The following is a 115,343-nucleotide window of genomic DNA, read 5'->3' on the forward strand; positions in this document are numbered from 1 at the left end:
ACGTTCCTCGACGCCGAGGGCAAGCTGATCGACGACGAGACGTACATTCCGGCCTATGTCCGTCGTTATCCCTACATGCTCGCGCGGCTGCGGCCCGAGAGCGAGGAGCTGTCACTCTGCTTCGACCCCACGTCGGAGACGATCGGCGCGTTCGAGGAAGGGGACAAGCTGTTCGAGAACGGCGAGCCGACTGAGCTGACGCGCAACATCTTGAGCTTTGCCGAGCAGTTCGAGCAGGCTGGGCAGCGCACCAGCCAGTTCATGACCGAGCTCAAGGAGCAGGGCCTGCTCATGGACGGCGAGATCTCGATCCAGCCGGAGGGCGCGCAGCCCTTCGTCTACCGCGGTTTCCAGATGATCGACGAGGCCAAGCTCAACGAGCTGCGCGGCGACCAGCTTCGCAAGATGCAGCAGAACGGCATGCTGCCGCTGATCTATGCCCACCTCTTCTCGCTCAGCCTGATGCGCGACCTCTTCGGCAAGCAGATGCGCCAGGGCAAGATGCCGCAGCAGCCGGTGCCGCTGACGACCAACTGATCGCCGCGGGGTCGGTGACCCCATGGCAACCTGTGTCGCCCCGAACCGGCAACGGTTCGGGGCGATCGCATTTCCACGGTACGTTTTTTCTTGATCGTGCCTCTTGCGCCACAGGTCCGGGCGCCTATATTCGAATAGTACGGTCTGGTGTCCCCCCTTTCGCCGGGCTGTACGACACGCCTTCGGGCGTGTCTCCTCCCTGAACCTTGGCCAGCCGGTGCTTTCAGCATCGGCTGGTTTTTTAATGGGCGGTTACTCCGCGGCGGCGGCGGTCGGGAGGATCAGGTCGGCCAGCGCGTCGATCATGGACCGCAGCATCGCCGCGATCGCCCGCGCGCCCGCGCCGGGCTCCAGCGTCAGCGGATCGAGATAGAGCAGGCGGTCGATCTCCACCTGGATCGCGTGGATGCCGCCGGCGGGATCGCCCTGTCGCTCGAGAATGTGGCCACCGGCATAGGGCGCGTTGCGCGCGGTGGTGAGGCAGTGGCGCCGCACCGCCGCTTCCGCCGCCGCCACGATCGAGTCGCCTGCTGCGCGGCCGAAGCGGTCGCCGAGGACGATCTGCGGCTCGCCCGCGCCGAGCGTCGGCATCGAATGGAGATCGATCAGGATCGCGGTGCCGAACCGGTCGCGCGCCGCCGCCAGCGCTGTGGCCAGCGCGGCATGATACGGCCGGTGATCCTCGACGATGCGCCGGTCGATCGCCTCGCCCGTGAACCGCACACGCCACAGGTCACCCGCCGGGGTGACGCGGCGCGGCACGAGACCGAGGCCGCTGCGCAATTTGATCGAGGGTTGCGGCGTGGCGAGCGGGGAGGCGCCGTCGTCGATCAGCGGATCGCGCTCCCGCTCGCTGCGGTTGAGGTCGATCCACGCGCGCGGTCGGCGCGCGACGATCATCGTCTCGCCGCGCCGCGCCGAAAGGCCGATCGCATCGACATGCCGGTCCTCCAGCGGGAGGAGCGCGGTGAGCGGCACGCGCAGCGCCTCGACCAGTTCGCGCGGATAGTCGCGGCCGGCATGCGGCACGCTGACGACGACGGGACTGTCGGGGACGGCGGGGCCGTACAGGTCGAAGCTGCGGCTGGGGGCGGTGGTCACGGCGCGCACGCTAGAAGGCGTTCGGCGACGGGGCAATCGGCCCGTCGCAGGATCGGCGCCGCGGCTGGAAAATCTTAAGCCCTTTCGTCATACACGGACGCCTCGATCAAAGGGGTGACGATGTACCGAATCCTGCTCGCCGAGGATGACACGGTGATGCGTGAATATCTGACGCGCGCGCTCGAACGCGCGGGGTATCTCGTCAGTGCCGTCGACCGTGGGACCGCCGCGCTGCCGCTCATCGAGAGCGAGCCGTTCGATCTGCTCCTCACCGATATCGTCATGCCCGAGATGGACGGCATCGAGCTGGCGCAGCGCGCGGGCGATATCGCGCCGGAGATGCGGGTGATGTTCATCACCGGTTTCGCCGCGGTGACGCTGAAGGCGGGCAAGGCAATGCCGCAGGCGCGCGTTCTGTCCAAGCCGTTCCACCTTCGCGAACTGGTACTCGAGATCGACCGCCTGTTCGAGATGGAAAGCATCCCCTCGCGCCATTGACCTGGCGAATAGTTTGGTCCGACTTCGCCGCGAAAGTATCTGGTGCGATTGACTTTGTCGTCGTCCTGCCATTGTTTCGGGTGCGTGCCGGTCGGGGGACCGGCGATTCGATCGGGGGGTTCCGAAATGAAGTTGATGATCGTGGCGCTTGCGGGCGCGTGCGCCCTTTCGCCTGTCGCCCTGGCCCAGACCGCCGCGCCTAAGGCGACGCCGGCCGTCGCCGCCGGCCCGATGACGGTGGGTAAGGCCGACAACGTCCTGCGCACGGGCACGCCGGTGCCGCTGCGCGTGCGCGAGATGCTGACGACCAAGGGCAAGAACCTGAAGCCCGGCCAGCGCTTTAACCTCGAAGTGGCCGAGGCGGTGCTCGTCAACAATCACGTCGTCATTCCGGTGGGCAGCCCCGCGGTCGGCGAAGTGACCGAGATCCGCAACAAGGGGATGTGGGGCAAGTCGGGCTATATCAAGGCGCGGATGGTGTCGGTGACCGCCAATGGCCGCGTCATTCCGCTGACCGGCGAGATCGACGACAAGGGCGTGGCTGCCGGCGGCGGCGCCGCGGCGGTGTCGGCGGTCGTGTTCCTGCCCGCGGGCTTCTTCATGACGGGCACCAGCGCGGTGATCCCGATCGGCGCGCCCGCCACGGGCTTCATCAACGAGGATGTGCCGTTCGACCCGGTGGCCGAGCCGAAGCCGATGACGCTCGCCCCCGTCGTTCCGGCGACCCCCGCGGTGGCGGCGCCCGTCGCCAAGTAACGAGGCGCCGGGGCGGCGAGGGCGTCGCCCCGGCTCTCAAGCGGTAAAACCAGTTACCATGTTGGCCTCGCGCCCGCGCGGGGCTACATCGCCGCTCGATAATCAGATGAGTGGGATGTCCATGGTAAAGCTTGTCCGTACCAGTGTGTTGCTTGCCTCGGTTTCGCTGGTCGCCGCGTGCGCGTCCTCGGGCCGCCCCGATGCCGCCGTATCCGAGCAGGCAAGCGCCGCACCCGCCGCTGCCGCGAAGCCGCAGATCGGCAGCTTCGGCTTCGACGTCGCCGGCATGGACCGCGCCGTCGCGCCGGGCGACGATTTCTACAACTTCGCCAATGGCGGCTGGGCGGCACGCACGCCGATCCCCGCGGACAAGTCGAACTACGGCATGTTCAGCGTGCTCGCCGACCTGTCGACCGAGCGGACGCGCACGCTGCTCGACGAAGCGAAGGCGCAGGACGGGTCGAAGATCGGCACCGCGTATGCGACCTATCTCGACCAGAGCGCGATCGACGCCAAGGGCCTCGCGCCGATCCAGCCGTGGCTGGGCAAGATCAAGGCGTTGAATGACAAGTCCGGCTATGCCGCGCTGTTGGCTGAGGCCGACCGCATGGGCGTCGGCGGCCCGATCCGCAGCGGCGTGGGCCAGGACGACAAGGCGCCCGAGACCTATATCGTCCGCGTGGCGCAGGGCGGGCTCGGCATGCCGGACCGCGACTATTACCTGTCGACCGACGCCAAGCTGACCGAGACGCGGAGCGCCTATCTCGGTCATCTGACGAAGATGCTGACGCTGGCGGGCGAGGCGAACGCGGCGGCGCGAGCGAAGGCGATCCTCGATTTCGAGACCGGGATCGCCCGCGCGCACTGGACGCGGGTTGAGAGCCGCAACCGCGACAAGGTCTATAACAAGATGACCGTCGCCGACCTGTCGCGGATGGCGCCGGGCTTCGACTTCGCCGGCTATCTGCGCGGCGTCGGCACGCCGGTGAACGAGCTGATCGTCACGCAGCCGACCGCGCTGGCGGGCGAGGCCAAGCTGATCGCCGCGACGCCCGTCGCGGTGCTGCGCGACCAGCTGATCGTCCGCAGCCTCGAGGAATATGCCGACGTGCTGCCGGCCGCGATCGACCAGGCGGTGTTCGCGTTCCGCGGCACTGTCCTGTCGGGTACGCCCGAGCAGGAGGAACGCTGGAAGCGCGCGGTCGAGTTCACCAGCGATTCGCTGGAGGACGAGGTCAGCAAGGTCTATGTCGCGCGCTACTTCCCGCCCGAGACGAAGGCGGCCGCAGATACGCTGGTCAAGAACGTCATCGCCGCGATGGACCGCCGCATCGACCAGCTCGACTGGATGGCGCCCGCGACCAAGGCCAAGGCGCATGCCAAGCTCGCCGCCTTTACGCCCAAGATCGGCTATCCTGACCGCTGGCGCGACTATTCCAACCTCACGATCACGCCGGGCGATGCGTTCGGGAACAAGGTGCGTGCCGCCGAATGGGCGCACCAGTGGGACATCGGCCATCTCGGCAAGCCGCTCCAGCGGTGGGAGTGGGGGATGACCCCGATGACGGTCAATGCCTATGCCAATTTCGGCATGGTCGAGATCGTCTTCCCCGCCGCGATCCTTCAGCCGCCCTTCTTCGATCCGAATGCCGATCCGGCGGTTAATTACGGCGGCATCGGCGCGGTGATCGGCCATGAGCTGAGCCATCATTTCGACGACCAGGGCGCTAAGTACAATGCCGAGGGGCGGCTGACCGACTGGTGGACGCCCGCCGACGTGGCGGCGTTCAAGCAGCGCACCGACGCGCTCGTCGCGCAGTACGATGCGTACGAGCCGCTGCCGGGCATGAAGCTGAAGGGTGCGCTGACGCTGGGCGAGAATGTCGCCGACCTTGCGGGCCTTACGACGGCACACGATGCGTACATGGCATCCATGGGCGGCAAGCCCGCGCCGGTGATCGACGGCTTTACCGCGGACCAGCGCTTCTACCTCGGCTGGGCGCAGGTGTGGCGGCGCAATTATCGCGAGGCGGATTTGCGCAACCGGCTGCTCACCGACCCGCACTCGCCCTCGGCGCAGCGCGCGTGGATCGTCCGCAACCTCGACCCCTGGTATCCGGCATTCCAGCCGCAGCCGGGATCGAAGCTGTTCCTGACGCCCGAACAACGCGTCCGCATCTGGTAACGTCGATGACCGGGCGGCGGGTCGAACCGCCGCCCGGTCAGAGCATTTCGAGCGGCACCGGGCCGCGCGGGGCGGGGAAGGCGGCGTCGAGCGCCGCGCGTTCTTCGGTGGTCAGTTCGAGGTCCGCGGCCGCGCGGTTTTCGCGCACATGCGCCGCCGATCCCGCCTTCGGGATCGCGATCACGCCCTTTCCCAGCAGCCAGGCCAGCGCGACCTGTGCGGGCGTGGTGCCGCGATCCTCGGCGATCCGGCGCAGGCCGGCGTGATCGAGCAGCCGGCCCTGCTCGACGGGACTGTACGCCATCACCGGCATCCGCCGCGCGGCCAGCCACGGGATCAGGTCGTGTTCCGGCCCGCGCCGGGTGAGGTTGTAGAGGATCTGGTCGGTCTGGCACGCAGCCCCGCCCACCTCGACCAGTTCGGCCATGTCGTCGGCATCGAGATTGCTGACGCCCCAGCGCAGGATCTTGCCGCTGTCGACCAGCCGCTCCATCGCCTCCACCGTCTCCGCTAGCGGCACGCGCCCGCGCCAGTGGAGGAGGTAGAGGTCGAGCCGATCGGTGCCCAGCCGCTTCAGGCTCGCCTCGCACGCCCGTGGCAGCGCATCAGCGGAGGCGTGGTGCGGATAGGCCTTGCTGACGAGGAAGACCTGCTCGCGCAGGCCCGCGATCGCCTCGCCCACCAGTGCTTCGGATGCGCCGTCGGCATACATCTCGGCCGTGTCGATCAAGTGTCAGGCCGAGGTCGATGCCCTCGCGCAGCGCGGCGATTTCGGCGGCGCGGGCGCCGGGATCCTCGGCCATCATCCAGGTGCCCTGGCCGAGTGCGGGGACGGCGGTACCGTCGGGGAAGGAGATCGTCTGCATGCCCGACCAACGCCTTGGTCGCGCGATGGGGCCAAACGCGTTTCGCCGCGTTAGCGTGGCGGAGGTGCCGATGACGCAAGATGACGAACGCTGGATGCGCCGCGCGATCGAGGTCGCGCGATCGAAGGGATCGGACCCGGCAAGCTCGCCGCTCGGCTCGGTCATCGTCCTCGATGGGCGAGAAATCGCCGCCGAGCGCAACCAGACGCAGGAGCTGCCCGATGCGACCGCCCATGCCGAGATGATGGCGATCCGCCGCGGGTGCGAGGGGGTGGGCGAGCTCGAACTGCGCGGGGCGACACTCTATTCGACGCTGCAACCGTGCGGGATGTGCACCATGGCCTCGATCTGGTCGAAGGTCGGCCGGGTCGTCTACGGCGCAGGGCGCGACGACGTGCACGAAATGTATTTCGAGGCACGGCACATCGACACGCTCGACTTCATCGCCGAGGCGTATCGCGACGACATCGTGATCGAGGGCGGCTGCCTGCGCGAGGAATGCGCGAAGCTCTATTACCCGCCCGACGCCGACCTGTCGGCCGACGAACAGGCGAATCTCTGATGCTCGACCTCAATATCGCCACGGCCGAGGAAATCGACGCCGTGCCCGCGCTCAAGGGCCACGGGTTCGAGATCGTCCGCTATCGCGAGGAACGCGGCCGGTTCGATAGCCTGCGCCAGCTCGAGGAAGTCCCCGGCATGGCCGGCAAGACCGACGGGCTGAAGGGAGAGGTCGGGGTCGGATGAGCGTCGAACTGGACCGGCTTCAGGCGGAAATGGAGGCCGCCGCCGCCGCGCTGGATTTCGAGGCGGCGCGGCGGCTGCGTGACCAAATCGCGCTGATCCGCGGCGGCGCGGCGCCAGACGCCGCGGCAGCCGCCGACACTGCCGGGATCGCGCGCCAGCAACCCGGCCGCATGGGCCTCGGCAGCAGCCGACAGGCGGTGACCCCACCGCCCGGCTGGACCCCGCCGCCCAAGCCCGACCTGATGACCGGGCGGCGCAGGAAGCCCTAAGCTCCCGGGAACAGCGCCTCGACCTGCTTCGCCAGCACGACCATCGGCATCGACCCCTGGCGCAGCACGTCGTGGAAGCGGCGGATATCGAACCGCGCGCCCGCCCGCGCCTTGGCTGCCTCGCGCAGCCGTACCCATTCGGTATGGCCGACCTTGTAGCTGCACGCCTGGCCCGGCCAGACGGCGTAGCGGTCGATCTCCCGCTGCGCCCGCCCGCGCGCGAAGCCGGTGGTCTGGACCATGTAATCGGTCGCCTTTGCCCGGCTCCACCGCTTGGCGTGCATGCCAGTGTCAACGACGAGGCGGACGGCGCGGAACTTCAGCGACTGGAGATAGCCGATCCGCCCGACGGGATCGTTCGCATAGACGCCAAGCTCGTCGGCAAGCTGCTCGGCATAGAGCCCCCAGCCTTCGCCGTAGGCCGCAAAGCCCATGCCCGCGCGGCGCAGGATCGGCGTGTCAGTGGAGGCAAGCGCGATCGACCCCTCCCACTGATGGCCGGGCAGCGCCTCGTGATAGGTGAGGGTGGGCAGCGTGAACTTCGGCCACTCGGCCGTGTCCTTGAGGTTGATGTAGAAGCGGCCCGGCCGCGACCCGTCGAGCGCCGGACTGGTGGCATAGCCGTTGGGCGCGCCGTCCTGGATTTCGGGGGGCACGCGGACGATCTCGACCGGCGACTTGGGCAGTGTCGCGAATACCTGAGGCATCAGGGCGCGGATGTCGGCGACCTGCCGCTCCAGCGCGCGGAGCAGGTCGGCGCGGCCCGCATCGGTGTTCGGATAGAGCTGATCCTGCCGCTTCGACAAGGCGGTCAGCCGGTCGCCGACGCTGCCGCTGGTCAGCCCCTGCGCGCGCAGCAGCGGATCGAGCTGCGCGTCGAGCGCGGCGACCTGCTCCAGTCCTAGCCGGTGCACCTCGTCTGGAGTGAGCGTCGTCGTCGTCTGGAACTCGAGCGCGCCGGCGTAGAAAGCGTCGCCATTGGGGATCGCCCAGATGCCGGGCTCGGACCGTGCCTTGCCCCGGACCGCGGTCAGCGCGGCGATCTGGCGGTCGATCGCGGGATAGACTTCGCGCTCGACGATCGCCGCGGCGCGGGCGGCCCAGTCGCCGGGGATCTTCGCCGCGGCGGTCCGCTCTGCAAGCCCGGTGGTGAGGCCGTTGGCGCGCGCGGCCGTCGAGCGCAGCGCCTTCAACTGCGCCAGCGCGGCATCGAGCGCGAAGTCGGGCGCGAGCACGCCGGCCGCAGCATCCGCACGCAGCGTCGCGGTGTTGGCGTCGAGCGCCGCATCGAACGCCGAGAGCCGCGCGAGATATGCTTCCGCGTCTCGCACAGTCGTCACCGGATGGACCGAGGCGAGGAAATCGGGGACTGAGGCATAGGCGCCGGTTAGCTGGCTGACGACATAGGGCGAGAAGGGCGCATAGCCCGTCCCCGGTTCGCCGAAGCGATAGCGGTTGCCGCCCGCCAGCGCCTGTTCATAGGCATAGGCGACCACCGCCTTGTTCGTCGCCCATGCCGGCGACAAGGCTGCATCCGGGATCGCGTTCAGCCGCGCCAGCCGGTCCTTGCGGCTCGCCACCCAGCGCAGGCGACCGGCGGACGAATAGTCGTTGAGGCGCGACCGGGCGCCGGCATGGATGCCGGTGTCGAGGCCGAGCTGCGTCGCCGTTTCCGGCATCAGCTCCAGCTCTTCGTCCCAGAAGGCATCCATTAACCGCCGCATCGCCGCATCGCCCTTGCCGGGCGACGCCGCGCGCCGGACCTGCGCGATCAGCCCGCCATGCGCGGCGAGCGCGGCGATACTGCCGCCGAGAAAGAGCCTGCGGTCCATTCGGTCGATCCTCTCCAGTTCCATGTGGCACGCGGCATAGCGTGCGGCGTCAGTTCCCGCGATAGGTCGAATAGCCGAACGGGCTGACGACGACGGGCACATGGTAATGCGCCTTCGCATCGGTGACGCTGAACGTCAGCGTGATTTCCGGGAAGAAGGGCCTGGCCGATGCGTCGGAATAGCGGGTCATGTCGAAATCGAGGCGATAGACGCCCGGCTCGAACGCGGCCTTCTCGTCGAAATGGCGAATGCGGCCGTCGGCATCGGTCGTCGATGCGGCGACCCGCTGCCAGCGGCCATCGGCGGCGCGGCGAGAGAGGACGACCGGCACGCCCTTGCCCCCGACCCCGCGCGCGAGGTCGAGAACGTGCGTCGAAATGTCCGCCGCCGCGACGGGGGAGGCGACGAACGCGGCTGTGAGCGCGAGGGCGAGCTTCTTCATGGCAGGTTCTCCGGCTTCGATGAGGCCGGTCTGGCGCGTCGCCGGGCCGAACGCAACGCCCGGCCCCGCGCGTCAGTCGGCGATCAGCGCTGCGGGGTCGCCCAGCAGGTGCCAGATGCCGCCGCCGACCTCGACCGCGGCCGCGACGCCGGCGACCTGCTCCAGCCTCGACCCGGATACCGACGTACCGTCTAGCTGGAGGCGGAGGCGACCGGCGGCCAAGCTCGCGGCCTTCAGGTGCGCGGGACCGCCGATCGCTTCGACGATGGCCGGTACGGGGCGCACGGTCCGCGCGGACGCGGCCAAAGCGGGCGCTTGCGGCGCGCTATCACGATCGGTCAGCGCGGCGATTTGGGCACAAATGACGTCGGCGACCGGGCCGACGATCACCTGCACCGTGCCGGCCGAGGGGCGCAGGATCCCCATCGCGCCCAGCGCCTTGAGCGCGGCGTCGTCCACCCGGCCCGGATCGACCACCGTCAGGCGCAGGCGCGTCGTACAGGCGCCGAGCGTCAGGATGTTGCTGCCGCCGCCGAGCGCGGCGAGGAAGCGTTCGGCGCGTGGCGCGGCGGGGCCGGCAGCGGAGGCGGTCGACGCGGCAACCGCTTCGCGCCCCGGCGTCGCGAGGTTGAAACGCCGGATCGCGAACTCGAACACCAAGAAATAGATCGCGAAGAACGCCGCCCCCACCGGCAGCAGCATCAGCGGCCGGGTCGAGGCGGCGAAGTTCAGGACATAGTCGAACAGCCCGGCGGAAAAGCCGAAGCCCAGATGGACACCGAGCAGGTCCATCACCACCATCGCCGCGCCCGTCAGCACCGCATGCACGGCATAGAGCGCGGGGGCGAGGAACATGAAGCTGAACTCGATCGGCTCGGTCACGCCGGTCAGGAACGAGGTTGCGGCAAGGCTGGCGAGCAGCCCGCCGACTTCCTTGCGCCGCTCGGGCCGGGCGTTGCGATAGATGGCGAGGCACGCGGCGGGCAGGCCGAACATCATGATCGGGAAAAAGCCGCTCATGAATTTGCCGGCGCTCGGATCGCCCGCGAAGAAGCGGCGCAGGTCGCCCGTCGTCCCCTGATAGTCGCCGAGCACGAACCAGGCGATGTTGTTCAGGATGTGGTGCAGTCCCGTCACGAGGAGCAGCCGGTTGAGCACCCCGAAGACGAACAGCCCCGCCGATCCCGACGCGGTGAGCGCGGTGCCGAGATGGTCGAGCGCGGTGCTGAGCGCGCCATAGCCGAGGCCGATCACGCCCGCGAGCAGCAGGCCCGCGATCCCCGCGACGATCGGCACGAACCGCCGCCCGCCGAAGAAGGAGAGATAAGGGGGAAGGGCGATGCCCGAAAAGCGGTTATAGAGCTGCCCCGCCGCGACGCCCGCGATCATCCCGATCGGGACGTCGAGCCGCGCGATCGCCTTGGCACGAAATGCATCGGCGACGGTCGCGGCAACGTCGATTGCCATCCCTGCGGTCGTCGCCGCCGGTACGTCGAGCAGTGCGCGCGCGCCGTGGACCGCAACGAGGTAGCAGGTGACCCCCGACAGCGCCGCCGCGCCGTTGCCGTCCCTAGCCAGCCCCGTCGCGACGCCGATCGCGAACAGCAGGCCAAGGTTCGAGAACAGCGCATTGCCCGCCGCCGCCAGCAGCGGCACGTCGATGAGGTCGGGCTGGCCGAGCCGAAGCAGCAGCCCGGCGACGGGCAGCACCGCGATCGGCAGCATGAGCGCGCGGCCGATCGATTGCAGCACGGCGAGCAGCGTCTTCATGCCGGCAACTCCTGTTGAAAGCGAAGCGCGAGCGCGCGGACCTCTGCGGCGGTGGCGGCGGCGAGCGCAGCCTCGGCAAGTGCGCGGCAGTCGGCGCGTGAGAGGCGACGGACCAGGGCCTTCACTTCCGGCACGCGATTCGGGGTCGCCGACAGTTCCTCGACCCCGAGCCCGACCAGCAGCGGCACCGCGAGCGGGTCGGAGGCGAGGCCACCGCACAGGCCGACCATGCGGGCGTGACGCTCGGCCCCCCGCGCGGTCGCGGCGATCAGCGCGAGGACGGCGGGATGCAGGCCGTCGATCCCACTCGCCACCGCCGGATTGCCGCGATCCATCGCCAGCGCATATTGGGTGAGGTCGTTGGTGCCGATCGAGAAGAAATCTGCACGTCGGGCAAGCTGCGCGGCGATCATCGCCGCGGCCGGCGTCTCGACCATGATGCCGAGGGGGATCGGCCGCGTCCGCCCGATCTTCGCCGCTTCGCCCGCGACGACGGCGCGAACCGCCTCCAGTTCCTCGACGCTGGCGATCATCGGGACCATGATGCGCAGGTCGTGATGCTTGGCCGCGCGCAGGATCGCGGCGACCTGTGTTTCGAGCAGGGCGCGGTGGGTCAGACCGACGCGGATGCCGCGCAGGCCGAGTGCCGGATTCTCCTCGGCGGCGAAGTCGAGATACGGCGCGGGCTTGTCGCCGCCGACATCGAGCAGGCGGACGATCACCGGCCGACCCGCCATCGCCGCGCCGATCCGGTCGTAGAGCGCAGCCTGTTCTTCGACATCCGGCGGACTGGCGCGATCGAGGAACAGGAACTCGGTGCGCAGCAGGCCGCATCCCTCGGCCCCGGCAGCGACCGCCGCCTCGGCGTCGGCCAGCGAGCCAAGATTGGCGAAGACCTCGATCCGGTGGCCATCGCGGGTAATCGCGGCGTCGGCGGCGGCCGCGACCGCCACGGTGGCGGCGCGGGCGGCGGCTTCGACCGAGGCGCGTGCCTCGGCAAGGCGCTCAGGCGAGGGCGCGCGTTCGATCGCGCCGGTCGTGCCGTTCAGGATCAGCGCGTCGCCGTCCGCGACCTCGCCGATCGCCTCACCGATCGCGACGACGGCGGGTAGGCCGCGGCCCGCGGCGAGGATGGCGATGTGCGCGGTCGGGCCGCTGCCGCCCACCGCTAGGCCGACGACTTCCGAGCCAAGCGCCGCGACCTGTGACGGCAGGAGGTCGTCGGCGACGAGAATCGTGCCGGGCTCGAACCGCAGCACTGCGTCGTCCTCACCCACCAGGATGCCGAGCACCCGGCGTTCGAGGTCGAGATAATCGTCCGCGCGTTCGGCCAGGCGCCGGTCGCCGGTCAGGACGAGGCGATCGGCCATCGCCCGGCAGCCGCTTCGCCAGCCATGACCGGCCGAGCGGCCGGCGGCGATCTCCGCGTCGACGGCGGCAGTGAGGGCGGGGTCGCCCAACATTTCCAGATGCGCGGTCGCGACCGGATTGGTGCCCCCCTCCACCGAGAGCCGGTCACGCAGCGCAGTGAGCGCCGACGCAAGCTGTGCCCGTTCAGTCTCGACCCCCGCGCCGTCCTGCTCGACCGCACGGTCGGATACGCGCAGCCAGCGGGCATGGCCGACCGCGAGACCAGGTGAAGCGGGGACGCCGCCGATCGCGCCCGCGGGCAGCGGCACGTGCGGGGCCGGCACGGCGGCGACCTCGTTCGTCTCGCCCATGCCGCCGTGGATCAGCTCGCACAGTGCGGTGACGAGGCGCTCGGCATCGGGGCCGGTCGCGGCGATCTCGATCTCGTCGTCCAGATGCGCGGCAAGGCCCATCAGCTCGACGACGCTGCGCGCATTGGCGCTCAGCTCGCCCTTGGCGATGGTGCAGACCGCGTCGTAGCGGCGCGCATGCTCGCCGATCCTCGCGGCGGGGCGGGCATGGATGCCGTGCGGCAGCGACAGAGTAATGCGGCGGGCGAAGCGGGTGCCGGTTGAGACCGGAGCGGCATCCTCGATCGCCAGCGGGCGCAGGTCGAGAAACGCCTCGCCGCGCTCGATCCGGCGGCCGGCGATGCGGCTGGCCACCGCGAAGCGATCGCCGTTGACGATGACGATCGGGGTGACGAGCGACGGCGCGGCAAGGGCGATCGCATCCATGTCGAAGCGGATCAGCGGCTCACCCGCCATCACGCGTTGGCCGGGCGTCACCAGCACCTCGAACGGCGCGCCACCCAGGCTGACGGTGTCGATGCCGATGTGCATCAGCAGTTCGACGCCGGCGGGGCCTCGCATCGTCACCGCGTGGCGGCCGGCATGGATGCTCAGCACCTCTCCGTCGCAGGGGGCGTGGAGCGTGCCCTCGATCGGATCGATCGCGCCGCCGTCGCCCATCATCCGCCCGGCGAACACGCCGTCGGGCACGGCATCGAGCGACAGCGCAAGGCCCGCACAGGGGGCGGCGAGCGTGATGAGGTCGGCCATCGTCTCCCTTTCATTGTCCGCGGGCGGGGCGGCGGTCAGTGGATGCGCTCGCCGCCGATCCAGACGCCGCGCACCCGGTGGTCGGCCCCTAGCCAGACGAGGTCGGCGCGCCGCCCGGCGGCGATGCTGCCGTGCGTCGCCTCGATTCCCAGGAACGCCGCCGGATTGCCCGACGCCATCGCGCTCGCCCGTTCGACGGGCACGCCGATCGTCAGCGTGTTGGCAAGGGCAGTCGCCATGTCGAGGTCGCAGCCAGCCAGCGTCCCGTTCGCATCGACGCACACGCCATCGTCGACCCGGATCGGCTCACCGTTCAGGGTGAAGGGGCGCCCGCCGTTGCCGACGCTCGGCATCGCGTCGGTGACGAGCATCATCCGGTCGGCGGGCCGCGCGGCGAGCGCGACGCGCAGTACCGCGGGATGCACATGGCGATGGTCGACGATCAGCCCGCAATAGACGCCGGGGTCCTCGAGCGCGGCGCCGACCATGCCGGGCTCGCGGTGGATCAGCGGGGACATCGCGTTGAACAAATGAGTGATCCCGCGCGCGCCCGCTTCGATCGCGGCGCGTGCCTGATCGTAGGTGGCATTGGTGTGGCCGAGCGAGACGATGACCCCCGCCTCGGTCAGCGCGGCGATCGCGTCGGGATGGTTCCGCTCGGGCGCGAGCGTCACCATCACCTTGCCCGCCCGCGGCCGGGTCAACAGGTCGATCGCGGCGTCGTCGAGGGGGCGGAAATGCCGGGCGTCGTGGATCCCCTTGCGCTCGGCATTGAGGAACGGCCCCTCGATATGCACGCCGATACAGGCCGGCACGCCGCGTGCGATCGCATCGTCCACCGCATCCAGCGCGGCGGCGACCTGATCGAGCGTGTCGCTGATGAGCGTGGGGAGGAAGGCGGTGGTGCCGAACCGGGCATGCGTCTCGCCGATCCGGGCGATCGTTTCGGGCGTTGGCGCATCGTTGAACAGCGCGCCGCCGCCGCCGTTCACCTGCGTATCGATGAAGCCGGGGAGGAGCAGCCCGCCCTCGAGATCGATTGCGGTGCCCTCTGCCGGGTCGAGGCGCTCGATCGCTTCGTCGGCGACCGTCAGCGCGAGCGAGTCGCGGGTGCCGGCGGGCGTGACGATGCCGCCATTTTCGAAAGCGAGGCGGGTCATCGCGTCTCGGTCACCTTGCGCAGATGCGGGGGGCTGTCGGGATCGAGGCCGCGGGTCCGCGCCAGCGCCTCCGCCGCGCGATAGAAGCTCTGGATCATCAGGATCGGCTCGATCACCGGATGCGCGGCGATGGCGGGCAGGGTGCCGCCCGAGCCGCTGGCGTCGGCGAGCAGCGGGCACGCGCCGCGGCCGGCGAAATCGCCCATCGCCGAGCGAACATCGTCGCCGTCATGCCCCGACCCGGCAAAGGCGATGACGGGAAACCTGTCGCCGACGATCGCCATCGGCCCGTGCCGCACCTCGGCACTCGAAAACGCCTCGGCATGAAGCGCGCAGGTTTCCTTAAGCTTGAGCGCCGCTTCCTGTGCGATGCCGAGGCCATAGCCGCGACCGAGGACGAAGAGGTTGGTGGCGTCCGCCAGCGTGCTCGTCAGCGGGGTCCAGTCGAGGTCGAACGCCGCGGCAAGCTGAGCGGGCAACTGATCCAGCGCCTCGCCAAGCGATGCGTCCTTGCCCAGCACCGCGGCAATCTCGGCGATCACGGCGAGCGAGAGGATGAACGATTTAGTAGCGGCGACCGATCGCTCCGGCCCCGCGCCGATCGGAAACAGCCAGTCGGCGCGCGTTGCCATCGGCGAGGCTTCGTCGTTGACGATCACCGCCACCTTCGCACCCGCTGCGCGATAGCGGTCGATCGTCGCGAGCAGGTCGGGACTGCGCCCCGATTGCGAGATCGCGATCATCAGCACGCCCTCGGCCCGGAGCGGCGCGGCATAGACCGACGCGACCGAAGGGGCGGCCGACGACACGGGGATGCCGACCAGCGTCTCCAGCACGTACTTGGCAAAGGTCGCGGCATGGTCCGACGATCCGCGGGCGCAAGTCACGATCGCGGCGGGCTTTACCTCTGCCACATGGCGCGCCAGCGCCGCGGCGGTGGGGGCGTTGCGGGCCAGCGTGTCGGCGACCCGCGCCGACGCCTCGCCCGCCTCGGCCAGCATCAGCGTGCCTATGGAATTGGTCACTGTCGCCATCAGATCGCGCTCAGTTCGGCGACGACGTCATAGGCGTCGCCGCGGTAGTAGGATTGGGTGAACTCGATCGTCTCGCCATCGGCCGAATAGCCGAGCCGCTCGATGAACAGCCCGGCATGGCCCGTCTCCACCCCCAGCCGCTTGGCCTGTTCGGCGGGGAAGGGGATCGCCCGCAGTCGCTGGAGCGCGCGGACCGGGCGGCACCCCGTCGCCTCGAGCGCAGCGTACAGCGAATGCTCCACCGCCTCGGCGCTGGGCAGGCAGTGGCCGGCGATCGTCGCATATTCCATCGCCATCGGCACGTTGTCGGCATAGCGGACGCGCTGAAAGCGATAGACGCGGGTACCCGGCGACAGGCCGAGCGACAGCGACTCCTCGGGCGTGACGCTGCCTTCGGAACGCAGGATCAGTTCGCTGCTCGGCACGCGGCCGCGTGCCTGCATGTCCTCAGAGAAGGAGGAGAGCTTGGAGAAGCTCTTTTCGACGCGCGCGGCGACGAAGGTGCCCGCGCCGCGGCGGCGGACGATCAGCCCCTCGTCAACCAGTCCCTCGATCGCCTTGCGCACGGTGATCCGCGAGATGCCGAACTCGGTGGCTAGGTCGCGTTCGGGCGGTATCGCATCGTCCTGCGCCAGCAGCTTGTCGGCGATGGCGGCGCGGATGATCTGCTGGAGTTGGACATAGAGCGGCGCGCGATTGTCTGGATCGAACTGCCCCACGCGTTCGGAAAAGGTCATCGATTGCCCCCGGGCGGCGCCTGTCGCACCCTGTTCGACTCGAACTAGGTTATAAACTGGTATTGTTCAAGCCAAGATCGGTCGATCTGTCATAAATCAGGCAGTTCGGCGAAATAAAATTACGGATGGTGGGCAGCGGGCGGTCGATTTAACCGATTAAGTCCCTGTAATCGGCAAAACGATCGTGAAAATGACCCGGATGACATTTTTCCGTAGATTCGACGTTATAAATTGGTCATATCTTATGCGCCGGGTAGCGATACCAATATAGACCATCGTCGCATCCGAGTCGGGCCGGGACGTCGCGGCCGGTTTTGAGGTTGGGGAGCTCTCTTATGCTGATTCGAGCGATTTTGCTGGCCGGTACCGCGATTGTCGCGACGTCTGCGGTCCATGCACAGGATGCCGCCGCGCCGGCCGATGCCGCATCGAGGGCAGCGCCGGGCGATCAGGCCGACGCGCAGGACGGCGAAATCGTCGTCACCGGCATCCGCGGCGGCCTTCGCAACGCGATCGCGATCAAGAAGGAAGCGAACGCCGTCGTCGACGTCATCTCGTCGGAGGATATCGGCAAATTCCCCGATCGCAACGTCGCCGAATCGCTGTCGCGCGTGCCCGGCGTCAGCATCGACCGCCGCTTCGGCGAGGGTGAGAAGGTGGCGATCCTCGGCACCGATCCGGCGCTCAACCGTCTGCTGCTCGACGGTCACGGCCTCGCCTCGGCCGACTGGGGCGGCAACGACAACGATCCGTCGAGCCGCACCTTCAACTATTCGCTGCTCGCGCCCGAACTCGTCGACCGGCTCGAGGTCTACAAGTCGCCCGAGGCGCGGATCGAGGACGGCAGCCTTGGCGGCACGGTGATCGTGCGCACCCGCCGCCCGCTCGACCTGCCCGCCAATTCGGTGTTCGCCTCGGCCGGCTATTCGTACAACGACCGCTCGGAAAAGGGGAACGTCCGCGCCTCCGGCCTCTACAGCTGGAAGAACAAGGCCGATAATTTCGGCATCCTGCTCGCCGCGACCTATGACAAGCAGAACATCGTCCGCGCCGGCGTCGAGTTCTTCGGCTACGATAACAATCAGGCGAACGCGGACGGCACGCGCAACAGCCCGTTCGTCAATCGCGACCCCGGGACGGGCGCGCTGTCGCTGAAGAACCCGAACGCGACGATCACCGGCGGCACGATCACCGACCTCTACAACGCCGCATCGCCGTTCGGCATCAACTATGCCTATTTCCAGCAGTCGCGCGAGCGGGCGAGCGTGTCGGGCGCGGTTCAGTTCAAGCCCACCGACGACCTCACCTTCACGATCAACGGCCTCTACATCGACGGCAATTATGACAACTACAGCCAGGCGATGTACACGATCCCCGGCGCGTGGTCGGGCAGCGTGCTCCAGTCGGCGACGGTTGCGAACGGCGTCGTCACCGACGCCACCTTCGGCGCCTCGCCCAATCAGGCGGCGCAGCTCGACACGCTGGTGCGCAAGACGAAGCTGAAGACCAAGAACCTCAACTTCTTCGGCGACTGGGACAATGGCGACGGTGCCAAGGTGTCGTTCCAGGCGGGATGGAGCGAGGCGAAGGGCGGGCGCAATCCCGAATATCTCTTCAACGTCCAGACCAAGCTGCCTTTCAGCTACTCGATCACGCCCGAATCGGCGACGGTCAACTTCAACGGCGACATCACCAACCCGGCGAACTTCTTCACCAACCCGAACAACAATCCCGCGCAGATCGAGGGGCGCCCGGTCGTCGTCAACGGTCAAGCGCTGAACGCGGCGCAGATCGGCGGCCTCGACTACAGCGTCACCACCGACCGCGACATCTTCGCCGCCTATGACGCGACGATCCCGATCGCGTTCGGACCGTTCACCGAGCTGCTGCTCGGCAGCCGCTTCGTCGAGCATACCAACCGTGTCGATGCGCGCGGCATCAACACCTATCTCCAGACCTCGCGTACGCTCAACCAGCTCGGCGTCGACGTGGGCGTGACGCCCGACGGTATCTTCGCGGGAAGCGGCGCCAACGGCAATGCGGGCAGCTTCATCAACCTGTCCGAACAGGCGGTGATCGACATCCTCGCGAATGCGATCAACTCGCCGCTGGTCGACAAGGTCGGCGCTTCGAGCAAGGTCAAGGAGACGATCGCGGCCAGCTACGTCCAGCTCAACTTCGACCAGGGCGGCCTGCGCGGCAATATCGGCGGGCGGCTGGTCTATACGCAGGACAAGTCGAACTATGCGCTGACGCAGCCGACCGTCGCCAATCCGAACCCCCAGCCGGTGCCGACGACCTCGACCAGCGACTATCTGAAGTTCCTGCCGAGCTTCAACATCGCCTATGAATTCAGCCCGCAGTTCATCCTGCGCGGCGCGGTCGCCAAGGTGATCTCGCGCCCGCGCTATCAGGACCTCGCCGCCGCGATCACGCAGAACGACGTCACGTTCGACGCGGGCGGCGGCAATCCCGACCTGCGCCCCTATGAATCGATCAACTACGAACTCTCGGCCGAATATTATCCGCGTCCCGGCGCGCTGCTGTCGGTCGAGCTCTATCGCCGCGACATCAGCAACTACATCATCAACACCCGTCAGGAGGGCGTGACGCTCTTCAACTCGCTGACCGGGCAGCTCGAGAGCCGCTACAGCGTCTCGCGCCCGATCAACGGCGGCAGTGCCAAGGTCAGCGGCGTGCTGGTCAACGGACAGGCCGAAATCTGGGGCGGGTTCGGCATCCAGGCGAACTATGCCTATCAGGACAGCAGCACCTCGACGATCCCGGGCATCAACGGCACGCTCAACCTGCCGTACCTGTCGAAGCACACGGTCAACGTGGTCCCGTATTTCGAGCGCGGGCCGGTGCAGGCGCGGCTGAGCTACAACTACCGCACCGACTATTTCCGCACGATCGGGCGGCTCGGCTCGATCGAGAAGGTCGCGCCCTATACCCAGCTCGATGCCTCGGCGAGCCTGGCCATCACAAAGGCGATCTCGCTGACATTCAACGCGCAGAACCTGCTCGACGAGACGTACATCCAGTATAGCGGCACGCGCGATCGCCCCTCGGCCTTCTACAAAAACGGCCGCACCTTCATCGGCGGGGTGTCGGTTCGCTTTTAATCCTCCCCCCTGGCCCGAAGCGCGCTACCCCTTGCGCTTCGGGCCGTCTTTTTTTCGGGATTGCGCGGCGGGAGAGTGAAGATGCGGCATTGGGTGCAGACAATGGCGCTGCTGGCCGTCGGTACGCCGGCCATGGCGCAGCAACTGCCGCTGGTGCCGATGCCGGCCAGCGTCACGCCGGGAACCGGCATGCTGACGATCGGTGCAGGCGCGGGCATCGTCGCCGATGCGCGCGACAAGGGCGCGGCGACCGCGGCGCGGCTGCTGGCCGAGCGGGTGAAGGTCGATCGCGGCCTCACGCTGACGACGGCGGCGACCGGGCCAATCCGCCTGAACCGCGACAAGTCGATCAAAGGCGACGAAGCCTATCGCCTCGTCGTGACGGGCGAGGGGGCGACGATCACGGCCAGCGGCGACCGCGGCCTGATCTGGGGCGCGATGACGCTCGCGCAATTGCTGAGCCCCGATGCGGCGTTCGGGCGGCCGGTGACGCTGGCGGCGGTGACGATCGACGATGCCCCGCGCTTTCGCTGGCGCGGGCTGATGATGGACGTGGCGCGCCATTTCCAGCCGATCGAGACGCTCTACCCCATCGTCGACACGATGGCTGCGCAGAAGCTCAACACGCTTCACCTCCACCTGACCGACGATCAGGGATGGCGGGTCGAGATCAAGCGTTATCCCGACCTGACCCGCATCGGCGGGTTCCGCACGCCCCCCTCGGCCGGCGGTGCGCCGGGCGCGAAGTCGGGCGGCTTCTACACGCAGGACCAACTGAAGGCGCTGGTCGCCTATGCCGCGGCGCGCGGGATCGTCGTGGTGCCCGAGATCGACCTGCCCGGCCATGCGCAGGCCGCGGTCGCCGCCTATCCGGGCGAGGTCGGCGTGCTGGGCGACCGGCCGGAAGTTGGGCACGACTGGGGCATCATGCCCTGGCTGTTCTCGCCCGCGCCGCGCAGCATGATCTTCATCAAGAACGTCCTCGACGAGCTGGTCGACATCTTCCCGTCCGAGTTCATCCATGTCGGCGGGGACGAGGCGGTGAAGGACCAGTGGCAACGCTCCCCCGCGGTGCAGGCGCAGATGAAGGCGCTGGGCCTCAAGACCGAGAACCAGATGCAGGGCTGGATGATCGCCGAACTGGGCAAGCATCTGGCCTCCAAGGGTCGCCGCCTGATCGGCTGGGACGAGATCCTCGAGGGCGACGTGCCCACCAGTGCCTCGGTCATGTCGTGGCGCGGCGAGAAGGGGGCGGTCGAGGCGGCGAACAAGGGGCACGATGTCGTCCTCTCGCCCGCGCCGAACCTCTATTTCGACAATCTCCAGTCCGACCGCGGCGACGAACCGCCGGGCCGCATTGGCGTCCAGACGCTGGAGGCGGTCTATAACTACGATCCGCAGCCCGCGGGAATCGACCCGGCGCGGCTGGGGCATGTGCTCGGCGCTCAGGCCAATGCGTGGTCGGAGTATCTGGCGACCGCCCGGCAAAAGGAACACGCGATCTTCCCGCGCCTTTCCGCGCTGGCCGAAGTCACCTGGTCGCCGAAGGCGGCGCGCGACTGGCGCGGGTTCGTGGCGCGGCTCGATCCGCAGATGCTGCGCTACCGGCGCGAGGGGATCGCGGCGGCGGACAGCGCCTTTGCGGTCAATTTCCGGCCGCAGGGGACGCGCGGTCAGGCTCTGAAGGCGGGCCGCGCGGTGCTGGCGATGGATACGCAGGCGGCGACGGGGACGATCCGATATACCCTCGACGGCAAGGCGCCGACTGCCGCCTCGCGAGCCTATGCCGCGCCGCTGGCGGTGCGTGTGGGACAGGTGGTGACGGCCGCCGCCTTCACCGCCGATGGCCGCACGCTAGCCGCGCCGCGCCGCTACGACGCGACTCGCGCGGCGTGGCTGAGCGCGGGCGCCAGCGACTTCGCCGCGTGCCCCAAGGGTGCGCTCGGCCTGCGCGTGCCGCTCAATGAGGGGCAGGCGGAGGATGCGCCCGCCTATAACGTCAACATCTTCGACACTTGTACCCAGTGGGTCGCCGCGCCGCTGGGCGAGGCGAAGGCGGTGGCGATCGAGGTCGTGCGCCTGCCGCGCAACTATGGCCTCGCGCACGAGGAATCGGCGCTGCGTGCGCATTACGCCGTCACCGAACATGGCGAGCTGGTGGTGAAGGCGGGCGGCTGCGACGGCCGCGTCGTCGGCACCTTCCCGCTGCCGGACCCCGCCACCGCGCCGAACCGATTCCGGGTCGAGGCGCCGGTGAAGGGCGAGAGCGGCGACGCCGATCTCTGCTTCCAGTTCACCTCGCCGCTCGCCGATCCCTTCTATGCGGTGGGTTCGGCCACGCTTGAGGACCGGCGTTGATCGCCCTTGCCATCGCGCTGGCCGCGGCGGCGCAGCAGGAGCCGCCGGTCGATCCCGACGTCGCCGCGCGCATCGCCGCGATGACGCCCGCCGAAAAAGCCGAGCAGCTCCAGTCGAAGGTCAAGGCATCCAGCCCCGACCTCCCCGCCTACGACTATTGGAACGAGGCGCTTCACGGCCTTGCCCGCAACGGCGTCGCGACCGTGTTCCCGCAGGCGATCGGGCTGGCCGCCACCTGGGATGCGCCGCTGATGGAGCGGGTGGGGACGGTCATCTCCACCGAGGCGCGCGCGCGCTACAACGCGCTGCCGGGCCGGGACCGCAAACGGTATCAGGGCCTGGCGATCTGGTCCCCCAACATCAATATCTTCCGCGATCCGCGCTGGGGCCGGGGGCAGGAGACGTACGGCGAGGACCCGCTGCTGACCGGCACGATGGCGGTCGGCTTCGTCCGCGGGCTGCAGGGGCCGGACCCGAAGCAGCCGCGCGTCATCGCCACGCCTAAGCACCTCGCCGCGCATAGCGGGCCGGAGGCGGGGCGCGACAGCTTCAGCGTCCAGACCAGCCCCTATGACGTCGAGGCGACGTACCTGCCCGCCTTTCGCCGCGCGCTGACCGAGGGGCGGGCACAGTCGGTGATGTGCGCGTACAACGCGATCCACGGAGTCCCCGCCTGCGCCGCCGACTGGATGCTCAACCAGCGCGTGCGAAAGGATTGGGGCTTTACCGGTTTCGTCGTGTCCGATTGCGACGCGATCAGCAACATCGCCCATTATCAGCGTTACGCCCGCGACGATGCGGCCGGGTCGGCGGCGGCGATCAATGCGGGGATGGACCTGAATTGCGGCACCGGCTTCGCCGCGCTCGATCGGGCGATGGCGGAGGGGCTGACCGACGCCGCGACCGTCGACCGCGCGCTCGGCCGTGTGCTGAGCGCACGCAAGCGGCTCGGCGATGCGTTCGGGACGAAGAGCCGCTGGGACGCAATCTCCCCGCGAGCGGTCGGCACGCCCGCGCATCGCGCGCTGGCGCTTGAGGCGGCGGGCAAGTCGATCGTGCTGCTCGAAAACCGCGGCGTCCTGCCGCTTCGCAAGGGCGCGCGGATCGCGGTGATCGGCCCCAATGCCGACAGCCTCGACACGCTCGAGGCCAATTACCACGGCACCGCCGCCGACCCAGTGACGCCGCTGGCGGGCCTGTCGAAGCGGTTCGCCGTCACCTATGCGCAAGGCGCGTCGCTGGCCGAGGGGGTGCCCGTCGTCGTGCCGCAGACCGCGTTCGGCGAGGGGCTGGCCGCCGCCGTCTATCGCGATCCCGGTTTCACCGGCACGTCGCTGGCGACGCTCAGGCACCGCACGATCGATTTCGACTGGAACCGCGCGCCGCCGGTGAAGGGCCTGGCCGAGGATCGCTACGGCGTCCGCTGGACCGGCACGATCGCGGCGGAGGGGGCGGGCGAGCATCTGCTTCGCATCGACATTCCGCGTTGCTGGGATGCCTGCACCGGCCATGACGCGGTGCGCCTGTGGATCGACGGCAAGCCCGTCATCACCGACGGCGGCGACGGCAAGTCGGTCGAGGCGCGCCATGTCTTTACCGACACCGCCCCCCACGACTTCCGCCTCGAACTCGCGCATACCGGCGAAGACGAGGGCATCCGCCTGACCTGGGTCGCGCCCGCCGAGGCGCAGCGCGCGCGCGCTGTTGCAGCTGCCCAAGGCGCCGATGCGGTGGTCGCGTTCGTCGGCCTGTCGCCTGCGGTCGAGGGAGAGGCCCTGCAGATCGAGGTGCCGGGCTTCTCCGGCGGCGACCGCACTGACATCGCACTTCCCGCCGCACAGCAGGCGCTGCTCGAGGCGGTGAAGGCAAGCGGCAAGCCGCTGGTCGTCGTGCTCCTTTCGGGCAGCGCCGTCGCGATGGAATGGGCCAAGACCCATGCCGATGCCGTTATCGCCGCCTGGTATCCGGGGGAGGCGGGGGGCACCGCGATCGCCGAAATGCTGGACGGGAGCGTCAATCCCTCCGGCCGGCTGCCCGTCACTTTCTATGCCCGCACCCGCGACCTGCCCGCCTTCGTCGACTACAACATGCGCGAGCGGACCTATCGCTATTTCAGCGGTACCCCGCTCTGGGGCTTCGGCCACGGGCGAAGCTATACCCGGTTCGATTATGGCGCCGTCACCGCGCTCGCCGCGATCCGCGCGGGCGAGCCGCTGACCGTCACCGCGCGTCTGACCAATGCCGGCGACCGGGCGGGTGAGGAAGTGGTACAGGCCTATCTGATCGCGCCCGACAGCCTCAACCGCATCGGCAGCTTCAACGACCCCGTGCTGCGCCACAGCCTGGTCGGGTTCCAGCGGATCGCGCTCCAGCCCGGCAAGTCGGGCGAGGTCCGGTTCACGCTCGACCCGCGCGCGCTCAGCACCGTCGATGTTGCGGGCGACCGCGCGGTGCGGGCGGGTGCATACCGGCTGTTCGTCGGCGGCGGCCAGCCGGGGATGGCGGCGGGGCAGGAAGTCCGCTTTACGATCGCGGGCGAACAGGGCTTGCCCAAATGACGCTGACGCGGCGGACGCTGATCGGCAGCGGGCTGGCGCTTGGGGCGATGCCGCTGCGCGCCGCCGATCCGTTAAGGCCGACCAAGCGGCCCGCGCCCGCCGACCGCCGCTTCGTGAGCCCTGCGGTGGAGCGGGAGATCGCCCGCGTATCGGCAAAGGTCGCCGATCCCGAGCTTCGCTGGCTGTTCGCCAATTGCTATCCCAACACGCTCGACACGACGGTGTTCATGGACCGCGTGGACGGGCGGCCCGACGCGTTCGTCATCACTGGCGACATTCCCTGCCTGTGGCTGCGCGACAGCGCGGCGCAGGTGCACCCTTACGTCCACCTCGCACGCGGCGATGCGCGGCTGCGCGAGCTGTTCCGCGGGCTGATCGCGCGCCAGTCGCGCTCGATCCTGATCGATCCCTATGCCAACGCCTTCATGCGCGATCCCGCGGCCAAGAGCGACCTACCCTGGGCGCTGACCGACGATACCGAGATGAAGCCCGGTGTCGCCGAGCGGAAATGGGAGGTCGACTCGCTCTGCTATCCGATCCGGGTCGCGCATGATTACTGGCGCGCGACAGGGGACGAGGCGCCGTTCGACGCGCTCTGGGCCGATGCCGCGCGTGCGATCGTGCGCACCTTCCGCGAGCAGCAGCGGAAGGACGGGCCGGGGCCGTACCGCTTCCTCCGCCGCGACCGGCTGGCCAGCGAGACGCTGATCCTGAACGGCTATGGCGCGCCGACGCGCAAGGTCGGGCTGATCCATTCGATGTATCGCCCGTCGGACGATGCGTGCCTGTTCCCGTTCCTGATCCCGTCGAACTGGTTCGCGGTCTCGGCGCTACGTAAGCTGGCGGTGCTGGCGGGTAGGGTGCGCGACGACGCGGCGCTGGCGAACGATGCGGCGGCGCTGGCGGACGAGGTTGCCGCTGCGCTGGCCGCGCACGGGACGCTGATCGACCCGGCCAGCGGCGAACGGCTGATGGCGTACGAGGTTGACGGCTTCGGCAACGGGCATTTCATGGACGACGCCAACGTACCGAGCCTGTCGGGGCTGGCGTATCTGGAGGCGATCCCGGCGACCGACCCGCTCTGGCGGCGGACGGCGGCGGCGGCGTGGAGCGAGCGCAACCCCTATTTCAACCGCGGCCGTGTGGCCGAGGGGATCGGCAGCCCGCATTCGGGCATGGGCACGATCTGGCCGATGTCGATCGTGATGCACGCGCTGAACAGCGACGACGATGCGGTGATCCGCCAGTGCCTGCGCTGGTTGAAGGACAGCCATGGCGGCACCGGCTTCATGCACGAATCCTTCGACCGCGACGATGCGGGCAAGTTCACGCGGGCGTGGTTTGCCTGGGCCAACGGGCTCTTTGGCGAACTGATCGTTGACCTGTCGCGCCGCAAGCCGCACGTGCTGGCGGCTCCCTTGTGAAGCTCGCACGGCGCGAGTTGCTGGCGGGGGCGGCGGCGGGGATCGCGGTGCCGCCGCCCGCCTTTGCCGCGGCGGCGGATGCGCCAGGGCGGCCCGACCTGTTCATCGGCACCGGCGGGACCGGCCACACCTTTCCCGGCGCGACGATGCCGTTCGGGATGGTCCAGCTGTCGCCCGACACCGGGGTGGAACGGTGGGAGAATTGCTCGGGCTATCATCAGAGCGACGGCTCGATCCTGGGCTTTTCGCACACGCATCTGTCGGGGACGGGGATCGGCGACATGCTCGACGTGCTGGTCGTCCCCGCGACCGGACCCGTGGTGCTCGATCCCGGTCCGTGGGAGAACCCCGATGCAGGTTATCGCCAGCGTTATGTGGGTGAAGTGGCCGAGCCCGGCTATTACGCCGTCACGCTCGAAAACGGCGTGCGCGCCGAACTCACCGCGACCGAGCGTACCGGCATCCACCGCTATCGCTTCCCGGCCGGCGCGGGCCATCTGCTGATCGACCTGTCGCATCTGATCGCCGACCAGCCGCAATATCCCGCCTTTATTGATGAAGCGCGGCTGACGCTGGAGGCGGACGGCACGCTCACCGGCACGCGGCGCATGTTCCGCTGGGCCAAGGGTCGGCGCATCTTCTTCGCGATGCAATTCTCGCGGACACCCGAGCGCGTGCAATTCTACGGCGACGGCGACATGCCGGTCGAGGGGCGCGGGGTCGCGGGCAAGCGGCTGAAGGTCGCGCTGCATTTCGACGAAGCGGGCGCGGCGCCGATCGTCGTTCGCTGCGGGATCTCGGCAGTGGATGCGCACGGCGCGCGCGCGAACCTGAGGGCGGAGGCGCGGCACTGGTCGTTCGACCGCTATCGGCGCGACGCGGCACGGGCGTGGGACCGCGAGCTCGACGTGCTGCGCGTCGAGGGCGGGACCGCTGACCAGCGCACGATCGCCGTGACCGCGCTCTATCATGCCAGCCTCGGGCCGACGCTGTTTTCCGACGTCGACGGGCACACGGTCGGCCTCGACCGCAAGGTCCACCGGCTAAAGCCCGGCGAGCGGGCGTACAGCGCCTATTCGCTCTGGGACACGTACCGCGCCTTTCACCCGCTCCAGACGCTGATCGGTGGCGAGCGGACGCGGCGGATGATCGACGACCTGATCCGCCAGACGCAGCAGAGCCCCTATGGCCCGCCGGTTTGGCCGCTGCAGGGCGTCGAGACCGGCTGCATGATCGGCTGGCACGCGGTCCCCGTGCTGGCGGAGGCGCGGGCCAAGGGCATTCCCGCCGACTATGCCGCCGCCTGGCCCGGCATTGCGCGGCGTAGCTTCGACTGGACGACGCCGACGCTCGACAACAGCCTCGGCATCGGGGCCTATGACACGCTTGGCTACGTTCCCGCCGACCGGGTGAACGAAAGCGTCTCGCGCACGCTCGAATATGCCTATGACGACCATGCCGGCGCGCAAATCGCCGATGCGGCGGGCGATGCCGCCGGGGCGACGCGGCTGCGGCAGCGGTCGGGGAACTGGGCGAACGTGTTCGACCGGCGGATCGGCTTTGCGCGCGGCCGGCTGGCGGACGGGCGCTGGGCGGAGCCCTATGATCCCGTGGCGCTCGGCCATTCGAAGCGGTGGCACGACTTTACCGAGAGCAATGGCTGGCAGGCGACGTTCCTCAACCAGCACGACGTGCCCGGCCTGATCGCGGCGATGGGCGGCGATGCGGCGTTCGAGGCGAAGCTCGACGCGCTGTTCGCCGCGCCCTCGACGCTCCCCGCCGACGCGCCGCCCGACATATCCGGGCTGGTAGGCCAGTACGCGCACGGCAACGAGCCGAGCCATCACGTCGCCTATCTCTATGCCTATTGCGGCGCGGCGTGGAAGACGCAGGGAATGGTCCGCCGCCTGCTGACCGAGATGTACCGCGCCGCGCCCGGCGGCATCATCGGCAACGACGATTGCGGGCAGATGAGCGCGTGGTTCCTGCTCTCCGCGCTCGGCTTCTACCCCGTCGATCCGGTGAGCGCGCAATATGTGCTGGGAAGTCCCCTGTTCGCACGGGCCGAGCTGCGGCTAGGCAACGGGCGGCGGCTGGTGGTCGAGGCGGCGGGGAATGCGCCCGACGCGCCCTATGTCCGCGGCGTGTCGTGGCGGGGGGAGCGCTGGACACGCGGCTGGATCGACCACGTGACGCTGATGATGGGCGGCACGCTCCGCTTCGAAATGGCGCGAGAGCCCGACCGGGCCTTCGCCGCCGCGCCCGTCGACCGGCCGGGGCAGCTTACCCAAGGAGTTCGCCGATGACCGCATCCCTTTCGCGCCGCACGCTGATCGCCGGCGGGGCCATGCTCGGCGGGGCGGCCTGTACGCCGGTGGCGTCGCGATCGGTCGCCGGAGCATCCACGCCGCTGCCCCCGCCATGGGGCGCGGTGCCGTCGCCGCGGCAGCTCAGATGGCACGACCGCCGCTTCTACGGCTTCGTCCATTTCTCGATCAACACCTTCACCGACAAGGAATGGGGGTATGGCGACGAGGATCCGGCGCTGTTCAATCCGACCGACTTCGATCCCGACCAGATCGCCGCCGCGGCGAAGGCGGCGGGGATGACGGGCCTGATCCTCACCGCCAAGCATCATGACGGCTTCTGCCTGTGGCCGACGAAGCTGACCGAACACTGCATCCGCAACTCGCCGTACAAGGCCGGCAAGGGCGATATCGTCGGCGAGCTGGAGGCGGCGTGCCGGCGCGCGGGACTGAACTACGGCCTCTATCTCTCGCCCTGGGACCGCAACCACCCGGAATATGGGCGGCCCGCCTATATCGACTATTACCGCGCCACCCTGACCGAACTCTGCACGCGCTACGGCAAGCTGTTCGAGGTTTGGTTCGACGGCGCCAATGGCGGCGACGGCTATTATGGCGGCGCGCGGGAGACGCGGCTGATCGACGCGCCGGCCTATTACGATTGGCCGTCCATCGTGAAGCTGGTCCACGATCTGCAGCCCGAGGCGTGCACCTTCGATCCGCTCGGCGCCGACATTCGCTGGGTAGGGAACGAGGAGGGGCATGCCGCCGACCCGTGCTGGCCGACGATGCCGAACGAACCCTATACGCAGGCGAACGGCTATCCGGGCGTGCGGGGAGCGGAACTGTGGTGGCCGGCGGAGACCAACGTGTCGATCCGTCCCGGCTGGTTCTACCACGCCGACGAGGATACGCAGGTCAAGTCGCCCGCCACGCTGATGGAGATGTTTGACCGGTCGGTCGGGCACGGCACGACCTTCCACCTCAACATCCCGCCCGACCGGCGCGGGCGGATCGCCGATCGCGACGTCGCCAGCCTGACCGCGTTCGGCGACGCGCTGCGCGGCACCTTCGCCGCCGATCTAGCGAGGGAGGCGGTGGTGACGGCAAGCGCGGATATCGGATCGACCGCGGCGAATGTCGTCGACGGCGATCCGGCGACCTTCTGGTGCGCGCCGGCCGGAGCACGCGACGCCTCGGTCGTCCTCGACCTGCCGCCGGGGCGCGCGTTCGACCTGATCGAGCTTCAGGAATGGTTGCCGCTCGGCCTGCGCGTCACGCGCTTCGCGATCGACGTGGCGGACGATGGCGGTGAGTGGCGGACGATCGCGGAAAAGGCGATGGTCGGACCGCAGCGCCATGTGCGCCTCCCCCAGCCGATCGCGCCGCGCCGCCTTCGCTTTCGCACGGTGGAGGCGGAGGCGGGGCCGGCACTGTGCCGGATCGCGCTCTACCGCTCGGTCGCGCCGCGCACGCTGCCGCCTGCCGTTGCCAGCGATCCGAGCCTCATTTCGAGCGCGGGGTGGCGGATCGTCGCCGCCAGCGCCGATGGCGGCGCGGCGCTGTTCGATGACAACGCGAAGACGGCATGGCAGTCGCCCGCGCCCGCATCGGTCACGATCGACCTCGGCCGGACGGAGGCGCTGCGCGGATTCCTGCTGACGCCGACGCGCCATGTCGATCCCGACGCCGCGCCGCCGTCGCGCTGGCGGGCGGAGACGAGCCTAGATGGCAAAAGCTGGACGGCGGCTGGCGAGGGGGAGTTCGCCAACATCAACTATGCCCGCGCGACGCAGCGCCCCGCCTTTGCCGGCGTGCGGCAGGCGCGGTTCCTGCGGCTGCACTTCCCGGTGCCCGCGGTCCCCGCGCCGCGCATCGCCGTCGCGGGGCTCGCCGGCTTCCGCTAGCGCCGCGATGGCGATCATCCAAAATGAATCGGCCAATGCTTTCGACCGCGTGGGCGTTGTATGACGTCATTGTGAAGGCGCCGCGCGCGCCGTCACCGGTTCGAAACCGAACTGTCGCGCGCCTGAATTAGCCGCCCCGGCGAACGATCAACGCGATCCCAAGGGGTGACTTTCGATGAGCTTGCGCACCAACCGCCGCGCCGTGTTTCTGGCGGGCGCCGCCGCTGTCTGCATCATGGCGGCGCCGGCCATTGCACAGGATATGCCCGCCAAGGCAGCCGCGCCCGACCTCGACCAGAAGGGGGAGGGCGGCGGCGATATCGTCGTGACCGCGACCAAACGGGAAACGAGCCTTCAGAAGACGCCGATCGCTACCTCGGTCGTCAGCGACGCGATGATGAAGGACCGTCACGTCCAGAGCCTGTACGACCTTGCCGATGGCGGCGTGCCGTCGCTGCGCGTTGCGGCGTTCGAGGCGCGGCAGAGCGCGCTGACGGTGCGCATCCGCGGGATCGTGCCGCTCGATGCGAACCAGCCGGCGCGCGAGCAGGGCGTCGGCATCTATGTCAACGGCGTCTATCTGGGCCGCCAGCACGGCCTCAACGCCGCGCTCTTCGACCTCGAGCGGGTCGAAGTGCTGAAGGGGCCGCAGGGCACGCTGTTCGGCCGCAATACCGAGGGCGGCGCTCTCAGCCTGGTCAGCCGCGCGCCGAGCGGCGAGTTCGGCGGCTGGGTGGCCGGGCATCGGCAATTACGCGTCGTACAACAGCGAAATCCACCTCGACCTGCCTGAATATCAGGGCTTTGCCGTCAAGCTCGATGGCGTGCTGCAATATCAGGACCCGACGACGAAGAACTCGCTGCCCGGCCAGACCGGCTGGAACTATTTCGACCGCCGGGGCCTGCGCGCGGCGGTGCGCTGGAAGCCGATCGACGGGATGACGGAGGATTTCGCCTACGACGTCGGCCGCGACGCCAACTCGCCCTCTCCAGCCAGCTTCTGAACTACAATCCCAATGGCTGTGCGGCCGGGCCGCAGGCGTCCCAGCCGGCGTGCAGGCTGCCGGGCACGAACTACACGGCGCTGACCGGCACGGTCCGCCCGCTGCCCGCGCCGGTCGTCGTCAACGGCGATACGCGGATGAAGGTCGCCGATATCGGCGTGCCTCAGCAGGCGAGCATCGACCGGACCCACGGCTTCACCAACAGCCTGAAGTGGAATCTCGGGCCCGCGCTCGAGCTGCGCGCGATCACCCGGTGGCGCGGCGTCGATGCCAGCCATTGGGACAATTCGGGTGGCGCCCACCGGCCGCCGGTGTTCGTGCCCAACAGCACCGTCACGATCAACGGTGTCGCGACGCCGGGCAGCCTGTTCAGCCGCTACAGCCTCGCCGACCTGCGCCAGCGCCAGTTCAGCCAGGAATTGCAGGCCGTCGGCACGGTTGACTCGATCGATTACGTGGCGGGCCTGTTCTATTTCAACGAGCATGTCAGCGACGATGCCGCGACGCCCAGCTCGAACCTGTGGAATGCGACCGACGTGCTGCACCTGACGGTCGGCGGGCGCTAGACGCATGACCGCAAGCGCGGCATCCTGCACGTCTCGCGGGGGGTCAACTACGACACCAACCCGCCCGCGGCGAGCGTGGGCTATCTGCCGCTCGACAAAAGCTGTAACCGCTTCAACCCGATGGTCACGCTGGCCTACGACGTGACCGAGCAGACGCACGTCTATGCCAAGTACGCGACGGGCTATCGTGCGGGCGGCGCCAGCTCGCGCACGTCGAACTACCAGCCCTTCGATCCGGAGGACGTGAAGTCGTACGAGGTCGGGCTAAAGACCGACCTGTTCGATCACCGCGCGCGCCTAAACCTTGCCGGCTACATCATGGATCGCAAGGACAGCCAGGTCGATATCAGCTCGATCCAGTTCGTGGGGTCGAGCAGCTTCAACAACCTCGTCACGATGAACGCGCCGGGGATCACCAAGATCAGGGGGATCGAGGCCGACCTGACCGTCAACCCGGTCGAGCGCCTCACCCTCAACGCCGCCTATGCCTATACCCATACCAAGATCCCGCCGGTGCTGATTACCGCGCGCGACGCGGCCGGGCGGTCGACCAGCGTCTATCAGGACTTCTACATCGTCTTCACCCCCCGCAACGCCGCCAGCGGATCGATCGAATATGCAGTGCCGGTCGCGGCCGAAGTGACGCTCAAATTTCACCTCGACGGCAACTATGCGCAGGCGACGCAGGCCTTCGTCCAGTTCGCGACGAAGAACGACGCGTCGCTCCTATTCAACGGGCGCATTTCGCTCGCCGACATTCCGATGGGCGGCGGACAGGCGCTGACCGTTGGCGTCTGGGCGCGCAACCTGTTCGACGAGAAATATGTGTATCGCCGCGATCCGTCGAACAGCCTGCCCGGCGCGCCCACGTCCAACGTGACGACGGGCAGGATCGGCAACGTGCTGGGCGATTACGGCAATTTCAACGCGCCGCGCACGTTCGGGATCGATGCCAGCCTGAAGTTCTGAAACCAGGACCGGGGGGCGTGTCGTGCCCGGCCGTCATCGGGGCAGGACGACGACGACCTGAAGACCGGGACCCGCATCCTCGAGCATGAGCGTCCCGCCATGCAGCCGCGCGATCGACTGCGCGAGTGGGAGGCCGAGACCGTGGCCGCCCTCGTCGGAATCGAGCCGGCCGAAGCGGCGCAGCGCAAGGGCGCGCGCGTCGGCAGGGATGCCTGGGCCGTCATCGACGATGAGGACGCTCGCGTCGCCGCGCGCCTCTACCCCGATGGTGATCCGGCTGCCCGCGGGCGTGTGCCGGATCGCGTTCTCGACGAGATTCAGCAGTATCTGCATCAGCAGCGCCCGGTCGCCGACATGCTCGACGGCTGCCGGAGCGCGCAGGTCAAGGCGATGCGCGGTTTCCGCGGCAAAGGGCTCGACCAGCGCGGCCACCTCGCCGCCAACTGGTCGAGGCGCAGTAGGGCGAAGGCTTCCCGGCTCGCCCGGCTCTCGATCGATGCGATGCGGAGCAAGGCCGAGAACATCTCGAGCAGCGCATCGGCCTGCGCCGTCGCAGCGTGCAGCGCAGAGGCGACGGGGATGGCGTCGGGTCGGTGCTCGATCGCCGCCAGCTCGTTGCGCAACCGCGCGAGCGGCGTGCAAAGCTCGTGCGATATGTCGTTGGGGACGTTGCGGATCTCGGCAACCAGCGTGCCGATCCGGTCGAGCATCGCGTTGAATGCCGCCGCCTGCCGGTCGAACGCGCCGCCGTCGCCGGTGCGGCACATCTCGTCGATCCGGCGCGCCACCAGCCGCCGGAACAGCAGCAGCCCCGCCAGGACGACGACGATGATGGCTCCGGATCCGACGAGATGGATTTCCGGGCGGACCGCGAAATAATGGTCGATCGGTTCGGTCTCGGCAAAGATCGCCAACCGCAGGCGGCCGTCCAAATCGCGCACCAGGACGCGGCCCGCGCTCAAATCCTCGATCGCATCGCGCCCGCTCAGCGAAGAAAAGCCTAGCGGCAGCTCGCAGCGGAAACGCGCGTTGCCCGCGATCCGCCGACCGCGCGCGTCGAACAGCAGCAGGCCAAGGTCGCCGGTGTCGCGCTGGCGCGCCATCGTCTCCATCCGCTGCGTCAGGGCGCGAAGGTCGATGCGGGCGCCAGGCGGGGCCAGCACGTCTGCCTCTGCGCGGATCCGCGCGTCGACCAGCGCGACGATCATGCTCAGCGTCCCGAAATAGCTGCCGAGCCCCGCCGCCACCGTCACCGTCAGGAACAGCGCGAGGAACGCGATCATCAGCCCGCGCAGCGACTGGAGCGGTGCCTTCATCGACGAAGCGAGTATCCGGCGCCTCTCACCGTTTCGATCGGATCGTCGCCATATCGGCAGAGCTTCACCCGAAAATGCCGAATATGCGCCTCGATCACGTTCGAGGTGGTCACGAGGTCGCGGCCCCACACCCGCTCGACCAGCATCGCCCGCGTGACCGTATCCCCAGCGAGCCGCGCGAGTTCGAGCAGCATCCTGAACTCGATCTGCGACAGGCCCAGCGACTGCCCCTTTCGCCAAGCGCGGGCGCCCGCCGGACTGATGACGATATTGCCCACCTCGATCGTGTCGGCGGGTTGCTCGCCGGCGCTGCGGGCGCTGCGGGCGCGCAGCAGCGCCTTGATCCTGGCATTGAGCTCGAGCGGGTCGCACGGCTTGACTACATAGTCGTCGGCCCCGGCATCGAGCACCTCGACCTTGTCGATCGTCTGGCCGAGCGCGGTAAGCATCAGCACCGGAATCCGAAGCCCGCGGGCGCGCACCTCGCGCAGCAGCGGCAGGCCGTCGAGCGTCGGCAGCATCCAGTCGAGCACGACGATGTCGAACGCCTCCGTCCCGAGGGACGACAGTCCGGCGGGCCCGTCCGCGACAGCGGTGACGGTGTGACCGAACGCGACGAGCTGATCGGCGAGCTGTTCGCGCAACCGGGGGGCGTCTTCGACGAGGAGAATGCGATGCGATACGAGCCGAGACGTTAGCCGAGGGGAGGGCGGCGCTCAAATCGATTCACGAGGATCGCGATATCCGGAGCCAGCGCGACATCGGCTCGAAATCGTCGGGCGACGATCGCCGTCGACGCGCGTGTGGGGAATGCGGCCGTCGCGGGATGCGTCGACCATCGGTACCCACCCGATCAGGCGCGGATCGAAAGGATAGGGAGCGGCGAGGGCGCCGTCCTCATCGAGTATCAGCCGAAAAACTCTCCCCTGTCGAAAGCGCGTCGCGCTTGACGGCTGTCGACATTCGGTTATTGTATATAACAATAATGAGAGGATGAGGTCATGGCTGTGATGTTCGAGCGCCGCAATCCGGTGACCGGAGAGGTCGCCACCACCGCACCGACCGCAACCATCGCCGACGCGAACGCCGCCGTCGATGCCGCCGCCGCCGCCTTTCCCGCCTGGTCGGTGCTCGGTCCCAATGCCCGCCGCGCTGCACTGAGCAAGGCCGCCGACGCGCTCGCCGCCAGGGGCGAAGCGTTCGTCGAGGCGATGATGGGCGAGATCGGCGCGACCGAGGGGTGGGCGCGCTTCAACCTGATGCTCGCGGTCGGCATGGTGCGGGAGGCTGCGGCGCTGACGACGCAGATCGGCGGGGAGGTGATTCCGTCCGACAAGCCCGGCTGCATCGCGATGGCGCTGCGCGAGCCGGTCGGCGTCCTGCTCGGCATCGCGCCGTGGAATGCGCCGATCATCCTTGGCGTGCGTGCGATCGCCGTCCCGCTCGCCTGCGGCAACACCGTGGTGCTGAAGGCGAGCGAGCAATGCCCGCGCACGCACGCGTTGATCGTCGAGGCCGTTGCCGAGGCGCTGCCAGAGGGCGTCGTCCAGATCGTCACCAATGCGCCCGCCAATGCGGGCGAGATTGTCGGCGCGTTGATCGACCATCCGGCGGTGCGACGGATCAACTTCACCGGCTCGACCGCGGTCGGCCGCATCATCGCCAAGCGCGCGGCAGAGCATCTGAAGCCCGTCCTCCTCGAACTGGGCGGCAAGGCGCCGCTGATCGTGCTCGACGATGCGGATCTCGACGAGGCGGTAAAGGCCGCGGCGTTCGGCGCGTTCATGAACCAGGGCCAGATCTGCATGTCGACCGAGCGGATCATCGTCGTCGACGCGATCGCCGACGCCTTTGTCGAGAAGTTCGCCGCCAAGGTCGGCTCGATGCCCGTCGGTGACCCACGCGAGGGCAAGGCGCCGCTCGGCGCGGTCGTCGATCGCAAGACCGTGGATCACGTCCGCGCGCTGATCGACGATGCACTGTCGGCGGGCGCGGTACAGGTTAATGGCGGCGAGGCGAACGGTGTGCTGATGCCCGCGCACGTCATCGACAGGGTGACGCCCGCGATGAAGCTGTTCCGCGACGAGAGCTTCGGTCCCGTAGTCGGCGTCGTCCGCGCGCGTGACGAGGCGCACGCGATCGAGCTGGCCAACGACACCGAATACGGCCTGTCCGCCGCGGTCTTCACCCGCGACACCGCGCGCGGGCTGCGCGTCGCGCGGAAGATCAAGTCGGGCATCTGCCACGTCAACGGCCCCACCGTGCATGACGAGGCGCAGATGCCCTTCGGCGGGGTCAAGGCATCGGGCTATGGCCGCTTCGGCGGCAGGGCCGGGATCGACGCCTTTACCGAACTGCGCTGGGTCACGATCGAGACGCAGCCCGGCCACTTTCCGATCTGAGGCGCCGCAATGCTCGCGTTACCCCTTGCTGCCGCAGCCCTTGTCGCGGCACCCGCCGATCCCGCCCCGCCGCGCCTGACGCCCGTTTTCACGATCCGCGTGGAGATCGGCGCGCCGCTCGAACAGGGGGAGATCGACGGCGGGCGGCGGCGGTTCATTCCGATCACCGGCGGCACGGTCAGCGGCCCGCGCCTGTCGGGCACCGTCCTCCCCGGCGGCGGCGACTGGCAGACCATCTATCCCGGCGGGTTCACGCGGGTCGAGGCGCGCTATTTCCTGAAGGCCGCCGACGGCACCGTCATCGCCATCCACAATAGCGGCGTGCGCGTCGCGAGCGCGGCGGTGACCGAACGGATCGCGCGCGGGGAGCGCGTCGACCCGTCCGACTATTATTTCCGCGCCACCCCCGTCTTCGACCCGCCGCCGGGGCCGCTGCAATGGCTGCGCGAGAAGACCTTCGTCTCGCGCGGCACGCGGATGCCGACCCACGTCCTCATCGAAGTATTCGCGGTCGAATGATCGCCACAGGAGCCTGCAAATGACCGAAACCTCGACCAACGGCGTCGTCGCCTTCGACGTTACCGACCGCATCGCCTGGGTCCGCTTCAATCGCCCCGACAAGCGCAACGCGATGAGCCCGACGCTCAACCGCGACATGATGGAAGTGCTCGACGGCCTCGAGTTCCGCGACGATGTGGGCGTACTCGTCCTGTCGGGCGAGGGGCCGGCATGGACCGCGGGCATGGACCTCAGGGAATATTTTCGGGAGACCGAGGCCAAGGGGCTGGCTGGTACCCGTCAGGCGCAGCGCGAGAGCTATGGCTGGTGGCGGCGGCTGCGCTGGTATCAGAAGCCGACGATCGCGATGGTCAATGGCTGGTGCTTCGGCGGCGGCTATGGCCCGCTCTTCGCCTGCGACCTCGCCTTCGCCGCGGAGGAGGCCAAGTTCGGCCTCAGTGAGATCAACTGGGGCATCCTGCCCGGCGGCGGCGCGACCAAGGTGGCGCAGGAACTGATGCCCTTTCGCCGCGCGATGTACCACGCGATGACCGGCGAGCCGATCGACGGCCGCACCGCCGCCGAATGGGGCCTGGTCAACGAGGCACTGCCGCTCGACCAGCTCGAGGATCGCGTTGCCGCGGTGGCGGCCGTCCTCCTCCAGAAGAACCCCGTCGCGCTCAAGGCGACCAAGGACGCGATGCGCCGCGTCGGCACGATGAGCTACGAGGATGCCGAGGACTATCTCGTCCGCGCCCAGGAAGCGGCGAACAGCTACGACAATGAGGGCCGTAAGGAAGGCATCCGGCAGTTCATCGACGAGAAGAGCTACAAGCCCGGCCTCGGCGCCTATGACAAGGAAAAGGCCGGGGTCTGAAGCTGCCGCTCCGTCCGCTTCCCGACCCTGCCGACCGCGCACGAAGAAGGCCGCTGATGCCCGATCTTTCCCGCCTCATCACCCCGCGATCGGTCGTGATCGTGGGAGCCTCGCCGACGCCCGGCGCACTCGGCAATTCGGTACTGCGCAACCTGGAGCGGCACGCGTTTGCCGGCGATATCCACCTCGTCAATCCGAAGCGGGCGGAGATCGACGGGCGGCCCTGCTTCGCCTCGATCGCCGACCTGCCCGACGGCGTCGATGCGGCGGTGCTGGCGATCCCGGGGCCGGCGGTGCTCGACGCGGTCCGCGCGCTCGCGGCCAGGCGCGTCGGCGCAGCGGTGATCTTTGCCGCGGGCTTCGCCGAGGGCGGCGAGGCGGGGCTTGCCGCGCAGCATGAGGTCGCGCGGATCGCCGCCGAGCATGGCATGGTGGTCGAAGGGCCGAACTGCCTCGGCCTCGTCAATTTCGTCGACGGCGTGCCGCTGACCTTTGTCGAGACGCCGCCGCATCCCTGTCCCGGCGAGGGGATCGGGATCGTGTCGCAATCGGGGGCGATGGCGGTCGTGCTCGGCACCACGCTGATGAGCAAGGCGCTGCCGCTCACCGTGTCGATTTCGACCGGCAACGAGGCGGCCTCGGGCGTCGAGGATTATGTCGAGCATCTGCTCGGCGATCCGCACACGCGCGTCATTGCGATGATCGTCGAGCAGTTCCGCGCGCCGGCCCGCTTCCTCGCGCTGGCCGAACGGGCGCGCGAGGCGGGCAAGCGGATCGTGCTTCTTCATCCCGGCACGTCGAGGGCCGCGCGCGAGTCGGCGGCGACGCATACCGGCGCGATGGCGGGCGACTACGCCCTAATGGGCGCCAAGGTGGGGGCCGCGGGCGTCATCCTGGTGCCGGGGCTGGAGGAACTGGGCGACGTCGTCGACCTTGCCTATCGCTGTCCGGCGATGCCCGCCGCGGGGGTGGCGGTGCTGACCGAATCCGGGGCGTTCAAGGCACTGACGCTCGACCTTGCCGAAACGCTGGCGCTGCCGCTGCCGCCGCCCGGTGCGGCGACGCGCGAGGCGCTGGCGGCGGCGGTACCCGCGTTCATCCCGGTGTCGAACCCGATGGACCTGACCGCGCAGGCGCTGGTCGATCCCGACCTCTATCGCCGCACGCTGGCGCCGCTGCTCGCCGACGATGCCTATGGCGCGGTGGTGCTGGGGATCATCCAGACCGATCGGACGACCGCGACGCTGAAGCTGCCGCCGATCCTCGACGCGATCGCCGCGCTGAAGCCGGCCAAGCCAGTACTCTTTGCCGGGCTGGACGAGGGCGCGGATGTTCCCGCCGACTATGTGGCGGCGTTGCGGGAGGCGGGGGTGCCCTATTTTCCCGCACCCTATCGGGCGTTCCGCGCGCTGGCGGCGCTACGGACGGAAACGCCGGTGCGGGCGAATGCGGCCCCGATCCCGGTGACGCTGGCGCATCGCGGCACGCTCCCCGAATATCTCGCCAAGCAGGCGCTGGCCCCGGCGGGCATACCGTTTCCCCGCGGCGTGTTCGCGGCCACCGCCGACGCCGCGGTCGAGGCGGCCGCGTCGCTGGGCGGCGCCGTGGCGATGAAGGCGCAGGCGAGCGCCCTCAGTCACAAGAGCGATGCGGGCGGCGTCGCGCTGAACCTTCGCGGCGAGGCTGCGGTCCGCGCCGCATGGCACGCGATGCACGACGCGGTCGCGGCGCACGCGCCCGGCATCGTGCTCGATGGCGTGCTGATCGAGGCGATGGGCGAACGCAGCGTCGAACTGATCGTCGGTGCGCGAAGCGATCCCGAATGGGGCGCGGTGATCCTCGTCGGCTTCGGCGGGGTGCAGGCGGAGATCCTGAAGGATGTGCGGCTGATCGTGCCGGGCTTGTCGCGCGCCGCGATAGTCGGTGAGATCATGAAGCTCAAATCCGCGCCGCTGCTGGCCGGGTGGCGCGGCAGCCTGCCGCTCGACGTCGGTGCGGTGGCCGACCTGGTGCTGGCGCTGGAGGGCGTGCTGGCCGGGACGCCCGCGATCCGGGAAATCGACCTCAATCCGGTCGTCGTCTATCCCGAGGGTTGCGTGGCGCTCGACGCGCTGATCCTCGCCGACTGAGCCGCGTCGGGAAGGGCCATCCGAGAGGGGGCAACCCCGGCACAGGATTTTAAGCACGGCTCGCCCCCTGAAACGGTGCGCGCGGCGGTGTCAGAACCGGCGTAGCACTCGCTGATGCCGGAAAGTCGCCAAAAGACCTGCTCTAGCGCGTCGGAGCCGCGTGCCGGGGCACGCGGTTGCCGACACTTAGAAGGCGACCCTGACCCGCACGCGATATTCGCGCGGCGCGCCGTAGAATTCGTTCGAATTGAACTGGCCGCTGACATAGTCCTTGTTCGTCAGGTTGGTGCCATAGGCCGTCACCTGCCGGTCGCCCATGTCGAGCGTGACGAGCGCCGACAAGAGCCCGCGCCCGTCGACCCGGTCGCTGAGCGGCGAATAGCCGAGATAGGTGAATTGCGGCCCGACATAGGCATAGGTGACCCGCGGGGTCAGCGCCGCCGACCGGGATGCGGTAATCCGCGCCGAGATTGTACGTCCATTTGGGCGCGTACAGGTTCGGCCCGTCGCCCGATACCTGGATGAAGGGATTGTAGTCGAAGCAGAGCGGCGGGTTCGACGGCGTGCCCGAACCGCATTGCGGCCCCAGCGTGCCGGCGGGCAGGTTGCGCGTATTGACGAAGGTGACGTTCGCCAGATTGGAATCGACATAGGCGACGTCGGCGTCGAAGCCGAAGCCGCGCACCCGCGCCTGCACCTGCCCCTCGAACCCCTTGATCGTCACGTCGGCGATGTTCTCCACCCCCGAAAAGCCCGTGCTGGGTTCGACGACGTTGAACTGGAAGCCCTTGTACTTGTTGTAGAAGGCCGAGAGCTGCGTGCGTACCCGCTCGCCGAAGAAGCTCGATTTCCAGCCCGCTTCGTAGCTCATCACCGTTTCGGGATCGAACGTCGAGGTCGTCGAATTGAAGCCACCGGGTTTATAGCCGCGCGCGACTAGGGCGTAGAGCAGGTTGTCGGCATCGACCTTCCAGTTGAGCGCGACCTTGCCCGTGACGCGTGCGTCGTCGTTGTCGCCCGACAGGTCGGCGACGGGCAGGCCGTCGGCGGGGAAGCCCGGAACGCCGCGGCCGATCGTCACGAAGCCGCGGCCCGTCGCCTTGTAGGTCGAATAGCGGCCGCCGACCTGCACCTCGAACGTATCGGTGAGCTGATAACTGCCCTGGGCGAACAGGCCCGTCGTGGTGCGCTGGTTGACCGGGGTGATGTCGGTCGGAAAACCGCCCTCGCTTTGCAGGATGCGGACGCGAATGTCGTTGCGCTGGAAATAGCCGCCCAGGATCCAGTCGAACGGCCCGTCAGTGGGCGAGATGATGTTGATTTCCTGGCTATACTGCTTCTCGCCCGCGAAATAGTCCTGCGAGATCTCAGCGCCGACGGCGGCCGGTGCCTGCGACCCGTCGACGTCGAATAGGTTCTTGATCCGCTTGTTCTGATACCCCGTCAGCGAGCCCAGCGTGATGCCGTTCGCCAGCTCCTGCCGCAGCTCCAGCCCCGCCTGGAAGCCGAGGTCGCGATTGCCCGTCGGCGTGTCGAAGCTGAGCGTACGAATGTCGCCCACGCGATAGGCGGCGAAGTGCGTGCCGGGGATCGGGCGATAGGGATAGCCCCCGGTATCGCGGTTGTTGAGGCTGATCTTCGCCGTTGCCGAGAAGCTGCCCGGCTGCCACAGCACAGTGACGCGGCCGCCCTTTTCATCCAGTCGGCAGTCGGCCTGCGGCGTTGGCGAAGGGGCCGATGTCGCGATAATAGCTGTCGTGGCGGCGATAGAAGCCGGCGACGCGCACGCCCAGCGTCGCGCTGATTGGCAGGTTGAGCGCCCCCTCCGCCGTCACGGCGTTGTAGTTGCCGTAGCCGACCTCGCCATAGCCGCCGATACCGCCGTCGAGGTCGGGGCCCTTGGAATTGACGAAGATTGCGCCCCCGGTCGAGTTCGATCCGACCAGCGTCCCCTGCGGCCCGCGCAGCACCTCGACGCTCGCCAAGTCGTAGAAGCTGTTCGCCTGCACGATCGGCGGCTGGAACAGCCCGTCGACATAGGTGGCGACGCCCGCGGTCACGTTGGGGCTGTCGCTCGCCAGGCCGATGCCGCGGATGTTGACGTTCTGGATGATGCCGCCGTTGGTGACCGACAGGGCAGGGGTCGCGGTCTGGAGGTCGGCGAGATTGGTGACCGCGTTCTTGGTCAGCGCGTCGGCATCGAGCGCGGTCGCAGACAACGGCGCGGTCTGGAGCCGCTCGGTCCGGCGCTGAGCGGTGACGACGATATCCTGAAGCTGGTCGTCGCCCGCCGCCGCCGCCGCCTCGGCGGGCGGGGACGTTTCCTGCGCCTGCGCGAGGGCCGGGGCGGCAGCGGTGCCGAGCAGCAGGGCGGTCGCCGCCGCCTTCGTGCGAATGTTCATCGGTTCTCTCCCCAATTTTCTGATTATCGTTGGGCGGCTTGGTCGATCAGCGCGGGCTCCAGGCAGATGCCGCGGCGAGGAAGGCGCTCGTCTCCTCGGTGGCGGTGTCGCCGTCCGAGAGGAAATAGCTGAGCTTGACCACCACGGTGCGCGTCGCGGGATCGACGAAGACATATTGGCCCTGAAGCCCGATCGCGGAGAAGGCGGGCGTGCGGGGCATCGTCCACCACTGCATCCCGTAGCCGCCGGTCGCATCCTCCGCCGCGGCCGGGGCGCTCGCCATCTCCACCCATTTCGCAGAGACGACGCGGCGGCCATCGGCGACGCCGCCGTCGAGGATCATCTGGCCGAAGCGCGCCCAGTCGCGCAGCGTCGCGTTGAACCCCGCGCCGCTGAACTCGCGGCCTACGCCCGGGGCGCCGTCCATGATGTAGAAGCCGTCCGCCTCCGTCCCCAGCGGCTCCCACAGCTTGCGCGCGGTGTAGGCCGCGACGCTGCCGCCCGACACGCGCTCGATCAGCCAGCCGAGCACGGCGGTGTCGATCGTCTTGTAGGCGAAGACCGCGCCCGGCTTGTGCGCGCGTTTGACGGTGCGTGCGACGTCGGCGAACCGGGCGACATTCTTGACCGGCGCGTTAATGTGATTGGTCGCCGCGATGCCCGGATTGGCGAAGTCGTAGCGTTCCTCTTAATCGACGCCAGAGCGCATCTGAAGGATCTGGCGGATCGTCGTGCCGTCATAGCCGCCACCGCGAAGCTCGGGCAGGTAGCGTGTGATCGGATCGTCGAGCGAGGCGATCAGCTTGTCCTCGACCGCGGCACCGACCAGCGTCGAGGTCACCGACTTGGTCATCGACCAGCCCATGAACCGCGTCCGCTCGTGCGTGTTGTTGCGATAGATCTCGCTGACGATGCGCCCGTCCTTCATGACGAGCAGGGCATTGGTGTAAGTGCGTTCCAGAAACGCGTCCGCGCGATAAGTCGTGCCCTTGAACGCGTAGCTGAAGTCGAGCGCATGGTCGGCGCGCGGCAGCGCCCACACAGGCCCGCTGTGCGCCACGGTGCGCGTCGTGAACAGCGTGTCCATGCTGCGAAAGGTCAGCGTGTTGATGTCGCGGTCGAGCATGTGCCAGCGCGCGAGCTGCACGCGTGCCGTCCCGGTCGCGATGCCGCGGGCCTGCGCATATTCGGTGATCGACGCCCCGCCCGACAGAGCGGAGGCCAGCCGTGCCTCCGCCGGGGACAGGTCGAACAGCGCGGCGATGTCATCGGTCTCGAACCGCGTCCTGCTGTCGGGCAGCGACAGCATGATCGACAGCGGCGCGGTTTCGCAGTCGGCGGGGGAGGTGCCCATGGTGTCGCGGGTCGGCGCGATGCGCAGGTGCAGCCGGGCGCCGTCGTCGCCCGTCAGCACGACGCGTCCCACGCGGACCGCGCCGCCGGCGACCGCGCCCGCGGCATCGCGTAGCCGCTGCGCATGATGCGCGCGCGGACAGCACAGCTTGCCACGGGTCCGGGCGACGAGCATGGTGCCGGCCAGCACGTCGATCGCGGCGGCATTGCACCAGTCGATCGTCAGGTCGGCCCCGCACAGCAGCAGCGCCGCCTGCACATGGCTCGACGCCGCCTCCAGCGTCGCCGCCCGCGCCTGGAGCGCGCCGAGCTGCGCGCTCAGCCGCACCGCCTGTTGCAGATGCGGGAGCAGCCGCGTCAGGTCGCGCTCCTCTTCCTCGGTCAGGTCGCGCATGTCGCCGGGGTGGCGGTGCAGGATCAGGCTGAACGTCCGGTCGCCGCCGATCGGAAACGACGCCCACAGCCCGATGCCCAGGCCAGCCCGGTCCATCCGCCCGCGCAGGTCGCCGATCAGGTCGGAGCGCGCGCCGAAGCTTCGCTGGTCGCTCGAAATCTCGATATCGGGGACATAGCCGAGCGGCAGTTGAAAGCGCGGGCTGTCGGGCCGGTTGAGGCACCGGTCATGACGTTCGGCATCGCTCGTTGATTGCGTGTCGCGCGCCGTCCACGCCTCCCAACTGGCAGGCGGCGCCTCCTGGATGATCTGGACGACCGCGCTGCGCACCGATAGCAGCCTGCAAAGCTGGTCGAGCATCGGCGTCCAGCGCGCGTCGCATTGCGCCGCGGCATAGAGGTCGAGCAGGATGCGATCGTCGAACAGATGCTTCGCTTCGATGGCCGGTCTGGTTCCAGGATACCGGGTGCGCCCGTGCATCGCAACGGACGGGGCGCGGGCGTTCGACGGTCACGCGCCCGTCCGCCCCTACCGCCATTTGCAGAGAGGCGCGCGCCGGGCGCATGAGCCTCACTAAGGCGGGCCCGATCCACTGCCGGTGCTGTCAGCGCTGCGATTCCATTTATTGGTCACGAGGTCCAACAACGGATCGAGGGCATCGTCCTGATCAAGTTGAGCGCAGGCCGCTGTGGGCTCCGAGCGATCCTTCGTCGCAGGGGCGAGCATGCATCGCCGATTTAGGCCAAATGAATGGCAAGTATCCTCTACCCATTTCTGTTCAGCCGGCGTGAGCGCCGCGGCGAATCGAAAGGATCCGCGTCCAAAGCGGCCTCGATCGAACGGTTCATATCCATGTCGACGTCCTCCTCCAGCCAGCGTGATTGCTGGCCGAGGCCAACGCTTTGCGAAACCCCGCCGCCAATTCACCACAATATGTCCGCAGCACGCCGTTGCTATTCGACATGCTGCCTGTACGGGCGACCGGGGCCATCGGGGCCGCTCTGGGCGCGAAACCGGCTCGATCGGCCATTGACGTAGCCGCTCTGCAAGGGCAAACGGACAGCCTTCAACGAAGGTTTGCAGGACGCCTCCGTAAAGCGGCAGTGCGGATGTGACCCTAGTCGTTGAAATGCGGGTGTAGCTCAATGGTAGAGCAGAAGCTTCCCAAGCTTACGACGAGGGTTCGATTCCCTTCACCCGCTCCAGCCCTATCTTTAGAAACCCATTGCTGAAACATCAGCTGGCCAGAAGCCCGACCTCCATTCTGACGCTGCCGGCGATCGTGTCGCCGGGTGCGAGGATGCGTAGCGTTTTTGGCTGCTGATTCACCGCATCGGTCTGCTCGCTCATCGGTTCGATGCAGAGGAAGCCGTGATCGGGCTGCACGAAGACACCGGTGAAGGCGAAGATCGGGTCGGGATGCATCACCAGTTCGATGCCCCGCTCGGGCCAGGCGATTGACAGCGGGCCGTCGCGGTTGGCGTGGACGGTGTCGACGCTGCAACGCGCGATCGGCCGGTCGGCGAACCACTCGGCCGGGGCATCGAGCAGGGTCAACCGTTGCGGCAGACCGTCCGGCCGGGTCGCGAACGCGCCGCGATGACGGCCGCGATAGCGGGTGCCGGGTATCAGTGGGAAATAGGGGTGGAGGCCGATCGCGGCGGGCATCGGCCGGTCCGAATCGCTGCGCAGCGCCAGTTCGATCGTCAGCCCGGTGGGTGACAGGTCGAACGACTGCCAGGCCGTGTAAGCCCATGGCCAGTCGCCGCGCGGGCGATCGAGGATCAGTCGCAACGACCCCGCATCCAGTCGCTCGACGCGCCAGTCCGACAGCCAGCCGTCGCCATGCAGCGGGTGAGGGTGCGGCTCACCGGGGAAATTGGGCGACAGGCGAATGCTCTTGCTACCGAACGTGAACCGGCCATGGGCGATCCGGTTGACGAATGGCACCATCGGAAAACAGCCGACGTCGAGGATCGTCGAACCCGCCATCGGCCGGAAAACCGGCCATCCTCGCCACTCGAACCGCGTGATCGCACCCCCGAGCGAGGGCCGGATCGCCAGGCGATAGTCGTCGGCGGACAACTCGATATCGTCGTGGCCAGTCATCACGCGAATGACCCTAGCACCGGCCGCCCCGCTAGTCTAATCAATGATTAGATAGCGCCATGAGCGCCACGGAGAGGATCGCCATGAATCGTCGCCTGAGCCTGGGTCTCGCCGGGGCGTCGCTTATTGCGCTGGGGTGCCAGACGATGGCGCAGGAGCGGCCCGCACCGGCCCCGTTGCTCGAGGACGCGTTCCGCGATCCGCCCGCCTCAGCACGGCCGCGCGTCTGGTGGCACTGGATGAACGGCAACATCACCAAGGACGGGATCGCCAAAGACCTGGCGTGGATGAAGGCCACGGGCATCGGCGGCGTCCAGAATTTCGACGCCGATCTCTCCACGCCGCAGATCGTCGACAAGCGGCTGGTCTATATGACGCCCGAATGGAAGGACGCGTTCCGCTTCGCGGTGGAGGAGGCGGATCGCCTCGGCCTCGAGTTCGCGATCGCCGCGTCGCCGGGATGGTCGGAGACGGGCGGGCCATGGGTGCCGCCGCAGGACGGGATGAAGAAGCTCGTCTGGAGCGAGACGGTGGTCGAGGGCGGTCACCCGTTCGCGGGCAAGCTGCCCCGGCCGCCGCAGGTGACCGGCCCCTATCAGGCGATGCCGCTGGTCGAGGACGCGACCTTCGGCCCGCCGGTCGAGAAGCCCGCGCCGCCCACTTATTATGCCGACACGGCGGTGGTCGCATATCGGATCGACGACCGGGCCGCCGAGGCGCCGCGCTACACGCTCAGCGGCCAGCCGATCCCCGCCGCGCCGCTCACCGATGATGACCTGGGGACGGCCGTCGATATCGCCGCGGGGAAGGGGCGGATGATCGGCATCGACTATGCCCGTGCGATCACGGTGCGATCGGCGCGGCTGTTCATGCCGGGCAACGTCCCCAACTTTCGAGATCCGAAGAACGGGCCGGTGCTGGAGGCACAGGTCGGCGGCACGTGGCGGCAGGTGGGGACGTTCCGCCTGAGCGATGTGCCGACCACGATCGGTTTTGCGCCCGTCACCGCGCGGTCGTTCCGGATCGTCCTGGGTCCCTACACGGGGGAGGCGCGGCCGTCGCCGATGGGCGACCGGGCCGAGGGGATGACGCTTCCCAACTTCTTCCCCCCGGCGGACCCCGATGCAGCGGTAAAGATCGCGCTGCTGCGCCTCGATGCCGAGGATCGCGTCGATCATGTCGAGGCGAAGGCGGGGTTCACAATCGCCCGCGCGTACGACACGCTCGGCAATCCGGCAGCCCCGGCAACCGGCGTGGCGGCGGAATCGGTCGTCGACCTGACCTCGCGTATGTCCGCCGACGGCAGCCTCGACTGGCGCCCGCCCGCCGGACGCTGGCGCGTGCTGCGCTTCGGCTATTCGCTGACGGGCAAGACCAATCATCCCGCCCCGGCGGAGGCGACTGGGCTGGAGGTCGACAAGATGGACGGCGCGGCGGTGCGCCGGTACCTGACGACCTATCTCGACCGCTATCGCGACGCGTCGAACGGCGCGCTAGGCCAGCGCGGGATCGACGCGCTGCTCAACGACAGTACCGAAGTTGGCGCGTTCAACTGGACGGCGCGCTTGCCCGAGCATTTCCGCCGGCTGCGCGGCTACGACCTGACGCGCTGGTTGCCGGTGCTGACGGGCGCGCTCATCGGCTCTCGCGCGGAAAGCGAGCGCTTCCTCTACGATTTCCGCCGCACGATCGCCGACCTGCACGCGACCGAGCATTATGGCACCGTCGCCGACGTGGCGCACAAGGCGGGCCTCAAGGTCTACGGCGAGGCGCTGGAGGACTGGCGCCCGTCGCTTGGCGATGACCTCGGCATGCGGCGCTATGCCGATTATCCGATGGCGGCGATGTGGAGCTGGTCGCGGCGGGGGGCGCCGCGCACCGGCCTGATGGGCGACATGAAGGGTGCGGCATCGGTCGCGCACGTCTATGGCCAGAATATCGCCGCGGCCGAATCGATGACCTCGGGCTTTCAGCCGTGGCAGGATTCGCCCGCCGACCTGAAGCGGGTCATCGACCTGGAATTCGCGCACGGCATCAACCGGCCGGTCATCCATACCTCGGTCCACCAGCCCGTCGACGACAAGCAGCCCGGCCTCGCGCTCGCGCCGTTCATCGGCCAGTATTTCAGCCGCCACGAAAGCTGGGCGTGCATGGCGCGGCCGTGGATCGACTATATCGCGCGCAGCAGCCTTTTGCTCCAGCAGGGTCGCGACGTCGCGGATATCGCCTGGTTCATCGGCGAGGAGGCGCCGGTCGTCGCGCAATACGGGCTTGGCGTGCCCAAGGGGTTGCCGTCGCGTCACGGCTTCGACTTCGTGAACGCCGACGCGCTCGTGGATGCCATGCGCGTCGAGGGGGACGAGATCGTCTCGACCGGCGGTGCGCAATACCGGGCCTTGTATCTCGGGCCGGAGAGCCGGCCGATGACGCTGCCGACGCTGCGCCGCATCGCCGCGCTGGCCGAGGCGGGTGCGACGATCGTCGGCATGGCACCGACCGCGTCGCCGAGCCTCGCCGACAACCCAGCCGCATTCGCGGCGCTGGTACGCCAACTTTGGCCGGGTGGGCGAGAGGCGCGCGTCGGGCGCGGGCGCGTGATCGCCGCCGCCGATGCCGAGGCGGCGCTGGAAGGCGCGGGGCTGGCGGCGGACTTCGAGTATCGGGGCGGGGATACCAAGCCGGGCGACGTGCTGTTCGTGCATCGCCGGCTGGCCGACCGCGACATCTATTTCGTCAACAACCGCCTGAACCGCGCGGTGCGGATCGACGCCCGTTTTCGTGCGGTCGGCGATCGGGTCGAGCTGTGGCGCGCCGATACGGGCGAGGTGCGCACGGTCACAGCGACCGTGGCGGGCGGGGTGAGCACGATGCCGCTCGATCTGGCCGGCGAGGACAGCGTGTTCGTGGTGTTCCGGCGCGATGGGGAGCGTGGCCCGGTGCCCGCGCCGGCCGCCGCACCCCAGCCGGTCGCACAACTGGACGGACCCTGGACGGTGACGTTCGAGCGTGGGCGGGGCGGGCCGGCAACGCCCGTCACGTTGCCAGCACTCGCCTCGCTCAGCGAACAGGCGGATCCGCGCGTTCGCTACTTCTCTGGCGTGGCGACGTATCGCCGGGCGTTCGTGCTGCCGGCGAACACCCGGCCGGGTGAGCCGCTGCTCCTCGACCTCGGCCGGGTCGGCGATCTGGCACAGGTGTCGGTCAATGGGATGGAGATCGGCACAGTCTGGCACGCGCCCTATCGCATCGACATCGGCAGGGCGGTGAAGGCGGGCGAGAACCGCATTGAAGTGCGCGTGGCCAATGTCTGGGTGAACCGCCTGATCGGCGACGTGCAGCCCGGTGCGACGCGCGTCGGCTGGACGGCGGGTGACATGTACCGCCCCGACGCGCCGCTTCGCCCCTCCGGCCTGATCGGGCCGGTCGTGCTGCTTTCGGGCGATCGCCGCTGACGCCGTCTTGACCCCAGTGCCGAACCAATCTAATCAGCGATCAGATCGGTTCGGCGGTCCAAGGCTCCCGGCTCGATCGCCAGGCAAACGACCGTCTCGGACACCGGGCGGCACAGGGTGGGGATGCAGACATGAAAAGGACGCAGCTTCTTTGCGCGCTGATCGCGGGCACCATGCTCGGCACCGGCGCGGCGCATGCACAGCAGGCGGCACCGGCCGAAACGCGGCCCGCGGAGCAGGACGACGACAGCGGTGCCGCCGACATCATCGTGACCGCTCAGCGCCGTGCCGAAAGCGTGCAGGACGTGCCGATCGCGATCGCCGTCGTCAGCGGCGACCAGCTCGTCCGCCAGCAGGTGGTCGAGGTCCGCGATCTTCAGCGCACCACGTCCTCGCTCACCTTCGGCCCTCCGGGTGGCGGCAGCCCCGGCGGCGGCGGCATCATCCGCGGCATCGGCACCTTTGGCTTTTCCAAGGGCGCGGAGGCGGCAGTCGGCATCGTCGTCGATGGCGTCGTGCAGGGCAACACCAACATCTCCAACCTGTTCGACATCGCCCGGGTCGAGGTGCTGCGCGGGCCGCAGGGCACACTGTTCGGGCAGAGCGTGTCGGCCGGCGTCATCAACGTGACGACCGCCGCGCCCGATCCCGATGCGGGGATGTCGGGCAAGTTCAGCCTCGAGATCGCGGGCAAGGACGTGGCCGGTTCAGAGTTCGGCCGCCAGATCGTCCGCGGCGCGTACAACGTGCCGGTCAGCGCCAATTCGGCCCTGCGCTTCAGCGTGTTCGCCAATCGCACCGACGGCGTCACGCGCAACACCTATTTCAACCGTGACGACGAGTTGCTCGAATATGGCGGCCGCGCGCGGTTCCTGGCGACGCTGGGCGACAAGGTGACGATAAACCTGGCGGGCGACTATGCGCGCAACGACCAGCATTACGGCACCTTCTTCCAGTTCCGCTCGGTCCAGCCGGGCACGCAGCTTGCCGGCCTGCTGGCGGCGTGCGGGGTGACCGCGGGCAAGCGCGGCTTCACCAACTGCGGCAGCAACAAGGACAATGTGACGGACACCGAGACGTTCGGCGGCTCCGGTCAGATCGACGTCGAGCTCGGCAGCAACACGCTGACCTCGATCACCGCCTATCGCAAGCAGCTCAACTATCTGGCCGTCGACGTCGATCGTCTGCCGGGCACGTCGTCGCTCGACGTCTACTCGAACCTCAACACCAACTTCCGGCAGTTCACGCAGGAGCTTCGCTTCGCCTCCGACGCGGACCGGCCGCTGTCCTACACCGTCGGCGGCTTCTATCAGAAGGCGGACACGAACAACGACCAGTTCTCGTTCGTGACGATCCGGCCCGTGCCCGTCTTCACGATCCGGTCGAACAGCCGTCAGATCCAGGACACGAGCGTCAAGAACGCGTCGGTGTTTGGCGAGGCGCGGCTGAAGTTCGATCCGTTCACCGTCTTCGGTGGTATCCGCTTCACGCATAGCGAGATGGGCCAATATGCGGCCGAGCAGAACCTGACGCCGGCGCCGGGTGCCGTGCGCACCAACTATACGCTTTACAAGGACGACGACGTTTCGTGGCGTGCCGGCGCGCAGTTTGCCGTGTCGCCGGCGGTGATGCTCTATGGCAGCGCCGCGCGCGGCTACAAGAGCGCGCAGATCAACAACCAGGACGTCGACATCCCCTCGACGATCGTGCGGCCCGAAAAGCCGATGGACTATCAGCTCGGCATCAAGAGCAACTGGCTGCGCGATCGCCTCGCGGTCAACGTCAACCTGTTCCACACGACGGTGAAGGATTATCAGACCAACCGCTGCTTTCCGGTGAGCGCCGCCGATCCCGGCACGCTGACCTGTCAGCCGGACAACGTGTCGAAGGTCGTCACCAAGGGCGTCGAGGCCGATATCTTCGGCCGGCCGACCCGGAACCTGTCGCTCAACGCCAGCGCCATCTACAACGTCGCCGAATATCCCGACGACTTCTTCGCGACGCTGGGCAATTCACCGGCCGAGCGCAGCCTGGCGGGCCAGCAGATCGCCTTTGCCCCGCGGTGGAAGGCGACGTTCTCGGGCGAATACAGCGTTCCGATGGGCGGCGATGTCGACGGCTTCATCGCCGCGGACGTGACGTACAAGGGCAAGACGCGGATGGGCATCGGCCGGGCGAGCGCCGACTTTATCTATCCCGAGACAGTGGTGTTCGGCGGTCGGATCGGCGCGCGGGTCGACGATGCGTGGAGTCTCGCGCTGTTCGCGCGCAACATCGGCAACCAGCCGATCCCGACGCATTACGACAATCCGGCGGTGCCATTGGGCGATCCGGCGACCGCGGCGATCTGGCAGTGGCAGACGCAGCAGTCGCGACGGCTGGTCGGCATCCAGGCCGACTTCCAGTTCTGATAAAGGGGGAGAGGCGACCGGCGGCGGGCGACTGCCGCCGGTCGACCTTTTCGGCGGCGGGTTTTTCGCTATCGATGCAATCGACCCGCCCGCGCTTCTCGCGGCCGCCGATCGGAACCACGATGCCCAAGGATACGAGCTACCATAAGGAAAACCTGCGCCGCGACCTGATCGCCGCGGGCCTCGCCTTCGTCGAGGAGAACGGCCACGTGCCCTTGTCGGTACGGACGCTGGCGCAGAAGGTCGGCGTGTCGCCGGGCGCGCCCTATCACCATTTCGCCGATCGCCGCGCGCTCCTGCTGGCGATCGCGACCGAGGGGTTCGACGAACTGATCCGCGATGCCGCCGCGATCGTCGCCGCCGACCTGCCCCCGGTCGAGCGGCTGACCGCGCTCGGCCTCGCCTTCGTCGACTTCGCGTGCAAGCGGCCGCGGCTGATGGAGCTGATGTACGAGAGCGAGCTGACCGGTCCGACCCGCGACCCGGCGCTCGAACCCTATCAGACGTCGGGGCAGGGACTGATCCGTCAGGCGATCGTCGAGGGCGCGCCGAAGGACATCGACGAGCGATCGCTGGAAATCCGGGCAACCGCATTCTGGTGTGCGATGTACGGCTTTGCGGCGCTGCGCCGGAAACAGAACATCCAGTCGTTCGACCGTTTCGCGATGAAGGCCGACGACGTCGCGCGCTCGGTCGTGGGACAGGCGGCGGCCAACGCGCTCGCGCCGGTCTAAAAGGGAAAAGGATATGCGGCTTCGCGGCAAAACGTGCTTCGTGACCGGGGCGGGGCAGGGGATCGGCCACGCGGTCGCCGCGCGTTTCGTCGCCGAGGGTGGCACGGTGATCGCTGCCGACCGCCGCTTTCCAGCAAGCGCGGCGCCCGGCATCGTGCAGGTCGAACTCGACGTGACCGATCCCGCCGCCGTCGCCGCAGCGGCGAGGGCGCATGCCGACGTCGGCGTGCTCGTCAACTGCGTCGGTTATGTCGCGGTCGGCGCGCTGCTCGATTGCAGCGACGACGATTTCGATCGCAGCATCGACGTCAACGTCCGCTCGATGATGCTGACCTGCCGCGCGTTCCTGCCCGCCATGCTCGACCGGGGGGAGGGGGCGATCGTCAACATCGCCTCGGTCGTCTCGTCGGTGATGGCCGCGCCCGAGCGGTTCGCCTACGCCACCAGCAAGGCAGCCGTCGTCGGGCTGACGATGGCGATCGCCCGCGATTATGTCGGCCGCGGCATCCGCTGCAACGCGATCAGCCCCGGCACCGTCGACTCGCCCTCGCTACATGAACGATGGGCCGCGACCGGCGATGCCGCGGCGGCAAGGGCGGCGTTCACCGCGCGCCAGCCGATGGGGCGACTGGGCCGGGCCGAGGAGATTGCGGCGGCAGCGCTGCTGCTTGCGTCCGACGACGGCGCATTCATCACCGGCACCAACCTGATCGCCGATGGCGGCATGAGCCTGTGACCGCGCTCGCCGCCACGATCGCCTCGATCGTCGGGCGGCGGCACGTCTTGACGGGAGAGGCGGCGACGCGGCCCTATGCCACCGGCTATCGCTTCGGCGGTGGTCCCGTCGCGCTAGTCGCGCGGCCCGGATCGCTGGTCGAGATGTGGCGCGTCCTGAAGGCCTGCGTCGCGGCCGATCACATCGTCATCGTCCAGGCGGCCAATACCGGCCTGACCGGCGGTTCGACCCCCGACGGCGACTACGACCGCCCGGTCGCGATCATCAGCACGATGCGGATCGACGGCATCCACCTGTTGCGCGGCGGACGGCAGAGCGTGTGCCTTGCGGGCTCGACGCTCTACGCGCTGGAGGCGAAGCTGGCGCCGATGGGGCGCGAGCCGCATTCGGTCATCGGTTCCTCCTGCATCGGCGCGTCGGTGGTGGGCGGCGTCTGCAACAACAGCGGCGGCGCGCTGGTGCAGCGGGGGCCGGCCTATACCGAGTACGCCCTGTTCGCGCGCATCGGCGAAGACGGCGCGGCGACGCTGCACAATCACCTGGGGATCGCGCTCGGCGATACGCCGGAAGCCATACTGGCGGCGCTCGATCATGGGCGGATCGACGACGCCGCGATCACCGACGACGCGCGCGCGGCGAGTGCGAAGGACTACGCCCAGCGCGTCCGCGACCTGACCGCCGACACGCCGGCGCGCCATAACGCCGATCCGGATCGCCTGTTCGAGGCATCGGGCAGTGCCGGCCGCATCGTCGTCTTCGCGGTCCGGCTCGATACCTTTCCGACCGAGGCGAACACCGCCACCTTCTATATCGGCACCAACGATCCCGCCGAGCTGTCGGCGTTGCGCGCCGCGATGCTGGCGGGGAACACGCCGCTGCCGATCCTGGGCGAATATATCCACCGCGATGCGTTCGACCTCGCCGCGACGCACGGCAAGGACGTGTATCTCGCGATCCGCCTGCTCGGTACGGCTCGCCTGCCGATGCTTTATGCGGCCCGACGGCGGTTGGACGGGGCGGCCCGGGCGCTCGGCATCCGTGCGCCGCTGTCGGACCTGCTGCTTCAAGGCGCGGCGCGGCTCTGGCCCAGCCACCTGCCGCGGCGGCTGACCGAGTGGCGGGACGCCTACGAGCACCACCTCATCGTCAAGGTCGGCGGTGACGCGGTCGAAACGACGCGCGCGCTGCTCGCCGAGCGATTTCCCAGCAACACTGGCGCCGCGTTCGAATGCGACGCGGAGGAGGCCGAAGCCGCGCTGCTCCACCGCTTCGCCGTCGCCGCCGCGGCGGTGCGATATCGCGCGGTCAACGCCGACACGGTCGAGGACATCATCGCGATCGATGTCGCGCTTCGCCGCAACGATGCCGACTGGGTCGAGGCGATCGAGCCCGATCTTCGCGCGTCGCTGCTGCCGCCGCTCTATTACGGCCACTTCTTCTGCCACGTCTTTCACCAGGACTATCTGGTGCGGAAGGGCGGCGACCCGGCCGCGATCGAGCATCGCCTGCTCGCCGCTCTGGACCGGCGCGGGGCGCGCTATCCGGCCGAGCATAATGTCGGGCACCTCTATGCCGCGCCGCCGGCGCTGGCCGCGCATTATCGTGCGCTCGACCCTTGCAACGCGCTCAATCCCGGCATCGGCAAGACCGCGAAGCGACGCCACTGGCAGGACGCCTGACCTTCCGCTTTACAGACATCTAATCGGCGATTAGATAAGGTAGAGAGGGAGAGGAAGCATGGTCACGCGGCGCGGGACGCTGGGGATTATGGGCGCGGCTGGGATTGCGGCGACGCCGCTGGGCAGGCTGGCAGCGGCACCGGGAGCGTGGCGCCCCTTGTTCAACGGCCGCAACTTCGATGGCTGGACCTTCTTTCAGGACGGCATCGGCAACACCGATCGCGACAATGTCGCCGCGGTCGAGGGCGGGATTCTGCATATCCTCGGCCCGCGTTACCGTGGCCCGGCGGCGGCACCGATGGGCTATCTCGCGACGGCCGAGGCTTACGGCGAATATCACCTGAGCCTGGAGTATAAATGGGGCGAGCGCCGCTTCGCCCCGCGCGAGCTGTGGAAGCGCGACAGCGGCATCCTCTACCACGTACCCGCCGGGCGCGAGTTCCTGTGGCCCGACTGCGTCGAATACCAGATCATGGAGCGCAGCACCGGCGACGCGATCCCGGTCAATCACCGCGCGATCCCCGGCGTCTCGATGGGCGGCCTGCCCGCCTGGCCGCGCAATTTCCCCGGCCAGCCCTATGCGCCGCAGATCGATGCGGGCGGCAACCTGCGCCAGATGATCCGCGCCGAGGGCTCGTTCGACACCCTCGACGGCTGGAACACGGTCGAGCTGATCGCCAGCGGCGACAGCGCCGCGCACATCGTCAACGGCCGCATCGTCAACACGCTCTACGGCCTTCAGGCGCGGGACGCCGCCGGCGCTTACGCGCCGATCACGCGCGGGCGCATCCTGCTCCAGATCGAGTGCGCCGAAATCCGCTTCCGCAACATCCGCATCCGCTCGCTCTGAGCCCGATCGAAAGGCCTTTCCCGATGCCGGGTCAATTCAAGTACGGCGTGTCCGTCTACAGCTACACCGACGATTTCGGTTCGGTAATGACGCTGGAGGACGCGTTCGATCATATCGCCGACACCGGCGCCACGGGGATCGAGATCCTAGGCGAGGGGCAGATCGAGGGGTTCCCGAACCCGTCCACCGCGTGGCTCGATCGCTGGTTCGGCCTGCTCGACCGGCACAAGCTGGAGCCCACGAACATGTGCTCCTGGGTCGATATGCGGCTGACGCTGTCGCACTATCTCACCGTCGAGGAGGGAGCGGCCGAGCTCGAACGCGACCTGCGCCTCGCCCACCGGCTGGGGTTCAAGTTCCTGCGGCCCAAGTTCGGCGTGACCTCGCGCGACCTGATCCCGGAAACGAACTGGGAGGCCTATGTCGAGCGCAACCTCGACCTCGCCGCCAAGCTCGATATCGTCATCTGTCCCGAAATCCATTCGCCGACGCCGATCAACCACCCGGTGACGCAGGGCTATATCGACCTCATCGAGCGGACGGGCAGCGACCATTTCCGGCTAATGATCGACACCGGCATCTTTCAGGACCGCCCGCTCGTCCACTGGGGATCGCATCAGGTCACCGACGAGATGCGCGAGCACATGGCGTTCCTGAACGGCATCGCCGTCGACCCTGAAGAGTTCATCGGCATCGCCAAATATGTCGGCTTCGTGCAGGCCAAGTTCCACGACATCGACGACGAGCTGGTCGATCAGCAGATTCCGTGGCGGCCCGTCATCTCGGCGATCAAGCGCTCGGGTTACTCGGGCTATATGTCGAGCGAATATGAGGGGCTGCGCGCCCCCTGGCGGGCGATCGATCAGGTCCGCCGCCAGCAGGTGCTGCTGCGCCAGCTCGAGCGCGAATATGACGACGGCGGCTTCGCCTGACCCCGCGCCCATCCCGTTTTCCGGAGCCATTCCATGCTTGAACATCAGCTCATCCAGAGCACCGGCTTTCGCAATTTCGGCCCTGTGGGCGCGCGCGAGGGGTTCGCCGTTCGCCTGCGCTTGCCCAATTATCACGGCACCCGGCTATCGATGCTCGACGGGTTCGACGTGACCGTCGACGGCGAGTTCTTCGGCCACGAACGCAACCGTCTCGCCATCCGCGACGAGGTCTATACGCTCGACGAACTGCGGCAGGAGACGGTGCGCCGCTGGGACCTCACCGAACATGCCTCGGTGCTGGTAGATAAGGCGGGCGGCCTGACGCCGGGTATCCACCGCATCGCGGTCGCGGCGCGCATCCGCTATTCGTATTTTCCGCCCGACGTCCACGTCTTCATGATGCGTGCCGAGCGGCTCGGCACCGTCGTGATGGCCTGAGCGACAGGGTAAAGGAGGATCGGATGCCGAACATCGATCGGCGCGGGATGATCGCCGGCGCCGCCGCGGCGGCTGCCATGATCGGCACTCCGCTCGCGGCGCAGGCGCGCCGCCCGGGTGCCGCCTTTCCCAAGGGCTTCCTGTGGGGTGCCTCGACGGCTGCGCATCAGGTGGAGGGCAACAACCTCAACGCCGATCTCTGGGTCATCGAGAACCTGCCCGGCACGATGTTCGCCGACCGTTCGGGGGATGCGGCGAACAGCTTCGAGCTGTGGCCGACCGATCTCGATCTCGTAAAGGGGATGGGGCTCAACAGCTATCGCTTCAGCCTCGAATGGGCGCGGATCGAGCCCGACAAGGGCCATTTCTCGATCGCGATGCTCGATCATTACAAGGCGATGATCGACGGCTGCCGTGCGCGCGGGCTTCGCCCGATAGTGACGTTCAACCACTTCACGACGCCTCGCTGGTTCGCGGCGCAGGGCGGGTGGCAAAATGCCGAGGCGGCGGACCTGTTCGCGCGTTTCTGCGACCGGGCGGCGCGGCATCTGGCCGGCGGGATCAGCCATGTGATGACGCTGAACGAGCCGAACCTCGCGGGCATCATCGGCGAGATCCTGCCCGCGCAGCTCGTGCAGGGCGACGCCAGGATGCAGGCGATGGCGGCGAAGCAGCTCGGCGTCGCCGCCTATCGCCCCGGCGTCATCCTTCACATCGACGACCCCAGCCTATACCGCGCCAACCAGATGAAGGGCCATGCCGAGGGCGTGGCCGCGATCAAGGCGGTGCGCGGTGACCTGCCCGTCGGGGTCACGCTGGCGATCATCGACGATCAGGCGGTCGGGCCGGACAGCATCCGCGACCGCATCCGCGAGCGCTATTACGGCGAATGGCTGCGCGTCGCGGCGCGGACCTGCGACTTTCTCGGCGTCCAGAATTACGAGCGCAAGCGCTGGGACGCCAAGGGCGCGCTCCCCCCGCCGGAGGGATCGCGGCGCAACGGCGGCGGGGCGGAGGTCTGGGCCGGATCGCTGGCGGGCGCGGTCCGCTATGGCTGGGAAGCGACCAAGCTGCCGATCATCGTGACCGAACACGGCGTCAACAGCGACGACGATGCGCTTCGTGCCTGGCTGATCCCCGCGGCGCTGGCCGAACTGAAGCGCGAGATCGACGCCGGCGTGCCGGTGCAGGGCTATCTTCACTGGTCGCTGATCGACAATTTCGAGTGGGGCTTCGGCTATCACCACCGCTTCGGGCTGCATTCGTTCGACCCGAGGACGTTCGAGCGGACCGCCAAGCCGAGCGCCGCGGTGCTGGCGCGGATCGCATACGCCAATCGGCTCTGAGCGGGGTCCGCTCTCCGCTCCAAACCTGCCGTGACTCAACCATCCGAGGCTTGCGCGAACCGCTCGTAGCGCGGGGCGCGGTCGAAGTCGGATCGGTCGAACGGGCGATCGGTGAACAAATAGCCGTAGTAGAAACGGCGTAGCGCCGCGTGGAACGCGCGGATGCGATCCTGATATTCCAGCTGCGCCTTCAGGTCGGTCCGTGCGAGACGCGTCAATGCCGCCTGCACGCCCACCGACGGCAGCGCCCAGCCGAGCGCCCGCGCCGCGGCCTCGCGCCGCATCAGACCCGCGCGATAGACAGCGACCGCGGGCGCCACCTCCGCATCGCCGTTCTGATGGAAGGCAAGGTACCATTTATAGTTGAAGGCGGTCCCCAGCGGAGCGGACCCTGCCCATTCGGGATGCGCGGCATAGAAACGGCGCATCGTCGCTTCCCGCGGAATGTCCCAGGCGCGGTTGACCGCCTCGCGCTGGGCCAGCGCGATCTCGGCGCCTTCGCGCACCGGCACGGCCCGGTCGATCGCGACGTTGGCGAGCGTGGGAACGATCAGCACCAGCAGCAGCCACGCCCCCGCCAACGTCGCGGCATTGGCGACAGAGCCCCAGCGGAGCCGCCCGACCGCGGCCGCGGCGCCGATCCAGAACAGAAGATAGGCGGCGATCAGCGCGAGCACCGCGACGATGGCGGCCGCCCCGACGCCCTCGACCGCCGCGGCGATCGCGAAGGGGAAGGCGAGCGACAGCCAGAGGAGCGCGAACCGTATCGCCGTCCGCCGCCGCCACAACGCCTGGCCGCCGCGTGGCAGCGCCATCAGCGTCCGCGCGCGCCCCGCCTCCCGTTCGCTCGAGACGAGATCGTGGAACAGCGCGATGACGAACAGCGGCGCCAGGAACACAAGGACGAAGGCGAAGTCGAACCGGCCCGGCAGCGCGAGTTCCGGGTTGAACGCGTCGCCGTCGTAGATCTGCGCTTCCAGCCCCAGTGCCCGGACGCGCAGGATGGTGGGCGACACATCGCGCATCCCGAGTGCGGCAAAGGCGAGCGGCGCGGGCGGGTCCCAGGTCGGGTGGAAGCTGTAATAGGCTGCGCTGCCAGAATCCCGGGTCCGTACGACGTAATCGGCGACGGCCCAGATATCCTCCGCCTGAGCCGCCGGGATCGCGGCGATCGAGGCACGCTGGCGCGCGACCGCCGCCATGCCGGCCGCGAGCGCAGCGATCGTCAGGATCGCCAGCAGCAGGATCGCGAAGCGGCTGAGCCGCTGGCGCAGCAGCAGGCGCAGTTCATGGACATAGAGGCTCATCTGCGCGCTCCGAGTCGATACGTCGCGAAAGCGAGCAGGGCGCCCGCCGCGGTGAGCCAGAGCAGCACCACGGCCAGCCCCGGCAACGCGGCGCGCGCGAGCGTTCCCGGTCCGGCGGGGCGAAAGGCGAAGTCGGGCATCGCGCGCCAATTGGCGGCATCGACGCGCTTGCGCCGGTCGGCCCCTGCGTCGGTGGCGGTATCGTCGGCATAGGCGACGCCCTCCGCCTGCATCCGGTTGAGCCGCTGGACGAGGGCGTATCGGTACCGCTCCGCCTGTTCGAGGAAGCGGCGATGGCCCGACAGGTCGGTGCCCGCCGCCGCCATCGACAGCGAGCGCAGCGCGATTGCGGGGCTGATCGCACTCGCCCCCGCGACGACGGCGTTCTGCCGGGCCTGCACCGCGAAGCTCTCGGCGGCGTAGCGATCGAACAGCGCGGCGGTCAGCCGCTCGCCCTCCAGCGCGAGCAATCCCTTGTAGTTGACGGGCAGGTCCTCGACCCGCGCCGCGCCGTAGCGCTTGAGCGTCGCTGCCTTGAACGCGGCGAAATGCGGGTCGTCGGGATCGTGGCTGTCGCCCATCCGGCGCAGGTCGCGGGCGATGGCGACATCGGTCTGGAGGCGGTTGCGCAGAGTGTGCATCTGTCCCGCGATATCGGGGGCGAGGCGCGGCACGAGGATCGTGGTGACCGCCCAGAGCGCGATCAGTGCCAGGAGCGCGTCGCGCGACCGCGGCACCAGCGCCGATACCGTCAGAATGACCACGCACCAGAGCGCGAGATAGGCGAGATAGCCGATGCCCAGCACCAGCATGGGCAGCGGTGCCGCGCCCGGCTGCGCGGCGATCGCGGTAAGCCCGATCAGCGCCGGGGTGGCGGCCGCAAATGCGACCACGCCGAGTGCGGCAAGCTTGCCCGCGACCAGCTGCCCGCGGCTGACGCCCTGCATCATCAGGACGCGCAGCGTGCCCCGCTCCCGCTCGCGCGCGACCGCGGCGAACCCGAGGAAGACGAGGAGCAGCGGCGCGACCACCTGTAGCACGAAGGCGGGGGAGAGCTGGCCGAAGCGGACGAGCAGCGAGCTTTGCCGTACGTCGCCGAAATTGGCGGTGTTCTGGCGATGCCCCTCAAGGAACATGCTGTTGCCGGTAAAGGCATCCACCCCCGGATCGAACGCGGCAAGCGGCCCGAGCGGGCGGAAGATGAAGCTGCCGTAATGGACGACGCGGTGCGGGTGGCGATCGGGCTGAGCGTCGAACGCATCGGCCGCCGCCTGCTGGTGCCGGGCGCGCAGGTCGGCGATCCGCTGCCGGTGCGACCAGCTCGACGCGACCGCGACGAGGGTGAGGAGGATCAGGAGCGCGAAGGCGATGACCGCGACCCGGTTGCGGACCATCAGCCGCAATTCGTCGCGGGCGATCAGGGCGACCGGGCTCATGCCGCGCGCCGCTCGCCGCCGATCTGGAAGCGGGCGTGGAGCGCGCGCACGTCGAAGCGGTCGGGACCGTCCGCGGCGACCTCATGCGCGACGCGCCCGCGCTCGAGAAAGGCGATGCGGTCGGCGACGTCGGCGGCGGAGAGAAGGTCGTGCGTCACCATCAGCACCGCCGTCCCGCGGGCACGCACCGCCAGCAACAGTGCGTTGAAGTCGGCGGTCGCGCGCGGGTCGAGGCCCGAGGTCGGCTCGTCGAGCAGCAGTACCGGCACCGCGCGCAGCAGCGCGACGGCGATCGCCACCTTCTGGCGCATCCCCTTCGAGAAGCCGCCAAGCCGGCGATCCCATGCCTGGTCCTGAAGGCCCGCCGCCGCCAGCGCCCCGGCGATCGCGGCGCGATCGTGCCGCTCGCCCGACAGCGCGAGCAGATAGTCCGCATTCTCGATCGCGGAGAGGTGATCGTAGAGCGCGACATTCTCCGGCAGATAGGCCATCTGCCGCCGTGCCGCGTCGGGGTCCGACCCCGGATCGATGCCGCAGACCGCGATCGTGCCCCCGTCCGCCCGCTCGAATCCCAGCAGCGCTGCCAGCGTCGTCGATTTGCCCGCGCCGTTGCCCCCGAGAAGCGCGGTGATGCTGCCCGCCGGTACCTGCAGCGTCAGGCCGTCGAGGACCGGTGCCCGGCCGTAGCTAAGGGTAAGCGACTGGATCGAAATGGGCGGATCGGGGATGGTCTGCATCGTTACCTCTCGGAAAGCGAGGGTCCCTTAGCCACCATCCGTGTAATGATACAAGATATCATTGACGATGTTATAACGTTTCGTCATTGGCCGGCGCGGATCGGTCGCCGCGGCGCGACCGCGGACGATCGTGACGGGGGACCGATATGCTGCGCCATCTGCTGTGCGCCGGAGTGACGATGGGCTGGGCGACGCTGGCGCCGGCGGGCGAGCCCACGGAGGAGACGCCGCCGACCGATCAGGAGATCACCGTCACCGGCGTGCGACAGGCCTATCGCGGCGACTTCGCGCTGTCCGAAATCCCCCAGTCGATCGCGCAGATCGACGAGGGGGCGGTGCGCGAGAACAATTTCCTGCGGCTGACCGACGCGCTCGACCTCAACGCATCGGTCTCGCGCCAGAACTCGCTGGGGGGGCTGTTCGACAGTTTCGCCGTGCGCGGGTTCGCGGGCGACGAGAACATCCCGACCGGCTATCTCGTCAACGGGTTCAACGGCGGGCGCGGGTTCGGCGGCCCGCGCGACGTCGCCGGGATCGAGCGGATCGAGGTGCTGAAGGGACCGGCGGCGGCGCTGCTCGGGCGCGGAGAGCCGGGGGGCACGGTCAATCTCGTCACCAAGCAGGCGGAGATCGGCCGCACCTTCGGCAGTGCATCGCTGCAGGTCGGCAGTTTCGATCGGGTGCGGGCGGACGGGGATTTCAACCTCGCCGTCAGCAGCGACCTTACCGCGCGGCTGATCGGCTATGCCGAAGACGGCGACACGTTCCGCGATACGGTGCATCAGCGCCGCTGGGGCGTCCTGCCCTCGATCGGATGGACGATCGGCGCGGACACGCGGGCAACCTACGACTTCGAATGGACGCGGGTGGAAACGCCGTTCGACCGCGGGATTGTCGTGCTGAACGGCGACCTCGGCACGGTGCCGCGCGATCGCTTCCTGGGCGAGCCGGGCGACGGTGACCATGTCGCGCGCGCGACCGGGCATCAGCTGCGCGTCCAGCACGATTTTAGCAAGGACTGGAGCCTGCTGGTGGGCGCCAGCCTGCGCGACACGCTGCTGACGGGTTTCTCGTCCGATGCCGAGCTCGTCGCGGGCCGTCAGAAGCTGTTCCGCGACGGGCGGTCGCTGTCGCGCCAGCGGCGGTCGCGGCGGTACGATTCGCGGCAATGGGTCGTGCGTGCCGAGCTGTCGGGCGCGTTCGAGACGGGGGCGCTGCGCCACCGCGTCCTGATCGGGGCGGATCACGACCAGTTCGACAACGACCAGCAATTCGGCCGCGTGCGCCCGCCCGTGCTCGGCACGCCTACGACGGAACGTGCGGGGAACGTCATCGACATCTTCGACCCGGTCTATGGCCGCTTCCCGCTGCCGACGCCGGCGCCGCAGAACGATCGCCTCGACGTGCAGCGATCGACAGGCCTGTTCGTGCAGGATCAGATCGAGCTGACCGGCCGGCTTCAGCTACGCATCGGTGGGCGGTATGACGATGTGAGCCTTCGCACGCTGAACCGGCTGACCGGCACCGACAGCCGTCGCAGTGCTGGCCGGTTTAGCCCGCAGGCGGGGATCGTCTATCGCCTGTCCGCCCCGCTTTCCCTCTATGCCGCCTATGGCGAGGGGTTTCGCGCCAATATCGGTACCGACGTGACCGGGGCGATCTTCGATCCCGAGACGAGCCGGTCGAAGGAAATCGGCGTCAAGCTGTCCGCGCTTGGCGGGCGGTTGAACGGCACGCTGGCGGCATTCCAGCTCGACAAGGCTAACGTGCTGGCCAGTGACACCGGCAATCCGGGCTTCTCGGTCGCGATCGGCAAGGCGCGCAGCCGCGGGGTCGAACTCGACCTGACCGCGCGCCTGCCCAGCGATATCGAGGTGTTGCTGAGCTATGCCTATATTGACGCAGAAGCGCGGTCGACACTGCTGGAGCCGAACTTCAACTTCCAGATCCGGCCGGGTGACCGCCTCATCAACATTCCCGATCACAATCTGAACGTGCAGGCGACGAAGCGGCTGACGATTGCCGGGCGGGATGCGTCGTTCGGTGGCGGCATCCAGTATGTGGGTCAGCGGTCGGGGGAGACCGGAACGGCCTTTACGCTGCCGTCGCACACGCTGGCGCGCGTGTTCGCGGAGGTCGAGGCGATCAAGGGCGTGGCACTGTTTGCCGCGGTGCAGAACCTGTTCGACGCGCGCTGGTTCGCCAACAGCTATTCGCCACTCTGGGTGCAGCCGGGTGCCCCGCGAACCGCGTCGATCGGCCTGCGCACGACGTTCTGACGAATGCCCCCTCCGCCGCACGGGCGAAGGGGGCGGTCGTGCGCTAGTTGACGATCTTCCAAACGACCGGCGGCAGGCGCATCTGCGTCGCGACCGGGTTGCCCGCGGCGTCGCGCGCCGGCTCGAACCGGCCGTTGCGGACGGCGAGGCGGCAGGTTGCGGCGTCGAGCGCGTCATTCCCGGTGCTCGAGACGATCCGGCAATCGGTCACCTTGCCGGCAGACGACACCGACAGCGAGACAGATGCGCGCCCCTCCGCACCTGCGCGCAGCGCCTGCGCGGGATAGGCATCCTGCGGGAACCACGATCCGACATTGCCGCGCGCGCTGGCACCGCGCGACAGGTCCAGCGGCGTTGGGGTGGGCGAGGGCGGCGTCGGGATCGTCGGCAGCTCGATCGGTCCGGGAATGGGGATCGGCGTGCCGGTCATCGTCGGGGTGGTGACGTCGAGGTCGATCTTCGGCGTCGGCAGGTCGGGCAGGCGCGGCAGCGTCGTCGTCGGCGTGTCGATGGGCGTGCGCTCGACCGGCTTCTTCTCGGCCGGCGGGGGCGGCGGTACCTCGATCGGGATCGCGTAGGTCTCGAGGGGCTTGTCCGTGATCTTGTCGATGAACTGGACAGCGAGCCCGGACATGAGCGCGGCAATGATGCCGCCCTGGATCAGCCCGACAAGGCCGATCGCCACGATCCGTTCCCGTCCAGTGCCGCTATTGGCGTAGGACATGGTGGGCATCCTCTCTATGGCCGCGCCGCTAGAGGACGGCTGCGGTCAGGTGATGCTATCACATCGCTTTCGAACGCCAAGCGATTTTATGGGGTTAGCCGATAGCCCGTGCGATGGCGCAGAATTCGGCCACGCTTACCGTCTCGGCGCGGCGGGTCAGGTCGATGCCCACGGCCTCCGCCGCCTCGATCGCACCGGGCATTGCTTTCAGGCTGGTGCGCAGCATCTTGCGCCGCTGGCCGAACGCGGCGGCGGTCAGGCGTTCGAGTGTCGAGAGGCGCACACCCTCGGGCTGTTCGGCGTGGACCACATGGACGACCGCCGACATGACCTTGGGCGGCGGTGTAAAGGCCGAACGGTGCACGGGCATCGCGATCCGCGGCGTTGAGCGCCATTGGGCGAGGACGGCGAGCCGGCCATAGGCGTCGCTGCCGGGCGCGGCGACGATGCGGTCGGCAACCTCTCGCTGAAACATCAGCGTCAGGCTCTGCCACCAGGGCTGCCATTCGGCGCTCAGCCAGCCGACAAACAATTCGGTCCCGACATTGTAGGGCAGGTTGGCCACGACGTGCGGCGCGCCCTCGAACAGCGTCGGATGATCGATGGCGAGCGCGTCGCCCTCGATCACCTTCAGCTGGCCGGGATAGGCCTCGGCCAGTTCGGCAAGCGCCGGGATGCAGCGGCGGTCGCGCTCGATCGCGGTCACGCGCGCGCCGGCGGCGAGCAGCGCGCGGGTGAGGCCGCCGGGACCGGGCCCCACCTCCAGCACCTCGGCGCCGGCGAGATTCCCGGGGACGCGCGCGATGCGGTCGAGAAGCTGGCCGTCGAACAGGAAGTTTTGGCCGAGCGCCTTGCTTGCGGTGAGGCCGTGCGCGCGGATCACCTCGCGCAGCGGCGGCAGGGGGACGGCGGTCATTGGGGTTCGCAGAGGCGGCGGCGAGTCGCGGCCTGTGCGGCCATGCGGATCGCGGCAATCATCGCACCGGGCTCGGCCGAGTTGGTGCCGGCAATGGCAAAGGCGGTGCCGTGGTCGGGCGAGGTTCGCACGATCGGCAGCCCGAGGGTCATGTTCACCCCCTCGTCGAAATGCAGCGTCTTCAGGGGGATCAGCGCCTGGTCGTGATAGGCGCAGAGCGCCGCGTCATAGGTCGCGCGCGCGCGGGCGTGGAACATCGTGTCCGCGGCGAGCGGCCCGATCGCGTCGATCCCCTCCTCGCGCAGGATCGCGATCGCCGGCGCCATCACATCGATCTCCTCCATGCCCAGCGCGCCGCCTTCGCCCGCATGGGGGTTGAGGCCCGCAAAGGCGAGGCGGGGGCGCTCGATCCCGAAATTGCGCGTAAGGCCGCGCACGGTCACCCGCGCCTTCGCAAGGATGAGGTCGACGGTCAGCAGCCCGCGCACGGCATCCAGCGGCACGTGCGTGGTAATTGGCACCACGCGCAGCGTCGGGCCGGCAAGCATCATCACCGTGTTGGCGTGCGCGATGCCGCAGCGATCGGACACGAACTCGGTCTGGCCAGGATAGTGGAAGCCGATCGAATAGAGCTGCGATTTCGACACCGGCCCGGTGACCAGCGCACAGGCCGCCCCCGCCTGGGTCAGGCCCATGGCGAGCTCGAGGCTCTGGAGCGCGCAGCGTGCCCCCTCCACGTCCGGGTGGCCGGGCACGATCTCGCCTGCATCGGCGACGGTCATGACAGGGAGCGCATCGGCAAAGGCGGACGCGGCATGGTCGGGCGTGTCGATGCGCACGACGGGGCCGTGCCACACCCGCTCGATGGCGCGCGCGTCGCCGATCGCGAAGAAGGGGGCGAGCGCGTGCACGTCGCGCGCCGCCCATGCCTTGGCGATGATCTCCGGCCCAATCCCCGCCGGATCGCCCATGGATACGGCGATCGGGCGGTGGGGAAGGCCGCCCGCGGCCATGTCAGCGATACTCGACGATCGCGTCGCGGCGAAGATCGCGCAGCATGCGCTGGGCACGCAGGTTGACGCGCTCCTGCTCGAGGCCCTGCTGGATCTGCTGTGCCGACGGCTGCGAGGCGACGCGCGGATCGTCGCGGCCGCACAGGACGAGCACGCGGACGCCGTCCTCGGGCGAGCCGAACGGCGGCGTCGCCTGGCCCACCTGAAGCTTCACCATAATATCCTGAAGCTGCGGCGGCAGGTCGCGGATGCGGATCGCGTCGTTGTCGACGACGTCGGCGCCGATCGACGCCGCCACCTTCTCGACATTGCCGCAGCCCTGGATCTTCTGTGTGGCTTCAGCGAACTGGGCGGCGCGCGCCTGAACCTGCGGCTGGGCGAGGCCGGCGGGGAACTTGACCGAGATCTGGCGTAGGCTGAGCTTGGCGTCGCGCGGGTCGGCGCCGAGGACGGTCCGCTTGTCGACGAGATAAAGCAGCGAATAGCCGCCGGGGACCGACACCGGCCCGGCGATCTGGCCGACCTGCATCTCGCCCGCCGCCTTTGCCAGCGGCTCGGGCAGCATCGCCGGGCGCACCCAGCCGAGGTCGCCGCCGACCGCGCGGGTCGAGGCTTCGGACATGTTGCTCGCGAAATATTCGAATGGCGTGCCCGACTTCATCTTCTCGACCATCGCGCGCATCGCTTCGGTCACCTCGGCCTGCCGCTCGGGCGGGGCCGACAGATAGATTTCGCGCAGGTTATATTCTTCGGTGCCCTTGGCCTGCTCGAGGCGCTCGATGATCGACTTCACCTCTTCCTCGCCGACGCTGACAAAGGGTTCGACGCGGCGGCGCAGGAGGCGCTGCCAGGCGAGCTCGCCCTCGATCTGGCGCTTCAGCGACCGCTCGGACGAACCGACCTGGACAAGATAAGCGCGCAAGCCGGCGGGATCGCGCTGGAAATTGCGGGCGACGCGGGCGAAGCTCTGCTCGATCTCCTGCGGCGTGACGGTGATGTCGTTGTGCTTGGCTTCCTGGATCTGCAGCGTCTCGTCGATCAGCTGGCGCAGCACCTGAAGGCGAAGCTGGTCGCGCTCCTCGGGCTTGATCGTCAGGTTGCGCAGACCGGTAATCATGTTGACGCGCTGGTCGACATCGGTGCCGGTGATGACCGCGTCGTTGACGATCGCCGTCGGCTTTCGGACGTTGGGATCGGCCTTGCCGAAAATCTGGAGATTCTGGGGCAGGTTGAGGCCCGCCGCCGGGGTCTGCGCCTGGTCGCCCACGGTCTGCGCGACCGCGATGCCCGCTGCGCCGGCGAGAAGCACGCCCGCCACCATCTTCCCCGCCGTGATCTTGAACGTCGTTGCCAAGTCGATACCCTCATGCCGCGCACGCGCGCCGAAAGGCGGAACTAGTCCCGCCTCGATGAACCGAGCCTTTAGCGTCCCAGGTTCGTCAACGCCAGCGTCAGCAGGAAGCTGTTGCCGGCGCGCGCATCGCCATTGTCCTGATAATCGCGCCGCCAGGTCAGGCCGAGGCGGACACAATCGTCCTCGTACTGGACGCCCAGTCGGTGCCGGATCGGCTCGAACCCGTCGGAGATCGACAGCGGATCCTCGTTCCGGTCGGTGAGGTCGACCGTCGCCGACCCGAATGCCGACCAGAAGCGGGCAAAGGCGACGCGGCCGCCGACGCGCACTTCCTCGCGATCGCGAAGATCCTCGAGCAGCTGGTCGTTGTTGCGGTTGAGGCGAAGGTAGCCGATCAGCGCATAGGTCTTGCGCGAGCCGACCGTCGCGTCGACCTCGTTCCGGCGCACCGCGAACCCGTCCTTGTCGAGGCGATAGCGGTGGGTGAAGGCGACGAACTGGCCGACGCGCACCTCCGTCCGGCCGACGAAATCGGACCAGCGATCGGTGAGGCCCGTCCCCTCGGGGAAGATCGACGGCCGGGCGTTCAGGCGATAGCTCTGCCCGACATTGGCGTTGATCGACACGCCGGGCAGGTCGAGCGCATAGTCGACGCCGTAGGTGACACGCGTCGAATCCTCGAACCGGTCGTAGCCGGGGAAGCGGTTGAGCGAGAAGAGGTTGGTGTCCTCCAGATCGATCGACCGGGCATCCTCGTTCGGGATGTCGATGTTGCTGATGCGCGGCGACGCGACGATCTGGACGCGCGGCGTGATCCGCTGATCTCCGCCGAACGCCTCGCCGATGAACGGCCATTTGACGTCGACCGCCAGCGCGCCGATGCCGCGAGTGTGGAACCCGTCTTCGCCGCGATAGAGCGGGGTCAACGTCGCGGCACTGTTCGAGGTGTTGTAGATGTCGCCGCGGGCAAAGGCGCTGAACGTCACCTCCTGCCCCCAATTGGTGATGCGGCGAAGCTCCCACAGCGCGGAGGCAAAGGCGCGCTGCGTATCCTGACCGCCATTGTTGCGCGAGATGGCGAGGCTGTTGAGCTGCACCGTCAGCCGCCCGCCGATGAGCGGATCGGTCAGGCGGTGGCGAAAGTCGATCTCGGGCAGCGCGACGGGCTGGATTTGACCCGCGTCGTCGAGCCGGAGCGACTGGACCGCCCATCCCTGGATCGCGAAATAGGTGTCCTCGCTGATCCGCTGGACGCCGATATTGCTGCGCAGCCGGTCGTCGCGCGAAATGTCGTAGCGGCGCAGGAACGTCTTGTCGGTGGCGACGCGGATCGACCCGAACGCACTCCAATAGGGATCGAACTGCGCGCGGCCGGTCGCGTCGACATAGCCGCGGAATGCGTTCTCGCTGGTCGGCGCGACGCCCGCTTCGGTGACGAGGTCGTCGCTGCGGCGCGAATAGGTGCCGTACGCGGTCACCTCGAACGCGCCGAGCGAGGTGTATTGCCGGTAATTGCCCTCGATCATCGGCAGCGCTTCGGTGAACACGTGCGGCGTGACGGTCAGGTCGCGATTGGGGCCGAGGTTGAAGTGATAGGGGAGCGCGAACTCGAACCCGTTGACGCGGCTCAGCCGGAATTGCGGCGCGAGGATGCCGGGCGCGCTCTCGCCGCCGATCGTGTGGCTGAACGCGGGCAGCGGCAGCGACAGGCCGAACAACGTGACGCGCGCGCCCTTGTAGCGGATGCGCTTCCTGTCGGGATTGTAGACGACCTCGCGCGCGGTGATCTTCCAGCTCGGCTCCTTGGGACAGCCGGCGCTGTTTTCCACCGCGCAGGGGGTATAGGCCGCCTTCGTCACGCGCAGCACGCCGCCATTCTCGCGCACGCCCCGCTCGGCGGCGATGCGGCCGCCCTGTTCGAGGACGACGAGCATGTTGTTGACGACGCCGTCCTTCAGCGTGTCGGTCAGCTCGATCCGGTCGCCATAGGCGATATCGCCCTGTGGATTGGTGACGGCGATATCGCCTTCCGCCACCACCTGGCCGGTCTTGCGGTTCCACGTCACCTTGTCGGCGCGCAGCCGCTCGCCCTGGCGGAACAGGCGCACGTCGCCGGTCGCGTTGACGAGGTCGGCGTCGAAGTCGTATTCAAGCTGATCCGCGCTGAAATCGATCTGGTTGTCCGCCCGCGGCGCCGCGGTCTCGATCGGCGGCGGCAGTGCGGCGCCTTCACGATCCTGCAGGTCCTGCGCCGCGGCGATCGCGGGCAGGGCGAGCCACAGACAGGCGGGCAGCGCGGCGGTACGCAACAGGGCCTGGCGCATGCGAATTGGTCTTGTCCCCTTTTTCGCCCGGCGACGATACGCTGCGCCGGACAATTCCTGCCCTATCGCACCGCAAAAGCCACCACGCAATCGACGCGGGTTTTGCGAACCCGCTTTGGTCCCTAGATGGGCGTAATGACTCGTGCGACAGTTGGTTGCACGGGCGGAACGACAAGCAGCGAAAGGCCGCCGCCCCATGAAGATCGAGTTCCAGAACGAACTCCCCGACCTGACCACGATCGCGATCGCGGTGCCCAAGGGCGCCGCGCCGTCGCTCGGCCGGCTGGACGATGCCGGCAAGGCGCTGGTGACCGCCGCCGCCAAGGCCGCGCGGTTCGAGGGGGAGGCGGGATCGATCGCCGAGATCTTCGTGCCGAAGGGCGACGACGTCGGCCGCGTGATCCTGATCGGGACGGGCGAGGGCGAGGGCGTCGATTACGAAAAGGCGGGCGGCGCGCTTGCCGCGCGGTACGAGACGGCGGGGGTCGAGGCGATCGGTGTCGACCTGTCGGGCGCCGATGCGGCGGGCGCGGCGCGCTTTGCCGGCGCGGCCGCGCAGCGCGGCTGGCGCTTCGATATCTATCGCACCAAGCTCCCCGAAAAGGCCAAGCCGACGCTCCAGCGGCTCGTCATTGCTGGCGCGCCCGGCGGCACCGACGCCGAATGGGCGGAAACCAAGGCGCTGACCGAGGGTCTGGAACTCACTCGCACGCTGGTCGCCGAGCCGCCGAACATCCTCTACCCCGAGACGTTCGTCGAGCGGTGCCAGCACCTCGAGGAACTGGGCGTCAAGCTCACCATCCTCGACGAGGCGGCGATGCGCGACCTCGGCATGGGTGCGCTGCTGGGCGTCAGCCAGGGCTCGGTGCGCGAGGCGCGGTTGCTCGCCATGCACTGGAACGGGACCGGCGTAGACGGCGATCCGGCGATCGCGCTGGTGGGCAAGGGCGTGACCTTCGACACCGGCGGCATTAGCCTCAAGCCCGGGCCGGGCATGGAGGACATGAAGTGGGACATGGGAGGCGCGGGCGCGGTCGCGGGCGCGATGAAGGCGCTGGCGCTGCGCAAGGCGAAGGCCAACGTCATCGGCGTCGTCGGCCTGGTCGAGAACATGCCCGACGGCAACGCGCAGCGGCCGGGCGATGTCGTCACCTCGATGTCGGGCCAGACGATCGAGATCCTCAACACCGATGCCGAAGGGCGGCTGGTGCTGTGCGACGTGCTGACCTGGGTCCAGCGCAACTATCGGCCGAAGCGGATCGTCGACCTCGCCACGCTGACCGGCGCGATGATCATCGCGCTGGGCAACGAGCATGGCGGCCTGTTCGCCAACGACGACGCGCTGGCCGACGCGCTGCTGGCGGCGGGGCGTGAGACGGGGGACAAATTGTGGCGCTTCCCGCTGTCGCCCGCCTATGACAAGCTGATCGACAGCCCGATCGCGGACGTGAAGAATGTCGGCCCGCGCGGTGCCGGCTCGATCACCGCGGCGCAGTTCCTGCAGCGCTTCGTCGACGAGGGCGTGGCCTGGGCGCATCTCGATATCGCGGGCATGGTCTGGGCCGACAAGCCCGGCGCGACGCACGACAAGGGCGCGACGGGCTTCGGCGTGCGCGTGCTCGACCGGCTGGTGCGCGACACGGTCGAGAACTGAGCGAAAGGGCGGGCGCGCCGTGCAGGTCGATTTCTACCACCTGACGCTGCGCCCGCTCGCCCGCGCGCTGCCGCAGATCGCCGAGAAGGTGTTGTCGGGCGGCGCGCGATTGCTGGTGGTCAGCGGCGATGCGGATCAGCGTGCCGCGCTCGACCGGACGCTGTGGACCTATTCGCCGGGCAGCTTCCTCCCGCACGGATGCGCGGGCGACGGGGGCGAGGCGATCCAGCCGGTGCTGATCGCGGGCGACACCGCCGCGGCGAACGGCGCGCGGATGGTTGCGATCGTCGATGGGCTGTGGCGGGACGAGGCGCTCACCTTCGATCGTGCCTTTCATCTTTTCGACGAGGAACAGGTCGGGGCCGCCCGCGCGGCATGGCGCGGGCTGGCCGATCGGGAGGGCGTCGAGCGGCGATACTGGAAACAGACCGAGCGCGGGTGGGAACAGGCGGCCTGACGCGCTTGCGCGGGCGCGGCGGCGCGACTAAGGCGCGCGCCATCCACTCCAACGTAAAAACAAGGAAGTCGTCCGCCATGGCCGCCACGCGCACCTTTTCGATCATCAAGCCCGACGCCACGCGTCGCAACCTGACCGGCGCGGTCACCAAAATGCTCGAGGAAGCCGGCCTGCGCGTCGTTGCCTCGAAGCGTATCCACATGACCCGCGAGCAGGCCGAGGGCTTCTACGGTGTCCACCGCGAGCGTCCGTTCTTCAACGACCTGGTCGAGTTCATGATCTCCGGCCCCGTCGTCGTTCAGGTGCTCGAGGGTGAGGACGCGGTGACGCGCAACCGCGACATCATGGGCGCAACCAACCCCGCAAATGCCGAGCCGGGCACGATCCGCAAGGAGCTGGCCGAATCGATCGAGGCGAACACCGTCCACGGGTCGGACTCGGAAGAGAACGCCAAGATCGAGATCGATTTCTTCTTCAAGCCCGAAGAGATCGTCGGCTGATTTCAGCCACCGGGTTCGAATGAGCGACCGGGTCGGGGGGATGCCCCCGGCTCGGTTTTTTTCGTGGCCGGCTAGTTCGTCACCCCGGAACGAGGCCGGGTGACGATTGGCAAACCCCATATGAAAAGGGCGCCCCCCGCGAAGGGGACGCCCTTTCCAATTCGATAAACGTCACCGCGGCGCGCTGGGCGCCGCTCGCGATTACATCGCGTTGGTGAGGTTCGTCTCGCCGATCTCGTCAGCGTTGTCGGCAGCCGCCTCGAGGTTGTCGGCAGCGTTCTCGAGCGCCGCTGCCTCAGCCGCGTTGCCGGTCATGTCAGCAGCCGCTTCCATGTTGTCGGCCTCGGCCTCGAGGTTCGCCGCCATCGCGTCGCCGGCGTTCTCGGCGGGCGTGCCCTGGTTGCACGCGGCCAGCGACATCAGGCCAGCGGCAGCAGCCACAAGAGCGATCTTCTTCATGCGTTTGCTCCCAAGCAAATTCGTGTCGTGACTGGCCCGAATGCCGTCACGAAGCTGCCGCATTAACGCCCGTTACGGGTGCGTCAACTTATAAATCGACTCGATACGTAGGAAAGCAGCCTCATTTCGTCGCAGAAATCGCCTCCGGGGCGTCCGCGACGACGGCCAGCATCGCCGTCCACGCTGCCACATTCTGCCTCATTTGGGCCGGATCGACCTTGTCCAGCGTGTCGTCGGGCGTGTGGTGAAGGTCGAAATAGCGCGTGCCGTCCTGTTGCAGATCAACGCCCGCGACGCCAGCCGAAACGAGCGCCGACACATCGGCCCCGCCGCCCGCCGGATCGCGCCCCGCCGAAATGCCGAGCGGGGCGAGCGCGGCGGCGAGGCGGTCGGCCAGCGGCTTGTTCGCGGGCGCGAAGTTCGTGTCGAGGCGCCAGATGCGATCCGCGCCGAAGTCCGATTCGGCGGCCAGTACGTGGTTGTCGCCCTTGTGGGCATCGAAATAGGCCTTGCCGCCGAACACGCCGACTTCCTCCGATCCGGCCCAGAGCACGCGGATCGTGCGGCGCGGGCGGCCCGCGTCCATGATTCGCTTGGCCGCGGCGGCGACGATCCCGCAGCCCGAGGCGTCGTCGATGGCGCCGGTGCCGAGGTCCCAGCTGTCGAGGTGACAGGCGACGACGACGATTCCAGCGGCGGGATCGCGGCCCGGCACCTCGGCGACGACGTTGCCCGAGTTCTGCGTGCCAACGATGCGCGGGGTGAGGGTCAGGGCGACGCGGACCGGCGCGCCGCGCCCCACCAGCCGCTCGAGCTGATCGGCATCGGGCACGGCGAGCGCAGCGGCGGGGATCGGGGCGGTGCCCTCGGGGAACACGGTGCTGCCCGCATGCGGCATCCGGTGGCTGTCGGTGCCGACCGACCGGATCAGGATCGCGGCGGCGCCCTTCGCCGCGGCGATCGCCGGTCCTTGCCGCCGGACCGCACCGTAATAGCCGTACTGGCTGCCGTCCTGCGTCCGCGTCATCGCATGGCTGACGAAGGCGATCTTGCCGGCAAGCGACCCGTCGGGCGCGTCCTTCAGGTCGTCGAGCGTGGGAAAGAACACCACCTCGCCGGTCAGCCCCGCCGCCGGGGTCGCGCCCGAATTGCCGAGTGCGGTGAGGACCAGCGGCTGCGAGTTCTCGCCGACGACCATCGCCCTTTCGACGCCGCGGACCCAGGTCTTGAGCGGGAAGGGTTCGTCGCGGACGTTCTTGAAGCCCATCCTGGTGAGCGTCGTCACCGCCCATTTGCGCGCCCGCGCTTCCTCGGCCGTGCCGGCCAGCCGCGGGCCGAGCTCGGTCGTGATCGCCTCCGTGATCGCATAGGCATAGTCGTCCTCCAGCGCGGCATCGCGAAGCTGGGCGACGCGCAGGTCGGCGTCGTCAGCTTGGGGGGCGGGAAGGGCGAGCGCGGCAAGCGCGGGGAGGATCATGCTGGGCATGGGCCATTGGTAGCCGCTGGAACCGTCCGGTAAAGGCCCCCTGATTGCCAATCCGCACGCTCGTCGCTATCTCCCGCGGCGACTTTCCATCCTTGCCGAACCCCCATCCCGGAGACCCGCAGTGGCCGCCCAGTACGCCTTCGTCATGAAGGACATGACCAAGACCTTCCCCGGCGCGCCCAAGCCGGTGCTGTCGAACATCAACCTGCAATTCTATCAGGGTGCCAAGATCGGCATCGTCGGCCCCAACGGCGCCGGCAAGTCGACGCTCATCAAGATCATGGCGGGCATCGACAAGGATTATTCGGGCGAGGCGTGGGCGGGCGAGAACATCACCGTCGGCTATCTGGAGCAGGAGCCGCAGCTCGACCCGAGCAAGTCGGTGCTGGAGAACGTCAAGGACGGCGCGCGCGAGACCGCGAATCTCGTCGATCGCTTCAACGCGATCTCGGCCGAGATGGGCGATCCCAAGGAAGACACCGACTTCGACGCGCTGATGGAGGAGATGGGCGAGCTTCAGGCCAAGATCGACGCGGTCGATGGCTGGAGCCTCGACAACCAGCTCGAGATCGCGATGGAGGCCCTGCGCTGTCCGCCGGGCGACTGGGCGGTCGAGAACCTGTCGGGCGGCGAGAAGCGCCGTGTGGCGCTCACCCGCCTGCTGATTCAGAAGCCGTCGATCCTGCTGCTCGACGAGCCGACCAACCACCTCGACGCCGAGAGCGTGAAGTGGCTCGAGAACCACCTCAAGGAATATGCCGGCGCGGTGCTGATGATCACCCACGACCGCTACTTCCTCGACAATGTGGTCAACTGGATCCTCGAGCTCGATCGCGGCAAGTATTTCCCGTACGAGGGCAATTACTCGACGTACCTCGAAAAGAAGGCCAAGCGGCTGGAGCAGGAGGATCGCGAGGCGACCGGCCGCCAGAAGGCGATCAAGGACGAGCTCGAATGGATCCGGGCGGGCGTCAAGGGCCGCCAAACCAAGTCGAAGGCGCGTATCGCCAAGTTCGAGCAGCTCGTGGAGAGCCAGCAGAACCGCAGCCCGGGCAAGGCGCAGATCGTCATCCAGGTGCCCGAGCGCCTGGGCGGCAAGGTGATCGAGGTCGAGAACGTCTCTAAGGCGTATGGCGACAAGCTGCTGTTCGAGAACCTGTCCTTCACGCTGCCCGCGGGCGGCATCGTCGGCGTGATCGGGCCGAACGGCGCGGGCAAATCGACGCTGTTCAAGCTCATCACCGGGCAGGAACAGCCCGACACCGGCAAGATCGAGCTCGGCACCACGGTGCGCCTGGGGTATGTCGACCAGAGCCGCGATCACCTCGACCCTACCAAGAACGTCTGGGAGGAAATCTCCGACGGGCTCGATTACATGAAGGTCAACGGCCACGACGCTTCGACGCGGGCGTATGTCGGTGCGTTCAACTTCAAGGGTCAGGACCAGCAGAAGAACGTCGGCAAGCTGTCGGGCGGCGAGCGCAACCGCGTCAACATCGCCAAGATGCTGAAGCGCGGCGGCAACGTGCTGCTGCTCGACGAGCCGACCAACGACCTCGACGTCGAGACGCTGGGCGCGCTTGAAGAGGCGATCGAGAACTTCGCGGGCTGCGCCGTGGTCATCAGCCATGACCGCTTCTTCCTCGACCGTCTCGCCACGCACATCCTCGCGTTCGAGGGCGACAGCCATGTCGAATGGTTCGAGGGCAATTTCGAGGCGTATGAGGAGGACAAGCGCCGGCGCCTGGGCGACGCGGCCGACCGTCCGACGCGGCTTGCCTACAAGAAGCTGACGCGCTGAACGCCTAGTGGCCGTGGTCGAGGAAGCGCCTGACGCCGCGTCGCCACCGGGCGGCGACGCGATCGAATATCGCCTGCGCCAGCAGCGCATCCTCGCCGAGTTCGGCATGGTGGCGCTGCGCTCGCGCGATATCGACGCGATGCTCCAGCGCGCGACCGAGTTGTGCGCCGAGGGCATGGGCTCGCGCTATGCCAAGTTCCTGTCCGCCCCCGACAGCGACCAGCGGATGCGGGTCGAGGCGGGCGTGGGCTGGGACGCGGGCGTGGTCGGCAACGCCAGCCTGGGCGGCGATACCGCGAGCCCCGCCGGCTTCGCATTCAAGACCGGCGAGCCCGTCATCTCCAACCATCTCGAGGGCGAGGAGCGGTTCCGCACGCCCGAGATGATGGCCGACCACAGCATCCGCCGCGCGATCAACGTGCTCGTCGAGGCGGATGGCAAGCGGTACGGCGTGCTCGAGGTCGACAGCGAGGGCGAGGGGACGTTCGACGCCGACGACCTCGCTTTCATGCAGGGTTTCGCCAACCTGATCGGCGTCGCGATCGAGCGCCAGCAGGCCGAGGCGCGATTGAACGCCTCGATCGAGCATCAGGAACTGCTGGTGCGCGAGGCGAGCCACCGGGTGAAGAACAGCCTAGCGCTCGTCTCCGCCATGCTGACGCTTCAGATGCAGGCCGACGACGACCCGCGCGTCAACCGGCTGCTTGGCGATGCACAGGCGCGTATCACCGCGATCGCGCAGACGCACGACCAGCTTTGGCGCGGGGTGCGGGTGGGGATCGTCGCGCTCGACGACCTGTCCTGCGGGCTGGCGAATGCGCTGGCGGAGCAGTCGCCGCAGCACGAGATCGTCTGTCATGCCGAAGCGATCGAACTGAGCGCGGACACCGCGATCCCGCTTGGCCTCGTCCTCACCGAACTCGTCACCAACGCGATCAAATACGCCTATCCCGAGGGGGAGGGCGGGCCGATCACGATCCGCATCGCGCGCAAGGGCGGCCGGATCGAGATGTCGGTCGAGGACGAGGGGGCCGGGCTGCCCGCCGATTTCGACCTCAAGGCGCAATCGCGCCGCAGCCTCGGCACGCGGATGATCGTCAGCCTGACGAGGCAATTGGGCGGCGAGATCGAGATGGGCGCCCGCGCCGGACGGCCGGGCACGCTCGCGCTGTTGAGTTTCCCTGCGCCCTGAGGTCGATTCGATGTTCAGCCGTGTCGTGTACCCAGGCGGAGGCCGGGGTCCAGTCGCGGTGCCGGTCGAGAGGTTCGCCGACAATCGTAAGCGGCCCGATACTGGCCCCCCACCTTCGCCGGGGAACGGTCGGTGGGTGCCCGTGCTCAACTTTGTCTAGCAGGTGGAGGCGGTTTCGCCCGTTACCTCCAGAACGCCGTCCTGGTTGGCGTCGACATTCGTCGCCGGCGTGAGGGCGCGGCGGTCGCGGACCATCATCGATGCGGTTTCGACCATGTCGAGCGAGGGCGACCACGCCTCCTTCACCAGCGGCTTGTAGGTGTAGCTGACCTCGACCCACATCGTCGCGCCGTCGACAGGCGCGATCACCTGTCGCCCCGCCGGGCCGACGCCGGTCAGGTTCGTCGTGCTGTTGTCATAGGGCGAATCATACGCCTTGCTGCCGCGGCAACGCTGCCAGCGGATCCGATACTTGCCCGCATTGGCGGGGTCGTTCTCGATGCTCGTCACCATCACCCGGCCGCGATTGTAGAGGTCGAGCTCGCCCGCCTGGAGCCCCGCGCCGGTCAACAGGTCGTTGATGTCGGTCTCGTTGATCGTCTTTTGCTGAAGGAGCGTGCCGGTGCCGATCCGCGCCGCGTTGTCGGCAAGGTGCAGCGCGATCTGGCTGATCCGCATTCGGGTGATGATGTAGTTGGTGATCTCCGCCCCCGTCAGCCCGAGCAGCAGCAGAATCGGCAGGTAAAAGGCATATTCGATGATGATGACACCATCGCGTGCGGTGGCCAGCCGGCGGGCGAGGGCAGAGAGCGGCTTCGTCATGTGCAATTCCGCCGTGTGGGGGCGGCATAGCTGCCCTGGTCCGAATAGGGCTGGTTCTTGAGGACGGTCGTCGCGACGATCTTGGCATTGGCGGTGTTGTCACCGAACAGCTTGAGCAGCGGGAACATGCGTGGATAGGTGACGGTAACGGTCACGACCGTCGCGTCCTTCGCGCCGCCCTGTCCGTCGTCGCCGCCGTCGCTGTCCCAGCTGCTGTTGTTGTTGGCATCCTCATAGGGTTCGCCCGCATCGCAGCGGCCGTTGCGATTGGTGTCGGTCCAGTCTTCCGCCTTTGCGGCGGCCGCCTGGCTGAACGTACGGTAGAAGCGCCGCTTGATATCGATCGTCGCGTTGTTGGCCAGCGCCTTCACCTGGCTCTTCACCCGGTCGTCGAGGATCGCCTGCTGCCCCTCGGTCGTGTTCGATTCGAGCGTCGCGTCGCGCGCGGTCTTCTGAAGCACGCCCTGAAGCGCGCCGCGCATGTAGAGCGTATGCCCGAAATCGAAGATGCCGAGCAGCACCATGCAAAAGGTCGGCGCGATGAACCCGAACTCGACCGCGGACACGCCGCGCCGGTCGCGGCCGAGGGGGCGGAGCCACCGCATCACTTGATGAGCCTCAAGGCGGAGATCTGGTCGGCGATCGACTTGAACGTTCGCTGGAGCGCGGCGGAATCGTTGGCGAGGAAGTAGCGGCCCGGCGATGCGCACCGTTCCAGCCGATCCTCGGTCGATTGCAGGTTGCCGCCGCCGAACGAAACGACCCAGAGCGTGATGTTCTTGTTCTTGACCACGTCGCACAGTGCCTCGAGCCGGCTGTTGATCTGGCCCGTCAGGGAGTTGAGGGACGTGCCGTTCATGCAGTTCTGCCAGTTGCCCACATCGTCGGTCTGGCGCCGGTCGTAGAAGTGGATGCCATAGGCATTGTAGTCGCAGTTGCTCGACACCGCGTCGCCGTCGGTCATGAAGATCATGTGGCGTTGAATCTCGCCGCCCTGGGGCGTGAACTGGTTCTCGGACTTGAACATTCCGTCCGGCGACATGAGGCGCGCGCCCCAGATCATGCCGATGTCGTGATAGGTATTGCCGGTCGGCGTCAGGCTGCTGACATAGGCGTCGAACGCGCTGGCGTCAGGCCATTGCTGGAGCTTGCGTGCCTCCGCCGGGCAGTAATAGTTAAACCCGTACGGAATTAGCTGAAGATAGCGATAATAGGTGTCGGACGTGCTCGAAACCTCGTCGCGGTTGAGCTCGTCCCAGCTCGTGCGCAGTTTGCGCATGTACGTGATCTCGGGGAGCCCTGGCCTCCACTGCGTATCCGGGTCGCCCGGCGTCGGCGCGGTGTCGACGTCGAGGTCGAGCGCGTCGCTGGGGATCGGCGTATAGTCGGTCGTCTTGGCAGTCTTGCGTTCTTCAACGCACCCCGTCCAGTTGACGCGATAGGTCGAACGGATGCCGCTGTTCGGGCCGGCCTGCACGTCGAAGGTTGTGTTGTAGCCGGTGCCGTTCTTCATGCCGCTGACGTTCACGGGCATCAGACCGTAGCGGAAATTGCCGCTATTCCCGATCTGCGCGCGCGTATTGTAGTTCGCCTGATCCGCCATCCAGTCGGTGGGCAGCAGCCTGCCGACATTGACGTTGGTCGAATAGGGAACGAAGCCGAAGCGAATCTGCACCTGACTGCCCGTGCCGCCCGAGGGAGCGCCCGCGTCGCAATTGGCGACGGTGTCGAGCCGGGCGACGATTTCGTAGAAGCACCGGACCGCCTGCTTGAGGCCGTCGATCTTGCTCATCGTGTCGGTTGCGCGCGCCTTCGACGCCATCGACCCGGTGTTGTCGAGCACGAACATCACGTCGGTGTTCGGCAGCCGCATCTCGCTTTCGCAGGTGACGGTCAGCGTCTCGGTCGTCTTGCCCAGCACGCGCATCAGCGTCATCGGCAGGATCGCCGAGGCGGTGCCCGTCACCTTGCCGGCATTTTCCGAATAGCTCTTGGTGATGGTGTTCGAGCCATAGGCGTCGCTGGCGATGTTGGCGTCGAAGAAGCGCTCGGCCATCGTGCGCGGCATGTAGCTCGACTGTGCCCAGGTGCCGCCGCCCATCGACTTGCGCCCCGCCAGCGCACCCGCGTCGCACGCGTGCTGAAGCCGCGTCTTGACGATGTACATGCGGCTGAGGTCGAAGCCGCCGCCGATCATGCCGCACAGCGGGATCAGCGCCGCGGCGACGATCGCGATCGTGTTGGCGCGCGTGTCGCGGCTGAGCCGCGCGAGGAACCCGCAGCCTGCCCAGTCCTTTAGCCCCAACCAACCCATCCGCTTGCCCATGCCCCGCCCGTCTGACATTCCGGTTCAGTCGGGCGCTATGCGCGCCCAAGCGATAAGCCGGATTGAAGCAGCATGGTTAACGGTGACGAAACCTTCGTACCCGGCGCGGAGGCGCGGGCGGCGGAGCGGCGGCTGATCCTGTCCTATGCCCCGCAAGCGGCGCGGGCAGGGGTCGCGGCGTTGCTGGAACTCGACGACACGCTGGCCGCCGTGATCCGCCAGATGCGCGAGCCGATGATCGCCCAGATGCGGTTGACCTGGTGGCATGATGCACTGTCCAGATTGGACCAAGCGCCGCCGCCGGCCCAGCCGGCGCTGACGGCGCTCGCGGCCAACGTATTGCCGCAAGGGGTGGTGGGTGCCGACCTCGCGACGCTGGTCGAGGGATGGGAGGCGCTGATCGAGGGCGAGCCGGCCGATCCGGCGGTTCGCGCCGCCTATGCCGCCGGACGGGGCGAGCGGTTGTTCGCACTGGCCGCGCACCTGTGCGGCGGCGACGCGGCGACGGTTGCGCCGGCGGGGCGGGGCTGGGCGCTGGCCGACCTGTCGCGATCCGTTACCGACGCCGCGGCCGGCGGGGCGGCAGCGCGGGAGGCGGGGGATGCGCTAGCCGCGGCGCTCGGTTCGCCATGGCCGCGCCGGCTGCGCGTGCTGGGGGCGCTGGCGCGCCAGGCGAAGATGGACCTTTCGGCCGATCGCGACCTGCCGCTGCCGGGTGCCACGCCGGGGCGGATCGCGCGGCTGGGCTGGCACCGGCTGACCGGTCGCTGATCGCGCAAGCCGCTGTACCGGCGGGCTTCGTTCGCGCTAGGCTGGTACCGAGGCGATCGGGAGCAGGGCGATGTGGCGATATTGGGTGGGCGCGCTGGCGGCGCTGTTGCTGGCGGGCGCGGCGATGTTCCTCTTTCGATCGAGCGCCACCGCCGACGTGATCCTGCCACCCCCGCCGCCGCCCCCGGCGGCAGAGGTGCAACAGGTCGCGGCCGACGCCGAGGAGCCGGTGCCCGAGGCCGCGCCGAAGTCGCGCGAGGAGCGCCGCTTCAACCGCTACGACAAGGACCGCGACGAGCGGATCACGCGCGATGAATATCTCGCCAGCCGGAAGAAGGCGTTCGCCAAGCTCGACGTGAACGGCGACGGACGGCTGAGCTTCGACGAATGGGCGGTCAAGACGACGACCAAGTTCGCCGGCGCGGACAAGGACAAGTCGGCGACCTTGGACCGCGCCGAGTTCGCGACCACCGCGCCCAAGCGCAAGCCGCCTCGTCGCCGCGCCGACTGCCCACCCGCCGCCCCGCGCGAGGCGGAGGAGAGCTAGGCGGCGACCGGCTCCAGCGCGGCGGTCCATTCGGTAAAGGCGGCGCGGGCGCGGGCGGTGTACATGAGCTTGCGATCGGCCTTTTTCGTACGGCCCTCGATCGGCGGGAACAGCCCGAAATTGACGTTCATCGGCTGATAGCTGTCCGCTTCCGCTCCGCCGGTGATGTGCGAGAGAAGCGCGCCGAGCGCGGTCTCGACCGGCGGCGTCGGCAGCGACCGGCCGGCGAGTTCGGCAGCGGCGAAGCGGCCCGCGATCAGCCCGATCGCGGAGCTCTCGACATAGCCCTCGCACCCGGTGATCTGTCCGGCGAAGCGCAGGTTCGGCCGCGACTTCAGCCGCAGCTCATGGTCCAGCAGCACCGGCGAGCGGATGAAGGTGTTGCGGTGCAGCCCGCCCAGCCGCGCGAACTCGGCATTCTCGAGCCCGGGGATGGTGCGGAAGATGCGCACCTGCTCGGCATATTTGAGCTTGGTCTGGAAGCCGACGATATTCCACAGTGTCCCCTGCGCATTGTCCTGCCGCAGCTGGACGCAGGCGTGCGGCCAGCGGCCGGTGCGCGGATCGTCGAGGCCGACGCCCTTCATCGGCCCGAAGCGCAGCGTGTCGAAGCCGCGCTCGGCCATCACCTCGATCGGCATGCAGCCGTCGAAATAGGGGACGTTCTCCCACTCGCGAAACTCGCTCTTCTCGCCGGCGATCAGGGCCGCGTGAAAGGCGGCGTACTGCTCGCGGTCGAGGGGGCAGTTGATGTAATCCTTGCCGTCGCCCGCGGGGCCGGCCTTGTCCCAGCGCGACTGCTTCCACGCGATCGACATGTCGATCGACTCGGCGTGAACGATCGGCGCGATGGCGTCGAAGAAGGCGAGCGCATCGGCGCCCGTCGCCCCGCCGATCGCCTCCGCCAGCGCCGGCGCGGTGAGGGGGCCGGTGGCGACGATCGCGGGGGTGTCAGTGGGGAGCGTATCCACCCGCTCGCGCACGATCGTGATGTTGGGATGCTCGGCGAGCGTGCGCGTCACCTGTTCCGAGAAACGATCGCGATCGACGGCCAGAGCGGAGCCGGCGGGAAGCTGATGCGCGTCGGCCGCGGTCATGACGAGCGAGCCGAGCGCGCGCATCTCGGCATGGAGCAGCCCCACCGCATTGCGCTCTGCATCGTCGGAGCGGAAGCTGTTGGAGCAGACGAGCTCGGCAAGGCCGTCGGTCTGGTGCGCGGGCGTCATGTCGCCGCCGCCGCGCATTTCGGACAGGCGAACCTTGAACCCTGCGCTGGCGAGCTGCCACGCCGCCTCCGACCCGGCGAGCCCGCCGCCGATGACATGGATATCGTGATGCGTCATGCGGGCCAGATAGGCGAGGGGCGTGCGGGCGTCTACCGCTCCGCCCGCTGGCGCACGAGGGCGAGCAGGTTGTCCTGCACGTCGCCGAGGAACAGCTCGCCCCACAGCCGCGTGTAGAGATTGACCGGCGTCGTCGCCTCGTAACGGGTGTGCAGCGTCACGCGGGTCCGGCCACCGGGAAGCGGATCGAGGTGATAGCCGCCGTCGCGCACCTTCAGATAATGGCTGTCGGGCATCAGGTGGCGGTCGGTGAACGCCCAGCCGCGCACGTCGTCGAAATGGAACGTCCACGCGATTGCCCGGCCCGGCCGCCAGTCGGTGATCTTCTCGCGAAAGCGGATCTGCGGTCCCCAATTCGCCAGCCGCGTCGCGCCGACGCCCTCGCCGACCATCTGCGCGCCGACGGGGCGGGGGATGCCGAGCACGTCCTGCGACAGGTTCCAGCGCCCCTCGCCCGGGCGCACGTCGGGAATGCCGCGCAGCAGCGGCCAGAGCCGATCGGGGCTGGCGGCGACCACGACTGAGCGCGTGACCACCGCGCTGTCGGTCGGCCAGGTGACCAGCGGCTCGACCTGCATTGCCAGCAGCGGGACGAGGAGCAGCGTCGCGCAATAGGTCCGCCCGTCCTCGACCCGGCGCCGCAGCTTGTAGGTAAGCGCGGTCCCGGCCATGCCGCTCAAGAGCCAGAGCGGGCTGAGCAGGACGATGCAGATCGTCCCTTCGCGCAGGATGAAGATCGACACGGCGATGACCGCGGCCAGCACCTGCACCGGTACGAGCAGATAGGCGCGACGCGACCGCGTCTTCCACGGGTCGGCGACATAGGCGACGAACGCGCACAGCGCGGCGGGAAGCACGAGCAGGAAGGTGAAGCTGACGAGCCCCGCATCGGGCTGTGCGGCCTCCAGCAGCGCATAGACGACGCCCGCAAAGGCAAGGGCGGCGGCGATGGCGGCGAGCGTGCGGACGAAAGCGGCTTCGGTTCGTTCGCTCATTGCCATTGCAGTCTCCCTTTACGGTTGTTTCGGTAAACACCGAACGCTTTGGTCGCGCCGGTGCAGCGCGTTGCTTCGGATCAGCGCTCCTTGGACTTGCCCTTCAGCGGGGAGACGAAGCGGGCGACCTTGCCGCCCAGCTTCATCAGCGCGACGAGCGTGGGTTTGGGCAGGCAGCGGACCTGTTCGTACCAGCCGCCCAGCGTCGAGATGAACTCGTGCATCCGCCCGATCCGCTCGCGCACCAGCGCCGGCGCGGTCTCGTCATGGCGAAGGCGTTCGGCGAGCTCGCCGAGCAGCGCGATCGTCGGGTCGATCTCACGCCGCTTGCGCTCGGCGGCGATGCGCAGCAGCATTTCCCACAGGTCGGTTTCGGCAACGAAATGGTCGCGCCGGTCGCCCTCGACATGGACGCGGCGGACGATCGCATAGCCCTGAAGCTCCTTTAGCGCGGTCGACACGTTCGAGCGGGCGAGGCCCAGCGCCTCGGTGATCTCGTCGGCGGGCAGGGGGCGGTCGGACAGGTAGAGGAGCGCGTGAATCTGCGACACCGAGCGATTGACGCCCCACTGCGTCCCCATTTCGCCCCAGTGGAGAACGAAAGCCTTGACGTCGGGATGATCGAGCAGCGTTTTCATCGTCCATTTCTGTAATGACAGAAATAACCGGAGTCAACGCCAGCTATCAGACCACATCCAGCGATTGAAGTCCTGCGGGTCGGACAACGCGCCGCCGCTGATGATCGGGTAGAAATAGAGGAATAGCGCGACCGCAAGCGCGGCGAACGCGGGCTCGATCCAGCGCAGCCGCGGCGGGAGCAGCGAGAGGCCGGCGGCGCACGCGAGTGCGGCGAAGATACCGGACAGATGGTAGTAATAATAAAAGCCAAGGCTCTTCGGGATCGCCGCCCAGATGAGGATCGAAAAGACCCACAGTCCGCCGATGATGGCATGGCGCCCGCGTGCCCAAAGGCAGGCGAGAATCGCGACCAGCCCGCCCCACATGATCGCCGGGTTGCCGATCAACAGGACACCCCGCTGCACGCCCGCGTCCAGTTCATAGAAATACCAGATCGGCCGCAGCATCAGGGGCCAACTCCACCAGTCCGATTGATAGGGGTGCGCCTGGAGCACCTGCGTCTGCGCCGCGTACATCCGCTGCTGCAGCGCGAGCAGGTCCGATGGCACGACGGGGTCATGCGTGTAGAAAAAAGTGGGCACGAACGTCGCGAAATAGGCGGCGACCGCGACGAGGCCGAGCACTATCGCCGCCGACAGACCCGCAACCGGCCGCTGTCGCCCGCTCGCCAGGATCGCGAGGCACGCGAGCGCGACATAGGGCGCGGCCGCCCACTTCACCGCCACACCCGCGCCGAGCAGCAGCCCCGCGAGCGCGGCGCGCGCAGCCCGAGCGCCAGTCGGTGCCCGTGCGGCCCAGATCGTCGCGGCGAGCCCTGCAATCACGAACGCGCCCAGGAACCCGTCGAGCATCGCCACACGCGCCTGAACGAACACCGTCTGGTTGATCGCCACGAACAGCGCGCCGAACAATGCCGTTCGCACCGACCCGAAGAGGAGGATCAGGAACGCGAACCCCGCCGCCACCGTCGCCGCGCCCGCCAGCAACGGCATCGCGCGCCAGCCGATCGGATTGTCCCCGAACACCCCCAAACCGACCGCGATCAGCTCCTTGGCGAGCGGCGGGTGCTCGGTATTGGCCGGGTGATCGAGCGCCAGCATCGCGCGGGCGGCGGGGACGTAGTGCACCTCGTCGAACACCGGCTTGCCCGGCCGGTCGAGGTGCAGCGCGAACAGAAGCGACGCCGCCGCCGCGATGATCAGGCAGATGAGGCGGGGTCGATCGACAAGGCGCATCGCGCATCGGCTTAGCGCGGCGCTTGCATCACGCAAGGCCACAAGCCTAGGAAGCGGCCATGAAGCGCACGACTGGCCAGGACCGCTCGATCACCTCGCAATGGCGCCCCGCAACGCAGGCGGTGCGCGGCGGCACGATGCGATCGGAGTTCGGCGAAACGTCGGAGGCGATCTTCCTGACCTCCGGCTATGCCTATGACTGTGCCGGGGATGCCGCGGCTCGGTTTGCGGGCGAGCAGTCGGGCATGACCTATTCCCGGCTCCAGAACCCCACCGTGGAAATGCTGGAGCATCGCATCGCCCTGCTTGAAGGGGCCGAAGCATGCCGTGCGACGGCCAGCGGCATGGCGGCTATGACCGCGGCACTGCTGTGCCAGTTACAGGCGGGCGATCATGTCGTCGCGGGCCGCGCGCTGTTCGGGTCGTGCCGCTGGCTAACCGACACGCTGCTGCCCAAGTTCGGGATCGCCACGACGATCGTCGACGCGCGCGATGCGCAGGCGTTCGCGGATGCGACGACCGACAAGACCAAGCTCTGGTTCTTCGAGACGCCCGCCAACCCGACGATGGACGTGGTGGACCTGAAGACCGTGTGCGACCTGGCCAAGGCGAAGGGCGTGCGGACCGTCGTCGACAATGCGTTCGCGACCCCCGCGCTTCAGCGGCCGATGGATTTCGGGGCGGATATCGTCGCCTATTCCGCGACCAAGATGATGGACGGGCAGGGCCGCGTCCTCGCCGGCGCGGTGTGCGGGACCGAGGATTTTATCCTCAACGAGCTGCTGCCGTTCACGCGCAACACTGGCCCGACGCTCTCGGCTTTCAACGCCTGGGTGGTGCTGAAGGGGCTGGAGACGCTCGACCTACGCATCCGCCGCCAGTCGGAGAACGCGTTGAAGGTCGGTCGCTTCCTGGAGGGACGCGTGCCGCGGATCAATCATCCGGGGCTGCCCAGCCATCCGCAGCACAATCTGGCGCTGTCGCAGATGGCGATGACCGGGCCGATCTTCTCCTTCGAGGTCGATGGCGGGCGAACCCAGGCCCACGGCCTGCTCGATAGCCTCGGCCTGATCGACATTTCCAACAACATCGGTGACTCGCGCTCGCTGATGACGCATCCCGCCTCGACCACGCATTACGGCGTCGCGGAGGAAAAGCGGCTGGAGATGGGCGTGACCGAGGGGCTGCTGCGCCTGAACGTGGGGCTCGAGGATCCCGCCGACCTGATCGACGACCTTGATCAGGCGCTGGCCAAGGTGGGCCTGTGAAGGCGCTGTTCACCGAGGAGGCACGGACGCGCGGCGTCGTCGTGCGCACCTCGGTCAGCTATCTGCCCGAACAGTCGGAGCCCGATCGCGGTCGCTGGTTCTGGGCCTACCACATCCGCATCGAGAACGAGGCGGAGATGGCGGTCCAGCTCCTCACCCGCCACTGGATCATCACCGACGGCCGCGGCGCGCGCCATTCGGTGGAGGGCGAGGGCGTGGTCGGCGAGCAGCCGATGATCGCGCCGGGCGGCAGCTTCGATTACGTGTCGGGCTGTCATCTCGCGACGCCGACGGGGTCGATGCAGGGCAGTTATCATATGCTGGGCGAGGACGGGTCGGGGTTCGACGTGACCATCCCCAAGTTCGGGCTGATCGCCCCGGCGGTGGCGGGATGAAGCGGACGCACCTGCCGCTCAACGGGCTGCGCGTGCTCGACGCCGCCGCGCGCCATCTGTCGTTCACGCGCGCCGCGGACGAGCTGGCGGTGACCCCCGCCGCGGTCGGGCAGCAGATCCGCGCGCTGGAGGATACGCTGGGCGTCGTCCTGTTCCGCCGCACCACTCGCGGCCTCGAGCTGACGCCGGAGGGTGAGCGCGGGCTCACCGCGTTGCGCGACGGGTTCCTCCAGTTCGAGGAAGCGGTGCGGGCGATGCAGGCGGGCCAGTCGTCGCGATCGCTGACGATCGCCGCGCCGCGCGATCTGACGCAGAAATGGCTGATGCCGCGCCTGTCGGATATCGCGCGCGCCGATCCCGAACAGCGCTTCACGCTGGTCGCCGCCGAAGAGGGCGTCGATTTCGCACAGGCCAACCTCGATCTCGCGATCCGCTGGGGCGAGGGGCCGGGCGAGCACGAGGGCGAGGCGCTCGAATCCGACGGCATGGTGACGATCGGCGCGCCCGGCGGTGGCGCCGATACGCGCATCTCGTGGCCGGGCTGCCTCAATGAAGAGGCGGTGTCGCTGGTTTCGGTCGCCGACGCCGGGCTGGCGATCGAGGCGGCCGCGGCGGGGCTCGGCTTCGCGACGGTGCCCGAGCTGCTGGCGCGCGGCGATCTGGCCGCGGGCCGCGTGGTCACGGTGGGTGAGCCGAAGCCCTACAGCCTTGGCTACTGGATGGTCGCTCCGCTGCCGCAATGGCGCCAGAAGAAGGTGCGCGCGCTGGTCGACGCGCTGGCGGCGTGACGAACCGGCCGTTCCCGACGCTACGCACCGCGCGACTGGTGCTGCGCCCGCGCACGCCCGACGATGCCGTGACGCTGTTCGCCGCCTTCGCCGATGTCGAGGCCATGCGATACTGGTCGACCGGGCCGCACGAAACGGTCGAGCAGACCCATGCCTATCTGGCGCAGGACATGCCCGACTGGCGCGCCTGGGCGATCACGCTGAGCGGCGACGACCGCGCGATCGGCTTCGTCTCTGTGGGCGAGGACTGGAAGGGCAATGTCAGCGAGATCGGCTACATGCTGCTGCGCGCGCACTGGCGGCGCGGCATCGTCGCCGAGGCGGTGAGCGCGGTGATCGAGCAGGTGTTCGCCGAGGGGCAGCGCCGGCTCTATGCCGATACCGACCCGGAAAATACCGGCTCGCGCGCGCTGCTCGAGGGGCTCGGCTTCAAGCTGGAGGGCGTGCTGCGCGCCGAGTGGGAGACGCATATCGGCGTGCGCGACACCGCGCTCTACGGCCTGCTCCCCGACGACTGGTCAGCGGCGCGCGCCGAGAAGATCGAGCGCACGCGCCGAAAGGTTGCCTAAGGCGCCGGGGTCGACCGCGGCGTCGGCGCGATACTGGCTGGCGATGACGGCATACCATTTGCCCTGAGCGTCGCGGGCGAGATGGTTGAAGCTCAGCACGCCCGGTTCCGACCCGCCCTTGTACCCCAGATAGGCGAGGCCATGCGGATCGGCGCGCGGCGTCGCCAGAATCGCCAACGCGATCGGCCCGCCCTTTCGCGACAGCCAGTCGAGCGCCTTGGTGATGCCGCGGGGCGAGGCGAACCACTCGATCTCCGGCCGGACGGCGGTGTCGCCGAACAGGGCCGGATCGAGCGGGACCTTCGCCAGCGCCGGATCGGCAAGTCGCGCGCGCCGCTCGTCGGGCGTGAGAGCCGCCCAACTCGCGGCAAGCGCGGCGGCGGCGGGATGCTTGAGACGAAACGCTTCCGCCGTCGTCAGGACGGGCAGCCGGTCGGCGCCCAGCGCAGCGGCCCGCGCATCCACCGCCTCGCGGCCGAGGACGCCGATCAGCGTATCGGTCGCGGTATTGTCGCTGATCGCGATCATCAGCGTGGCGAGGCTTTGCAGCGTCATCGGTGTGCCCGCCGGCCACCCTTGCGTGATCCCGCTGGGAAGTGAGGCGGGGGCGAGCGGAGCGACGTCCTCCCATCGATGCTTGCCCTCGGCCACCTGCGCCGCGAGCTCGGCGAGCACCCATAGCTTGAACGCCGACCCGATCGGCGCCGCCGCCTCGCCGCGATGCTCGGCCAGCGCGCGGGGGGCGGGGTCCTCCAGCGCATAGACGCCGAAGCCGACCGTCCCCGGCAGCTTCGCTGCCTCTGCCACGATCGCGGCGAAGCTGTCCTGTCGGGGGGCGCTGCCGGTGATGCTGAAGCCCGCCACCTGGCGCGTGCCGCCGGGCATGAGCGTCAGCGCGACGCCGATACGCCCGCGCTCGTAGCCGATCGTCGCGGTCGCCTCGAGCGCGTTGGCGCGGTCGATCCGCTCTACCCCCTTCGGCTTGCCCAAGCCTGCCGCGATCTGCGCGGCCAGCGCGTCGAAGCGCGCCTTGGGCACCTCGCTGCGGAATCGCTCGCCGAAGGTGGCGGCATAGTCGCCCTTTCCCGACAGCAGCGCGACGATTTCGGCCAAGCGGCGGTCGACGTCTGCCGGCGCCGGCTGGACGATCGCGGGGGGCGGGGCAGTCTGGAGCATTGCGGGACCCTCGCCGATCGGCCGGGCGCTGGCAATCAGGCGGCGACGATCTCGCGCAGCATCGCCTCGAGCACGGGCATCCCGGTATCGGTCGCGCGCAGGCGGTTGCCGTCGCGGGCGAGCAAGCCTTCGCGGACCAGCCGATCGACGCGTGGGGCGTCGACCGGCAGTGCACCAAACGCCTCGATCCGCGAGAGGTCGACGCCCTCGCGCAGGCGAAGGCCCATCAGCAGCGCCTCGATCGCCTGTTCCTGCGGCACCAGCGCGTCTTCCGCCTCGATGCCGTGACCGTTGCGATCGACGGCGGACAGCCAGTTTTCGGGCTTCTTGCGGCGAAAGGTCGCATGGCCGCCGCGCCGGCCATGCGCGCCGGGTCCGACGCCGACATAATCGCGATAGCGCCAATAGGTGAGGTTGTGGCGGCTCTCCTCTCCCGGCCGCGCGTGGTTCGAGATTTCATAGGCCGGCAGCCCTGCCGCGGCGGTCATGGCCCGCGTCGTCTCGAACAGGTCGGCGGCGGCGTCGGCGTCGGGGATCGTCAGTTCGCCCTTCGCGGCCAGCGTGGCGAAGCGCGTGCCTGGCTCGATCGTCAATTGGTAGAGCGACAGATGGCCGGTGCCGAACCCCAGCGCGCGGGCAAGCTCGCCCTCCCACCCGACCAGCGACTGGCCGGGCAGCGCATAGATGAGGTCGAACGAGACGCGCGCAAACGCAGCCTGCGCGGTTTCCAGCGCCCCCAGCCCCTCTGCCACCGAATGCGCGCGGCCGAGAAAGCCGAGCGCCGCGTCGTCGAGCGATTGCAGGCCCAGCGACACGCGATTGACCCCCGCCGCCGCCACGTCGGCGAACCGCGCCGCCTCGACCGATGAGGGGTTGGCCTCCAGCGTGATCTCGCAATCGGGGGCGAGGCCCCAGTGGCGGTCCGCCGCCTCGATCAGCGCGGCGACCGTGGCGGGGGGCATCAGCGAGGGGGTGCCGCCGCCGAAGAAGATCGAGCCGATCCTCCGGCCGGGCGTCAGCACCGCTTCATGCGACAGGTCGGCGAGCAGCGCGTCGCGCCAGCGTGCCTGGTCGACGGCGTCGCGCACATGGCTGTTGAAGTCGCAATAGGGGCATTTGGAGACGCAGAACGGCCAGTGGATATAGAGGGCGAGGGGATCAGGGGACATCGCCGCCGCCTATGGACCGTCGTTGCACCGCGGGGAAGCGCTCAGCGAGGCCAGTCGCGCAGCCTGCGCGCGAATGCGGCAGGATCGGCATAATCGGGTTGCCACTTCTCTCCGCTATGGTCGAAATCGACCTGCACAGCGCCGCTCGCACGCTCGATCCGAAGCAGGCATTTCTTCCATCCGGGCGCGCCGGGCTGCGCCGTCGAAGCGCGGAACGCTTTTGCCAGCGAGAGCACGTCCCAATTTTCCGGCGTTTCCGCTTCCCATCGGTCGCCCGTCTCGAAAACATAGCCGAAATCGCGAGTTCGGCCTTCCAGCTCGAAGACCAAAACGATGAGTTCCCAGTCGCGCGTGGCATAAACGATGTCGCCGACGATCGCCTGGCAAAGTGCGTGCAGCGCGGCGTCGGGCGCGGACCCGTCGGTTACCATCGTCCGTGGTGCCGCTGCCGTCTACGAAAACTTATCGCGCAAGCCGCACCACGAGCCCGCTCAGCCAGTCCCGATAGCTAGAGCCCTCGCTCGCCGGGTTGTAATAGCAACCCGCCTCGTCGGTCAGGATCGTACGAAGCCGGGCCTCGTCGGTTTCGCGAGCCAGCAGAGCATCGATCTCGCTCACCGCGGCTTCGCGCAGCGACCGCGGCTCGGCGTTGATCATCGCCGCGACCGCGGCATCGACCGTCGAAAATTCGCCCGGCCAGTCCTGATGCAGATAGCCGCCAAGCACTTGTTCGGTCGAGGTGAGGCTATGGGTCATGGAGCGGTAGGATAGCCGGTCACGATGCGATAGCCAGTCTCCATCGACGCGTCGCGCTGTAGAACGAGACGGACCGAGTTGACGTCGGCCGCGTCGGCGGCGCCGCGATTGAGCGAAATCCCGGTGCTGGCACTGGCATTGTGGTTGAGGACGAGGCGATTGCCGCTCCCCGCAAGCCAGTCGTCGATCCGCTGCCGGTTCGCCGCGATCGCGTCGCCCACGACGGTCTCCGCGCGTTCGAGCGTCCGGAAAGACGACGCGCCCGATATTTTTGGATCGGCGTCGAGCCGTGCCCGCAGGTCGGCTTCGCTCTTGCCGACGTGGCGCTCGATCATGTGCCCGCCGGCTGCTTCGTGGGCGGCCAGCCCGCCGCCCGGCACTTGCTTCGTTGCGGCCGTGAAGAACTCGTCGAGCTGGCGTTTCGTCGCGTCGATCGATTCGCGTGCGCTGGCGGGCAGGGCGTCGAGCGCACCCTGCGGGATCGTACCGATCGCGTCGCGGACCTTTTGCAGCGCGGGAGCGAGCGTTTCGCGCAGCGCCGGGTTGTGCGCGACCGCGCTGACCGCGTCGCCTACGGTTTCGGCCCATTTGCCGATCTTGCCGAGCTTGGCGGCGTCGCCCGCCACCGGCACGATCGCGACGGCGGAGATGACGCCGTTCATCGCATGGCCGCCGGCCTCGCCCCAATTGCCGGAGAACAGCGATCCGATCGCCCGGCCGGCCGACACCACCGCATTGGCGCCGTCGCTGATCGGCGTGGGATCGAAGATCCCGGCGACGTCCAGCGCCATCTGGCCGAGGTCGAGGCCGAGTTGCACCGGATCGGGGCCGGCGCCGGGCGCGGCGGCGTTGTCGTTGGCCGGCGCCTCGAGCGCGCGGGCGAGTTCGCCGCGCTCGACCGGGGTCAGGTGTGCCTCGATCTGGGTGCGGAGCGTCTGGTCGAAACCCGGCTGGGCGGTGCCGAGCTCGGTCAGGCGGGCGGCGAGGGCGGGCGCGTCGAACGTGCCGCCCACGCGCGCCTCCGCCGCCAGCGTCGCGGCCTGATCCGGGCTGGACGTGACGCTGGCGCTGCCCGAGCCGGAGATCGATGCGGTTTCGGCAAACATGCCATGCCCTTCCACGCAGCTTTCGATGCCGGGATTGGAGCATGACGGTGCCGCTCTTGCGCTCGTCGGAGCGACTATGCCGCCTAATCGATCCGACTAGGCCGGCGTGCATGCGGCAACAAAAAAGGGAAGCCCGTAGGCTTCCCTTTCCGGCCGCGCGTTGCCGGCCACAAGCTGATCGAAGATCAGTTGCTGTCGGGCAGGCCGTTGTCGTCGCCGACGGTCAGGCCGAGCACGAGGATCGCGATGACGCCCGCACCGATGATGAGGCCGAGGCCGCCGGCGCCGCCGAGCGCGCCGTTGGCGTCCTTGCTGGCGGTCGAAGCGCGGACGCTCTTGGCGACCGACAGGTTCTGCGCCGGATTGGCGAGAACCGGAGCCGCAGTCATCGTGGTGGCGGCCAGCGCCAGAGCAATCTTACCGATCATGATACACTCCCTTTCAAACGTATTTCGCAGCGCCCGCTAGCGAGCAACTGCCCAAAAACTCGTTAACACGTACTTTGTTGCGTGCGCGATATCAAAAGCAGGGTTGATGACCCGGCAACTAAAAAATAGCCGCAACCAGTTGCTTAAATGCATCGGCGCGGTGACTGGTCGCATGCTTTTCCGAGGGGTCCATTTCGCCGTACGTTTGCGTACCCCCTTCGGGCAGGAACATCGGATCATAGCCAAATCCCCGGTCCCCGCGCGGCGGCCAGACGAGCGTGCCGTCGACTCGCCCCTCGAACCATTCGACATGACCGTCGGGCCAGGCGAGCGCGAGTGCGCAGACGAAATGCGCGGCGCGCGTGGGGGCGGGGTCGATCGCGGAAAGCTTGTCCTCGACTGCCTGCATCGCGATGGTGAAGTCCTTGGTCGGTCCGGCCCAGCGCGCCGAGAAAATGCCCGGATCGCCGCCCAGCGCCTCGACGCACATCCCCGAATCGTCGGCCAGCGCGGGCAGGCCCGACAGGTCGGCCGCCTGCATCGCTTTCAGCTCCGCATTGGCGACGAAGGTGGTGCCGGTCTCCTCGGGCTCGGGCAGGTCGAGTTCGCCGGCCGAAACCGGCTCGATGCCATAGGGGGCGAGCAGCGCACGGATCTCCCGCACCTTGCCCTGATTGTGGCTGGCGATGACGAGCTTGCCGGGGCGCAGCTTGCGGATCGCTTGCGGCTCCTTGCCCTCGCCGCTCATCGACCGACCGCCTTTCGCTGCGCCTCGAAGATCGAGTTGCAGCCGATCCGCGCGAGGCGGAGCAGGCGCAGCAGCGATTCCTCGTCGTAGCAAGCGCCCTCTGCCGTCGCCTGCGCCTCGGCGATGCGGCCATCGCCCAGCAGGACGAAATTGGCGTCGGCGTCGGCGGCCGAATCCTCGGGGTAGTCGAGATCGAGCACGGGGGTGCCATTATAGATGCCGCAGCTCACCGCCGCGACCTGATGCAGGATCGGATCGACGGTCAGCTTGCCCTCGGCCATCAGCTTGTCGACCGCGAGGCGCAGCGCCACCCACGCGCCCGAGATCGAGGCGGTGCGCGTGCCGCCATCGGCCTGGATCACGTCGCAATCGAGCACGATCTGCCGCTCGCCGAGCTTCTTGAGGTCGGTGACGGCGCGAAGGCTGCGGCCGATGAGGCGCTGGATTTCCTGCGTCCGGCCCGACTGCTTGCCCTTCGCCGCCTCGCGGTTGCTGCGCGTGTGCGTCGAACGCGGGAGCATCCCGTATTCGGCCGTCACCCAGCCCTCGCCCTTGCCGCGCAGAAAGGGGGGCACGCGCTCCTCGATGCTGGCCGTCACCAGCACGCGGGTGTCGCCGAAGCCGATCAGCACCGATCCCTCGGCGTGGCGGGTGAAGTTCGGCTCGATCGAGATCGGGCGCATTTCGTCGGGGGCGCGGCCGGATGGGCGCATCTGTTCAGCTCCTATTGGGTTTGGCTGGGCGATAGACCGCGCATGGCGCTCGCGCCAGCCTGACATGAGGGGAATGCCCGTGAAGCTCCGTTCGATCGCCGCCGCGCTGCCGCTGCTCGCCGGGGCATGTGCAATGCAACCCGGCCCCAAAACGGGTGCGCCGATCGCGATCGAGCGTGAGGCGGTTACCTATTCGACCGAGGTGTGTCGCGGCTTCTGTCCCGTCTATTCGGTGAGGATGACGCCTGAGGGCGAGGGCGTCTTCACCGGCGAGCAGCATACCGCCGTGACGGGCGAGCGGCGCTTCACCGTCGAGCCCGCGGTCGCCGCGCGCTTCATCGAGCATGTCGACGCGGTGAGGCCGGCCGGCGGCGACCGGCGGATCGAGATGGGCACCGCCGATTGCGGCACCGTCGCCACCGACCTGCCCGCGATCAACGTTCGCTGGGATTCGAACACCGGCGCCGCGCCGCAGTCGCTGCACCTCTATCTCGGCTGCAGCGCCGATGAGGCTCGGCGGGTACGCGCGGTGCTGGAGGCAGCGCCCTCGCTCCTCCCGATCGCCGCCTTCATCGGAAAGCGTTGAGCGAACGCGCCGCGGTGCCTAGATCAGGGGCATGACACCGCCGATCCACGAAATGACCGACCGCGCGCGCGAGGTGTTCCGGATCGTCGTCGAAAGCTATCTCGACACCGGCCAGCCGGTCGGGTCGCGCACGCTGTCGAAGATTTCCGGCCTCAACCTCTCGCCCGCCAGCATCCGCAATGTGATGCAGGACCTCGAGGAGTTCGGTTTGCTCGCCGCGCCGCACACCAGTGCGGGGCGGATGCCAACCGAAAGCGGCCTTCGCCTCTTTGTCGACGGCATGATGCAGAGCCACGAACCCTCGCCCGAGGAGCGCGCGGCGATCGAGGGCGGGGCGCGCGGCGGCGACGGCCCGGTCGAGGCGGCGATCGCCAACACCACCGCCGTACTGTCGGGCCTGTCCGCTTGCGCGGGCCTTGTCCTCGTCCCCAAGCGCGAGCCGCGTTTGCGGCAGGTGAGCTTCGTCCCGCTCAGCCACGACAAGGCGCTGGCGGTGCTGGTGGGAGAGGACGGATCGGTCGAGAACCGCGTCGTCGATCTGCCGCCGGGCCTGCCCGCCTTCGCGCTCGAACAGGCGGCGAACTATCTCTCGGCGACGCTGGCCGGCCGGACGCTCAGCGAGGCGCGAAGCGCACTGTCGCAGCAGATCGCGCGCGAGCGGGCGGCGCTCGACGTGGCGGCGCGCGATCTGGTCGAACGCGGCCTCGCGATCTGGAGCGAGGATGGCGGCAGCCGCCCGGTGCTGATCGTGCGGGGGCAGGCGCGGCTGCTCGACACCGGCGCCGCCGACGACCTCGACCGCGTGCGACAGCTGCTTGACGAGCTGGAGGACAAGGAAGAGATCGCCCGCCTGCTCGATTCGGCGCGTGAGGGGGATGCGGCACGCATCTTCATCGGGTCGGAGAACAAGCTGTTCGCGCTGTCGGGCTCTTCGGTGATCGCCAAGCCCGTCCGCTCGCTCGACGGGCGGGTGGTCGGCGTGGTCGGGGTGATCGGCCCGACGCGGTTGAACTATGCGCGAGTCGTGCCCATGGTGGATTTGACGGCCGCGACGCTCTCGCGGCTTCTCAGCTAGAGACTTGAACGAACGGACTGTACGACAGGGGCTTATGGAAAACGAACAAACGACGGCGGGCCAGCCCGCCGATGCCGAAGCGCTGCGCGAGGCGACGGCCGAAGCGGCGCCCGAGGTGGCCGAGGCCGATCGCCACGCCGAACTCGCCGAAGAGCTGGCCGAGGCGAAGCGCCAGGTCCTCTATGCACAGGCCGAGGTGCAGAATGTCCGCCGTCGCGCCGAGAAGGAAGCCGCCGATGCGCGCACCTATGCCGCCACGGCTTTCGCCCGCGACATCCTGTCGGTCGCCGACAATCTGACCCGCGGCCTGTCGGCGATCCCCGAGGACGTGCGCGGCGAGGAGCGGTTCAAGGGCCTCGTCACCGGGCTCGAGGCGACGGGCCGCGAACTGGAGAGCATCTTCTCGCGGCATGGCATCACCCGCATCGCCGCGGTCGGGGAGACGCTCGACCCCAATCGCCATCAGGCGATGTTCGAGGTCCCCAGCGCCGACGCCGCGCCGGGCACGATCGTGCAGGAAGTGCAGGCCGGCTACATGATCCGCGACCGCTTGCTGCGCCCGGCACTGGTGGGAGTCGCCAAGGCGGCGGAGTAACGCTTCTGCGTCATCCCGGGCTCGACCCGGGATGACGCTTCTTCCCGCTTTGACGCAGAAGAAGCGGGACCCCGGAAAAAGTCGGTGGTAACGATTTGGGTAAGCGATACGCCCCACAAATCCCGTCACTCCGGCCCCCGAGCTGGGGTCCCGCGTCTTCTTCTGTCAGCGCCATCCGCTGAGCCAGCGCGACCCCGGCTCAAGCCCAGCGCAACGACATGACGGGGCGCGCCGAACCCTCGCGACTTTTCAACCGTCGCCCCTTATCTAGGGCGCTATGCCCAACCGCTTCGCCCATCTGCCCCATCGCCGCGCGATCATCGACCGCCGGATCATCGCCGACCAGCTTGCGGCGGTCGAGGCGGCGAAGGGCGCCAGCCTGCGCCTGGCCGGCACCGCGATCCTCAAGCAGGCGCTCGACGACGGCCGGGCGGAGATCGAGCGGCGCTTCGCCGAGCATCCGACCCGCGGCCTCGAAACCGCGAACGCACAGGCGTTCCTCACCGATCAGCTGCTGCGCCTGCTCTGGGACTTCACCGTCCAACGCATCTATCCGAACACCAATCCGACCGCGGCGGAGCGGATGACGCTGATCGCGGTCGGCGGGTACGGGCGCGGCGAAATGGCGCCGCATTCGGACATCGACCTCGGCTTCCTCACCCCCTGGAAACGGACCGGCTGGTGCGAGCAGGTCATCGAATCGATGCTCTACGCCCTCTGGGACATGGGGCTGAAGGTCGGCCACTCGTCGCGCTCGCTGGACGAGATGGTGCGGATGGCGAAGAGCGACGTGACGATCCGCACCGCCCTGCTCGAGGGGCGATATGTCTGGGGCGACACGCACCTGTATGACGAGGCGTCGCGGCGGTTCCGGGCGGAGGTGCAGGCCGACACCCGCGGCTTCATCGCGCAGAAGCTGGCCGAGCGCGATCAGCGCCACGTCAAGATGGGTGACAGCCGCTACGTCGTCGAACCCAATGTGAAGGAGGGGAAGGGCGGACTTCGCGACCTCCACACGCTCTTCTGGATCGGTAAGGATGCCTACGGCGTCCAGCGCGCGGCCGAACTGGTCGAGAAGGGCGTGCTCACCCGGCAGGAATATCGCCGCTTCAACCGCGCCGAAAACTTCCTCTGGGCGGTGCGGTGCCACCTGCACCTGATCGCCGGGCGGGCCGAGGACCGCCTGACGTTCGACATGCAGCGAGAGATCGCGGCGCGGATGAATTACGGCGACCGGCCGGGGAAGATGGCGGTCGAGCGGTTCATGCATTTCTATTTCCTCCAGGCCAAGACCGTCGGCGACCTGACCGGGGTGTTCCTTGCGCATCTGGACGAGACATTCGCATCGCGCGGTCGCCGGTTCGGGCTGCCGTTCATCCGCCGGTCGCCGCGCAAGCTCAACGGCTTCGTGCTCGATCGCGGGCGGCTGGCGCTGCCCGCCGACGACTTCTTTCGCCAGGATCCGGTGCGGCTGATCGAGCTGTTCGCGCTTGCCGACCAGCACGGGGTCGAGGTGCATCCGCAGGCGATGCGCGCGGCGGCGCGCGATGCCAAGCTGATCGACGACCACCGCGACGATCCGCGTGCCAACGCGCTGTTCCTCGGCGTGCTCACGTCCCCGCGCGATCCCGAGACGGTGCTGCGCTGGATGAACGAGGCGGGGGTGTTCGGCCGCTTCGTGCCCGATTTCGGCCGCGTCGTCGCGCAGATGCAGTTCGACATGTATCATCACTATACCGTCGATGAGCATACGATCCGCGCGGTGGGCCTGCTTGCGCGGATCGAGCAGGGGAAGCTGAGGGACGAGCACCCGATCTCGACCGCGCTGTTCCCCCAGATCGTGTCGCGCCGCGCGCTCTATGTCGCGGTGCTGCTCCACGACATCGCCAAGGGGCGCGGCGGCGACCATTCGGTGCTGGGGGCGGAGGTGGCGAAGCGCCTGTGTCCGCGGTTCGGGCTGACCGCGGCGGAGACCGAGGCGGTGGCGTGGCTGGTGCGCTGGCATCTCCTCATGTCCGCGACCGCGTTCAAGCGCGACCTTTCCGACTTCAAGACGATCCTCGACTTCGCCGGCGCGGTCGCCAGCCCGCAGCGGCTGATGATGCTGATGGTGCTGACCGTCGTCGATATCCGCGCGGTGGGGCCGGGGACGTGGAACGGGTGGAAGCGCCAGCTGATCGGCGATCTGTACGAGGGCGCCGAAGAGGTCCTCCGCCTTGGCCACAAGCAGCGTGGGCGCGGTGAGCGGGTGGCGGCGAAGCAGGACACGCTGGCGCAGACGCTGGGCTGGGACGCGCCCGCGTTCCAGCGCCTCGTCAAGAAACTGCCCGAAAGCTACTGGGTGGCCGAACCCGTCGACGTGCTGGAGCGCAACGCGCGGCTGATCGAGCGGGCGGGCGACGCCAAGCTGTCGATCGACACCCAGCCCGATCGGGAGCGCGGCGCGACGCTGGTCACGATCTATGCCGCCGACCATCCGGGCATCTTCTATCGCATCGCCGGGGCGATCCATGCGGCGGGCGGCAACATCATCGACGCGCGCATCCACACGACGCGAGAGGGCATGGCGCTCGACAATTTCCTCGTCCAGGATCCGCTCGGCCGGCCGTTCGACGATCCCGGCCAGCTCGAGCGGCTGACCGCGGCGATCGGCGATGCGCTGCTCAACCGCGCGCGGATCACCGAGCGGCTGCGCGCCAAGCCGCTCGTCCGCCCGCGTGCCGACGCGTTCGAGATCGAGCCGGCGGTGCTGATCGACAACCACGCCTCGAACCGGTTCACGGTGATCGAGGTGAATGCGCGCGACCGCCCCGCGCTGCTCTTCCACCTCGCCAACGCGCTGTTCCAGTCGAAGGTGACGATCCATTCGGCGCACGTGGCGACCTATGGCGAGCGCGCGGTCGACACCTTTTACGTGACCGATTTGATCGGCGACAAAATCGACGCCGCCGCCCGGATGCGGTCGATCGAGCGGCGCCTGATGGAGGCAGCGGTGGGTGAGGGCACGCTGGCCGAGGCCGCATGACGAACAGGACATCGATGACCCGCATTCCGCTTCTCGTTCTCGTCGCCCCCCTACTCGTGGCCGCGTTCGCGCCCGAGCAGCAGCAAGGCCTGAGTATGCCGACGCTGCTCCTCGTCAGCGTGGCGATCGTTGGTGTCGTCGTCCTGCGCGGCGTGCTCCTGCGACGCCACTTGCGGAAGCGGCCCCGGCGCCGGGCCGGTGATGACACGGGAACGGCGGACGCAGGCAACGCGCAGCAAGGCGGCGCAGCCGATTGCGGGGAGGAAGGCGGCGGCGATGGATCAAGTTGCGACTGATCCGCAATATTTGGTCGCGCTATTGAGAGTGACTTGCATCTTCTGTCTGTGGCGTTAGAGCGCTTCGCAGAAGGAGACACGTTAGATGCCCGCACCGCTGTTGCTCGCCGCGCTTTCGCTCGCCACGCCGATCGAGGACGATCCGCAAACCTCGCAGGAGATCGTCGTCACCGGCGTGCGCGATACGAGCGTCGACGAGAACGAATACGGCGTGCGCGCCGCGCGATCGGCGACCCGGCTGAACCTGAGCCAGAAGGACACGCCGCAGTCGATCAGCGTCGTCACCCGCGCGCAGATCGACGACTTCCAGCTTCGCGACGTCAACACGCTACTGAACACGACGACCGGCGTGAACGTGCAGCAGGCGGAGACCGACCGCACCTATTACACCGCGCGTGGGTTCGAGATCACGAACTTCCAGCAGGACGGCATCGGCCAGCCCTTCGCCTTCGGGCTTCAGAACGGGGCGCTCGACACCGCCGCCTATGAGCGGGTCGAGGTGCTGCGCGGTGCCAACGGCCTCCTGTCGATGACGGGCAACCCGTCCGCGACGATCAACTTCATCCGCAAGCGGCCGGGGACCGACCTCACGGGCAGCGTGTTGCTGACCGGCGGCACCTATGACACGAGGCGGGTCGAGGGCGACCTGACCGTGCCCCTCTCCAGCGACGGCACCGTCCGTAGCCGCATCGTCGGCGCGTATCAGGACGTCGGCAGCTATCTCGATCGCTATACCGGCAAGCGGTCGGTGCTGTACGGGATCGTCGAGGCGGATCTCACCCCGACCACCACGCTGTCGGTCGGCTATCAGCGCGAGGACAACCGCACCGACGGCGGCCTGTGGGGCGCGCTGCCGCTGTTCACCGCGCAGGGCAATCCGACCGACTATCCGCGCTCGACCAGCACCTCGGCCGAATGGACGCGCTGGAACATCCTGACGCAGCAGATCTTCGGCGACCTGACGCAGGATCTGGGCGGCGGCTGGAGCGCCAAGGCGTCGGTGCTGCGCAAGGCGATCGACGAGGATACCAAGCTCTTCTACGTCTATGGCAACCCCGATGAGGCGACCGGCGACGGGCTGTTCGCCTATCCCGGCTGGTTCCGCGGGCCGACGCGCGAGCTGACGCTGGACGGCTATGTCACCGGGCCGTTGAACATCGGCGAGCGCAAGCATGAAGTCGTATTCGGCGTCAACCACGGCACAGCCAACCTGATGCAGTATTCGAGCTATCCGCCCGCGGGCGCGCCGCTCCCTGGCAACAGTGCGTTCGACGGCAGCATCGCCGAGCCGGTCTTCCCGCCCTTTACGCTCAGCGCCGACTACAACACCAAGCGTACGTCGGTGTACGGCCTCGTCCGCCTCAACCCGTTCGACCGGCTGAAGATCATGCTCGGCGGCAACTACACCTGGGTCGAGAGCAGCGGCTATTCCTATGGCGTCGACCGCGTCTATGACGAGAAGCGCGCGCTTCCGTTCGCCGGCGCGACGTTCGACGTGACGAAGAATGTCAGCCTCTACGCAAGCTATTCGGAAATCTTCAATCCGCAGTTCGAGATCGGCGAGAACCTGTTCATCCTGCCGCCGGTCAAGGGCGACAATCTGGAGGCTGGGGTCAAGGGAAGCTGGTTCGGCGACCGCTTCTACGCTTCCGCCGCCGTGTTCCGCGCCACGCAGAACGACCTGGCCGAGGCGTCGATCTTCGACACCACGATCGGCCAGCAGCTCTATCGCCTCATCAACGCCCGGTCGGAGGGGATCGAGCTCGACGTCGGCGGCCAGCCGTTGCCGGGGCTCAACGTCAATGGCGGCTATACGGCACTGCGGCTGCGCGATCCGGATACCGGCGTGGCGGTACGGACCTATGTGCCGCGGCACACCGCGCGGCTCAACGTCACCTACACGCCGCCCGCGCTGCCCGAGGTGACGGTCGGCGGCGCGGTCCAGTATCAGAGCGAGATTTCGCGTGAGCAGCGGGCGGCAACCGCCACGACGCCGGCGATCCGCACGACGCAGGGTGATTATGCGCTGGTCGACCTGATGGCGCGTTGGACGATCAGCCCGGCGCTGTCGCTGACCGCGAACGTGCGCAACCTGACCAACGTGAAGTACATCTCCAGCCTCTATTGGGAGCAGGGCTTCTACGGCGCGCCGCGCACGGCGAGCGCGACGCTGGCGGTGAAGTTCTGACCGCTACGTCACCCCAGCCCCCGAGCCGGGGTCCCGCTTCTTTCTTCAAGTAGAGAAGAAGCGGAACCCCGGATCAAGTCCGGGGTGACGGTAGACTGCAGGGGTACGAAAAAGGGCGGCCCCATCGGGACCGCCCTTTTTTCGTCCAAACGCTGGACTCGCTTACTTCGGCGACAGGACCATCAGCATCTGACGGCCTTCCATGCGCGGATAGCTCTCGACCTTCGCGTCCTCGGTACAGTCGGCGGCGACGCGCTGGAGCACCTGCATGCCGAGCTGGCCGTGGCTGAGCTCGCGACCGCGGAAGCGCAGCGTCACCTTGACCTTGTCGCCTTCGCCGATGAACTTGTGGATCGCGCGCATCTTCACGTCGTAATCGTGATCGTCGATGTTCGGACGCATCTTGATCTCCTTGATCTCCTGCGTCTTCTGCGACTTGCGCGCGAGGTTCGCCTTCTTCTGCGCCTCGTACTTGTACTTGCCCACGTCGAGGAACTTGGCGACCGGCGGATCGGCGTTGGGCGACACTTCGACCAGGTCGAGGCCGACTTCCTTCGCCTGCTCCATCGCTTCGCGCGTGTACATCACGCCCAGGTTCTCGCCGTCCTGGTCGATGACGCGGACGCGCGGGCTCTGGATGAATTCGTTGAAGCGGGGGCCGTTCATGGGCGGGGGCGCCAGCGGGCGCCGCATCGGGGGACGTATAGCTGTTTCTCCTGAGGCTATTTCGATTGCGTCATATAGTCGCACGGACCCGATTTTGGAAGCGCCATCGCCCGCCGCTCGCGATCAATCGAGCGCGGCGGGCCACGGGGTGATGCGTCCGCGCAACGGTGGCCCGCCGATCAGCGCAGATCGGGCGGCGTCGCTTCCTCGGTCAGCATCGCGATCGCTTCGTCGAGGGTCATCATCCGCTGTCCCTCGCGGCCCAGCGTGCGGACCGCGACGGTGCCCTCCTCCGCCTCGCGCTTGCCGACGACCAGCAGGTGCGGGACCTTGGCGAGGCTGTGCTCGCGCACTTTGTAGTTGATCTTCTCGTTGCGCAGGTCGGCGTCGGTGCGGATGCCGGCGGCCTTGAGCTTTGCCTCGACTTCGCGCGCATAGCCGTCGGCGTCGGAAACGATCGTCGCGACCACCGCCTGCGTCGGTGCGAGCCAGACGGGCAGGCGACCGGCGAAATGCTCGATCAGGATGCCGATGAACCGCTCGTAGCTGCCGAAGATCGCGCGGTGGAGCATGATCGGGCGGTGGCGCTCGCCATCCTCGCCGACGTACGACGCGTCGAGCCGCTCGGGCAGCACGCGGTCGGACTGGATCGTGCCGACCTGCCACGTCCGCCCGATCGCGTCGGTCAGGTGCCATTCGAGCTTGGGCGCGTAAAACGCACCCTCGCCGGGCAGTTCTTCCCAGCCATATTCCGGGGTCGCCAGCCCCGCCTCGACCACCGCATTGCGCAGCTCGGTTTCGGCGAGGTCCCACATTTCCTCGGTCCCGAACCGCTTTTCGGGGCGCAGCGCGAGCTTGATCGAATAGGCGAAGCCGAAGTCGCGATAGATGCGGTCGGCGAGCTCGCAGAACGCGCGGACTTCCGCGACGATCTGGTCCTGGCGGCAGAAGATGTGCGCGTCGTCCTGCGTGAACTGGCGCACGCGCATCAGGCCGTGGAGCGCGCCGTGCGGCTCGTTCCTGTGGCAGCAGCCGTTTTCGTAGAGCCGCATCGGCAGGTCGCGGTACGACTTGATCCCCTGGCGAAAGATCAGGACGTGCGCCGGGCAGTTCATCGGCTTCAGCGCCATCCAGTCCGCGTCGTCGCTGACGATCGGGCCGTCATCGTCGGTGTTCGGCACCTCGTCGGGGATGACGAACATGTTCTCGCGATACTTGCCCCAATGGCCCGACGCCTCCCACTGGCGCGCGTCCATCACCTGCGGCGTCTTCACTTCCTGATAGCCGGCCGCGTCGATCGCGCGGCGCATATACGCCTCGAGCTGGCGCCAGATGACGAAGCCGTTGGGGTGCCAGAACACGCTTCCATGGGCCTCGGCCTGAAGATGGAAGAGGTCCATTTCCTGGCCGAGCTTGCGGTGGTCGCGCTTGGCCGCTTCCTCCAGCCGGTGAAGGTGCGCGTCGAGCTGCTTCTTGTTGAGCCAGCCGGTGCCGTAGATGCGGCTGAGCATCGCGTTCTTCTGGTCGCCGCGCCAATAGGCGCCCGACACGCGCGTCAGCTTGAACGCGTCCGCCGCGACCTTGCCCGTGGAGGCGAGGTGCGGACCGCGACACATGTCGAGCCACGCATCCTCGCCTTTGCCCGCGCGATAGACGGTCAGTTCCTCGCCGTCGGGCAGCTCTGCGGCCCATTCGGCCTTGAACGTCTCGCCCTGCGCCCGCCAGCGCGCGATCAGGTCCTCGCGGCTCCAGACTTCGCGGATCAGCGGCTTGTCGGCGGCGATGATGCGGCGCATCTCCGCCTCGATCGCGGGCAGGTCGTCCTCGGTAAAGGGCCGGTCCTTCGGCGCGAAGTCGTAGTAGAAGCCGTCGTCGGTCGAGGGGCCGAAGGTGATCTGCGTCCCCGGAAACAGCGACTGCACTGCCTCGGCCAGGATGTGCGCATAGTCGTGGCGGACGAGTTCGAGCGCGTCGGCCTCGTCCTTCGACGTGATGAGCGCGAGCTCAGCGTCTCCATCGAACGGCCGCATGATGTCGCGCACCTCGCCATCGACGCGCGCGGCCATCGCCGCCTTGGCGAGGCCCGGCCCGATCGCGGCCGCGATGTCCGCGGGGGTGGTCCCCGGCGCTACCTCACGAACCGAACCGTCAGGGAGCGTGATCTTGAACATCGCAGACATTCGCGCGGGCTTTCGTCGCTTGTGATGGGAAGGGGCGCATATGCCCGCCCGCGCCCGCACTGGCAATCGCCGCGGCCCGACCAAAAGCGGGATTGGGGGCGGGGCGGCGGCGACCTAGCTCACGGGAATGAGCCACGAACCCACCCGCGCCGCCGGCCTCGCCCGCCTCGACGCCTTCGCCCCCGGCATGGGCCGCCGCTATGCTGCCGAGCGGAATCACGACCGTGGCGGCGCGGGCGAGTGGCCGGGGAACGTGTCGGCGCTGTCTCCCTATCTGCGGTATCGGCTAGTCGAGGAACAGGAAGTGCTGGCGCGGGCGCTGGCGGAACATGGGCCGGACAAGGCCGACAAGTTCGTCAGCGAAGTCCTGTGGCGCGGTTATTTCCGCGGCTGGCTGGAACAGCGGCCGGCGGTGTGGGACCGCTATCTGGCCGAGCGCGACGCGGCGCTGGCGGCGGTCGAGGCGAATGGCGGGCTGGCGCGCGACTATCGCGCGGCGGTCGGGGGGCGGACGGGGATCGACTGTTTCGATGCCTGGGTGGGCGAACTGACCGAGCACAACTGGCTGCACAATCACAGTCGCATGTGGTTCGTGAGCATCTGGATCTTCACGCTGCGGCTGCCCTGGGTGCTGGGGGCGGACTTCTTCCTGCAGCACCTGCTCGACGGTGATTCGGCGTCGAACACGCTGTCGTGGCGCTGGGTCGCGGGGCTCCACACCCGCGGCAAGGCCTATGCCGCGCGGGCGGACAACATCGCGAAGTACACGGACGGCCGTTTCGATCCGAAGGGACTTGCGGCGCATGTCGAGCCGCTGACCGAGGATTTCGAGCCGGCGCTGACCCGCTTCGTGTCGCCGCCGAAGCCGAAGGTAGAGGGCGAGTGGGTGCTCCTCTTGCACGAGGGCGATCTGGCGATCGAACATCCGCTGCCGACAGCGCCTGCCGGGGTGATCGCACTGGCGCCGCGGGACGAGGGTTTGTCCGAGGCGGTGGCCGCGTTCCGGCGTGCGGCGGGTGAGGATGCAGCGGCGCGTGCGAGCAAGGCTTATGGCTGCCCGATCCTGCCGTGCGACCGTCCAGAGGCGATTGAAGCGGTGGCCGACGGTCGCCCGGTCGTCGCGCCTTATGTCTCGATCGGCAATGCCCCGGCGCTGGCCGGCGTTACGACCTTCGTCCGCGACTACGACGCGGCGATCTGGCCGCTCGCGACGGCGGGGTTCTTCAAGGTGAAGAGCGGCGCGCCGGCAAAGCTGCGCGCGCTCGGCCTGCCGGGCTAGGCGATGCCGAACGGGACGACGGTGTTTTCCGCATCATGGCCGATCTTCGCACGGCCCAGATAGGGGACGCGCATCTCGCGGCACCAGCGCGTCATCATCGCCTCGATCGTCTCGCCGAACGCTTCCGGCCCGTCGCCCTCCGGCACGTCGGTGACGCTGCCGAGGCGGATCCCCGCCAGCCCACGAAGCTGCGGCGCATTGGCGAGTTGGAACATCATCCGGTCGATCCGGTAATAGCTCTCGCCGACCTCTTCGAGCAGCAGCACGTGGTCGGTCAGGTCCGGCACCCAGGGCGTTCCCAGCATCGCGGTGATGATGGCGAGGTTGAATGCCGCCGCCGGCCGCCCGTCGAGCCCGGGTTCGAGCGCGCGGCGGTCCTTGCCCGTCAGCCATGCGAGCGCCCGCCACGCCGGCCCGCCGCGGTTGCGCGCCGTCGCCTCGGTCGACATCGGCCCGTGGCAGGGCCGTCCGATCCGCCGGGCATAGAGCGCACCCAGCAGGAACCCCATGTCGGAAAAGCCCATATAGGTCTTGGCCCGCGCCGCGTCGGTGAGCTTCGGCATCACCTCGGCCAGGATGCGGTTCGAGCCGTAACCGCCGCGCGCAAACCAGATCGCGTCATAGGCGGGGTCGTTGGCGTAGCGCAGGAACGTCTCGGCACGCAGCGCGTCCGGCCCGGCGAAATGCCCCGCCTCGGCAAAGCATTGCGGGTCGAAGGCCAGCTCCGCCTCGGGAAACTCCAGCGCCGCGAACGCCGCGCCGCGGGCGGCCGATTCGGGGCGGATCGAACGGGCGGGGGCGACGACGGCGATCCTCATGCGCGCCTGTCTCTAGGCTTGCCCTCGTCCGCGCAAGTGCCGATAGCGGCGGCCATGCACCAGCGTTATTTCTTCGTGGGCGTGGGCGGGTCGGGGATGATGCCGCTGGCGATGATCCTGGCCGGCCGCGGCGCGGCGATCGCCGGGTCGGACCGGACGCTCGATCAGGGCCGGCTGGCGCCGAAGTTCGCGGCGCTCCGCGCGCTCGGCATCGACCTCTACCCTCAGGACGGCACCGGCATCGTCTCGCCCGACCAGATCGTCGTTGCCTCGGCCGCGGTCGAGGAAACGGTCCCCGACATGGCCGCGGCCACGCGCGTCGATGCGCAGCGGATGCGCCGCGCCGACCTGCTCGCGTCGCTGTTCAACGACAGTCGGGTGCGGATCGGCGTCGCTGGGACCAGCGGCAAGTCGACCGTCACCGGCATGATCGGGTGGATTCTCCACGCGCTCGGCCGCGATCCGACGGTCATGAACGGCGCGGTGATGAAAAACTTCGCGACCGCCGATCGCCCCTTTGCCAGCGCGCTGGTGGGGCAGGGCGACGCCTTTGTCAGCGAAGTCGACGAGAGCGACGGGTCGATCGCGCTCTATTCGCCCGACATCGCGGTGCTCAACAATGTCAGCCTCGACCACAAATCGCTGGACGAACTGCGCACGCTGTTCGGCGACTTCGCGGGCAAGGCATCGCGGGTGATCGTCAATGCCGGCGATCCCGAAGCGGCGGCACTGGCGGCGACGATCGGCAGCGACCGGCGCACGACCTTTGCGATCGAGGCCGAGGCCGATCTCGTCGCGCGCGATATGATTCCCGAGCCGTTCGCGATTCGCTTCACGCTGGAGGGGGAGGGCAGGTCGCTGCCCGTCCGCCTGTCGGTGCCGGGCCGCCACAACGTCGCCAACGCGCTCGCCGCGATCGGCGCGGTCGTGGCGAGCGGGGTGCCGATCGAGGATGCGGTGCGCGCGATCGAGGGGTTCGTCGGCCTCAAGCGCCGGTTCGAGCTTGTGGGGGAGGCGAGCGGCGTCACCGTCATCGACGATTTCGGGCACAACCCGGATAAGATCGCCGCGACGCTCGACACGCTGATGGCGTTTCCCGGCGCGCTCAAACTCCTGTTCCAGCCGCACGGCTATGGCCCGCTCAAGGTGATGCGCCGTGAACTGGTCGAGAGCCTCGCTGCGCGGCTGCGGCCCGGTGACGAGCTCGTGCTACCCGATCCGGTCTATCACGGCGGCACCACCAGCCGCGAGGTGACGAGCGCCGACATCGTCGCCGACCTGACAGCACAAGGCGCCCCCGCGCGCCACATCCCCGACCGCGCCGCCGCCGCCGCGCACCTCGTGGCGAACGCCGTGCCCGGCGACCGCATCGTCGTGATGGGCGCGCGCGACGATACCTTGAGCCAGCTTGCCGCCGACATGCTCGCCGCGCTCGACAAGAGGACCCAGCCATGACCGACCACGCCCGCATCGCCTTTCGCGTGACCGAGGGGGAGGGGCCGACGATCGTCTTCCTGCCCGGCTATGCCAGCGACATGACTGGGACAAAGGCCCTGGCGCTGGAGGCGTGGGCCAAGGCGAACGGTCGCGCCTTCATCCGCTTCGACTATCGCGGCTGCGGCGAGAGCGAGGGCGCGTTCGAGGACTACACCCTCGCCGACTGGCGTGACGACGTGCTGCTCGTCGTCGATCAGGTGGCGAAGGGGCCGGTGGTGCTCGTCGGATCGTCGATGGGCGGCTGGATCGCGCTGCTCGTCGCCAAGGCGCGACCCGAGCGCGTGACCGCGCTGGTCGGCATCGCCCCCGCGCCCGACTTCACCGACTGGGGATTTTCCCAGGCGGACAAGATGACGCTGCTGACCGACGGGCGGCTGGAGAAGCCGTCGCCCTATTCGGACCAGCCGACGGTGACGACCCGTGCCTTCTGGACCGCGGGGGAGGCGAACCGGCTGATGCACGGGACGATCTCGCTCAAGCTGCCCGTCCGGATCGTCCAGGGGATGCGCGACCCCGACGTGCCGTGGGAGCGCGCGGCGCGGCTGGCGCAGTTGATCGAGGGCGACGACGTGCAATGCTGGCTGGTCAAGGACGGCGATCACCGCCTCTCGCGCGATCAGGACGTGGCGATGATCGTCCGGGCGGTGGAGGAGGTCTCGTAACGTCAGCCGTTTTATTTCGTCACCCCGGGTCAAGCCCGGGGTGACGGTCGATTGTGGGTGACGGGCGGGTCGCTCGGCAATTACCGCAGATAGAAATCCACCGTCGTCACCACGCGTACCTTCTTGAACGGCGTGTCGGCGACGCCGTAATTCGCCTGATCGCCGTCGCGGGCCTCGACCGAGAAATAGCCCTGCGTCGCGCTCTTGATCGCGCCGACGCCGGTCGCGCTGTCCTTTGCGAACTGCTCGGCTGAGGCGCGGGCGTCGCGCGTCGCTTCGGCCACCATCGCGGGCTTGATGTCGTTGAGCTTCGTGAAGCTGTAGGTAAGGCCCGATCCCTCCTGTAACACCACGCCGTCGCGAACGAGGTCGAACTGCCGCGCCGCCGCCTTCTGCGCGCGCACCACGTCGCCGGTTCGCAGTTGCAGCCGCTGCGTCACCGTGAACCGCTGCACACCGTTGTTGTCGTAGTTCTGCATGACGCTCGCGCCCGCCGGACGCAGCGTATCGGCGGGGAAGCCGAGGCCGGCGAAGAAGCGGCGGATCGCGGCCGTATCGCCGTCGATCTGGGCGCGCACCGCCGCCAGATCCTCGCCCAATCGTGAATAATTGAGCGTCCAAACGGCAAGGTCGGCGGTGACGTTCCGCTCGGCCAGCCCGCGCACCGTCACCGAACGGTCGGCCGCCCGCGCGCGGCGCAGGCCGTCGCCCAGCAGATAGCCGCCGATGACCAGCCCCAGCGCGACCAGCGCCGCGGCGATCAAGGTGAACGAACCCCGCTTTTCCATCGTTATCGACTCCCCATATGCAACGCGGCGATGCTGCGTGTCTGCCGATGAACCGTTGCTTACATACGACGAATGGAGTCGAGTGGCGATGAATTACCTCCACACGATGATCCGCGTGACCGACCCCGACGCGACAATCGCGTTCTTCGAGCTGCTTGGCCTCAAGGAAGTGCGGCGCATGGAGAATGCGGGCGGCCGCTTCACGCTGATCTTCCTCGCCACGCCCGAGGACATGAACGGTCCCGGCGAGCGCGCGAAGGCGGAGGTCGAGCTGACCTATAACTGGCCCGCCGAGGACGGCAGCGCGCCGGAAGTCTATACCGGCGGGCGCAATTTCGGGCACTTGGCTTACCGCGTCGACAATATCTACGAGACGTGCCAGCGGCTGATGGACGGCGGCGTGACGATCAACCGCCCGCCGCGCGACGGCAACATGGCGTTCGTGAAGACCCCCGACAACATCTCGATCGAGCTGTTGCAGGCCGGCGACGCGCTCGCGCCGGCCGAGCCGTGGGCGTCGATGCCGAACACCGGGGCCTGGTAAGGTGGACGGCCCGCTCGAGATCGTTCGCGTGCCCGTGCTCAGCGACAATTATGTCTGGCTGATCCACGATGACGAGAGCGGCGAGACCGTCGTCGTCGATCCGGGCGAGGCCGCGCCGGTACTCGCGGCTGCCGATGCGCGCGGGTGGCGTATCGGTCAGGTCTGGAACACGCACTGGCACCCCGACCACACCGCGGGCAATCAGGCGATCAAAGACGCGCATGGCGCGGCCGTGACCGCGCCGGCGGCGGAGGCGGCGAAGATCCCGACTGCTGACAGGCTGGTGGCCGAGGGCGACACGGTCGCGATTGGCCGGCGACAGGCGCGGGTGTGGGAAACGCCCGCGCATACCGCCGGCCATGTCAGTTTCCATTTCGAGGAGGAGGCGCTGGTCTTCGTCGGCGACACGATGTTCGCGATGGGCTGCGGCCGGCTGTTCGAGGGGACGGCGGACCAGATGCACGCCGCGCTTCAGCGGCTGGCGGCGCTGCCCGAGCAGACAATCGTCTACTGCGCGCACGAATATACGCTGTCGAATGCGAAGTTCGCCGCCCATGCCGAACCCGACAATGCCGCGATCGCCGACCGCCTGAAGCGGGTGGAGGCCCTTCGCGCCGATGGCCAGGCGACGGTGCCGACCACCATCGGCGACGAGCGCACGACCAACCCGTTCGTTCGGGTCGACAACGCCGCCGCACTGGCGCAGCTTCGCGGGCAAAAGGACCAATTCAGCTAAGCCTCGTGCGCTCAGCCCGCGTTCAGGCGTTGGGGTATCCACTCGCATTCTCACAGGAGCCGGCCATGTCGCGAATCACTACCCTCGTAGCGCTCTCGATCGCCGGCACTGCGCTGTCCGGCTGTGCGGCCACCCCGCGCGAGCAGGCGGCGATGGCGGAGCGGAATGCCCGCGACGCCGTGCGGCTCGATCAGCGGCTGGCAGGGTTCACGCCCGGCAAGCCGGTTTCCTGCCTGCCGGTCAGCACCTCGCGGCGGAGCGAATATTTCGGCGACACGATCGTTTACGAGGTCAGCGGGAGCCTCGTCTATCGCACCGATACCAGTGGGGGCTGCACGCTCAACCGCGACGACATTCTCGTGACCCAGACGCCGATCGGCTCGCTTTGCCGCGGCGATATCGCGCGCACGATCGATCGCGGGTCGAGGTTCCAGACCGGGTCCTGCACGCTCGGCGACTTCGTCCCCTATCGCAAGGATCGCAGCTGATGCGCGCCGCTGCTCTGTTCGCCGTGCTCGCGGTCGCGGGCTGTGCGCCGCAGCAGCAGGCGGCGAGCGCCCTTGCCGCGCGCGGCGATCGCGAACTCGCCGCGGCGATCGGCGGTCGGGTCGCGGGCAAGCCCGAACGCTGCATAAACCCGGTCAACACCGGCGGTCCGCAACTGATCGCCCCCGACCGGCTCGTCTATCGGGATGCCGGCACCGTCTGGGTCAGCCGCGCGGAGGGATGCCCCTTCATCGGCCGCGACGAAATCGTGATCGCCGAGGTCTATGGCGGCCAGCTTTGCCGCAACGACCGCTTCCGCACGGTGCAGCGCGGCACGAGCGCGGGTATCGCAGGCCCGTTCTGCCGCTATGGCGATTTCACGCCCTACCGCCGCGCGCGGTGATTATCGTCACCTCGGACTTGATCCGGGGTCCCGCTTCTTCTTTCCGACAACAGGAGCAGAAGAAGCGGGATCCCGGATCAAGTCTGGGATGACGGAAGTAAGGGCTAGAGCACGTAGCGACTGAGGTCCGTGTTCCGCGCGATACCGGCCAGCTGTGCCTCGACATACGCCGCATCGACCGTGACGGTCGAACCGCCGCGATCCTCGGCATCGAAGCTCACTTCCTCCAGCAGCTTCTCCATCACGGTCTGAAGCCGGCGCGCGCCGATATTCTCGACCTCGCCGTTCACCTGCGCGGCGATGCGCGCGATCGCGCGGATGCCGTCGTCGGTAAAGGCGATCTGAACCCCCTCGGTGCCGATCAGCGCGCGATATTGTTCGGGCAGGCTCGCCTTGGTGTCGGTCAGGATCGCGACGAAATCATCCTCGGTCAGACCCTTCAGCTCGACCCGGATCGGCAGGCGGCCCTGAAGCTCCGGCAGCAGGTCGCTGGGCTTCGCCACATGGAACGCGCCCGACGCGATGAAGAGCACATGGTCGGTCTTCATCGGCCCGTACTTGGTCGCCACCGTGGTCCCCTCGATCAGCGGCAAGAGGTCGCGCTGCACGCCCTCGCGGCTCACCGATCCGCCGCGCACGTCGCTGACGGCGATCTTGTCGATCTCATCAAGAAAGACGATGCCGTTCGCCTCCGCGTCAGCGAGCGCGGCACGATGCACCTCGTCCTGGTCGAGGCGCTTGTCGGCCTCTTCCTCGACCAGCTTGGCCCAGGCGGCGTGGACGTTCATCTTGCGCCGCTTGAGCTGCGGCCCGCCAAGGCCGCGCATCATCTCGCCCAGGTTTATCATCTGCGGCGCGCCGCCGGGCACCTCGAACGGCATCGGGCTGGATGCCTCCAGCTCGATCTCGATCTCGGTATTGTCGAGATGCCCTTCGTTCAGCCGCTGGCGGAACGCCTCGCGCGTTGCCTGGCTCGAATCCTTGCCGGTCAGCGCGTCGAGCAGGCGCGTCATCGCGGCGGCTTCGGCCTTGTCCTTCACCGCGACGCGGCGGCGTTCCTTCTCCAGCCGGATCGCTTCCTCGACGAGGTCACGCGCGATCTGCTCGACGTCGCGGCCGACATAGCCGACTTCGGTGAACTTGGTCGCCTCGACCTTCACGAACGGCGCATCGGCGAGCTTGGCCAGGCGTCGGCTGATCTCGGTCTTGCCGCAGCCGGTCGGCCCGATCATCAGGATGTTCTTCGGGGAAACCTCGTCGCGCAGGTCGGCGGACAGCTGCTGCCGGCGCCAGCGATTGCGCAGCGCGACGGCGACCGCGCGCTTGGCGTCCTTCTGGCCGATGATGTGCGAATCGAGGGCGGCGACGATCGCCTTGGGGGTGAGAGTGTCGGTCATTTTTTACTC

95 protein-coding genes, 1 tRNA gene and 3 pseudogenes (1 of these 99 running past the window's edge) are annotated in these 115,343 nt (G+C 68.4%); 53 read left to right on the forward strand and 46 right to left on the reverse strand.

From position 1 onward, the window contains the following. Positions 1-537 carry the 3' portion of a SapC family protein gene (locus FHR19_RS13810; protein ID WP_184029469.1) on the forward strand. It extends 243 nt beyond the left edge of the window, so 537 of the gene's 780 nt are visible here — the last part of the coding sequence; its start codon lies beyond the left edge, outside the window; it ends in the stop codon at positions 535-537. Between the two features lie 252 nt (positions 538-789). On the opposite strand, the gene FHR19_RS13815 is transcribed toward FHR19_RS13810, so the two are convergent. Next, complete coding sequence (locus FHR19_RS13815; RefSeq protein WP_184029471.1) at positions 790-1,638, reverse strand: N-formylglutamate amidohydrolase; 849 nt, start codon at positions 1,636-1,638, stop codon at positions 790-792. 120 nt (positions 1,639-1,758) lie between these two features. Between FHR19_RS13815 and cpdR the strand changes: the two genes are divergently transcribed. The 3 genes from cpdR (at position 1,759) to FHR19_RS13830 (ending at position 5,077) form a co-directional block, all read left to right on the forward strand. Next, the gene (gene cpdR, locus FHR19_RS13820; protein WP_184029473.1) at positions 1,759-2,136 is read left to right on the forward strand and encodes a cell cycle two-component system response regulator CpdR; all 378 of its coding nucleotides are present in this window, start codon (positions 1,759-1,761) and stop codon (positions 2,134-2,136) included. A 126-nt stretch (positions 2,137-2,262) separates the two neighbouring features. Continuing rightward, entirely contained in the window at positions 2,263-2,892 is a 630-nt protein-coding gene (locus tag FHR19_RS13825) for a hypothetical protein (protein ID WP_184029475.1), read from the forward strand. A gap of 121 nt (positions 2,893-3,013) precedes the next feature. Continuing rightward, the gene (locus FHR19_RS13830) at positions 3,014-5,077 is read left to right on the forward strand and encodes a M13 family metallopeptidase (protein WP_184029477.1); all 2,064 of its coding nucleotides are present in this window, start codon (positions 3,014-3,016) and stop codon (positions 5,075-5,077) included. Between the two features lie 37 nt (positions 5,078-5,114). Here FHR19_RS13830 and FHR19_RS13835 read toward each other — a convergent pair. Next, positions 5,115-5,943 (reverse strand): annotated as a pseudogene (locus tag FHR19_RS13835) (aldo/keto reductase). A 70-nt stretch (positions 5,944-6,013) separates the two neighbouring features. On the opposite strand from FHR19_RS13835, the gene FHR19_RS13840 reads away from it, so the two are divergent. From FHR19_RS13840 to FHR19_RS13850, 3 genes are read left to right on the forward strand one after another with little or no spacing between them, the layout of a single operon-like run. Then, positions 6,014-6,505, forward strand: coding sequence for a nucleoside deaminase (locus tag FHR19_RS13840; RefSeq protein ID WP_184029479.1), 492 nt, complete (start codon positions 6,014-6,016; stop codon positions 6,503-6,505). After that, a complete protein-coding gene (locus tag FHR19_RS13845) occupies positions 6,505-6,690 on the forward strand; it encodes a ComEA family DNA-binding protein (RefSeq protein ID WP_184029482.1) in 186 nt (61 codons plus the stop codon). The genes FHR19_RS13840 and FHR19_RS13845 overlap by 1 nt, the downstream gene beginning before the upstream one ends. Continuing rightward, entirely contained in the window at positions 6,687-6,959 is a 273-nt protein-coding gene (locus FHR19_RS13850; protein ID WP_184029485.1) for a UvrB/UvrC motif-containing protein, read from the forward strand. The genes FHR19_RS13845 and FHR19_RS13850 overlap by 4 nt, the downstream gene beginning before the upstream one ends. Here the strand turns inward: FHR19_RS13850 and FHR19_RS13855 are convergent. From FHR19_RS13855 to FHR19_RS13885, 7 genes are all read right to left on the reverse strand, one after another. Beyond that, positions 6,956-8,791: a DUF885 domain-containing protein gene (locus tag FHR19_RS13855; protein WP_184029488.1), complete on the reverse strand. Its 1,836-nt coding sequence runs from the start codon at positions 8,789-8,791 to the stop codon at positions 6,956-6,958. The genes FHR19_RS13850 and FHR19_RS13855 overlap by 4 nt on opposite strands. A 49-nt stretch (positions 8,792-8,840) precedes the next feature. Continuing rightward, a complete protein-coding gene (gene uraH / locus FHR19_RS13860; protein ID WP_184029491.1) occupies positions 8,841-9,233 on the reverse strand; it encodes a hydroxyisourate hydrolase in 393 nt (130 codons plus the stop codon). A gap of 72 nt (positions 9,234-9,305) precedes the next feature. Further along, the gene (gene nagE / locus FHR19_RS13865; RefSeq protein WP_184029494.1) at positions 9,306-11,003 is read right to left on the reverse strand and encodes an N-acetylglucosamine-specific PTS transporter subunit IIBC; all 1,698 of its coding nucleotides are present in this window, start codon (positions 11,001-11,003) and stop codon (positions 9,306-9,308) included. Continuing rightward, a complete protein-coding gene (gene ptsP / locus FHR19_RS13870; RefSeq protein WP_184029496.1) occupies positions 11,000-13,474 on the reverse strand; it encodes a phosphoenolpyruvate--protein phosphotransferase in 2,475 nt (824 codons plus the stop codon). Before ptsP ends, nagE begins: the two co-directional genes overlap by 4 nt. Positions 13,475-13,509: 35 nt before the next feature. Beyond that, the gene (nagA, locus tag FHR19_RS13875; protein ID WP_184029498.1) at positions 13,510-14,634 is read right to left on the reverse strand and encodes an N-acetylglucosamine-6-phosphate deacetylase; all 1,125 of its coding nucleotides are present in this window, start codon (positions 14,632-14,634) and stop codon (positions 13,510-13,512) included. Then, entirely contained in the window at positions 14,631-15,668 is a 1,038-nt protein-coding gene (locus tag FHR19_RS13880; protein WP_184029500.1) for an SIS domain-containing protein, read from the reverse strand. The genes nagA and FHR19_RS13880 overlap by 4 nt, the downstream gene beginning before the upstream one ends. Further along, positions 15,668-16,405, reverse strand: coding sequence for a GntR family transcriptional regulator (locus tag FHR19_RS13885; RefSeq protein ID WP_184029502.1), 738 nt, complete (start codon positions 16,403-16,405; stop codon positions 15,668-15,670). Before FHR19_RS13885 ends, FHR19_RS13880 begins: the two co-directional genes overlap by 1 nt. Positions 16,406-16,740: 335 nt before the next feature. Between FHR19_RS13885 and FHR19_RS13890 the strand changes: the two genes are divergently transcribed. The 7 genes and pseudogenes from FHR19_RS13890 to FHR19_RS13920 all read left to right on the forward strand — a co-directional run bounded on the left by FHR19_RS13890 (position 16,741) and on the right by FHR19_RS13920 (position 32,622). Next, a complete protein-coding gene (locus FHR19_RS13890) occupies positions 16,741-19,530 on the forward strand; it encodes a TonB-dependent receptor (RefSeq protein WP_184029504.1) in 2,790 nt (929 codons plus the stop codon). Positions 19,531-19,611: 81 nt separating this feature from the next. Continuing rightward, positions 19,612-21,888, forward strand: a complete 2,277-nt coding sequence (locus FHR19_RS13895) for a beta-N-acetylhexosaminidase (RefSeq protein ID WP_184029506.1) — start codon at positions 19,612-19,614, stop codon at positions 21,886-21,888. Beyond that, positions 21,885-24,446 carry a glycoside hydrolase family 3 C-terminal domain-containing protein gene (locus FHR19_RS13900; RefSeq protein ID WP_246359529.1) on the forward strand — a complete coding sequence of 854 codons (2,562 nt, stop codon included), beginning with the start codon at positions 21,885-21,887 and terminating at the stop codon, positions 24,444-24,446. Before FHR19_RS13895 ends, FHR19_RS13900 begins: the two co-directional genes overlap by 4 nt. Continuing rightward, the gene (locus tag FHR19_RS13905) at positions 24,443-25,870 is read left to right on the forward strand and encodes a glycoside hydrolase family 125 protein (protein WP_184029509.1); all 1,428 of its coding nucleotides are present in this window, start codon (positions 24,443-24,445) and stop codon (positions 25,868-25,870) included. Before FHR19_RS13900 ends, FHR19_RS13905 begins: the two co-directional genes overlap by 4 nt. Further along, complete coding sequence (locus FHR19_RS13910; RefSeq protein WP_184029512.1) at positions 25,867-28,176, forward strand: GH92 family glycosyl hydrolase; 2,310 nt, start codon at positions 25,867-25,869, stop codon at positions 28,174-28,176. The genes FHR19_RS13905 and FHR19_RS13910 overlap by 4 nt, the downstream gene beginning before the upstream one ends. After that, entirely contained in the window at positions 28,173-30,083 is a 1,911-nt protein-coding gene (locus tag FHR19_RS13915; protein ID WP_184029514.1) for an alpha-L-fucosidase, read from the forward strand. The genes FHR19_RS13910 and FHR19_RS13915 overlap by 4 nt, the downstream gene beginning before the upstream one ends. Positions 30,084-30,258: 175 nt before the next feature. Then, a pseudogene (locus FHR19_RS13920) lies at positions 30,259-32,622 on the forward strand (TonB-dependent receptor). A gap of 33 nt (positions 32,623-32,655) precedes the next feature. On the opposite strand, the gene FHR19_RS17735 reads toward FHR19_RS13920, so the two are convergent. From FHR19_RS17735 to FHR19_RS18000, 3 genes are read right to left on the reverse strand one after another with little or no spacing between them, the layout of a single operon-like run. Further along, positions 32,656-32,955, reverse strand: coding sequence for a sensor histidine kinase (locus tag FHR19_RS17735; RefSeq protein ID WP_246359530.1), 300 nt, complete (start codon positions 32,953-32,955; stop codon positions 32,656-32,658). Next, entirely contained in the window at positions 32,955-33,938 is a 984-nt protein-coding gene (locus tag FHR19_RS13925) for a sensor histidine kinase (protein WP_246359531.1), read from the reverse strand. Before FHR19_RS13925 ends, FHR19_RS17735 begins: the two co-directional genes overlap by 1 nt. Further along, the gene (locus tag FHR19_RS18000) at positions 33,935-34,609 is read right to left on the reverse strand and encodes a response regulator (RefSeq protein ID WP_184030170.1); all 675 of its coding nucleotides are present in this window, start codon (positions 34,607-34,609) and stop codon (positions 33,935-33,937) included. The genes FHR19_RS13925 and FHR19_RS18000 overlap by 4 nt, the downstream gene beginning before the upstream one ends. A gap of 336 nt (positions 34,610-34,945) precedes the next feature. Between FHR19_RS18000 and FHR19_RS13935 the strand changes: the two genes are divergently transcribed. The 4 genes from FHR19_RS13935 to FHR19_RS13950 are packed head-to-tail and all read left to right on the forward strand — an operon-like array spanning position 34,946 to position 39,844. Next, on the forward strand, positions 34,946-36,340 hold the full coding sequence (locus FHR19_RS13935; RefSeq protein ID WP_343053291.1) for an aldehyde dehydrogenase: 1,395 nt from the start codon (positions 34,946-34,948) through the stop codon (positions 36,338-36,340). 9 nt (positions 36,341-36,349) lie between these two features. After that, positions 36,350-36,859: a DUF3237 domain-containing protein gene (locus FHR19_RS13940; protein WP_184029518.1), complete on the forward strand. Its 510-nt coding sequence runs from the start codon at positions 36,350-36,352 to the stop codon at positions 36,857-36,859. 19 nt (positions 36,860-36,878) lie between these two features. Then, positions 36,879-37,715 carry a p-hydroxycinnamoyl CoA hydratase/lyase gene (locus tag FHR19_RS13945; RefSeq protein ID WP_184029520.1) on the forward strand — a complete coding sequence of 279 codons (837 nt, stop codon included), beginning with the start codon at positions 36,879-36,881 and terminating at the stop codon, positions 37,713-37,715. Positions 37,716-37,771: 56 nt separating this feature from the next. Next, the gene (locus tag FHR19_RS13950; RefSeq protein WP_184029522.1) at positions 37,772-39,844 is read left to right on the forward strand and encodes an acetate--CoA ligase family protein; all 2,073 of its coding nucleotides are present in this window, start codon (positions 37,772-37,774) and stop codon (positions 39,842-39,844) included. Between the two features lie 142 nt (positions 39,845-39,986). On the opposite strand, the gene FHR19_RS13955 is transcribed toward FHR19_RS13950, so the two are convergent. The 3 genes and pseudogenes from FHR19_RS13955 to FHR19_RS18005 all read right to left on the reverse strand — a co-directional run bounded on the left by FHR19_RS13955 (position 39,987) and on the right by FHR19_RS18005 (position 44,473). Continuing rightward, positions 39,987-41,519 (reverse strand): TonB-dependent receptor, encoded by a 1,533-nt coding sequence (locus tag FHR19_RS13955; protein WP_184029525.1) that lies wholly within the window; start codon positions 41,517-41,519, stop codon positions 39,987-39,989. Between the two features lie 19 nt (positions 41,520-41,538). Next, entirely contained in the window at positions 41,539-42,246 is a 708-nt protein-coding gene (locus FHR19_RS13960) for a TonB-dependent receptor plug domain-containing protein (protein ID WP_184029528.1), read from the reverse strand. 46 nt (positions 42,247-42,292) lie between these two features. Further along, positions 42,293-44,473: pseudogene (locus FHR19_RS18005) on the reverse strand (serine hydrolase). Between the two features lie 651 nt (positions 44,474-45,124). On the opposite strand from FHR19_RS18005, the gene FHR19_RS13970 reads away from it, so the two are divergent. Continuing rightward, positions 45,125-45,198 (forward strand) — tRNA-Gly (locus FHR19_RS13970). A gap of 31 nt (positions 45,199-45,229) precedes the next feature. On the opposite strand, the gene FHR19_RS13975 is transcribed toward FHR19_RS13970, so the two are convergent. Next, positions 45,230-46,102 (reverse strand): aldose 1-epimerase, encoded by an 873-nt coding sequence (locus FHR19_RS13975; RefSeq protein ID WP_184029530.1) that lies wholly within the window; start codon positions 46,100-46,102, stop codon positions 45,230-45,232. A gap of 83 nt (positions 46,103-46,185) precedes the next feature. Between FHR19_RS13975 and FHR19_RS13980 the strand changes: the two genes are divergently transcribed. From FHR19_RS13980 to FHR19_RS14020, 9 genes are all read left to right on the forward strand, one after another. Then, positions 46,186-49,554 (forward strand): glycosyl hydrolase, encoded by a 3,369-nt coding sequence (locus FHR19_RS13980; protein WP_184029532.1) that lies wholly within the window; start codon positions 46,186-46,188, stop codon positions 49,552-49,554. A 131-nt stretch (positions 49,555-49,685) separates the two neighbouring features. Next, positions 49,686-51,965 (forward strand): TonB-dependent receptor, encoded by a 2,280-nt coding sequence (locus FHR19_RS13985; RefSeq protein WP_184029534.1) that lies wholly within the window; start codon positions 49,686-49,688, stop codon positions 51,963-51,965. Between the two features lie 122 nt (positions 51,966-52,087). After that, positions 52,088-52,699 carry a TetR/AcrR family transcriptional regulator gene (locus tag FHR19_RS13990; protein ID WP_184029536.1) on the forward strand — a complete coding sequence of 204 codons (612 nt, stop codon included), beginning with the start codon at positions 52,088-52,090 and terminating at the stop codon, positions 52,697-52,699. Between the two features lie 13 nt (positions 52,700-52,712). Then, complete coding sequence (locus tag FHR19_RS13995) at positions 52,713-53,435, forward strand: SDR family oxidoreductase (RefSeq protein WP_184029538.1); 723 nt, start codon at positions 52,713-52,715, stop codon at positions 53,433-53,435. Further along, on the forward strand, positions 53,432-55,114 hold the full coding sequence (dld, locus tag FHR19_RS14000; protein ID WP_184029540.1) for a D-lactate dehydrogenase: 1,683 nt from the start codon (positions 53,432-53,434) through the stop codon (positions 55,112-55,114). Before FHR19_RS13995 ends, dld begins: the two co-directional genes overlap by 4 nt. A gap of 58 nt (positions 55,115-55,172) precedes the next feature. After that, on the forward strand, positions 55,173-55,964 hold the full coding sequence (locus FHR19_RS14005) for a 3-keto-disaccharide hydrolase (protein ID WP_184029542.1): 792 nt from the start codon (positions 55,173-55,175) through the stop codon (positions 55,962-55,964). A gap of 23 nt (positions 55,965-55,987) precedes the next feature. Further along, complete coding sequence (locus FHR19_RS14010; RefSeq protein ID WP_184029545.1) at positions 55,988-56,896, forward strand: sugar phosphate isomerase/epimerase family protein; 909 nt, start codon at positions 55,988-55,990, stop codon at positions 56,894-56,896. A gap of 33 nt (positions 56,897-56,929) precedes the next feature. Continuing rightward, positions 56,930-57,334, forward strand: a complete 405-nt coding sequence (locus FHR19_RS14015) for a C-glycoside deglycosidase beta subunit domain-containing protein (RefSeq protein WP_184029547.1) — start codon at positions 56,930-56,932, stop codon at positions 57,332-57,334. A gap of 23 nt (positions 57,335-57,357) precedes the next feature. Further along, the gene (locus FHR19_RS14020; protein ID WP_184029549.1) at positions 57,358-58,680 is read left to right on the forward strand and encodes a family 1 glycosylhydrolase; all 1,323 of its coding nucleotides are present in this window, start codon (positions 57,358-57,360) and stop codon (positions 58,678-58,680) included. A gap of 35 nt (positions 58,681-58,715) precedes the next feature. Here the strand turns inward: FHR19_RS14020 and FHR19_RS14025 are convergent, their stop codons facing one another. From FHR19_RS14025 to FHR19_RS14035, 3 genes are read right to left on the reverse strand one after another with little or no spacing between them, the layout of a single operon-like run. Further along, positions 58,716-59,987 (reverse strand): DUF3526 domain-containing protein, encoded by a 1,272-nt coding sequence (locus tag FHR19_RS14025; protein ID WP_184029551.1) that lies wholly within the window; start codon positions 59,985-59,987, stop codon positions 58,716-58,718. After that, the gene (locus FHR19_RS14030; RefSeq protein WP_184029553.1) at positions 59,984-61,423 is read right to left on the reverse strand and encodes an ABC transporter permease; all 1,440 of its coding nucleotides are present in this window, start codon (positions 61,421-61,423) and stop codon (positions 59,984-59,986) included. The genes FHR19_RS14025 and FHR19_RS14030 overlap by 4 nt, the downstream gene beginning before the upstream one ends. Beyond that, complete coding sequence (locus FHR19_RS14035; RefSeq protein WP_184029556.1) at positions 61,420-62,160, reverse strand: ABC transporter ATP-binding protein; 741 nt, start codon at positions 62,158-62,160, stop codon at positions 61,420-61,422. Before FHR19_RS14035 ends, FHR19_RS14030 begins: the two co-directional genes overlap by 4 nt. A gap of 146 nt (positions 62,161-62,306) precedes the next feature. Here FHR19_RS14035 and FHR19_RS14040 point away from each other — a divergent pair, with 146 nt between their 5' ends. Beyond that, positions 62,307-64,439, forward strand: a complete 2,133-nt coding sequence (locus tag FHR19_RS14040) for a TonB-dependent siderophore receptor (RefSeq protein ID WP_184029559.1) — start codon at positions 62,307-62,309, stop codon at positions 64,437-64,439. Between the two features lie 43 nt (positions 64,440-64,482). Here the strand turns inward: FHR19_RS14040 and FHR19_RS14045 are convergent, their stop codons facing one another. The 5 genes from FHR19_RS14045 to FHR19_RS14065 all read right to left on the reverse strand — a co-directional run bounded on the left by FHR19_RS14045 (position 64,483) and on the right by FHR19_RS14065 (position 70,770). Beyond that, positions 64,483-65,163: an energy transducer TonB gene (locus tag FHR19_RS14045; protein WP_184029562.1), complete on the reverse strand. Its 681-nt coding sequence runs from the start codon at positions 65,161-65,163 to the stop codon at positions 64,483-64,485. 94 nt (positions 65,164-65,257) lie between these two features. Beyond that, positions 65,258-66,079 (reverse strand): 16S rRNA (adenine(1518)-N(6)/adenine(1519)-N(6))-dimethyltransferase RsmA, encoded by an 822-nt coding sequence (rsmA, locus tag FHR19_RS14050; protein WP_184029565.1) that lies wholly within the window; start codon positions 66,077-66,079, stop codon positions 65,258-65,260. Beyond that, positions 66,076-67,092: a 4-hydroxythreonine-4-phosphate dehydrogenase PdxA gene (pdxA, locus tag FHR19_RS14055; RefSeq protein ID WP_184029568.1), complete on the reverse strand. Its 1,017-nt coding sequence runs from the start codon at positions 67,090-67,092 to the stop codon at positions 66,076-66,078. The genes rsmA and pdxA overlap by 4 nt, the downstream gene beginning before the upstream one ends. 1 nt (position 67,093) lies before the next feature. Further along, on the reverse strand, positions 67,094-68,413 hold the full coding sequence (locus tag FHR19_RS14060) for a peptidylprolyl isomerase (RefSeq protein ID WP_184030173.1): 1,320 nt from the start codon (positions 68,411-68,413) through the stop codon (positions 67,094-67,096). 101 nt (positions 68,414-68,514) lie between these two features. Continuing rightward, the gene (locus tag FHR19_RS14065; protein WP_184029571.1) at positions 68,515-70,770 is read right to left on the reverse strand and encodes an LPS-assembly protein LptD; all 2,256 of its coding nucleotides are present in this window, start codon (positions 70,768-70,770) and stop codon (positions 68,515-68,517) included. Positions 70,771-70,966: 196 nt separating this feature from the next. Between FHR19_RS14065 and FHR19_RS14070 the strand changes: the two genes are divergently transcribed. From FHR19_RS14070 to ndk, 3 genes are all read left to right on the forward strand, one after another. After that, positions 70,967-72,424, forward strand: a complete 1,458-nt coding sequence (locus FHR19_RS14070; RefSeq protein WP_184029573.1) for a leucyl aminopeptidase — start codon at positions 70,967-70,969, stop codon at positions 72,422-72,424. Positions 72,425-72,443: 19 nt separating this feature from the next. Beyond that, a complete protein-coding gene (locus FHR19_RS14075) occupies positions 72,444-72,881 on the forward strand; it encodes a DNA polymerase III subunit chi (protein ID WP_184029577.1) in 438 nt (145 codons plus the stop codon). 77 nt (positions 72,882-72,958) lie between these two features. After that, positions 72,959-73,381: a nucleoside-diphosphate kinase gene (gene ndk / locus FHR19_RS14080; protein ID WP_184029579.1), complete on the forward strand. Its 423-nt coding sequence runs from the start codon at positions 72,959-72,961 to the stop codon at positions 73,379-73,381. A 201-nt stretch (positions 73,382-73,582) separates the two neighbouring features. On the opposite strand, the gene FHR19_RS14085 is transcribed toward ndk, so the two are convergent. Both FHR19_RS14085 and FHR19_RS14090 read right to left on the reverse strand, forming a co-directional pair. Beyond that, positions 73,583-73,840 carry a hypothetical protein gene (locus FHR19_RS14085; RefSeq protein ID WP_184029582.1) on the reverse strand — a complete coding sequence of 86 codons (258 nt, stop codon included), beginning with the start codon at positions 73,838-73,840 and terminating at the stop codon, positions 73,583-73,585. A 121-nt stretch (positions 73,841-73,961) separates the two neighbouring features. After that, the gene (locus FHR19_RS14090) at positions 73,962-75,326 is read right to left on the reverse strand and encodes a M20/M25/M40 family metallo-hydrolase (protein WP_184029586.1); all 1,365 of its coding nucleotides are present in this window, start codon (positions 75,324-75,326) and stop codon (positions 73,962-73,964) included. A 121-nt stretch (positions 75,327-75,447) separates the two neighbouring features. Between FHR19_RS14090 and ettA the strand changes: the two genes are divergently transcribed. Further along, positions 75,448-77,127: an energy-dependent translational throttle protein EttA gene (ettA, locus tag FHR19_RS14095; RefSeq protein WP_184029589.1), complete on the forward strand. Its 1,680-nt coding sequence runs from the start codon at positions 75,448-75,450 to the stop codon at positions 77,125-77,127. Positions 77,128-77,134: 7 nt separating this feature from the next. After that, on the forward strand, positions 77,135-78,319 hold the full coding sequence (locus FHR19_RS14100) for a sensor histidine kinase (protein ID WP_343053278.1): 1,185 nt from the start codon (positions 77,135-77,137) through the stop codon (positions 78,317-78,319). 156 nt (positions 78,320-78,475) lie between these two features. On the opposite strand, the gene FHR19_RS14105 is transcribed toward FHR19_RS14100, so the two are convergent. Genes FHR19_RS14105 through FHR19_RS14115 form a run of 3 tightly spaced genes read right to left on the reverse strand, consistent with a single transcriptional unit; the run spans position 78,476 to position 81,467 of the window. Beyond that, entirely contained in the window at positions 78,476-79,141 is a 666-nt protein-coding gene (locus tag FHR19_RS14105) for a pilus assembly protein (protein ID WP_184029591.1), read from the reverse strand. After that, positions 79,138-79,746: a TadE/TadG family type IV pilus assembly protein gene (locus FHR19_RS14110; protein ID WP_221228547.1), complete on the reverse strand. Its 609-nt coding sequence runs from the start codon at positions 79,744-79,746 to the stop codon at positions 79,138-79,140. Before FHR19_RS14110 ends, FHR19_RS14105 begins: the two co-directional genes overlap by 4 nt. Next, entirely contained in the window at positions 79,746-81,467 is a 1,722-nt protein-coding gene (locus tag FHR19_RS14115; RefSeq protein ID WP_184029595.1) for a TadE/TadG family type IV pilus assembly protein, read from the reverse strand. Before FHR19_RS14115 ends, FHR19_RS14110 begins: the two co-directional genes overlap by 1 nt. 72 nt (positions 81,468-81,539) lie before the next feature. Here FHR19_RS14115 and FHR19_RS14120 point away from each other — a divergent pair, with 72 nt between their 5' ends. Both FHR19_RS14120 and FHR19_RS14125 read left to right on the forward strand, forming a co-directional pair. Beyond that, entirely contained in the window at positions 81,540-82,238 is a 699-nt protein-coding gene (locus tag FHR19_RS14120; protein ID WP_184029597.1) for a squalene/phytoene synthase family protein, read from the forward strand. A 70-nt stretch (positions 82,239-82,308) separates the two neighbouring features. Then, positions 82,309-82,785 (forward strand): EF-hand domain-containing protein, encoded by a 477-nt coding sequence (locus FHR19_RS14125; protein WP_184029599.1) that lies wholly within the window; start codon positions 82,309-82,311, stop codon positions 82,783-82,785. On the opposite strand, the gene trmFO is transcribed toward FHR19_RS14125, so the two are convergent. From trmFO to FHR19_RS14145, 4 genes are all read right to left on the reverse strand, one after another. Further along, on the reverse strand, positions 82,782-84,128 hold the full coding sequence (trmFO, locus tag FHR19_RS14130) for a methylenetetrahydrofolate--tRNA-(uracil(54)-C(5))-methyltransferase (FADH(2)-oxidizing) TrmFO (RefSeq protein ID WP_184029601.1): 1,347 nt from the start codon (positions 84,126-84,128) through the stop codon (positions 82,782-82,784). The genes FHR19_RS14125 and trmFO overlap by 4 nt on opposite strands. A 32-nt stretch (positions 84,129-84,160) precedes the next feature. After that, positions 84,161-85,123 carry an SRPBCC family protein gene (locus tag FHR19_RS14135; RefSeq protein WP_246359534.1) on the reverse strand — a complete coding sequence of 321 codons (963 nt, stop codon included), beginning with the start codon at positions 85,121-85,123 and terminating at the stop codon, positions 84,161-84,163. An 80-nt stretch (positions 85,124-85,203) separates the two neighbouring features. Next, positions 85,204-85,761: a GbsR/MarR family transcriptional regulator gene (locus tag FHR19_RS14140; protein WP_184029605.1), complete on the reverse strand. Its 558-nt coding sequence runs from the start codon at positions 85,759-85,761 to the stop codon at positions 85,204-85,206. A gap of 33 nt (positions 85,762-85,794) precedes the next feature. After that, positions 85,795-86,997 carry a phospholipid carrier-dependent glycosyltransferase gene (locus FHR19_RS14145; RefSeq protein WP_184029608.1) on the reverse strand — a complete coding sequence of 401 codons (1,203 nt, stop codon included), beginning with the start codon at positions 86,995-86,997 and terminating at the stop codon, positions 85,795-85,797. A gap of 59 nt (positions 86,998-87,056) precedes the next feature. Here FHR19_RS14145 and FHR19_RS14150 point away from each other — a divergent pair, with 59 nt between their 5' ends. From FHR19_RS14150 to FHR19_RS14165, 4 genes are read left to right on the forward strand one after another with little or no spacing between them, the layout of a single operon-like run. Beyond that, a complete protein-coding gene (locus tag FHR19_RS14150; protein WP_184029610.1) occupies positions 87,057-88,265 on the forward strand; it encodes a trans-sulfuration enzyme family protein in 1,209 nt (402 codons plus the stop codon). Beyond that, a complete protein-coding gene (gene apaG / locus FHR19_RS14155; protein WP_184029613.1) occupies positions 88,262-88,660 on the forward strand; it encodes a Co2+/Mg2+ efflux protein ApaG in 399 nt (132 codons plus the stop codon). Before FHR19_RS14150 ends, apaG begins: the two co-directional genes overlap by 4 nt. Then, entirely contained in the window at positions 88,657-89,448 is a 792-nt protein-coding gene (locus FHR19_RS14160) for a LysR family transcriptional regulator (protein WP_184029615.1), read from the forward strand. Before apaG ends, FHR19_RS14160 begins: the two co-directional genes overlap by 4 nt. Then, complete coding sequence (locus tag FHR19_RS14165; RefSeq protein WP_343053279.1) at positions 89,445-90,017, forward strand: GNAT family N-acetyltransferase; 573 nt, start codon at positions 89,445-89,447, stop codon at positions 90,015-90,017. Before FHR19_RS14160 ends, FHR19_RS14165 begins: the two co-directional genes overlap by 4 nt. Here the strand turns inward: FHR19_RS14165 and FHR19_RS14170 are convergent. The 8 genes from FHR19_RS14170 to rph form a co-directional block, all read right to left on the reverse strand. Next, entirely contained in the window at positions 89,967-91,193 is a 1,227-nt protein-coding gene (locus FHR19_RS14170; RefSeq protein ID WP_184029619.1) for a serine hydrolase, read from the reverse strand. The two genes, FHR19_RS14165 and FHR19_RS14170, sit on opposite strands and share 51 nt — an antisense overlap. Before the next feature lie 35 nt (positions 91,194-91,228). Next, a complete protein-coding gene (gene hemW, locus FHR19_RS14175) occupies positions 91,229-92,362 on the reverse strand; it encodes a radical SAM family heme chaperone HemW (protein ID WP_184029621.1) in 1,134 nt (377 codons plus the stop codon). A gap of 41 nt (positions 92,363-92,403) precedes the next feature. Then, positions 92,404-92,793 carry a hypothetical protein gene (locus tag FHR19_RS14180; protein ID WP_184029623.1) on the reverse strand — a complete coding sequence of 130 codons (390 nt, stop codon included), beginning with the start codon at positions 92,791-92,793 and terminating at the stop codon, positions 92,404-92,406. 31 nt (positions 92,794-92,824) lie between these two features. Further along, positions 92,825-93,118, reverse strand: coding sequence for a contact-dependent growth inhibition system immunity protein (locus tag FHR19_RS14185; RefSeq protein ID WP_184029625.1), 294 nt, complete (start codon positions 93,116-93,118; stop codon positions 92,825-92,827). Then, positions 93,115-94,224, reverse strand: a complete 1,110-nt coding sequence (locus FHR19_RS14190; protein WP_184029627.1) for an RNase A-like domain-containing protein — start codon at positions 94,222-94,224, stop codon at positions 93,115-93,117. Before FHR19_RS14190 ends, FHR19_RS14185 begins: the two co-directional genes overlap by 4 nt. A gap of 185 nt (positions 94,225-94,409) precedes the next feature. After that, positions 94,410-94,652 carry a hypothetical protein gene (locus tag FHR19_RS14195; RefSeq protein WP_184029629.1) on the reverse strand — a complete coding sequence of 81 codons (243 nt, stop codon included), beginning with the start codon at positions 94,650-94,652 and terminating at the stop codon, positions 94,410-94,412. A 118-nt stretch (positions 94,653-94,770) separates the two neighbouring features. Beyond that, positions 94,771-95,400: an RdgB/HAM1 family non-canonical purine NTP pyrophosphatase gene (gene rdgB, locus FHR19_RS14200; RefSeq protein WP_184029631.1), complete on the reverse strand. Its 630-nt coding sequence runs from the start codon at positions 95,398-95,400 to the stop codon at positions 94,771-94,773. Further along, a complete protein-coding gene (rph, locus tag FHR19_RS14205) occupies positions 95,397-96,113 on the reverse strand; it encodes a ribonuclease PH (protein ID WP_184029633.1) in 717 nt (238 codons plus the stop codon). The genes rdgB and rph overlap by 4 nt, the downstream gene beginning before the upstream one ends. A 79-nt stretch (positions 96,114-96,192) precedes the next feature. On the opposite strand from rph, the gene FHR19_RS14210 reads away from it, so the two are divergent. The 6 genes from FHR19_RS14210 (at position 96,193) to FHR19_RS14235 (ending at position 103,878) form a co-directional block, all read left to right on the forward strand. Next, entirely contained in the window at positions 96,193-96,699 is a 507-nt protein-coding gene (locus FHR19_RS14210) for a DUF6438 domain-containing protein (RefSeq protein WP_184029635.1), read from the forward strand. A gap of 31 nt (positions 96,700-96,730) precedes the next feature. Next, positions 96,731-97,774 carry a heat-inducible transcriptional repressor HrcA gene (gene hrcA, locus FHR19_RS14215; protein WP_184029637.1) on the forward strand — a complete coding sequence of 348 codons (1,044 nt, stop codon included), beginning with the start codon at positions 96,731-96,733 and terminating at the stop codon, positions 97,772-97,774. Between the two features lie 34 nt (positions 97,775-97,808). Next, complete coding sequence (gene grpE / locus FHR19_RS14220) at positions 97,809-98,369, forward strand: nucleotide exchange factor GrpE (RefSeq protein ID WP_184029639.1); 561 nt, start codon at positions 97,809-97,811, stop codon at positions 98,367-98,369. A 277-nt stretch (positions 98,370-98,646) separates the two neighbouring features. Further along, positions 98,647-101,394 carry a [protein-PII] uridylyltransferase gene (locus FHR19_RS14225; RefSeq protein ID WP_184029641.1) on the forward strand — a complete coding sequence of 916 codons (2,748 nt, stop codon included), beginning with the start codon at positions 98,647-98,649 and terminating at the stop codon, positions 101,392-101,394. A 14-nt stretch (positions 101,395-101,408) separates the two neighbouring features. Beyond that, a complete protein-coding gene (locus FHR19_RS14230; protein WP_184029644.1) occupies positions 101,409-101,690 on the forward strand; it encodes a hypothetical protein in 282 nt (93 codons plus the stop codon). A gap of 85 nt (positions 101,691-101,775) precedes the next feature. Beyond that, positions 101,776-103,878, forward strand: coding sequence for a TonB-dependent siderophore receptor (locus tag FHR19_RS14235; RefSeq protein ID WP_184029647.1), 2,103 nt, complete (start codon positions 101,776-101,778; stop codon positions 103,876-103,878). 162 nt (positions 103,879-104,040) lie between these two features. Here the strand turns inward: FHR19_RS14235 and infC are convergent, their stop codons facing one another. Then, the gene (infC, locus tag FHR19_RS14240; RefSeq protein WP_184029650.1) at positions 104,041-104,571 is read right to left on the reverse strand and encodes a translation initiation factor IF-3; all 531 of its coding nucleotides are present in this window, start codon (positions 104,569-104,571) and stop codon (positions 104,041-104,043) included. Between the two features lie 152 nt (positions 104,572-104,723). Further along, entirely contained in the window at positions 104,724-106,724 is a 2,001-nt protein-coding gene (gene thrS / locus FHR19_RS14245) for a threonine--tRNA ligase (RefSeq protein ID WP_184029652.1), read from the reverse strand. 127 nt (positions 106,725-106,851) lie between these two features. Here thrS and FHR19_RS14250 point away from each other — a divergent pair, with 127 nt between their 5' ends. Continuing rightward, entirely contained in the window at positions 106,852-108,003 is a 1,152-nt protein-coding gene (locus FHR19_RS14250; RefSeq protein ID WP_184029654.1) for an FAD-binding domain-containing protein, read from the forward strand. Here the strand turns inward: FHR19_RS14250 and FHR19_RS14255 are convergent. Then, entirely contained in the window at positions 108,000-108,821 is an 822-nt protein-coding gene (locus FHR19_RS14255; RefSeq protein ID WP_184029656.1) for an LD-carboxypeptidase, read from the reverse strand. The genes FHR19_RS14250 and FHR19_RS14255 overlap by 4 nt on opposite strands. Before the next feature lie 54 nt (positions 108,822-108,875). Between FHR19_RS14255 and FHR19_RS14260 the strand changes: the two genes are divergently transcribed. Continuing rightward, positions 108,876-110,276, forward strand: coding sequence for a UDP-N-acetylmuramate--L-alanine ligase (locus FHR19_RS14260; protein WP_184029658.1), 1,401 nt, complete (start codon positions 108,876-108,878; stop codon positions 110,274-110,276). Beyond that, complete coding sequence (locus tag FHR19_RS14265) at positions 110,273-110,980, forward strand: alpha/beta fold hydrolase (protein ID WP_184029661.1); 708 nt, start codon at positions 110,273-110,275, stop codon at positions 110,978-110,980. Before FHR19_RS14260 ends, FHR19_RS14265 begins: the two co-directional genes overlap by 4 nt. A gap of 80 nt (positions 110,981-111,060) precedes the next feature. Here FHR19_RS14265 and FHR19_RS14270 read toward each other — a convergent pair whose 3' ends face one another. Beyond that, the gene (locus tag FHR19_RS14270; RefSeq protein WP_184029663.1) at positions 111,061-111,768 is read right to left on the reverse strand and encodes an SIMPL domain-containing protein; all 708 of its coding nucleotides are present in this window, start codon (positions 111,766-111,768) and stop codon (positions 111,061-111,063) included. Between the two features lie 88 nt (positions 111,769-111,856). Here FHR19_RS14270 and FHR19_RS14275 point away from each other — a divergent pair, with 88 nt between their 5' ends. The 4 genes from FHR19_RS14275 (at position 111,857) to FHR19_RS14290 (ending at position 113,937) form a co-directional block, all read left to right on the forward strand. Next, positions 111,857-112,312: a VOC family protein gene (locus tag FHR19_RS14275; protein WP_184029665.1), complete on the forward strand. Its 456-nt coding sequence runs from the start codon at positions 111,857-111,859 to the stop codon at positions 112,310-112,312. A 1-nt stretch (position 112,313) separates the two neighbouring features. After that, positions 112,314-113,048 carry a hydroxyacylglutathione hydrolase gene (gloB, locus tag FHR19_RS14280; RefSeq protein ID WP_184029667.1) on the forward strand — a complete coding sequence of 245 codons (735 nt, stop codon included), beginning with the start codon at positions 112,314-112,316 and terminating at the stop codon, positions 113,046-113,048. 65 nt (positions 113,049-113,113) lie between these two features. Then, the gene (locus FHR19_RS14285; protein WP_184029669.1) at positions 113,114-113,536 is read left to right on the forward strand and encodes a hypothetical protein; all 423 of its coding nucleotides are present in this window, start codon (positions 113,114-113,116) and stop codon (positions 113,534-113,536) included. Then, entirely contained in the window at positions 113,536-113,937 is a 402-nt protein-coding gene (locus FHR19_RS14290; RefSeq protein ID WP_184029672.1) for a hypothetical protein, read from the forward strand. The genes FHR19_RS14285 and FHR19_RS14290 overlap by 1 nt, the downstream gene beginning before the upstream one ends. A gap of 104 nt (positions 113,938-114,041) precedes the next feature. Here the strand turns inward: FHR19_RS14290 and hslU are convergent, their stop codons facing one another. Continuing rightward, positions 114,042-115,334, reverse strand: coding sequence for an ATP-dependent protease ATPase subunit HslU (gene hslU, locus FHR19_RS14295; protein WP_184029674.1), 1,293 nt, complete (start codon positions 115,332-115,334; stop codon positions 114,042-114,044). Between the last annotated feature and the right edge of the window lie 9 nt (positions 115,335-115,343).

Source organism: Sphingomonas yantingensis, from assembly GCF_014199325.1.
Lineage (GTDB): Bacteria > Pseudomonadota > Alphaproteobacteria > Sphingomonadales > Sphingomonadaceae > Sphingomonas > Sphingomonas yantingensis.

Bases quoted from the DNA above. Each gene is read 5' to 3' on its own strand.
- FHR19_RS13890 (WP_184029504.1), top strand. From the start codon at position 16,741: ATGCTGATTCGAGCGATTTTGCTGGCCGGTACCGCGATTGTCGCGACG.
- FHR19_RS14115 (WP_184029595.1), bottom strand. From the start codon at position 81,467: ATGGGCAAGCGGATGGGTTGGTTGGGGCTAAAGGACTGGGCAGGCTGC.
- FHR19_RS13850 (WP_184029485.1), top strand. From the start codon at position 6,687: ATGAGCGTCGAACTGGACCGGCTTCAGGCGGAAATGGAGGCCGCCGCC.
- FHR19_RS14010 (WP_184029545.1), top strand. From the start codon at position 55,988: ATGCCGGGTCAATTCAAGTACGGCGTGTCCGTCTACAGCTACACCGAC.
- thrS (WP_184029652.1), bottom strand. From the start codon at position 106,724: ATGTCTGCGATGTTCAAGATCACGCTCCCTGACGGTTCGGTTCGTGAG.
- FHR19_RS13940 (WP_184029518.1), top strand. From the start codon at position 36,350: ATGCTCGCGTTACCCCTTGCTGCCGCAGCCCTTGTCGCGGCACCCGCC.
- ptsP (WP_184029496.1), bottom strand. From the start codon at position 13,474: ATGGCCGACCTCATCACGCTCGCCGCCCCCTGTGCGGGCCTTGCGCTG.
- trmFO (WP_184029601.1), bottom strand. From the start codon at position 84,128: ATGACGCATCACGATATCCATGTCATCGGCGGCGGGCTCGCCGGGTCG.
- rph (WP_184029633.1), bottom strand. From the start codon at position 96,113: ATGCGCCCATCCGGCCGCGCCCCCGACGAAATGCGCCCGATCTCGATC.
- FHR19_RS14110 (WP_221228547.1), bottom strand. From the start codon at position 79,746: ATGCGGTGGCTCCGCCCCCTCGGCCGCGACCGGCGCGGCGTGTCCGCG.
- FHR19_RS14275 (WP_184029665.1), top strand. From the start codon at position 111,857: ATGAATTACCTCCACACGATGATCCGCGTGACCGACCCCGACGCGACA.
- FHR19_RS14035 (WP_184029556.1), bottom strand. From the start codon at position 62,160: ATGCAGACCATCCCCGATCCGCCCATTTCGATCCAGTCGCTTACCCTT.
- FHR19_RS14225 (WP_184029641.1), top strand. From the start codon at position 98,647: ATGCCCAACCGCTTCGCCCATCTGCCCCATCGCCGCGCGATCATCGAC.
- FHR19_RS14145 (WP_184029608.1), bottom strand. From the start codon at position 86,997: ATGCGCCTTGTCGATCGACCCCGCCTCATCTGCCTGATCATCGCGGCG.
- FHR19_RS13915 (WP_184029514.1), top strand. From the start codon at position 28,173: ATGACCGCATCCCTTTCGCGCCGCACGCTGATCGCCGGCGGGGCCATG.
- FHR19_RS13950 (WP_184029522.1), top strand. From the start codon at position 37,772: ATGCCCGATCTTTCCCGCCTCATCACCCCGCGATCGGTCGTGATCGTG.
- hrcA (WP_184029637.1), top strand. From the start codon at position 96,731: ATGACACCGCCGATCCACGAAATGACCGACCGCGCGCGCGAGGTGTTC.
- FHR19_RS14265 (WP_184029661.1), top strand. From the start codon at position 110,273: ATGACCGACCACGCCCGCATCGCCTTTCGCGTGACCGAGGGGGAGGGG.
- rsmA (WP_184029565.1), bottom strand. From the start codon at position 66,079: ATGACCGCCGTCCCCCTGCCGCCGCTGCGCGAGGTGATCCGCGCGCAC.
- FHR19_RS13985 (WP_184029534.1), top strand. From the start codon at position 49,686: ATGAAAAGGACGCAGCTTCTTTGCGCGCTGATCGCGGGCACCATGCTC.
- pdxA (WP_184029568.1), bottom strand. From the start codon at position 67,092: ATGGCCGCGGGCGGCCTTCCCCACCGCCCGATCGCCGTATCCATGGGC.
- FHR19_RS13990 (WP_184029536.1), top strand. From the start codon at position 52,088: ATGCCCAAGGATACGAGCTACCATAAGGAAAACCTGCGCCGCGACCTG.
- FHR19_RS14005 (WP_184029542.1), top strand. From the start codon at position 55,173: ATGGTCACGCGGCGCGGGACGCTGGGGATTATGGGCGCGGCTGGGATT.
- uraH (WP_184029491.1), bottom strand. From the start codon at position 9,233: ATGAAGAAGCTCGCCCTCGCGCTCACAGCCGCGTTCGTCGCCTCCCCC.
- FHR19_RS13945 (WP_184029520.1), top strand. From the start codon at position 36,879: ATGACCGAAACCTCGACCAACGGCGTCGTCGCCTTCGACGTTACCGAC.
- FHR19_RS14085 (WP_184029582.1), bottom strand. From the start codon at position 73,840: ATGAAGAAGATCGCTCTTGTGGCTGCTGCCGCTGGCCTGATGTCGCTG.
- FHR19_RS14135 (WP_246359534.1), bottom strand. From the start codon at position 85,123: ATGAGCGAACGAACCGAAGCCGCTTTCGTCCGCACGCTCGCCGCCATC.
- FHR19_RS14065 (WP_184029571.1), bottom strand. From the start codon at position 70,770: ATGCGCCAGGCCCTGTTGCGTACCGCCGCGCTGCCCGCCTGTCTGTGG.
- FHR19_RS14290 (WP_184029672.1), top strand. From the start codon at position 113,536: ATGCGCGCCGCTGCTCTGTTCGCCGTGCTCGCGGTCGCGGGCTGTGCG.
- FHR19_RS13975 (WP_184029530.1), bottom strand. From the start codon at position 46,102: ATGACTGGCCACGACGATATCGAGTTGTCCGCCGACGACTATCGCCTG.
- FHR19_RS17735 (WP_246359530.1), bottom strand. From the start codon at position 32,955: ATGCAGATACTGCTGAATCTCGTCGAGAACGCGATCCGGCACACGCCC.
- ndk (WP_184029579.1), top strand. From the start codon at position 72,959: ATGGCCGCCACGCGCACCTTTTCGATCATCAAGCCCGACGCCACGCGT.
- FHR19_RS13960 (WP_184029528.1), bottom strand. From the start codon at position 42,246: ATGAACATTCGCACGAAGGCGGCGGCGACCGCCCTGCTGCTCGGCACC.
- FHR19_RS14150 (WP_184029610.1), top strand. From the start codon at position 87,057: ATGAAGCGCACGACTGGCCAGGACCGCTCGATCACCTCGCAATGGCGC.
- FHR19_RS14105 (WP_184029591.1), bottom strand. From the start codon at position 79,141: ATGACGAAGCCGCTCTCTGCCCTCGCCCGCCGGCTGGCCACCGCACGC.
- nagE (WP_184029494.1), bottom strand. From the start codon at position 11,003: ATGAAGACGCTGCTCGCCGTGCTGCAATCGATCGGCCGCGCGCTCATG.
- FHR19_RS14125 (WP_184029599.1), top strand. From the start codon at position 82,309: ATGTGGCGATATTGGGTGGGCGCGCTGGCGGCGCTGTTGCTGGCGGGC.
- infC (WP_184029650.1), bottom strand. From the start codon at position 104,571: ATGCGGCGCCCGCTGGCGCCCCCGCCCATGAACGGCCCCCGCTTCAAC.
- FHR19_RS14170 (WP_184029619.1), bottom strand. From the start codon at position 91,193: ATGCTCCAGACTGCCCCGCCCCCCGCGATCGTCCAGCCGGCGCCGGCA.
- hemW (WP_184029621.1), bottom strand. From the start codon at position 92,362: ATGTCCCCTGATCCCCTCGCCCTCTATATCCACTGGCCGTTCTGCGTC.
- FHR19_RS13895 (WP_184029506.1), top strand. From the start codon at position 19,612: ATGCGGCATTGGGTGCAGACAATGGCGCTGCTGGCCGTCGGTACGCCG.
- FHR19_RS14260 (WP_184029658.1), top strand. From the start codon at position 108,876: ATGCACCAGCGTTATTTCTTCGTGGGCGTGGGCGGGTCGGGGATGATG.
- FHR19_RS14060 (WP_184030173.1), bottom strand. From the start codon at position 68,413: ATGGTGGCGGGCGTGCTTCTCGCCGGCGCAGCGGGCATCGCGGTCGCG.
- FHR19_RS14030 (WP_184029553.1), bottom strand. From the start codon at position 61,423: ATGAGCCCGGTCGCCCTGATCGCCCGCGACGAATTGCGGCTGATGGTC.
- FHR19_RS13925 (WP_246359531.1), bottom strand. From the start codon at position 33,938: ATGAAGGCACCGCTCCAGTCGCTGCGCGGGCTGATGATCGCGTTCCTC.
- FHR19_RS13885 (WP_184029502.1), bottom strand. From the start codon at position 16,405: ATGACCTTTTCCGAACGCGTGGGGCAGTTCGATCCAGACAATCGCGCG.
- FHR19_RS13905 (WP_184029509.1), top strand. From the start codon at position 24,443: ATGACGCTGACGCGGCGGACGCTGATCGGCAGCGGGCTGGCGCTTGGG.
- FHR19_RS14015 (WP_184029547.1), top strand. From the start codon at position 56,930: ATGCTTGAACATCAGCTCATCCAGAGCACCGGCTTTCGCAATTTCGGC.
- FHR19_RS14025 (WP_184029551.1), bottom strand. From the start codon at position 59,987: ATGAGCCTCTATGTCCATGAACTGCGCCTGCTGCTGCGCCAGCGGCTC.
- FHR19_RS14120 (WP_184029597.1), top strand. From the start codon at position 81,540: ATGGTTAACGGTGACGAAACCTTCGTACCCGGCGCGGAGGCGCGGGCG.
- nagA (WP_184029498.1), bottom strand. From the start codon at position 14,634: ATGACCCGCCTCGCTTTCGAAAATGGCGGCATCGTCACGCCCGCCGGC.
- FHR19_RS14090 (WP_184029586.1), bottom strand. From the start codon at position 75,326: ATGCCCAGCATGATCCTCCCCGCGCTTGCCGCGCTCGCCCTTCCCGCC.
- FHR19_RS14180 (WP_184029623.1), bottom strand. From the start codon at position 92,793: ATGGTAACCGACGGGTCCGCGCCCGACGCCGCGCTGCACGCACTTTGC.
- FHR19_RS13825 (WP_184029475.1), top strand. From the start codon at position 2,263: ATGAAGTTGATGATCGTGGCGCTTGCGGGCGCGTGCGCCCTTTCGCCT.
- FHR19_RS14045 (WP_184029562.1), bottom strand. From the start codon at position 65,163: ATGTCCTACGCCAATAGCGGCACTGGACGGGAACGGATCGTGGCGATC.
- FHR19_RS13840 (WP_184029479.1), top strand. From the start codon at position 6,014: ATGACGCAAGATGACGAACGCTGGATGCGCCGCGCGATCGAGGTCGCG.
- FHR19_RS13855 (WP_184029488.1), bottom strand. From the start codon at position 8,791: ATGGACCGCAGGCTCTTTCTCGGCGGCAGTATCGCCGCGCTCGCCGCG.
- FHR19_RS14250 (WP_184029654.1), top strand. From the start codon at position 106,852: ATGAGCCACGAACCCACCCGCGCCGCCGGCCTCGCCCGCCTCGACGCC.
- rdgB (WP_184029631.1), bottom strand. From the start codon at position 95,400: ATGAGCGGCGAGGGCAAGGAGCCGCAAGCGATCCGCAAGCTGCGCCCC.
- hslU (WP_184029674.1), bottom strand. From the start codon at position 115,334: ATGACCGACACTCTCACCCCCAAGGCGATCGTCGCCGCCCTCGATTCG.
- FHR19_RS13845 (WP_184029482.1), top strand. From the start codon at position 6,505: ATGCTCGACCTCAATATCGCCACGGCCGAGGAAATCGACGCCGTGCCC.
- FHR19_RS13880 (WP_184029500.1), bottom strand. From the start codon at position 15,668: ATGGCGACAGTGACCAATTCCATAGGCACGCTGATGCTGGCCGAGGCG.
- FHR19_RS14285 (WP_184029669.1), top strand. From the start codon at position 113,114: ATGTCGCGAATCACTACCCTCGTAGCGCTCTCGATCGCCGGCACTGCG.
- FHR19_RS14235 (WP_184029647.1), top strand. From the start codon at position 101,776: ATGCCCGCACCGCTGTTGCTCGCCGCGCTTTCGCTCGCCACGCCGATC.
- FHR19_RS14230 (WP_184029644.1), top strand. From the start codon at position 101,409: ATGACCCGCATTCCGCTTCTCGTTCTCGTCGCCCCCCTACTCGTGGCC.
- FHR19_RS14185 (WP_184029625.1), bottom strand. From the start codon at position 93,118: ATGACCCATAGCCTCACCTCGACCGAACAAGTGCTTGGCGGCTATCTG.
- FHR19_RS14140 (WP_184029605.1), bottom strand. From the start codon at position 85,761: ATGAAAACGCTGCTCGATCATCCCGACGTCAAGGCTTTCGTTCTCCAC.
- FHR19_RS14190 (WP_184029627.1), bottom strand. From the start codon at position 94,224: ATGTTTGCCGAAACCGCATCGATCTCCGGCTCGGGCAGCGCCAGCGTC.
- FHR19_RS14040 (WP_184029559.1), top strand. From the start codon at position 62,307: ATGCTGCGCCATCTGCTGTGCGCCGGAGTGACGATGGGCTGGGCGACG.
- FHR19_RS14020 (WP_184029549.1), top strand. From the start codon at position 57,358: ATGCCGAACATCGATCGGCGCGGGATGATCGCCGGCGCCGCCGCGGCG.
- FHR19_RS13995 (WP_184029538.1), top strand. From the start codon at position 52,713: ATGCGGCTTCGCGGCAAAACGTGCTTCGTGACCGGGGCGGGGCAGGGG.
- cpdR (WP_184029473.1), top strand. From the start codon at position 1,759: ATGTACCGAATCCTGCTCGCCGAGGATGACACGGTGATGCGTGAATAT.
- FHR19_RS13980 (WP_184029532.1), top strand. From the start codon at position 46,186: ATGAATCGTCGCCTGAGCCTGGGTCTCGCCGGGGCGTCGCTTATTGCG.
- FHR19_RS14195 (WP_184029629.1), bottom strand. From the start codon at position 94,652: ATGATCGGTAAGATTGCTCTGGCGCTGGCCGCCACCACGATGACTGCG.
- FHR19_RS14270 (WP_184029663.1), bottom strand. From the start codon at position 111,768: ATGGAAAAGCGGGGTTCGTTCACCTTGATCGCCGCGGCGCTGGTCGCG.
- grpE (WP_184029639.1), top strand. From the start codon at position 97,809: ATGGAAAACGAACAAACGACGGCGGGCCAGCCCGCCGATGCCGAAGCG.
- FHR19_RS14160 (WP_184029615.1), top strand. From the start codon at position 88,657: ATGAAGCGGACGCACCTGCCGCTCAACGGGCTGCGCGTGCTCGACGCC.
- FHR19_RS14070 (WP_184029573.1), top strand. From the start codon at position 70,967: ATGAAGATCGAGTTCCAGAACGAACTCCCCGACCTGACCACGATCGCG.
- FHR19_RS13830 (WP_184029477.1), top strand. From the start codon at position 3,014: ATGGTAAAGCTTGTCCGTACCAGTGTGTTGCTTGCCTCGGTTTCGCTG.
- FHR19_RS14255 (WP_184029656.1), bottom strand. From the start codon at position 108,821: ATGAGGATCGCCGTCGTCGCCCCCGCCCGTTCGATCCGCCCCGAATCG.